The 115,343-nt window shown below is 49.9% G+C and carries 126 protein-coding genes, 1 riboswitch and 1 other annotated feature (2 of these 128 running past the window's edge); of the genes, 7 read left to right on the top strand and 119 right to left on the bottom strand.

What is annotated here, in order from left to right; translation table 11 throughout:
* The 70 genes from recN to BUB67_RS03725 all read right to left on the bottom strand — a co-directional run.
* Positions 1–1,570, bottom strand: the 5' portion of a protein-coding gene (gene recN, locus BUB67_RS04070) for a DNA repair protein RecN (RefSeq protein ID WP_073236164.1). Its footprint begins 125 nt before the window's first position; the window shows 1,570 of its 1,695 coding nt (coding positions 1–1,570); it begins with the start codon at positions 1,568–1,570; its stop codon lies beyond the left edge, outside the window.
* Between the two features lie 4 nt (positions 1,571–1,574).
* The gene (argR, locus tag BUB67_RS04065) at positions 1,575–2,033 is read right to left on the bottom strand and encodes an arginine repressor (protein ID WP_073236161.1); all 459 of its coding nucleotides are present in this window, start codon (positions 2,031–2,033) and stop codon (positions 1,575–1,577) included.
* A gap of 2 nt (positions 2,034–2,035) precedes the next feature.
* Entirely contained in the window at positions 2,036–2,608 is a 573-nt protein-coding gene (gene mnmM / locus BUB67_RS04060) for a tRNA 5-(aminomethyl)-2-thiouridylate-methyltransferase MnmM (RefSeq protein WP_073236158.1), read from the bottom strand.
* Positions 2,601–3,467: an NAD(+)/NADH kinase gene (locus tag BUB67_RS04055; RefSeq protein WP_073236155.1), complete on the bottom strand. Its 867-nt coding sequence runs from the start codon at positions 3,465–3,467 to the stop codon at positions 2,601–2,603. The genes mnmM and BUB67_RS04055 overlap by 8 nt, the downstream gene beginning before the upstream one ends.
* The gene (locus tag BUB67_RS04050) at positions 3,464–3,991 is read right to left on the bottom strand and encodes a PDDEXK family nuclease (RefSeq protein WP_073236152.1); all 528 of its coding nucleotides are present in this window, start codon (positions 3,989–3,991) and stop codon (positions 3,464–3,466) included. The genes BUB67_RS04055 and BUB67_RS04050 overlap by 4 nt, the downstream gene beginning before the upstream one ends.
* Positions 3,992–4,167: 176 nt before the next feature.
* On the bottom strand, positions 4,168–4,974 hold the full coding sequence (locus tag BUB67_RS04045; RefSeq protein WP_073236149.1) for a TlyA family RNA methyltransferase: 807 nt from the start codon (positions 4,972–4,974) through the stop codon (positions 4,168–4,170).
* Positions 4,975–5,142: 168 nt separating this feature from the next.
* A complete protein-coding gene (gene dxs, locus BUB67_RS04040; RefSeq protein ID WP_073236146.1) occupies positions 5,143–7,056 on the bottom strand; it encodes a 1-deoxy-D-xylulose-5-phosphate synthase in 1,914 nt (637 codons plus the stop codon).
* 18 nt (positions 7,057–7,074) lie between these two features.
* Entirely contained in the window at positions 7,075–7,656 is a 582-nt protein-coding gene (locus BUB67_RS04035; protein ID WP_073236144.1) for a hypothetical protein, read from the bottom strand.
* Positions 7,657–8,439: 783 nt separating this feature from the next.
* A complete protein-coding gene (locus BUB67_RS04030) occupies positions 8,440–9,324 on the bottom strand; it encodes a polyprenyl synthetase family protein (RefSeq protein ID WP_073236142.1) in 885 nt (294 codons plus the stop codon).
* A complete protein-coding gene (xseB, locus tag BUB67_RS04025) occupies positions 9,324–9,560 on the bottom strand; it encodes an exodeoxyribonuclease VII small subunit (protein ID WP_073236140.1) in 237 nt (78 codons plus the stop codon). The genes BUB67_RS04030 and xseB overlap by 1 nt, the downstream gene beginning before the upstream one ends.
* Before the next feature lie 12 nt (positions 9,561–9,572).
* Entirely contained in the window at positions 9,573–10,208 is a 636-nt protein-coding gene (locus BUB67_RS04020; protein ID WP_073236137.1) for a cyclodeaminase/cyclohydrolase family protein, read from the bottom strand.
* Entirely contained in the window at positions 10,202–11,080 is an 879-nt protein-coding gene (locus BUB67_RS04015) for a bifunctional 5,10-methylenetetrahydrofolate dehydrogenase/5,10-methenyltetrahydrofolate cyclohydrolase (RefSeq protein WP_073236134.1), read from the bottom strand. Before BUB67_RS04015 ends, BUB67_RS04020 begins: the two co-directional genes overlap by 7 nt.
* Before the next feature lie 47 nt (positions 11,081–11,127).
* Entirely contained in the window at positions 11,128–12,342 is a 1,215-nt protein-coding gene (xseA, locus tag BUB67_RS04010; RefSeq protein WP_073236132.1) for an exodeoxyribonuclease VII large subunit, read from the bottom strand.
* A 307-nt stretch (positions 12,343–12,649) separates the two neighbouring features.
* Positions 12,650–14,056: an NADPH-dependent glutamate synthase gene (gene gltA, locus BUB67_RS04005; protein ID WP_073236129.1), complete on the bottom strand. Its 1,407-nt coding sequence runs from the start codon at positions 14,054–14,056 to the stop codon at positions 12,650–12,652.
* Positions 14,049–14,900 carry a sulfide/dihydroorotate dehydrogenase-like FAD/NAD-binding protein gene (locus tag BUB67_RS04000; protein ID WP_073236126.1) on the bottom strand — a complete coding sequence of 284 codons (852 nt, stop codon included), beginning with the start codon at positions 14,898–14,900 and terminating at the stop codon, positions 14,049–14,051. The genes gltA and BUB67_RS04000 overlap by 8 nt, the downstream gene beginning before the upstream one ends.
* Positions 14,901–14,987: 87 nt before the next feature.
* A complete protein-coding gene (gene nusB / locus BUB67_RS03995; RefSeq protein ID WP_073236123.1) occupies positions 14,988–15,428 on the bottom strand; it encodes a transcription antitermination factor NusB in 441 nt (146 codons plus the stop codon).
* An 82-nt stretch (positions 15,429–15,510) separates the two neighbouring features.
* Complete coding sequence (locus tag BUB67_RS03990) at positions 15,511–15,732, bottom strand: DUF2273 domain-containing protein (protein ID WP_073236119.1); 222 nt, start codon at positions 15,730–15,732, stop codon at positions 15,511–15,513.
* Positions 15,733–15,755: 23 nt separating this feature from the next.
* Positions 15,756–16,292 carry an alkaline shock response membrane anchor protein AmaP gene (gene amaP / locus BUB67_RS03985; protein ID WP_073236116.1) on the bottom strand — a complete coding sequence of 179 codons (537 nt, stop codon included), beginning with the start codon at positions 16,290–16,292 and terminating at the stop codon, positions 15,756–15,758.
* Between the two features lie 135 nt (positions 16,293–16,427).
* Positions 16,428–16,841 (bottom strand): Asp23/Gls24 family envelope stress response protein, encoded by a 414-nt coding sequence (locus tag BUB67_RS03980; RefSeq protein ID WP_073236113.1) that lies wholly within the window; start codon positions 16,839–16,841, stop codon positions 16,428–16,430.
* A 72-nt stretch (positions 16,842–16,913) separates the two neighbouring features.
* Entirely contained in the window at positions 16,914–18,263 is a 1,350-nt protein-coding gene (accC, locus tag BUB67_RS03975; protein ID WP_073236103.1) for an acetyl-CoA carboxylase biotin carboxylase subunit, read from the bottom strand.
* 9 nt (positions 18,264–18,272) lie between these two features.
* The gene (accB, locus tag BUB67_RS03970; RefSeq protein ID WP_073236100.1) at positions 18,273–20,162 is read right to left on the bottom strand and encodes an acetyl-CoA carboxylase biotin carboxyl carrier protein; all 1,890 of its coding nucleotides are present in this window, start codon (positions 20,160–20,162) and stop codon (positions 18,273–18,275) included.
* 304 nt (positions 20,163–20,466) lie between these two features.
* Complete coding sequence (locus BUB67_RS03965; protein WP_073236095.1) at positions 20,467–21,117, bottom strand: SpoIIIAH-like family protein; 651 nt, start codon at positions 21,115–21,117, stop codon at positions 20,467–20,469.
* Between the two features lies 1 nt (position 21,118).
* Positions 21,119–21,742: a hypothetical protein gene (locus BUB67_RS03960; protein WP_073236090.1), complete on the bottom strand. Its 624-nt coding sequence runs from the start codon at positions 21,740–21,742 to the stop codon at positions 21,119–21,121.
* A 155-nt stretch (positions 21,743–21,897) separates the two neighbouring features.
* Entirely contained in the window at positions 21,898–22,530 is a 633-nt protein-coding gene (gene spoIIIAF / locus BUB67_RS03955; RefSeq protein ID WP_073236086.1) for a stage III sporulation protein AF, read from the bottom strand.
* Between the two features lie 9 nt (positions 22,531–22,539).
* Complete coding sequence (gene spoIIIAE / locus BUB67_RS03950) at positions 22,540–23,709, bottom strand: stage III sporulation protein AE (RefSeq protein ID WP_073236083.1); 1,170 nt, start codon at positions 23,707–23,709, stop codon at positions 22,540–22,542.
* 13 nt (positions 23,710–23,722) lie between these two features.
* On the bottom strand, positions 23,723–24,109 hold the full coding sequence (gene spoIIIAD, locus BUB67_RS03945) for a stage III sporulation protein AD (RefSeq protein ID WP_073236078.1): 387 nt from the start codon (positions 24,107–24,109) through the stop codon (positions 23,723–23,725).
* Positions 24,110–24,142: 33 nt separating this feature from the next.
* A complete protein-coding gene (gene spoIIIAC, locus BUB67_RS03940; protein WP_073236075.1) occupies positions 24,143–24,343 on the bottom strand; it encodes a stage III sporulation protein AC in 201 nt (66 codons plus the stop codon).
* A gap of 17 nt (positions 24,344–24,360) precedes the next feature.
* Entirely contained in the window at positions 24,361–24,879 is a 519-nt protein-coding gene (spoIIIAB, locus tag BUB67_RS03935; RefSeq protein WP_073236071.1) for a stage III sporulation protein SpoIIIAB, read from the bottom strand.
* On the bottom strand, positions 24,873–25,886 hold the full coding sequence (gene spoIIIAA / locus BUB67_RS03930) for a stage III sporulation protein AA (RefSeq protein WP_073236068.1): 1,014 nt from the start codon (positions 25,884–25,886) through the stop codon (positions 24,873–24,875). Before spoIIIAA ends, spoIIIAB begins: the two co-directional genes overlap by 7 nt.
* A gap of 141 nt (positions 25,887–26,027) precedes the next feature.
* Entirely contained in the window at positions 26,028–27,737 is a 1,710-nt protein-coding gene (locus tag BUB67_RS03925; protein WP_073236065.1) for an FAD-dependent oxidoreductase, read from the bottom strand.
* 113 nt (positions 27,738–27,850) lie between these two features.
* Positions 27,851–28,984 carry a prephenate dehydratase gene (gene pheA / locus BUB67_RS03920; protein ID WP_073236062.1) on the bottom strand — a complete coding sequence of 378 codons (1,134 nt, stop codon included), beginning with the start codon at positions 28,982–28,984 and terminating at the stop codon, positions 27,851–27,853.
* 15 nt (positions 28,985–28,999) lie between these two features.
* Complete coding sequence (aroF, locus tag BUB67_RS03915) at positions 29,000–30,013, bottom strand: 3-deoxy-7-phosphoheptulonate synthase (protein WP_073236059.1); 1,014 nt, start codon at positions 30,011–30,013, stop codon at positions 29,000–29,002.
* A 158-nt stretch (positions 30,014–30,171) separates the two neighbouring features.
* Positions 30,172–30,434 (bottom strand) — a binding site (T-box leader).
* A 149-nt stretch (positions 30,435–30,583) separates the two neighbouring features.
* Positions 30,584–31,015 (bottom strand): CD1247 N-terminal domain-containing protein, encoded by a 432-nt coding sequence (locus BUB67_RS03910; protein WP_073236056.1) that lies wholly within the window; start codon positions 31,013–31,015, stop codon positions 30,584–30,586.
* A gap of 82 nt (positions 31,016–31,097) precedes the next feature.
* Positions 31,098–31,655 carry an elongation factor P gene (efp, locus tag BUB67_RS03905; protein ID WP_073236053.1) on the bottom strand — a complete coding sequence of 186 codons (558 nt, stop codon included), beginning with the start codon at positions 31,653–31,655 and terminating at the stop codon, positions 31,098–31,100.
* Between the two features lie 23 nt (positions 31,656–31,678).
* A complete protein-coding gene (locus tag BUB67_RS03900; protein ID WP_073236050.1) occupies positions 31,679–32,752 on the bottom strand; it encodes a M24 family metallopeptidase in 1,074 nt (357 codons plus the stop codon).
* A complete protein-coding gene (aroQ, locus tag BUB67_RS03895; protein WP_073236206.1) occupies positions 32,749–33,198 on the bottom strand; it encodes a type II 3-dehydroquinate dehydratase in 450 nt (149 codons plus the stop codon). The genes BUB67_RS03900 and aroQ overlap by 4 nt, the downstream gene beginning before the upstream one ends.
* A gap of 177 nt (positions 33,199–33,375) precedes the next feature.
* Positions 33,376–34,722, bottom strand: coding sequence for a TldD/PmbA family protein (locus BUB67_RS03890; protein ID WP_073236046.1), 1,347 nt, complete (start codon positions 34,720–34,722; stop codon positions 33,376–33,378).
* 429 nt (positions 34,723–35,151) lie between these two features.
* Positions 35,152–35,364 (bottom strand): sporulation peptidase YabG, encoded by a 213-nt coding sequence (locus tag BUB67_RS03880; RefSeq protein ID WP_011877409.1) that lies wholly within the window; start codon positions 35,362–35,364, stop codon positions 35,152–35,154.
* A gap of 132 nt (positions 35,365–35,496) precedes the next feature.
* Positions 35,497–36,246, bottom strand: coding sequence for a prepilin peptidase (locus BUB67_RS03875; protein WP_073236043.1), 750 nt, complete (start codon positions 36,244–36,246; stop codon positions 35,497–35,499).
* 224 nt (positions 36,247–36,470) lie between these two features.
* Positions 36,471–37,850, bottom strand: a complete 1,380-nt coding sequence (locus tag BUB67_RS03870; RefSeq protein WP_073236040.1) for a pilus assembly PilX N-terminal domain-containing protein — start codon at positions 37,848–37,850, stop codon at positions 36,471–36,473.
* A gap of 27 nt (positions 37,851–37,877) precedes the next feature.
* A complete protein-coding gene (locus BUB67_RS03865; RefSeq protein ID WP_073236036.1) occupies positions 37,878–38,495 on the bottom strand; it encodes a PulJ/GspJ family protein in 618 nt (205 codons plus the stop codon).
* 27 nt (positions 38,496–38,522) lie between these two features.
* Entirely contained in the window at positions 38,523–38,852 is a 330-nt protein-coding gene (locus BUB67_RS03860; protein WP_143156998.1) for a hypothetical protein, read from the bottom strand.
* A 55-nt stretch (positions 38,853–38,907) separates the two neighbouring features.
* Positions 38,908–40,086, bottom strand: coding sequence for a type IV pilus modification PilV family protein (locus BUB67_RS03855; RefSeq protein ID WP_073236029.1), 1,179 nt, complete (start codon positions 40,084–40,086; stop codon positions 38,908–38,910).
* Between the two features lie 139 nt (positions 40,087–40,225).
* On the bottom strand, positions 40,226–40,570 hold the full coding sequence (locus tag BUB67_RS17145) for a type II secretion system protein (protein WP_073236027.1): 345 nt from the start codon (positions 40,568–40,570) through the stop codon (positions 40,226–40,228).
* A gap of 95 nt (positions 40,571–40,665) precedes the next feature.
* Positions 40,666–41,742 (bottom strand): hypothetical protein, encoded by a 1,077-nt coding sequence (locus BUB67_RS03845; protein ID WP_073236024.1) that lies wholly within the window; start codon positions 41,740–41,742, stop codon positions 40,666–40,668.
* Positions 41,742–42,371, bottom strand: a complete 630-nt coding sequence (locus BUB67_RS03840; protein WP_073236021.1) for a hypothetical protein — start codon at positions 42,369–42,371, stop codon at positions 41,742–41,744. The genes BUB67_RS03845 and BUB67_RS03840 overlap by 1 nt, the downstream gene beginning before the upstream one ends.
* A 51-nt stretch (positions 42,372–42,422) precedes the next feature.
* A complete protein-coding gene (locus BUB67_RS03835; RefSeq protein ID WP_084127633.1) occupies positions 42,423–42,896 on the bottom strand; it encodes a type IV pilus inner membrane component PilO in 474 nt (157 codons plus the stop codon).
* Between the two features lie 62 nt (positions 42,897–42,958).
* Positions 42,959–43,597 carry a PilN domain-containing protein gene (locus BUB67_RS03830; protein ID WP_073236016.1) on the bottom strand — a complete coding sequence of 213 codons (639 nt, stop codon included), beginning with the start codon at positions 43,595–43,597 and terminating at the stop codon, positions 42,959–42,961.
* 2 nt (positions 43,598–43,599) lie between these two features.
* Positions 43,600–44,595, bottom strand: a complete 996-nt coding sequence (pilM, locus tag BUB67_RS03825) for a type IV pilus biogenesis protein PilM (RefSeq protein ID WP_073236203.1) — start codon at positions 44,593–44,595, stop codon at positions 43,600–43,602.
* Positions 44,596–44,642: 47 nt separating this feature from the next.
* A complete protein-coding gene (locus tag BUB67_RS17315; protein ID WP_338011673.1) occupies positions 44,643–45,149 on the bottom strand; it encodes a type II secretion system F family protein in 507 nt (168 codons plus the stop codon).
* A gap of 45 nt (positions 45,150–45,194) precedes the next feature.
* Entirely contained in the window at positions 45,195–45,851 is a 657-nt protein-coding gene (locus tag BUB67_RS17310; RefSeq protein WP_338011672.1) for a type II secretion system F family protein, read from the bottom strand.
* Positions 45,852–45,890: 39 nt separating this feature from the next.
* On the bottom strand, positions 45,891–46,973 hold the full coding sequence (locus tag BUB67_RS03815; protein ID WP_073236012.1) for a type IV pilus twitching motility protein PilT: 1,083 nt from the start codon (positions 46,971–46,973) through the stop codon (positions 45,891–45,893).
* Position 46,974: 1 nt separating this feature from the next.
* Positions 46,975–48,651 (bottom strand): GspE/PulE family protein, encoded by a 1,677-nt coding sequence (locus BUB67_RS03810; protein ID WP_073236009.1) that lies wholly within the window; start codon positions 48,649–48,651, stop codon positions 46,975–46,977.
* A gap of 78 nt (positions 48,652–48,729) precedes the next feature.
* Positions 48,730–48,814: riboswitch (cyclic di-GMP riboswitch) on the bottom strand.
* 245 nt (positions 48,815–49,059) lie between these two features.
* Positions 49,060–50,511, bottom strand: a complete 1,452-nt coding sequence (locus tag BUB67_RS03805) for a TldD/PmbA family protein (protein ID WP_073236006.1) — start codon at positions 50,509–50,511, stop codon at positions 49,060–49,062.
* 170 nt (positions 50,512–50,681) lie between these two features.
* Entirely contained in the window at positions 50,682–51,440 is a 759-nt protein-coding gene (locus BUB67_RS03800) for a type IV pilus inner membrane component PilO (protein WP_073236002.1), read from the bottom strand.
* Positions 51,409–52,107: a PilN domain-containing protein gene (locus BUB67_RS03795; protein ID WP_073235999.1), complete on the bottom strand. Its 699-nt coding sequence runs from the start codon at positions 52,105–52,107 to the stop codon at positions 51,409–51,411. The genes BUB67_RS03800 and BUB67_RS03795 overlap by 32 nt, the downstream gene beginning before the upstream one ends.
* Complete coding sequence (pilM, locus tag BUB67_RS03790) at positions 52,100–53,191, bottom strand: type IV pilus assembly protein PilM (RefSeq protein ID WP_073235995.1); 1,092 nt, start codon at positions 53,189–53,191, stop codon at positions 52,100–52,102. The genes BUB67_RS03795 and pilM (BUB67_RS03790) overlap by 8 nt, the downstream gene beginning before the upstream one ends.
* 50 nt (positions 53,192–53,241) lie before the next feature.
* Entirely contained in the window at positions 53,242–54,693 is a 1,452-nt protein-coding gene (locus BUB67_RS03785) for a polymer-forming cytoskeletal protein (protein WP_073235992.1), read from the bottom strand.
* A gap of 4 nt (positions 54,694–54,697) precedes the next feature.
* Positions 54,698–55,336, bottom strand: a complete 639-nt coding sequence (locus BUB67_RS03780) for a PilW family protein (protein ID WP_073235989.1) — start codon at positions 55,334–55,336, stop codon at positions 54,698–54,700.
* Positions 55,300–55,740, bottom strand: coding sequence for a type IV pilus modification PilV family protein (locus tag BUB67_RS03775; RefSeq protein WP_073235986.1), 441 nt, complete (start codon positions 55,738–55,740; stop codon positions 55,300–55,302). Before BUB67_RS03775 ends, BUB67_RS03780 begins: the two co-directional genes overlap by 37 nt.
* 29 nt (positions 55,741–55,769) lie before the next feature.
* Positions 55,770–56,264, bottom strand: coding sequence for a prepilin-type N-terminal cleavage/methylation domain-containing protein (locus tag BUB67_RS03770; protein WP_073235983.1), 495 nt, complete (start codon positions 56,262–56,264; stop codon positions 55,770–55,772).
* Positions 56,265–56,280: 16 nt separating this feature from the next.
* On the bottom strand, positions 56,281–56,748 hold the full coding sequence (locus BUB67_RS03765) for a type II secretion system protein GspG (RefSeq protein WP_143156996.1): 468 nt from the start codon (positions 56,746–56,748) through the stop codon (positions 56,281–56,283).
* A 45-nt stretch (positions 56,749–56,793) separates the two neighbouring features.
* Positions 56,794–58,008: a type II secretion system F family protein gene (locus tag BUB67_RS03760; protein ID WP_073235980.1), complete on the bottom strand. Its 1,215-nt coding sequence runs from the start codon at positions 58,006–58,008 to the stop codon at positions 56,794–56,796.
* A 117-nt stretch (positions 58,009–58,125) separates the two neighbouring features.
* Entirely contained in the window at positions 58,126–59,220 is a 1,095-nt protein-coding gene (locus tag BUB67_RS03755; RefSeq protein ID WP_073235977.1) for a type IV pilus twitching motility protein PilT, read from the bottom strand.
* A gap of 11 nt (positions 59,221–59,231) precedes the next feature.
* On the bottom strand, positions 59,232–60,743 hold the full coding sequence (locus tag BUB67_RS03750) for a GspE/PulE family protein (RefSeq protein WP_073235972.1): 1,512 nt from the start codon (positions 60,741–60,743) through the stop codon (positions 59,232–59,234).
* Positions 60,744–60,809: 66 nt separating this feature from the next.
* Positions 60,810–61,910: a 3-dehydroquinate synthase gene (gene aroB / locus BUB67_RS03745; RefSeq protein WP_073235967.1), complete on the bottom strand. Its 1,101-nt coding sequence runs from the start codon at positions 61,908–61,910 to the stop codon at positions 60,810–60,812.
* Positions 61,897–62,424 (bottom strand): shikimate kinase, encoded by a 528-nt coding sequence (locus BUB67_RS03740; protein ID WP_073235964.1) that lies wholly within the window; start codon positions 62,422–62,424, stop codon positions 61,897–61,899. Before BUB67_RS03740 ends, aroB begins: the two co-directional genes overlap by 14 nt.
* 1 nt (position 62,425) lies before the next feature.
* On the bottom strand, positions 62,426–63,589 hold the full coding sequence (gene aroC / locus BUB67_RS03735) for a chorismate synthase (protein ID WP_073235961.1): 1,164 nt from the start codon (positions 63,587–63,589) through the stop codon (positions 62,426–62,428).
* Positions 63,590–63,591: 2 nt separating this feature from the next.
* Positions 63,592–64,476, bottom strand: coding sequence for a shikimate dehydrogenase (locus BUB67_RS03730; RefSeq protein ID WP_073235958.1), 885 nt, complete (start codon positions 64,474–64,476; stop codon positions 63,592–63,594).
* Positions 64,477–64,528: 52 nt separating this feature from the next.
* Positions 64,529–65,029 carry a YqeG family HAD IIIA-type phosphatase gene (locus BUB67_RS03725; RefSeq protein WP_073235955.1) on the bottom strand — a complete coding sequence of 167 codons (501 nt, stop codon included), beginning with the start codon at positions 65,027–65,029 and terminating at the stop codon, positions 64,529–64,531.
* A gap of 210 nt (positions 65,030–65,239) precedes the next feature.
* Here BUB67_RS03725 and BUB67_RS03720 point away from each other — a divergent pair, with 210 nt between their 5' ends.
* Positions 65,240–65,605, top strand: coding sequence for a sigma-70 family RNA polymerase sigma factor (locus BUB67_RS03720; protein ID WP_073235953.1), 366 nt, complete (start codon positions 65,240–65,242; stop codon positions 65,603–65,605).
* 14 nt (positions 65,606–65,619) lie between these two features.
* Here the strand turns inward: BUB67_RS03720 and BUB67_RS03715 are convergent, their stop codons facing one another.
* The 6 genes from BUB67_RS03715 to BUB67_RS03690 all read right to left on the bottom strand — a co-directional run bounded on the left by BUB67_RS03715 (position 65,620) and on the right by BUB67_RS03690 (position 71,969).
* The gene (locus BUB67_RS03715) at positions 65,620–67,101 is read right to left on the bottom strand and encodes a recombinase family protein (RefSeq protein WP_073235949.1); all 1,482 of its coding nucleotides are present in this window, start codon (positions 67,099–67,101) and stop codon (positions 65,620–65,622) included.
* Between the two features lie 249 nt (positions 67,102–67,350).
* A complete protein-coding gene (locus tag BUB67_RS03710; RefSeq protein WP_073235946.1) occupies positions 67,351–68,118 on the bottom strand; it encodes a Fic family protein in 768 nt (255 codons plus the stop codon).
* 417 nt (positions 68,119–68,535) lie between these two features.
* Positions 68,536–68,892, bottom strand: a complete 357-nt coding sequence (locus BUB67_RS03705) for a stalk domain-containing protein (RefSeq protein WP_073235943.1) — start codon at positions 68,890–68,892, stop codon at positions 68,536–68,538.
* Between the two features lie 20 nt (positions 68,893–68,912).
* Positions 68,913–70,733, bottom strand: coding sequence for an Athe_2463 domain-containing protein (locus BUB67_RS03700; RefSeq protein WP_073235938.1), 1,821 nt, complete (start codon positions 70,731–70,733; stop codon positions 68,913–68,915).
* A 1-nt stretch (position 70,734) separates the two neighbouring features.
* Positions 70,735–71,646: a copper amine oxidase N-terminal domain-containing protein gene (locus BUB67_RS03695; protein ID WP_073235934.1), complete on the bottom strand. Its 912-nt coding sequence runs from the start codon at positions 71,644–71,646 to the stop codon at positions 70,735–70,737.
* Complete coding sequence (locus BUB67_RS03690; RefSeq protein WP_073235931.1) at positions 71,643–71,969, bottom strand: hypothetical protein; 327 nt, start codon at positions 71,967–71,969, stop codon at positions 71,643–71,645. Before BUB67_RS03690 ends, BUB67_RS03695 begins: the two co-directional genes overlap by 4 nt.
* Before the next feature lie 226 nt (positions 71,970–72,195).
* On the opposite strand from BUB67_RS03690, the gene BUB67_RS03685 reads away from it, so the two are divergent.
* Positions 72,196–73,002, top strand: coding sequence for a hypothetical protein (locus tag BUB67_RS03685; RefSeq protein WP_073235928.1), 807 nt, complete (start codon positions 72,196–72,198; stop codon positions 73,000–73,002).
* Here the strand turns inward: BUB67_RS03685 and BUB67_RS16125 are convergent.
* From BUB67_RS16125 to BUB67_RS03635, 12 genes are all read right to left on the bottom strand, one after another.
* On the bottom strand, positions 72,965–73,174 hold the full coding sequence (locus BUB67_RS16125; RefSeq protein WP_143156995.1) for a hypothetical protein: 210 nt from the start codon (positions 73,172–73,174) through the stop codon (positions 72,965–72,967). The two genes, BUB67_RS03685 and BUB67_RS16125, sit on opposite strands and share 38 nt — an antisense overlap.
* Positions 73,175–73,244: 70 nt before the next feature.
* On the bottom strand, positions 73,245–73,670 hold the full coding sequence (locus tag BUB67_RS03680) for a hypothetical protein (RefSeq protein ID WP_073235925.1): 426 nt from the start codon (positions 73,668–73,670) through the stop codon (positions 73,245–73,247).
* Between the two features lie 44 nt (positions 73,671–73,714).
* Positions 73,715–74,023, bottom strand: coding sequence for a nucleotidyltransferase domain-containing protein (locus BUB67_RS03675; protein WP_238456945.1), 309 nt, complete (start codon positions 74,021–74,023; stop codon positions 73,715–73,717).
* 88 nt (positions 74,024–74,111) lie between these two features.
* Positions 74,112–74,894 carry a coiled-coil domain-containing protein gene (locus tag BUB67_RS03670; RefSeq protein WP_073235917.1) on the bottom strand — a complete coding sequence of 261 codons (783 nt, stop codon included), beginning with the start codon at positions 74,892–74,894 and terminating at the stop codon, positions 74,112–74,114.
* Positions 74,895–75,969: 1,075 nt separating this feature from the next.
* Positions 75,970–76,218: a hypothetical protein gene (locus tag BUB67_RS03665; RefSeq protein WP_073235914.1), complete on the bottom strand. Its 249-nt coding sequence runs from the start codon at positions 76,216–76,218 to the stop codon at positions 75,970–75,972.
* A 117-nt stretch (positions 76,219–76,335) separates the two neighbouring features.
* Positions 76,336–76,983, bottom strand: a complete 648-nt coding sequence (locus BUB67_RS03660; protein WP_238456942.1) for a hypothetical protein — start codon at positions 76,981–76,983, stop codon at positions 76,336–76,338.
* Between the two features lie 11 nt (positions 76,984–76,994).
* The gene (locus tag BUB67_RS03655; RefSeq protein ID WP_073235910.1) at positions 76,995–77,627 is read right to left on the bottom strand and encodes a replication-relaxation family protein; all 633 of its coding nucleotides are present in this window, start codon (positions 77,625–77,627) and stop codon (positions 76,995–76,997) included.
* Positions 77,627–77,941, bottom strand: a complete 315-nt coding sequence (locus tag BUB67_RS03650) for a hypothetical protein (RefSeq protein ID WP_073235907.1) — start codon at positions 77,939–77,941, stop codon at positions 77,627–77,629. Before BUB67_RS03650 ends, BUB67_RS03655 begins: the two co-directional genes overlap by 1 nt.
* Positions 77,942–78,014: 73 nt before the next feature.
* On the bottom strand, positions 78,015–78,419 hold the full coding sequence (locus BUB67_RS16120; RefSeq protein ID WP_143156994.1) for a hypothetical protein: 405 nt from the start codon (positions 78,417–78,419) through the stop codon (positions 78,015–78,017).
* 30 nt (positions 78,420–78,449) lie between these two features.
* The gene (locus BUB67_RS03645; RefSeq protein ID WP_238456941.1) at positions 78,450–80,318 is read right to left on the bottom strand and encodes a type IV secretory system conjugative DNA transfer family protein; all 1,869 of its coding nucleotides are present in this window, start codon (positions 80,316–80,318) and stop codon (positions 78,450–78,452) included.
* A gap of 17 nt (positions 80,319–80,335) precedes the next feature.
* Complete coding sequence (locus BUB67_RS03640; protein WP_073235905.1) at positions 80,336–81,199, bottom strand: helix-turn-helix domain-containing protein; 864 nt, start codon at positions 81,197–81,199, stop codon at positions 80,336–80,338.
* A gap of 3 nt (positions 81,200–81,202) precedes the next feature.
* On the bottom strand, positions 81,203–81,451 hold the full coding sequence (locus BUB67_RS03635; protein ID WP_084127632.1) for a helix-turn-helix domain-containing protein: 249 nt from the start codon (positions 81,449–81,451) through the stop codon (positions 81,203–81,205).
* A gap of 142 nt (positions 81,452–81,593) precedes the next feature.
* Here BUB67_RS03635 and BUB67_RS03630 point away from each other — a divergent pair, with 142 nt between their 5' ends.
* The 3 genes from BUB67_RS03630 (at position 81,594) to BUB67_RS03620 (ending at position 83,594) form a co-directional block, all read left to right on the top strand.
* Positions 81,594–81,926, top strand: a complete 333-nt coding sequence (locus BUB67_RS03630) for a sigma-70 family RNA polymerase sigma factor (protein WP_338011671.1) — start codon at positions 81,594–81,596, stop codon at positions 81,924–81,926.
* A 247-nt stretch (positions 81,927–82,173) separates the two neighbouring features.
* Positions 82,174–83,133: a ParM/StbA family protein gene (locus tag BUB67_RS03625; protein WP_073235897.1), complete on the top strand. Its 960-nt coding sequence runs from the start codon at positions 82,174–82,176 to the stop codon at positions 83,131–83,133.
* A gap of 44 nt (positions 83,134–83,177) precedes the next feature.
* Entirely contained in the window at positions 83,178–83,594 is a 417-nt protein-coding gene (locus tag BUB67_RS03620; RefSeq protein ID WP_073235893.1) for a hypothetical protein, read from the top strand.
* Between the two features lie 49 nt (positions 83,595–83,643).
* Here BUB67_RS03620 and BUB67_RS03615 read toward each other — a convergent pair whose 3' ends face one another.
* The 5 genes from BUB67_RS03615 to BUB67_RS03590 all read right to left on the bottom strand — a co-directional run bounded on the left by BUB67_RS03615 (position 83,644) and on the right by BUB67_RS03590 (position 87,443).
* On the bottom strand, positions 83,644–84,285 hold the full coding sequence (locus tag BUB67_RS03615) for a lactate utilization protein (protein WP_073235890.1): 642 nt from the start codon (positions 84,283–84,285) through the stop codon (positions 83,644–83,646).
* A gap of 185 nt (positions 84,286–84,470) precedes the next feature.
* Complete coding sequence (locus BUB67_RS03605) at positions 84,471–86,156, bottom strand: bifunctional diguanylate cyclase/phosphohydrolase (protein WP_073235884.1); 1,686 nt, start codon at positions 86,154–86,156, stop codon at positions 84,471–84,473.
* Positions 86,157–86,234: 78 nt separating this feature from the next.
* Positions 86,235–86,366, bottom strand: a complete 132-nt coding sequence (locus tag BUB67_RS15945) for a cyclic lactone autoinducer peptide (RefSeq protein WP_143156993.1) — start codon at positions 86,364–86,366, stop codon at positions 86,235–86,237.
* A complete protein-coding gene (locus tag BUB67_RS03595) occupies positions 86,353–86,994 on the bottom strand; it encodes an accessory gene regulator ArgB-like protein (RefSeq protein WP_073235881.1) in 642 nt (213 codons plus the stop codon). Before BUB67_RS03595 ends, BUB67_RS15945 begins: the two co-directional genes overlap by 14 nt.
* Complete coding sequence (locus BUB67_RS03590; RefSeq protein WP_073235878.1) at positions 86,994–87,443, bottom strand: hypothetical protein; 450 nt, start codon at positions 87,441–87,443, stop codon at positions 86,994–86,996. The genes BUB67_RS03595 and BUB67_RS03590 overlap by 1 nt, the downstream gene beginning before the upstream one ends.
* Before the next feature lie 390 nt (positions 87,444–87,833).
* Here BUB67_RS03590 and BUB67_RS03585 point away from each other — a divergent pair, with 390 nt between their 5' ends.
* A complete protein-coding gene (locus BUB67_RS03585) occupies positions 87,834–88,535 on the top strand; it encodes a helix-turn-helix transcriptional regulator (RefSeq protein ID WP_084127630.1) in 702 nt (233 codons plus the stop codon).
* 251 nt (positions 88,536–88,786) lie between these two features.
* On the opposite strand, the gene BUB67_RS03580 is transcribed toward BUB67_RS03585, so the two are convergent.
* Positions 88,787–90,355 (bottom strand): two-component system sensor histidine kinase NtrB, encoded by a 1,569-nt coding sequence (locus tag BUB67_RS03580; protein ID WP_073235874.1) that lies wholly within the window; start codon positions 90,353–90,355, stop codon positions 88,787–88,789.
* 219 nt (positions 90,356–90,574) lie between these two features.
* On the bottom strand, positions 90,575–90,970 hold the full coding sequence (locus BUB67_RS03575) for an accessory gene regulator B family protein (RefSeq protein WP_084127629.1): 396 nt from the start codon (positions 90,968–90,970) through the stop codon (positions 90,575–90,577).
* A 312-nt stretch (positions 90,971–91,282) separates the two neighbouring features.
* Here BUB67_RS03575 and BUB67_RS17385 point away from each other — a divergent pair, with 312 nt between their 5' ends.
* Positions 91,283–91,666 carry a type IV pili methyl-accepting chemotaxis transducer N-terminal domain-containing protein gene (locus BUB67_RS17385; protein ID WP_084127628.1) on the top strand — a complete coding sequence of 128 codons (384 nt, stop codon included), beginning with the start codon at positions 91,283–91,285 and terminating at the stop codon, positions 91,664–91,666.
* On the opposite strand, the gene BUB67_RS16555 is transcribed toward BUB67_RS17385, so the two are convergent.
* The 24 genes from BUB67_RS16555 to BUB67_RS03455 all read right to left on the bottom strand — a co-directional run.
* Entirely contained in the window at positions 91,636–91,812 is a 177-nt protein-coding gene (locus BUB67_RS16555) for a hypothetical protein (protein ID WP_200798117.1), read from the bottom strand. The genes BUB67_RS17385 and BUB67_RS16555 overlap by 31 nt on opposite strands.
* 54 nt (positions 91,813–91,866) lie before the next feature.
* Entirely contained in the window at positions 91,867–92,847 is a 981-nt protein-coding gene (locus BUB67_RS03565; protein ID WP_274377219.1) for a PfkB family carbohydrate kinase, read from the bottom strand.
* A 22-nt stretch (positions 92,848–92,869) separates the two neighbouring features.
* Positions 92,870–94,402 carry a xylulokinase gene (gene xylB, locus BUB67_RS03560; RefSeq protein WP_073235863.1) on the bottom strand — a complete coding sequence of 511 codons (1,533 nt, stop codon included), beginning with the start codon at positions 94,400–94,402 and terminating at the stop codon, positions 92,870–92,872.
* 12 nt (positions 94,403–94,414) lie between these two features.
* On the bottom strand, positions 94,415–95,428 hold the full coding sequence (locus tag BUB67_RS03555; protein WP_073235860.1) for a zinc-dependent alcohol dehydrogenase family protein: 1,014 nt from the start codon (positions 95,426–95,428) through the stop codon (positions 94,415–94,417).
* A 14-nt stretch (positions 95,429–95,442) separates the two neighbouring features.
* Positions 95,443–96,483 (bottom strand): NAD(P)-dependent alcohol dehydrogenase, encoded by a 1,041-nt coding sequence (locus tag BUB67_RS03550; RefSeq protein WP_073235857.1) that lies wholly within the window; start codon positions 96,481–96,483, stop codon positions 95,443–95,445.
* 68 nt (positions 96,484–96,551) lie between these two features.
* Positions 96,552–97,391: a carbohydrate ABC transporter permease gene (locus BUB67_RS03545; protein ID WP_073235853.1), complete on the bottom strand. Its 840-nt coding sequence runs from the start codon at positions 97,389–97,391 to the stop codon at positions 96,552–96,554.
* A 1-nt stretch (position 97,392) separates the two neighbouring features.
* On the bottom strand, positions 97,393–98,325 hold the full coding sequence (locus tag BUB67_RS03540) for a carbohydrate ABC transporter permease (protein ID WP_073235848.1): 933 nt from the start codon (positions 98,323–98,325) through the stop codon (positions 97,393–97,395).
* 63 nt (positions 98,326–98,388) lie between these two features.
* Positions 98,389–99,909 (bottom strand): extracellular solute-binding protein, encoded by a 1,521-nt coding sequence (locus BUB67_RS03535; RefSeq protein WP_073235843.1) that lies wholly within the window; start codon positions 99,907–99,909, stop codon positions 98,389–98,391.
* A gap of 137 nt (positions 99,910–100,046) precedes the next feature.
* A complete protein-coding gene (locus BUB67_RS03530; RefSeq protein WP_073235840.1) occupies positions 100,047–101,147 on the bottom strand; it encodes an ABC transporter ATP-binding protein in 1,101 nt (366 codons plus the stop codon).
* On the bottom strand, positions 101,135–102,097 hold the full coding sequence (locus BUB67_RS03525; protein WP_073235837.1) for a carbohydrate kinase family protein: 963 nt from the start codon (positions 102,095–102,097) through the stop codon (positions 101,135–101,137). The genes BUB67_RS03530 and BUB67_RS03525 overlap by 13 nt, the downstream gene beginning before the upstream one ends.
* A 15-nt stretch (positions 102,098–102,112) precedes the next feature.
* The gene (locus BUB67_RS03520) at positions 102,113–102,889 is read right to left on the bottom strand and encodes a DeoR/GlpR family DNA-binding transcription regulator (RefSeq protein ID WP_073235832.1); all 777 of its coding nucleotides are present in this window, start codon (positions 102,887–102,889) and stop codon (positions 102,113–102,115) included.
* A gap of 83 nt (positions 102,890–102,972) precedes the next feature.
* Entirely contained in the window at positions 102,973–103,818 is an 846-nt protein-coding gene (locus BUB67_RS03515) for a class II fructose-bisphosphate aldolase (protein ID WP_073235829.1), read from the bottom strand.
* A 283-nt stretch (positions 103,819–104,101) separates the two neighbouring features.
* Positions 104,102–104,362 (bottom strand): DUF3243 domain-containing protein, encoded by a 261-nt coding sequence (locus BUB67_RS03510; protein ID WP_073235827.1) that lies wholly within the window; start codon positions 104,360–104,362, stop codon positions 104,102–104,104.
* An 85-nt stretch (positions 104,363–104,447) separates the two neighbouring features.
* On the bottom strand, positions 104,448–105,254 hold the full coding sequence (lgt, locus tag BUB67_RS03505; RefSeq protein WP_073235825.1) for a prolipoprotein diacylglyceryl transferase: 807 nt from the start codon (positions 105,252–105,254) through the stop codon (positions 104,448–104,450).
* A 149-nt stretch (positions 105,255–105,403) separates the two neighbouring features.
* A complete protein-coding gene (trxA, locus tag BUB67_RS03500) occupies positions 105,404–105,721 on the bottom strand; it encodes a thioredoxin (protein WP_073235823.1) in 318 nt (105 codons plus the stop codon).
* Between the two features lie 126 nt (positions 105,722–105,847).
* On the bottom strand, positions 105,848–106,615 hold the full coding sequence (locus BUB67_RS03495) for a helix-turn-helix domain-containing protein (protein ID WP_073235818.1): 768 nt from the start codon (positions 106,613–106,615) through the stop codon (positions 105,848–105,850).
* A 60-nt stretch (positions 106,616–106,675) separates the two neighbouring features.
* The gene (locus BUB67_RS03490) at positions 106,676–108,376 is read right to left on the bottom strand and encodes a peptidoglycan D,D-transpeptidase FtsI family protein (RefSeq protein ID WP_073235815.1); all 1,701 of its coding nucleotides are present in this window, start codon (positions 108,374–108,376) and stop codon (positions 106,676–106,678) included.
* A 73-nt stretch (positions 108,377–108,449) separates the two neighbouring features.
* Positions 108,450–109,673, bottom strand: coding sequence for a peptidase U32 family protein (locus BUB67_RS03485; protein ID WP_073235812.1), 1,224 nt, complete (start codon positions 109,671–109,673; stop codon positions 108,450–108,452).
* A gap of 7 nt (positions 109,674–109,680) precedes the next feature.
* Positions 109,681–110,694 (bottom strand): endolytic transglycosylase MltG, encoded by a 1,014-nt coding sequence (gene mltG / locus BUB67_RS03480; RefSeq protein WP_073236185.1) that lies wholly within the window; start codon positions 110,692–110,694, stop codon positions 109,681–109,683.
* A gap of 125 nt (positions 110,695–110,819) precedes the next feature.
* A complete protein-coding gene (locus BUB67_RS03475) occupies positions 110,820–111,560 on the bottom strand; it encodes a P-loop NTPase family protein (RefSeq protein WP_073235809.1) in 741 nt (246 codons plus the stop codon).
* Positions 111,561–111,756: 196 nt separating this feature from the next.
* Positions 111,757–112,023, bottom strand: coding sequence for a hypothetical protein (locus BUB67_RS03470; RefSeq protein WP_073235806.1), 267 nt, complete (start codon positions 112,021–112,023; stop codon positions 111,757–111,759).
* 17 nt (positions 112,024–112,040) lie between these two features.
* A complete protein-coding gene (locus tag BUB67_RS03465) occupies positions 112,041–113,612 on the bottom strand; it encodes a methyl-accepting chemotaxis protein (RefSeq protein WP_073235803.1) in 1,572 nt (523 codons plus the stop codon).
* Between the two features lie 126 nt (positions 113,613–113,738).
* A complete protein-coding gene (locus BUB67_RS03460; protein WP_238456939.1) occupies positions 113,739–115,166 on the bottom strand; it encodes a VanW family protein in 1,428 nt (475 codons plus the stop codon).
* A gap of 145 nt (positions 115,167–115,311) precedes the next feature.
* Positions 115,312–115,343, bottom strand: partial view of a DUF1292 domain-containing protein gene (locus BUB67_RS03455; RefSeq protein WP_073235798.1) — the end only. The gene runs 235 nt beyond the window's last position; only the last 32 of its 267 coding nucleotides appear in the window; the start codon falls outside the window, past its right edge; its stop codon occupies positions 115,312–115,314.

Here is a 115,343-nt window from a genome sequence, read left to right as displayed (position 1 = left end):
CCACCGACGTTTGAGTATGTCCGTTGACAACTTTTTTACTGATTAAATAATGAGTGTCCGCAAAACATGCTACCTGGGGCCCGTGGGTTACACAAATGACCTGCCGGTGACGCCCAACCTGGGCCAATTTTTCCCCGATAGCCTGCAGGGCCTTGCCGCCAACGCCTGTATCTATTTCATCAAAGATCAGGGTTGGCACTTCATCAACGCCGGACAACAGCACCTTGAGAGCCAGCATGATCCTGGAAAGTTCCCCTCCCGAGGCAATCTTCTGCAGGGGTCGCAGCGGTTCCCCCGGGTTGGGAGCGATCAGAAATTCAATGTCCTCCATTCCCCGGGCCGAAACTTCCTCTGTAGGGGTTAGACTTACCCTGAATTCTATGCCACCCATTTCCAAATACCTTAGCTCTTTTGCGGCCTTTTCTTCCAACTGATTGGCCGCTTTCTGGCGAAGTTTGGTCAGAACTTTTGCTTCCCGGCGCCATTCTTGCTCCAGATCCTTGATGGCTGCCTTTAATTCCTCTGCTTTTTCTGTACGGTTGTTCAGGGTGTTCAGTTCGGCAACGGCAGCATCCTTGTACTCCAGTATTTCCTTGACAGTGGAACCGTATTTGTATTTCAATTGTTTGATTAAGGAAAGACGATGCTCAATTTGGTTAAGACGCTCGGGGTTGTACTCCACGTTGTCCCGGTAGGAAGAAACCTCTCTGGCAGCATCCTCCATCTGGTAAAGAGCGGTCTCCAATACCTCTACCAGCCCCGCCAGGTCGGAGTCAATCTCCGCCAGTTCTCTGAGGGACGCCAGGGCCTTCCCTACCGACTCAATTGCCGGGGTTACACCGGTTTCTCCCCCGTAAAGGTAATCATAGGCTTCTCCTGCCAGACGGGAAATTTTTTCGGAATTCATGAGAAGCCGCCGCTCGTTGATAAGCTCGTCTTCCTCGTCCTCTGCCAATTGAGCTTTGGTGATTTCCTGCACTTGAAAAGAAAGCATATCCATGCGCCGGGCCAACTCCCGGGCACTGGTCTCCAGGTCCTTTAACTCAGAAGAGGTGTTCCTCCAGCGGGTATAAATTTCTTTAACTTTTACGGCCTGGTCCAACAATTCAGGTCCGCCCAGTTTGTCCAACAGCCAGCGGTGCCTGTCCTGATCAAGGAGAGTTTGTTGCTCATGCTGGCCCAGCATATCGACTAAGCCGCTGCCTATTTCTCGATAAAGGCTCAGGTTCACCGGGCGCCCGTTAATACGGCAGGTATTTTTGCCGCTGTGGCTTAGCTCCCTGGAAAAAAACAGCAGCCCGTCTTCTTCGCAGTCCACTCCCAGTTCTTCCATTCGCTTCTTCATCCAGGTTAGCTTAGAAACATCAAAGGTGGCCTGAACGGTGGCCTTCTCCCTGCCGGACCGGATAAAATCTGCTGAAGCCCGGCTTCCCAGAGCCACCTGCAGGGCGTCAATGAGCATGGATTTGCCCGCACCGGTTTCCCCCGTGACAATCGTTAGACCTTTGTCAAAATTCACCTCAACATCATCGATGAGGGCAAAATTTCTTATATATAACGAACGGAGCACAGGCTTACCCCCTTGCCAATTCCAGGAATCGCTGCACAACCTGAGGCGTGGCCTCTTTGGGTTTGGTAATAATCAAGATGGTATCATCCCCGGCCACCGTGCCGATAATCTCCGGCCAGTGGGCATGGTCAATGGCGGAAGCCATGCCCTGGGCTTCGCCGGGGGGGGTTTTAATAATGATCAAGTTCTCGCTGGAATTAATATCGCTCAAAGACATGCGAACCAAGCGTCTTAATCTGTCTTCGTTGCCACGGCGCATCATGGGTTCATCCGGAGAAGCATAGTAAGAAGTATTGTTTTCACCAGGTATTTTGATCAGACTTAGTTCCTTAATGTCCCTGGACACCGTGGCCTGGGTTACCTCAAACCCCTCCGCCCGCAATGCAGCCGCCAATTCTTCCTGGGTCTCAATGGTTCTTTCGCGGACTAATTCCAATATTTTTGCCTGGCGTTGTGTCTTCACACTTAATCCCCCGCCTTCTCTATCAAAAGTACTCCCGGTGCTGAGGGTGGCCGGTTGAGTAAATTTAGTTTCAAAACCTTGAATTTGAGAGAATCCAACTGAGAAGCCAATGCTTCCACGGCCTCCTTCTCTTCCTGTCCCCCGGGGTGACCCGGGTAAAGGACAATCACCAGCCGCCCGCCGGCAGCCAGCAGTTCCAGGGTATGTTCAATGGCTGGCAGCGTGGTGCTGCCCTGCGTTATGATTTCATGATTGCCTCCGGGTAGATACCCTAAATTAAAGATGGCCCCCTGTATAGAATGATCGATATATTTTTTTATATTCTGGTGGCCGTCCCGGATCAACTTAACCCGTTCATCCAGTACGCCTGCCGAAGCTAACCGCTGCCTGGTGTTTTCCAAAGCCTGGTCCTGAATATCAAAGGCATACACCTTCCCCTGTGGACCAACCAGTTGAGCCAGCATCAAGGTATCATGGCCGTTTCCCATTGTTCCGTCAACGGCACTGTGCCCCTTTTGTAGGATTTCCGAGAGAAAATGATGTCCCAGTTTGGCTGCCGTAAACCAGTTAATCAAGACCGCTCTGCCACTCCTTTAATTTTTCCCTTAAGACTTCATAAAACCCGGTCTTTTGAATTTTTAAAAAGCGGGCCTTCACCGGCGCTTTTTTCACCAGCACCCTGTCGCCTGCCTTTAAGGGAAAACCGTATTGCCCGTCCAGATTTAACCTCACATCGTCTACACAGGGCAAGACCTGAATCTCTACCTCGCTGTCCGGTGAGATGACGATGGGGCGGTTGGAGAGAGAATGGGGGCTGATGGGCGTAATTAACATAACATGGACTTCCGGTGATACGATGGGCCCGCCTGCCGAGAGGGAATAGGCTGTGGAACCGGTGGGGCTGGCTATAATGACCCCGTCAGCCGAAAATTCTCCTACAAACTCCTCATTCACCTTAATGTTCAGGCGAACCATTCGGAAGGAGGCTCCCTTTGACACCACGGCATCATTTAAACATACGGAGTTGTCAATAATCTCTCCGTCCCGTATAACGGCAGCTTCCAGCATCATTCTTTCTTCTATGTAATAATGGCCGGCAATTAAGGCTTGCATCTTTTCTCTGAGATCAGGAATATCAATTTCTGTCAAGAAACCCAGACGCCCCAGGTTGACGCCGAATATGGGTGTGCCGGTTGACGCGGTTTGCCGGGCACAGTTCAGCAGGGTACCGTCTCCGCCCCAAACCATAATACAGTCGCATTTTTCCGCCAAGTTCCTGGTAGACATTCCTTCTCCCCGGCGTCCTAACAAAGCTGCACTTTCCTGGTTAAATAACACTCTGATGTTTTGTTCCGTTAGCCAGGAAACCACTTTGCCGACAGGGTCTGATACATCACCTTTATTGCTGTTGACCACCAGTCCAATGGTGTTCAACTGAACGTTCCTCCTTTAATCAGTAGTAGAGTCACAATAATCCCTGCACAAAATGAGAGGATATAGGGAAGCGGGTTTAGACCCCTGGAGGATGGGAACTTGATCTGAAACTCCATGCGATAGATTTTTTGATTGTCCATGTCAAGCACCAGCACCCCGTCAGGGCGGTACACCAGAAAATACTCCAACAACTGCCTCCGGTTTTCCGGCGCAGCCGGTTTTTGGGCCACTTCACCGGTTTTCACGTCCACCACAAATACTTTATTACCCTTTTGCACAATCAGGTCAGCCTGGATATGGCTTTTATGTGGTTTCCCGTTTATTTTGGTTACAATGGGAACTCTCTCCTGGACAGCCAGAATCGTATATCCCTCTGACTCAAGAAACCTTCTGGCCGCCGCCTCCGCTTTGCCGGCCTTCAACACCCGTCGCCTGGCGGCATAGGACTGTCCCATTTTAATCATATTATAAATTAAAATTGCACCAATGATAATGCCTACAATGAGAAGGTCACCGGGGAGCATGGAAAACACCACCACCTCTGGCTAAAAGGTATTCCTTTGGGGTCCTGTCTGGGCTAATGGGTATTTCTTTTGGGTCCTGTATTGACTACCATACACTTAAAACAGGACCCCAGAGGAATATCCCCTAGCCCAGACAAGACCCCAAAGAAATACCCCCTAGCCCAGACTAATAAATCCTACCCCAAAGTCGAGTGCGTTTTTTCAACTACTTCACTTACCTCCGGCACAACTCCTGCTGTCCCATGCCCTTTCAAAAAGTACAGCAGGTATTCAATGTTTCCTTCGGGGCCACGGATGGGGGAAAAATCCAAGCCGCCCACCTGCCAGCCAAGACTGTCCACCACGGTTAAGATTTTATTGATGACATCCACATGGACTTCCGGGTCACGGACTACGCCCTTTTTACCTACCTTTTCTTTCCCCGCTTCAAACTGGGGTTTAATCAAAGCGATTCCTGCCGCCTCCGGCCGGGTCAGAAGGTCCACCCGGGGCAACACCAGGGATAAGGAAATAAAGGAAACATCAATGGTGGCAAAGGAGGGGACTTCCGTCAGGGCCCCCGGTTCCAAATACCGGATGTTTGTCCGTTCCAGGGAAACCACCCGGGGATCAGAACGGAGTTTCCAGGCCAGCTGTCCGTAACCCACATCAACGGCATAGACCAGCCTGGCCCCGTTTTGCAGCGCGCAATCCGTAAACCCCCCGGTGGAGGCCCCAATGTCGATGACGACCCTATCCTTTAAATCAATGCCAAATACTTTGATGGCCTTTTCCAGCTTTAACCCACCCCGGCTTACATAGGGGAGCGGGTTTCCCTGCACCTGTACATGGGATTCCGCTTTTACCGGGTGGCCGGGTTTATCCACCTTGACCCCGTCAACAAAAACAAGCCCGGCCATTACCGCGGCGCGGGCCTTCTCCCGGCTGGAAAAAAAACCGTTGTTCACAAGATAAACATCCAGACGTTCTTTAGTAACAGCCAATTGAATAGCCTCCAGTGGTTGGTTGGAGTAGAACCATGGTTATGGTTTTGTTATATAGGTTATCTAAAGCACGGGCTATTAGTTATTGACTATTAGCTATTGACCATTAGCCATTGGCCAAAAACCAAAAGCCAACAGCCAAAGGCCAAATGCTAAAGGCCAAAACACCTAGCCTCTAGCCCGGATAGCTTTCAACTTACGGACTTTCTTGACGTCTTTCCCCCATGCCAAAACTGTTTCAATAATGCCTTCGGCTGTCAGCCCGTAATTGGCCCTGAGAATATCTTGTTTGCCGTGCTCCACAAATTCGTCAGGAAGACCGATTCGCTTCACTTTAATATCCGTCTGCCCGGTGGCCTCCAACAGTTCCACCACCGCGCTGCCAAAACCACCCATGAGAACATGTTCTTCGATGGTTATGACATTTTTTATCCTGCCGGCATAATCCAAAATCAGTTCTTCATCCAGCGGTTTTACATAGCGGGCGTTGATCACCGCAGCTTCAATCCCCTGGACGCTGAGTTTTTCCGCAGCTTTCATAGCCTCTGACACCATGTTGCCAATGGCAATCAGTAAAATGTCGTTTCCCTCGCGCAGGACTTCACCCTTTCCGATGGGCAGGCGTTGCATTTCTTCATCCATGGGGACCCCTACTCCCTGGCCCCGGGGGTACCTGACCGCCACCGGTCCGCTGTGGTTGACAGCGGTTTTCAGCATATGCTGCAGTTCATTTTCATCCTTGGGAGACATAATAACAATGTTTGGTATGTGGCGTAAATAAGCAATATCAAACACTCCGTGGTGCGTGGGACCGTCATCGCCCACCAAACCGCCCCTGTCCAGAGCAAAGGTCACCGGCAGGTTTTGCAGGCATACATCATGTAAGACCTGGTCGTAAGCACGCTGCAAAAAGGTTGAGTAAATGGCTGCCACAGGACGGTACCCTGCCATGGCCATACCTGCCGCCATGGTAACAGCATGCTGTTCTGCGATTCCCACATCAAAATACCGCTTGGGAAATTCCCTGGCAAAAGCGTTTAATCCTGTACCACTGGGCATGGCAGCGGTAATCCCGATGATCTTGTTATCCTCTTTAGCCAGTTTAACCAGTGTTTTGCCAAATACCTCGGTATAGCTGGGCGCCCCGCCGGATTTTTTCACAGCTCCTGTGGACACATCAAAGGGGCCCACGCCATGGAACCGGTCGGGATTTTCCTCAGCCGGCTGATACCCTTTGCCCTTGCGGGTCAGCACATGAACCATAACCGGCCCACTGACGGCCCTGGCCTGCTGGAGCATGGTGATCATGGCCTTGATGTCATGGCCGTCCACCGGCCCCAGATAGGTAAAGCCCAGTTCCTCAAACAGCATCCCTGGCACCACCAGGTACTTCAAACTGTCCTTCAGCCTGTCTACGACTTTCAGGAGTTTGTTACCGTGGGGAAATTTTTGCAGTAGTTCGGCAATCTCGTCTTTACCCTTTGAATACTTGGGGTCTGTTCTCAACCGGCTTAAATAGCCGGATAAAGCACCCACGTTGGGCGCAATGGACATTTCGTTATCATTTAAGACCACGATTATATTGGTTTTTAAATGACCGGCATGATTCATGGCCTCAAAGGCCATGCCGCCGGTCATGGAACCATCGCCGATGACAGCCACCACGGAATATTGTTCTCCATTCAAGTCTCTGGCCAAAGCCATCCCCAGGGCAGCAGAAATGGAGGTGCTGCTGTGGCCGGTGGCAAAGGCATCATGGATGCTTTCCTCCGGCTTGGGAAAACCGCTGATGCCGCCATACTGCCGCAGGGTGGCAAACCGAGCCTGGCGGCCGGTCAGCAGTTTGTGCACATAACTCTGGTGACCCACGTCCCAGATGATCCGGTCCACGGCGGAGTTAAAGACCCGGTGCAGGGCCAGGGTGAGTTCCACCACGCCCAGGTTGGGCGCCAGGTGACCGCCGGTCACCGCCACGGTGTTAATAATCCTTTCCCTTATTTCCCCCGCTAAACTTTCCAGTTGTTTCAGACTTAAATTCTGTAAGTCCTGAGGACTGTAAATGTTTTTTAATAATGAGGTCAAACCTTGTCCACCCTCTTTTTAAGATCTGGGACGATTCTTTTTTCCCAGGTTTTTACCGGTAAGTTTCTGCCAGTAAGCCAAAAGCTTCCCTACCAAGAATATTACATCATTTGCCCTGGTTAACGCCAGTGTTTTTCCCAATGCTTTACCTGAAATCGTCATGGAAGCAATCAACGCCGTCATGATGATATTGGTCCAAAAGGCATCGGTGCCCGGGTTGTTACTAACTATTTTAACCACAATTGAGATCCCTAAAGCGCCGCTCACTGTACCGACGATATCGCCAATGACATCGTTGCATATATTGGCAACCTTACCGGCGTTGCGTAACAAAAAAACACCTTCCTTTGCCCCGCGTACACGTTTGGCCGCTTTGGCATGAAAAGGTGCTTCCTGGGCAGCCGTAACAGCTGTTCCGATAATATCAGCCAGGATCCCGATAAGTATAATAATCAATAAACCTGCCAAGGATATAAGTACACTTTTTACACTCCTGGTCATGGTTTCAGACAGGAGAGAAAAAATAACCGCCAGAAGGAAAGATCCAACGGATACAAAAAGAAGATAGCCCCTTGAAACATTTGATTTATGATTACCCAAAAAGTTCACCTCATGTGAGTATGTAAATTGAATAAGTGGTAGCAGATCAGGTAAACGTTGTGGCTTAGGTCCAGCAGGTTTTCCCATAGCGGTACCGGCTGTCGCCAAACCGGCGGTTTCCCATTAAACCCTATCTGAGGCGTCACCGCTCTCAGGGCTAGATTACCACTTAGTCCACACTTTAATCCCTGACCTGCCCCGGCGTGCTACCGGACAGCCTAGGAGTTTTCCTCAACAGCATCAGTCTTTCTTAGACTCTTTTGCAGCAAAAGTTTCATCCCACAACAGCGGCCTACGGGCCCGTATGCTGCCGTTGTACCAGGGGAATTCACCAGTGCCACTTCAAGTCAGGCTACGCTGCACGCAGCTTCCTACCACATGCAGGTTAACAACCAAGCCATAGTTCGTCGTTGCCGACTCCCCACGCACTTGGGTCTCCACGGGGACGGGGTCGATGCCCACATGCCGTTGCAGGTCGCCCCATCCCCTTAACTCCCAGTACCAGCCCCCAACTGGGCGTCGGAAGCCAGCACCAGGAACTTCATCGATGTGCCCTTGACGGATTTTTAGGCCCGCCTTCAGAAAGGTGATGCTGACTAGGATACTGCATCACTTATTTTTTAAGTATGTCTTTTGCACGCTATGAATTATAACATGCTGCAGCCTTTGCCTCAAATGTGCTTTCAAACTAAACCGGACCGGCCAATACAATGACAGCCGGTTTTTACAACGAAAACTCTTTTAATCATATACGCTATAGCTCTGGCTTGCTATAGCTATCTTTTAGTGATCTCTATTGATAATAAAATGCATCATCGATCTTAAAAATTCCGCTTCTGCACCAAAAATTTTTAATGCTTCTGTGGCTTCCCGGGCAGCGGCAGCGGCCATCTCCCTGGCCTTTTCCAGGCCGTAAAGGGACGGGTAGGTAACTTTTTTGTTTTTTACATCGCTTCCCACCGGCTTGCCGATTTTTGTCTCGTCTCCCTCGATATCCAATAAATCATCTTTAATCTGAAAGGCTAAACCCATTTGCTCCGCATAGGTGGTCAGCGCCTCCAATTGAACGGCGGTGGCTCCTCCGAGAATGGCGCCCGCTCTGACGGCGGCTCTGAAAAGAGCGCCGGTTTTATGGCGGTGGATGTATTCCAGCACAGGGGCCTCAATTTGCTTATTTTCGGAAAGAAGATCCACCACCTGGCCGCCGATCAAGCCGCGGGACCCTGCGGCCTGAGCAATTTCCAGGGTGACCCGGTTCACTGCCTCCGCAGGGCACTGTTCCCCGCAGCGGGCAATCAGTTCAAAGGCTATGGTAAGCAGTGCATCCCCCGTCAGAATGGCCATGGCTTCCCCGTACACCTTGTGGCTGGTGGGACGTCCCCGCCGAAAATCATCATTATCCATGGCCGGCAGATCATCATGCACCAGGGAATAGGTATGAATCAGTTCCAGGGCACAGGCCACCGGCATGACCTTATCTGTACTGCCCCCCACAGCCTTTGCCGCTGCCAAAACCAGAATGGGTCGTAACCTTTTCCCTCCCGCAAAAACACTGTAGCGCATGGCCTCGTGTATGGTGGCCGGATAGGCATCCGCCGGCGGAAGGTAATCATTTAAAGCATCATCTACCTGCCGGGACCATTGTTTTAATTCTTCGTGAAAAGACACTAGCGATTACCTCCCTGACAAACAGAGGGAGCTTCTTTCAATTCACCGTCTGCCATAAGCATGCTGATTTTTTGTTCGGCCTGTTCCAAACAACTGTTGCAATACTTGGACAGGGTGATTCCCTCCGCAAACAATTCCAGAGCCCGGTCAAGGAGAAGTTGATTTGATTCCAATTCCCTCACAACTTCTTCCAATCTACCCAGCGCCTGTTCAAAGCTAAGTTTTTCGACCTCCATTGTACACCCCCGTTACTCTTTCATTCGTGCCCGAACCCTTTCCAGGGTACTCCTGTAGACTTCCTCAGCCTCCAGCGTCAGTTGTTCTTTTTCTTCAATTAATTTCTTAACTTTTTCCATGTCGTTTATGTAACCAAGGTTGTCGTCCACCATCATGAGGGCCCCCTTGAGGGACGCCTCCAACAGGTGAGCCCCGACGCCCACATCACTGATGGCCAACTTGGCACCAATGGCTGCCAGTTCATTGGCTGCCTTCAGGCAGGACAGGCAAGTCCTGGCGATCTCCAGCGGGACTCCTGCAGACAGCAGCGCGGCCTGCTGCTTTTTCTGTTCCCGCAGGGCCTTTTCTTCCGGGGTATGCCTGGGCATAGCCAGCGCCTCCATAAAACCGTTAAAGGCATCCATATCCCTTTGGGCCAGGGATTTGAGGGCTTCCATATTTTTATCCAGGGAACTTATTATTCCGGTTATTTCCTGCATAAACTCTTTATATTTTTCTTTACCTACCGTAATACGGGCCACCATGCTCAGCAGCCCGGCGCCAAGGCAGCCGGTCATGGCAGAGACCCCGCCGCCACCGGGCTCCGGGGCAGGCGATGCGGCCTTTTGGAATAATTCTTCCACCGACCAGTTTAAATAATCTAACATAAGTTCTCCGCTTCCTCCCATTGCCTGGCCTTCTCCTGCAGGTGAATACCTTTGATCAGGTTCTTAAGCATCAAAACGGTGGTCAAACTTCCCACCCCTCCGGGTACAGGGGTAATGGCCCCTGCCACCTCTTTAACCCGCTCAAAGTCCACGTCCCCGGTAATCTGGCCATCCACTTCGCTGATGCCAGCATCCACCACCACCGCTCCGGGTTTCACCATATCCGCCGTAATCAAACCGGGCTTGCCCACCGCCGAGACAAGAATATCTGCCTGCCGGGTTAGGTGAGCTAAATCCTTTGTCCGAGTGTGGCATACCGTTACGGTGGCATGTTCGGCCAGGGCCATAAATACCAGTGGTTTCCCCACCGTCTCACCCCGACCTACGATCACCATGTGTTTACCCGCCAGGGAGATGCCGGACCGTTTCATAATCTCCAGGCAGCTCATGGGCGTGGCGGGCTGCAGGCAGACACCTCCGCTGATCAAATGGCCACGGTTGAAGGGGTGTAAACCATCCACATCCTTGAGCGGTGAAACGGCTTCCATGACCCGCTGCTTGTTGATATGAGACGGCAGGGGCATCATAATTAAGATTCCGTGAACGGAAGGTTCATTGTTAAGGTCCTCTATTTTTAGCTTTACATAAAGTTCACTGGCATTGGCCGGCAATTGATGCAGTTCAAAACAAACACCGGCGTTCTCACTGACTTTTTCCAGGAATCTGGCATAGGCCACCGAGGCCGGGTCCTCTCCTACCAGAAGCACTGCCAGTTTGGGTTTCGTCCCTTTTTCCTTTAGCGCCGCAATTTGCTGATTTAATTCTTCCCTGAGAATCGCCGTCACTTTCTTGCCATCCAGTATCTGTGCCATGATGTCTCCTTCCTTGGGGTTGGGTATTTAATGTCTTCTTTATTCTATTATTTTTCTCCCCATGCAACCTCGAACTTGGATTCAACTTTGCATCCAATTTCCCCTTTACTTAATAACACATGAACGGTCTGTCCGATTGCCAGGCTGCCGGCATCGGTTACCACTTTTCCCTCGCTGGTAGTACAAATGCTATAGCCTCGGGCCATGGTGGCGAGGGGGCTCAGGACATGCAGTTTCCCCGCCAGGCCGGCCAGCAAAGCTGTTTTATCCGCCAGCAAGAGTTTACCTGCCCGCTGCAGGTTGCTGGTAAGCATGTCCACAGTCTGCTGCCGGTTGCCGGTGATCAGATAAGGTCTCCGCAGCGGCTGGCTGTCGGTACAATTTTTTACCCTTTGCCGGGCCCGTTCCAGGCCGTTGGCCATACCCTTGACCAGTCTCTGTTCCAGCCCCTGCAGGTAGCGTGCCATTTCCCGGCAATCGGGCACCACCAGCTCCGCCGCTGCCGAAGGGGTGGGGGCACGTAAATCGGCCACCATATCCGCAATGGTATAGTCTGTTTCATGGCCCACCGCTGAAATAACGGGAATTTGTGAATTGGCGATGGCCAGGGCCACTTCCTCGGTATTAAAGGCCCATAATTCCTCCAGAGAGCCGCCGCCCCGACCCACAATCAGTACATCTATGTTATGCAAGCCGTTCATTTGGGCAATGGCCCGGGCGATGGATGCCGGCGCCCCTTCTCCCTGTACCAGAACCGGCGCCAGGATGATCTGCACCTTTGGCCAGCGCCGGCGGATAATGTTCAGCATATCCTGTACCGCCGCCCCGGTGGGGGAGGTGATAATCCCCACCACCTTGGGAATTCTGGGGATGGGACGCTTCCTGTCCGGGTCAAACAGCCCCCGGGCCGCCAGCTTTTGTTTCAGCTGCTCGAAGGCGATATAGAGGGCCCCGATTCCCTCCGGTTCCATACCCTCGGCATAGAGCTGGTAGCTGCCGTCCCGCTCGTAGACAGAAATATAACCACGAATAACCACAGACATGCCGTTTTCCGGCCGAAACAAAAGCCCCTTGGCCCGGGAACGGAACATCACCACCTTGAGGCAGGCGTCCCGGTCCTTCAAAGTAAGGTAAACATGCCCGGAGCTATGGTTTTTAAGGTTAGAGATTTCCCCTTTTACCCAAATATTAGCCAGCAGAAAGTCGTTTTCGATTTTGTCTTTTATGTACTTGGTGACTTCTGAAACGGAAAGGATTTTCATACAATATTCCTTTCAGCGATAATTTTAGCCATCAGCCATCAGCCATCAGCCATCAGCCATCAGCCATCAGCCATCAGCCATCAGCCATCAGCCATCAGCCATCAGCCATCAGCCATCAGCCATCAGCCATCAGCCAAATTGTGGGGCATAAAAATAGCATTGTCAAGAGCAATCTATTAAAAGACCCAAGAGAATTACCCAAAATATAAAGCTGAAGGCTGAATGCTGACGGCCAGACCCCAAAGACATACCCATAAGCCAAAAGTGTACCGCCCCTGAAGGAGCGATACACCTGGACAGACACTGGTTAGTTTTTCTTCGGCCCCTTGGCCATTAAATACTCGTGAATGCTCCTGGCGGCTACCCGTCCGGCGCCCATGGCCTTAATTACGGTGGCGGCACCGGTTACTACGTCACCCCCGGCGTAAACACCCTCTTTGGATGTTTTACCGGTTTCATCGGCCACAATGTTGCCCCGCTTGTTGGTTTCCAAATCCGGTGTGGTTTTGGTGAGCAGCGGGTTCGGTCCCTGTCCAATGGCCACGATGGCAATGTCCACGGGAAGTACAAATTCGGAGCCGGCAATGGGTATCGGTTTCCGGCGGCCGGAGGCATCCGGTTCACCCAGCTCCATCTTAATGCATTCCAGACCGGTCAACCAACCTTCTTCGTTACCGATGTATCTGGTGGGGTTGGTCAGGAACAGAAACTTAACGCCTTCTTCCTCGGCGTGTTCAATTTCTTCCAGACGGGCGGGCAGTTCAGCCCGGGAACGACGGTATACGATATAAACTTCCTCGGCGCCCAGACGAAGGGCAGTACGGGCTGCGTCCATGGCTACGTTGCCGCCGCCCAGAACAGCGACCTTCTTGCCCACCTTAATGGGGGTGTCAGACACGGGGAAGCGGTAGGCTTTCATCAAATTGGAACGGGTCAAAAATTCGTTGGCGGAATAAACACCGTTTAAGTTCTCCCCGGGCAAATTCATAAAGTAAGGGGTTCCTGCACCGGTGCCCAGGAAAACGGCATCATAGCCTTCCTCATTCAGCAGTTCATCCAAAGAGGCAATTTGACCGATGATGGCATTGGTTTCAATTTCCACGCCCATCTTTTTCAGGTTCTCAATTTCCTTTTGCACGATCCGCTTGGGCAGGCGGAACTCGGGGATACCATACATCAAAACACCGCCGGGGGTATGCAGCGCTTCAAATATGGTTACACTGTGGCCCCAGCGCGCCAGGTCAGCGGCACAGGCCAGACCGGCAGGACCTGAACCGACGATGGCCACTTTATAACCGGTGGGTTCGGACTTTTCAATCTCTTCTTCTTTATTCATAATGTAGTCGCCCACAAAACGCTCCAGGCGGCCAATGCCCACGGGCTCGTGTTTCTTGCCCACCACACAGAACTTTTCACACTGGTTTTCCTGGGGACATACCCGTCCACAAACCGCGGGCAGGGCATTGGTGCGTTTAATCACTCTGGCTGCTTCATCAAATTTTCTTTCTTTAACCAGAGCAATAAACTCCGGAATATCTACGCCAACGGGGCAGCCCTGCTTGCACAAAGGCTTTTTACAGTTAAGACAGCGCTCGGCTTCGGCCACTGCTAATTCTTCGGTATATCCCAAAGCCACTTCGTCAAAGTTTTTTGCCCGTACCTGGGGGTCTTGATGGGGCATGGGATGCTTTTTCGGAATGATTTGTTTAGCCATGGCATTTACCTCCTCCACCACAGCCACAACCGCCCCGGTTCAGAGCGTGCTGTTCTTCGGCTTTATACTTACGGGAACGCATTAACTGCTCTTCAAAATCAACTAAATGACCGTCAAATTCGGGGCCGTCCACACAGACAAACCGGGTTTCTCCTCCCACCGTTACCCGGCAGGCGCCGCACATGCCTGTGCCGTCCACCATAATGGAGTTCAGACTGACCATAGTCTTGATTCCATATTCTTTGGTCAGGTTGGCCACCGCCCTCATCATGGGCAGGGGACCAATGGCCATTACCAGATCGGGTTTTCCTTCTTTTTCAATATATTCACGCAGCACGTCGGTCACAAAGCCCTTGCGTACATAGGAACCGTCATCGGTGGTTACCAGCAGTTCGTGGCATACTTCCTTCATGCGCTCCTCCCAGAAAATCAGGTTTTTGCTGCGAGCGCCCATGATGCCCACAACATGATTGCCTGCGGCCTTCATTTCCCTGGCGATGGGAAAGACCGGAGCCACCCCGACACCACCGGCAACCATGACAACTTTACCGAACTTGTCCACATGAGAAGGAACACCCAGGGGTCCCACGAAGTCCTGCACGGCATCACCGGCGTTCAATTTACCTAATTTTTTGGTGGAATAACCGGCCTCAGCAAATACTATGGTTATGGTCCCTGCTTCCCGGTTATAGTCTGCAATGGTAAGGGGAATTCTCTCCCCGTTTTCGTCTACTCTCAGGATAATAAACTGCCCCGCTTTGGCTTTCTTGGCCACCTTGGGAGCAAGAATTTCATATTCATGGATAGCCGGCGCCAAAGTTTTTTTGGACATGATCTGATACATCCTGGTTTCCTCCTCTTCGAGCGTTTAGCACAACAAGATATAATATAGCATTCCAAGTTTTCGGACCGGTATCTAATGTAAATATTTCTAGACTTTCTTAATCGATGCTGCAGTTTCTGCGGCTTCAATTTCGCCGTCACGCACAAACTTACCTAAAATGCCGTTAACGAATCTGCCGGAATCCGCCCCTCCAAAAACCTTGGCCAATTCCACCGCTTCGTTCACCGACACGCTGGGGGGAATATCATCCCGGAACTTCATTTCATAAAGGGCCAGCCGTATAATGTTGCGGTCAACGTTGGCCATGCGGCTTAATTGCCAGTCTTTGCTAACCCCGCTGATCATTGTGTCTATTTCATCTATGTGCTCCAGGGTGCCCTTAACTAATTGTTGTGCAAATTCTAATTCCTGGGGACCGGCTCCAAACTCCTTGGCAGTATTGTTGATGGCAAAGTCCGGTTCGATTTTCCCTACATCAATTTGAAATAAAACCTGCAGCGCAGTTTCCCTGGCCTGCCTTCTACCCAAGTTAGGACCTCCTCTAATGTCATAGTCATTGTGTCCCTAGTTTTTCCCATATAGCTCATTTACATAAACACTCCCTGAATTGTTACCAACGGTCCCGAAAAAGTCGGTCAAAGGCTCCCCGAAAATCGAACCTTTCGTCCACCCCCTTGCCGATAAAATAACCAACAATTACGCATAAGGCTACAAAAACAGCTTTAAAAAGCCCATAGTTTATGGCAAACCAACCAAATACCAGGCCCAAGGTGATGCCCAGGGCTTTTCCCCGGTGGTTTTCTAAAATGTCCTGGATGAATTTGTAGATCATCTCAAACCCTCCCTCCTATGGGCCTACTCTACCCGGGGACGGGTGGTGGAAATATTGTCCACAACAATTTTAATATCGTTTACGGTAATACCGGTGGTTTGCGATATATACTCCTGAACCCTGTGCTGGATTTCCCGGCTGATTTCCGGAATGCTGATATCCGGCGCCACAATGGCCCTGATATGCAGTCCCATGCCCGCAGGGGTCTGGACCACACGGGGTTTCACTTCCTTTACACCGGAAATCTGGTAAACCACCTTTTTCACCAGGTTTTCAATGGCCTGCAACGAGATGCGTACCTGTCCCAGCATATAGTCGTGGACAACCGCTTTGCCGGACTCACGCCGGGTCAGGGAGACCCACAGCAACCGCAGTCCCACCAGCAGCAGCAATCCGATAAAGACAGACAGGTACAGCTGCAGGTCATATACATAGGGGCTTTGCCACAGGAAGTACAAAGGCTGCTGCCACCAGCCGGCAACAATAGAAAGCAACAGCGAACAAAAGACTGTCATTAACAGGGTATAAATAAAAAGAAGACCTCGATCAAAGGGGCTCACAAATCCCCCTCCCTTTTTGCTATAATACTATAAACCAAAATCACTATCATACTATAAAATATTTACGTTATACATATAAAATGCGGAACCAACATTACATTGGTTCCGATTCTTTTAAGTGTTGTTAAATTAAGATTACCTTACCCGGTGAGGTTCTTCGTCTTTGTTTTCGGTATTGGCAAAGGCCACTCCCTGTACATGGACATTGACTTCCACCACCGAAAGACCGGTCATTCCCTCAATGGCACGTTTTACATTCATTTGAATTTGGGACGCCACGTCAGGAATACGAACGCCATATTCCACAATCACAAAGAGATCTACGGCGGCTTCCTTTTCGCCCACCTCTACCTTGACACCCTTGGACAGGTTCTTGCGGCCCAGCATTTCGGCAATGCCGCCGCCGATGCCGCCGCTCATGCCTGCCACGCCGGGAACCTCGGTTGCCGCCATACCGGCGATAACGCCTACCACGTCATCGGCTATGCGGATACCGCCCAGTCCCTCCTGGGGAGTCATCACCACTATATCCCGTTTATTGTCTGCCATGGTACACCTCCAAATGATCCATTAACTTCCATGTGCATTATAACATATTCTGGCAATACACAGCAACCCGGGTTACGGCTCCGGTAAAATTCGTCTCTGGATAAAGTTGGTGTAGACTTCGCCCCGGCGGAAAAAGGCATTGTTAAGGACCTTCTTGTGGAAGGGAATGGTGGTGGGGATTCCTTCCACCACAAATTCGTCCAAAGCCCTTTGCATTCTCCGAATGGCCTCGTCCCGGTCCCTACCCCATACAATTAACTTGCCAATCATCGAATCATAATAGGGTGGTATGACATAGCCCGTAAAGGCGGCGCTGTCCACCCTTACACCGGGTCCGCCGGGAGGATGATACAGCGTGATGGTGCCGGGGTGGGGCATAAAGTTTTTATCCGGGTCTTCCGCATTGATGCGGCATTCAATGGCCCAGCCGTCAATGCGAATATCATGCTGGCCATAGCCCAGGGGCTCCCCGGCGGCGATGCGGATCTGCTCTTTTATGAGATCAATCCCGGTGATCAGTTCGGTGACCGGGTGCTCCACCTGAATGCGGGTATTCATTTCAATAAAATAGAACTTGTTATGTTTGTCCAGCAGAAACTCAACGGTTCCCGCATTGTAATAGCCCACCGCTTTGGCTGCTTTAATGGCCGTTTCACCCATTTTGCGACGGAGAGACGGGGTTAAGGCCACCGAAGGGGCCTCTTCAATGACCTTCTGGTTGCGCCGCTGCACAGAGCAGTCCCGCTCTCCCAGGTAGACCAGGTTCCCCTCTTTGTCCCCCAGGACCTGGATTTCAATATGGCGTGGTTCTTCCACATATTTCTCCAAATAAACGTCTCCGTTGCCAAAGGCTGCCTGGGCTTCGTTCCTGGCGGTGTTGATGGCCTTCAGCAAGTCCTCTTCACTGTGGGCCACCCGCATACCACGACCGCCGCCGCCGGCGGAAGCCTTGATTAAAACCGGGTAGCCAATTTCCCTGGCAATGGCAACGGCCTCCTCATCGTCCTTAACGGCGCCTTCGGAACCGGGTACCACCGGTACGCCGGCCTCTATCATGGTCCTGCGGGCCAGGGCTTTATTCCCCATGTATTCAATGGCATGGGGGGAAGGGCCGATAAAGGTAATGCCGCAATCCTCGCAAATCATGGCAAAGTTGTGATTTTCCGCCAAAAAGCCGTAACCTGGATGGATTGCATCCGCCCCGGAAACTTCCGCTGCACTGATGATATTGGTAATATTTAAGTAACTCTTGCCCGAGGGAGCCGGCCCGATGCAGTAGGCTTCATCAGCCAGGCGAACAGGCAAACTGTCCCTGTCCGCCTCGGAATATACCATCACCGTCTTAATGCCTAACTCCTGACAGGCACGGATAATTCTCAGGGCGATTTCACCCCGGTTGGCGATCAGTATTTTTTTAAACATGCGCTCTCCCTACTTCTTTTTGATCAAGAACAATTTCTGTCCGTATTCCACGGGCTGACCGTTTTCCACCAGGATTTCTACGATTTCGCCGGCTATTTCCGCTTCGATTTCATTCATTAATTTCATGGCTTCAATGATACACAGGGTCTGACCCGGCTGCACAACATCCCCCACCTGCACAAAGGGATCGGCGTCCGGAGCCGGGGCCCGGTAAAAGGTTCCCACCATGGGCGCGGTAACCGGAACCAGCCCTGCCGCCGGCTGAGCGGGAGCCGCTGCCGGAACCTCCGGAGTTTTAACGGTTTCTACAACCTGAGCCTCTGCTGCAGGCGCAGCCGCCGGAGTTGTCACAGAAGCGGATACCTTGCCACCCTTGCGGATGGACACTTTAACCCCGTCACTTTCCAAATCTATTTCAGTAATATCCGTTTGGTCAAGTACCTTAATCAGTTCTTTTAATTCGTTAAGGTTCACGTTTTTGGCCTCCTTGGTACGCTTGGTGCCACTAGCGTCAGCAGGTGATCCCGACTTGATGGATGCAGCCTTCCGGTGGGGACCGGTTTCTCCCCTTCGCCGGGCCTCAAAAAACTTGCGGGCCACCTGGGGGAACATGGCATAGGTCAGCACATCCTCCTGGCTAATGGCCAAATCCTTAATTTCTTCTCTTAGTTTATCCAATTTTGGTTCCAGCAAGTCGGCAGGGCGGCAGGTGATGGGCTCCTTGTCTCCCAGCACTTTACGACTGATGGCCGGATCAATGGTAGCCGGCGGCCGGCCGTAATACCCCTGGACATACAGTTTTACTTCACCGGGAATCAGCTTGTAACGCTGGCCGGTGAGCACGTTTAATACCGCCTGGGTGCCAACAATCTGGCTGGTGGGCGTCACCAGCGGCGGGAAGCCCAGTTCCTCCCTCACCCGGGGGATCTCCTCCAGGACTTCGTCCAACCGGTGCAGGGCCTTTTGTTCTTCCAGCTGGGATACCAGGTTGGAAATCATGCCGCCGGGCACCTGGTGTTCAAACACCCGCATGTCGCTAATGCGGGTCACACCGCGTTGCTGTCCCAATTCTTTCCGCAGGTCTTCAAAATATTGGGCAACTTCAAACAGGGCCTTGATGCTTAAACCTGTATCATAGGGGGTTCCCTTAAGGGCCCGTACAACGGTCTCAACGGGAGGTTGAGAGGCGCCAAAGGCCAGGGGTACCGAGGCAGTATCCACCACATCCACGCCGGCTTCCGCCGCTTTGAGGTAGGCCCCTAAGGCCATGCCGCCGATGTAGTGACAGTGCAGCTGCACAGGAACACTCAAGTGAGCTTTAAACAGTTTGACCAGTTCGTAAGCTTTAAAGGGCGCTAAAAGACCGGCCATGTCCTTGATACAAATGGAGTCGGCACCCATTTCCTCCAAACGCAGGGCGGTTTCCAGGTAATGCTGGGTGGTGTGAACCGGGCTGACGGTGTAGACCACAGTGGCCTGGGCATGGGCCCCGGCCCGCTTGGTAACCTGCAGGGCCTTTTCCATATTGCGGATATCGTTCAAGGCATCAAATATCCGGATGATATCCATGCCGTTTTCTACGGTTTTATGAATAAAGGCTTCCAGTACGTCATCGGGATAATGCATATAGCCCAGCAGGGACTGCCCCCGTAGCAGCATCTGCAGAGGGGTGTTTTTGACATGCTTTTTAATCAACCGGAGACGCTCCCATGGGTCCTCATTAAGAAAGCGCAGGCAGACATCAAAGGTTGCCCCGCCCCAAACCTCCAGGGAGTGGTAACCCATTTGATCCAGTTTTTCCAGGATGGGCAACATATCTTCGGTTGCCATCCGGGTCGCCCACAGGCTTTGGTGTCCGTCCCTCAGGGTTGTGTCGGTGATTTTTACCCGATGTGTCATAGTTCCTCCTCCCCCAAAATAAACAACAGAAAACTCAGGTTATTGTAAAACCAAACAACCTGAGCGGGTCCGTCAGTTGCTGTAAAAAAGATTGAATTTAGTTACAATATAAATTATATAGAAGGAGTGGAGGTTTGGCTACCAAGCAACAACAAGTATACAATATTTCTACGATCTTGGCGAAAAGCCTGCTTTAATTTTGCTTTTTGTACAAACTTTTTCCATTCGGCCATGACGTTGAGATGAGGGCTAAGATACCACTAAGATACCACTTAGTAGGAAAAGCTCGTCCCATCGCTTACACTTAATATTTTGGTATAATCACAATGTTTTGCGGACTGACCTGGGTGCTGCGAGACACCAGATCGGTAATCTTAATGGCGTCCTCCTGGTTCATGTCCTTTGACTGAATGACCACGGTTACGGTCTTGCCCTCAAGAAACACCACCGCATCCTTGTATCCCTTGGCCCGGATGAGGCTTTCTACTTCTAGTTCTTTTTGCAAATTATTGCTGATCAAATACAACTGCTCCTGGGCTTTTTTCCGAATGTCCGGGTCGGAGTTGGTATTATTAATAATTTCTCTGGCAATTTCAATTTGATGCCCCCGGCTTCTTTCCCTTTCTAACCGGTATTCCACAAAGAAGCCGCTTCCCTCTTGCATAACATCGTCAACCCGGCTTCCTGTTTCCCCCTGCTCAACCTGCACGGCATTGCCGGAAGGAGTGCTGTCCGGCTTAATGATGTTGTCTCCGGCAGTATTTTGGACTTTTTCCGGCGCTGATTCCTGCTTTCCATGGGAAGCCGTTGCATTGTTCCGGGGGCTTTCCCGGATCGCCTGTGGGTTGTTCATTTTGACAGCATTTTTAATTTCACCGATCCCCCTGTAACCTACGGCCAGCAGGGTGATGCCCAGGATTGTTAACAACCCGAGGAACCAAAATCGTTTGGACATATTATTCACCTGCCTTTCTGGCCATCACAATGACCTTCTGGGGTTCTACCCCCAGAGCCACCTGGGTTGCTCTGAACAACCGGGCCTTCACCGCGGGGTCACCGGCGCCGTCTGCCACCACCAGCACCCCCGCTACTGTGGGCGCCACTTCCCTGCTCATCACCGGGGTTTCTTCACCGTTACGGGTGACCAGCACCAGTTGCCCGCTGTCAGTGTCCTCCGTGAGAACTCTGGTGCCGCCGGACTGGTCTTTCTCCTGGGTGGTCTTCTTGCCGGTGGTCGTATTGATGGCATATTCGGTGCGGGTGGAATTTTGCAGCCTTACCGTAACCTTTACTTTACCCGCTCCCTCCACCTGTTCCAGCATCTGGCATAACCTCTGGGACAGGTACTCCTCTTCCGAGGCCATAGCCGTCCTGGCCGGGTTGCTCCGGTTTTCATTTGCCGCTGCCTTTTCTTTAACCGGGGGAGGCGTCCGGTCAGGTTTGTCATCGCCCAGTCCGCCCAGGAAAAGCAAACCAATTCCCACCACAGCAGCGGCAGCCATCAGCTTTATTTTTTTCATTTGTTCCTTCTTCGGCCCGCCCGCTTCTCCGTCTCCTACCAGGTTTTTTAACCAGCTCATAGAAAACCCTCCTTTTAGCCATCGGCCTTCAGCCCTCAACTGTCGGCTTCCGGGGATTGATTTTGTTCTAACTTGCCCGCCTTTAACCACCAGCAGTTTATGTTTTAGGCTGCCAAGCTTTAGAAATTAATAGCTGATGGCTGAAGGCTGACAGCTTATTTTTCCACTACTCGCACCTGATCCACCGGTATGTTATAAAAATTTGCCACCGTTTGGGCCAGCCGGCGGGCTTGCTCACTGTTGGTCAGGGCAGCCTCCGGGGTTTTATCCGGGGTACTGTTGGCTTCTAGGGTTACTTCCACAGGTTTTACCCTTTGCACCGTTGTTGAACTGTCCCGGGCAGGTTCGGGGGAAATCTCCAGAATAATGCCGGTTAACCGGCCATAATCCTGGTTTCCCGCATGATCGGAAATTTTTACTTGCACCCCGGTCACGTTCAGGTTGTTTTGCAGCCTGGCCAGGGCCAGCACCTGCTTCTCCAGTCCCTGCCGGTATTCCGCCGCAGCCCGTTCCTTTTGTTTATCGCCCAGCTTCTGTCCCTCGGCCATAATGTTTTCCAGGGAAGGACCCTGTGCGTTTTGGTTGAGGGCCGGCAATGCAAACTTAAAATCCTGCCGGACCAGGTTGGCCCCGGCTTCCAACACCACCACAATCACCAGCAGCCCCATAACCATCTTCACATAAGCATGCATTTGGCTGCTGGGCAGTAGCATTTCCAAAAACACCGCCAGCACGATGATGATGACTAAAACCTGTACCAGTGTCTTGATAATTTCCAAACCCGTCATCACCTTTCCTTAACGCAGCATGGTCATCAAATCGCCCATTCCCACCACGATGGTGATGGCAAAGAAAAACAGCAATCCCACCGTAGCCACCGCAGCAAAGATACTGATCAAACTCTTGCCCAAACCGGTGAGGCAGTCTGCCATCTGCTTGTCACCCACCGGTTGAATGAGGGCGCCCGCCAGTTTGTACACAAAGGCCACTGCAAAAATCTTCAGCATGGGTAAGATGGTTAAGACAAAGATGATAATGACACCGGCCATCCCTACGGCATTTTTAATTAACAGGGAAGACCCGATCACGGCATCCAGCGCATCCGAGAACATCCCGCCCACCACCGGGATAAAGGCGTCTGTGGCAAATTTGGCCGTCCGGATGGCCACCCCGTCGGTCACCGAACCGGCAACCCCTTTAATGGCCAGAATACCAAGGAAAACGGTGGAGCATAATCCCAGCACACCCATGGCCACCGTTTTCATTAAATCCGCCAGGCGGGATACCTGAAATCTCTCCGACAGGTTGCTTAAGATGGTCAAAACCGCCGAAAAGAAGATTAAAGGAAAAACAATGATTTTTATAATTGTGCCGATGGCGGTAATAGAACCGAAAATGATGGGATGAAAGATGGCCGTCGAAGCAACCCCGCCCATGGCCGCCAGCAGGGTCAACAACAGGGGAAGCAGGGCCTGCATGAAGTGAACCATGTTGTCCACCGCTTCCCGACCGGTATTGACTGCCAGGGTAAAGGTACCCACTGCCAGGCTGATCAACACCATGTAACTGACGGCATAGGCTAATTTCCCTGTGGTGCCCTTTTCAAAGGAAGACATTAAATTTTGCAGCACCGCACAGATCACTGCCAGCACCACCAGCTTCCCCAGCAGCGATGCGTTGGCCACCACTTCTTTAAAGAAGAATTTAAACAGTCCCGTAAAAATGTCGGTAACCTGCCAGTCAAAATTCCCCTTCACCAGTTGAACAACCAGTTCCTTAAACTTCAGTTCCGGAACCGCTCCCTCGATTTCGGAGTTCAAGTGTTCCACGAACTCCTCCAGTTTACCCATCTCCAGTTCGTTCAGTTGTCCTTCGGGACTTACGCCCTGCGGTTCAGGCGCCGCCTGCACGGGAACCGGGGATAAGAACAAACAAATTAACAACAGCGTACAAATTATTTTGGGCAACCTTCTCCCCACCTTAAGGCACCAGTTTTATCAGTGACTGTAATACCGCAACAATGATGGGTACCGCCATCACCAGCACAATAATTTTGGCCGCAAATTCAATCTTGGATGCCAGGGCATTCTCACCGGCATCCCGGCAGATTTGGGAACCAAAGTCGGCAATATAGGCAATCCCCGCGATTTTCAAAATGGTCCCCATGTATACCATACTGATATTGGCCTGGCCGGCCAGATCCCTCAGAATATTAAACACACCCGTAATTTGAGGCATCATGATAAAGAAAATGATGACTCCTGCTGTCATGGTCAGTAATGTGGCCATGGGCGGCTTTTGCTGGCGCAGAATGATGGCCAAGACACATACCACCAAACCAAGTCCTACGATTTGTAAAATATCCATACCCCTGACACCTCACCTGCTTAACATCAGGACTTAGAAAAGTTTGAACACCGATTTAACCTGGTCAAACAGGTTTCCCAGGAGCTGCACCACCCAGAACAAAACCACGGTCAGGCCGCCTAGGGTGGCCAGGACGGCATAGTCGTCCTTTTTATACTCCTTCAGCAAGGTGCTTAATACGGCGGTTAACAGCCCCACGCCGGCAATCTTAAAGATCAAGTCGATATTCCCCATGATTTTCTTCCCCTTTCCTAGATCAGGATCAGTACGATTGTAAGACCGCCCAGAAAACCCAGGTAGTTATATACTTTGGTATTTTTCAGGGAGGCCTCCTCGGCCTTGGCCTGCTCCAGCTTCAGCTGTTCCTTGGCCAGAACCAGGTGTTTCACCTGGTCCTCCCGGTCAGAAATCCCCAGGCTGTTCCCCAATTCCAATAGGATGGCCCGGTCGGTTTTGGTCAGCGCCGACCTGGGATAATATTCATTCAGCGCCATCTCCCAGGCCTCCCTGGCAGTGATGCCCCGCATGGTCATCAGTTCCTGGGCGGTACGGCTGAACAAAAGGGCCACCCTGGGGTCACACCGTTCCGCCACATAGGCCAGGGCCTCCGGCAGAGGAGTGGCCCCGTAGGAGACCTCTGTTTCCAACATCTGCAGGGCGGTCAGCAGGGACCTGATCTCACCGGGACGCCGGCTGTAACTGCTTGCAACGGTCATGCCGATTAACGTGCAGGAAAGTACCACTGCCGCCGCTCCTATAAATTTCAGCATTTTTTCACCCCCAGCGACCGCATGGTGCGGCCGTCAATAATGTCCTCCACCGTTCCTACACCCTTTGATCTGCCCAACAAAACAAACCGCTGGATGGCCTTTATTTTAAATAAATACTGTAAGGCCGGGCGGTCAGCCAGTTCTTCCAGAGAGGCGCCGTGCACGGTGGTCAAGACCTTCACCCCGGCATTTAAGACCTCCTCCAGGGCCGCCACATCCTCCCGGCGGCCAATTTCGTCGGTGGCGATTACCGCCGGCCCCATGGAACGAAGCAGCATCATCATGCCCGCCGCTTTGGGGCAGGCATCCAGCACATCGGTACGGGGGCCGATATCCCGCTGGGGTATGCCGCGGTAACAGCCGGCAATTTCTGAACGCTCGTCCACCACCCCGACATTGACCCCCGGAAATCCCAGTTCGGGGATTCCTTCGCTCAGCCTGCGCACCAGGTCCCTCAACAGGGTGGTTTTGCCGCAGCGGGGTGGTGACACCAGCACCGTGTGATAAAATCTGCCGTCGGGTGAAATAAGATAGGGCAACACCCTGTCCGCCACCCCCTTGACGGCACGAGAAATACGAACATTAAAACCAGAAATGTATTTAATATTTCTAACCACCCCCTGGTCCGTGAGCACTTTCCCGGTAATACCCACCCGGTGTCCCCCCGGCAGGGTAATAAAACCGTTCCGCAGTTCTTCTTCCAGTGCATAGAGGGAACTGCGGCTCACCAGCTGGGTGACTCTTTCCACATCGCCGGCGCTTACCACATAGGCGTCGGTCACACAGGAAGCAGGCTCCCCCTTTTCCGTGACATAGCAATCGCCCTGGGCCAGGCCCAGCATCAAGGGTCGCCCCTGCCGGATGCGAATTTCCTCCACTGTTTCTCTAAGGGCTAACGGTAACTCACTAAGCATTTGCCGCAGGTTCGGGGGCAGTAAGTTTAACACCTCATCCAGGGGTGTCGCTCTTTTAATGTCAGGGGGTTGTAATGGCCTTAAGACAGACATAGTTTGTCCCCTCCCTATTTTATACATATTGGTCCAGGCCCCAATTTATACCAAATAACTATCGCATCAGGACAAAAAAAGAGCGCCTTTCGGCGCTGAATAAAGAAAACCCGTACGAATTCGTACGGGCCTTTTAATTTCTTAAAAATCATCCATATCGAAGGGCCAGCCTTCCATGCCGGCTTCCATAAACTTGACATTCTTAAATCCGGCGCCCTGCAGGATACGGGAGGCTTCATAGGCCCGGGTCCCCATGACGCAGACGGTGACAATTTCCTTGTCTCCCGGTACCTGGTCCAGTTTCTCCCTAAGTTCGCCCAGGGTCAACTGCTGTACCCGGTCGTCTTCAATGTGGCGCATGTTAAACTGCTGGGGTGTCCGAACATCCAGCAGGACAAAGTCCTCCCCGCGTGCCAGTTTTTCTTTGACTTCTTGCGGAGTATAGGTGTTGGCCACGCCTTCCAGTTTGTTCTTCAGGGCCATACCGGTATGCACCATGGGGTCGATGGGTGTGTTGTAAGGAGGCGCATAACCGAGGTCCAGGTTCAGCAGGTCGTCCAGGGTGCCGCCGTAATACATCATGGTAGCTGCCACATCGATGCGCTTGGCCACTTCCCCCTTGCCGATACCCTGGATCCCTAACAGCTTCCGGGTGTTCTTTTCCACGATCATCTTCAGTAAAATCTTGTTGCTGTTGGGATGATAGTGGGTCATATCAAAGGTGGCAACCAGGATGGATTCAATGTCATACCCCAGGGCACGGGCCTGTACTTCCCCCAGACCGGTACGGGCCACATTCATGCCCATACAGTGCAGCACACCGGTGCCCAGAATCCCCTTAAAGGTAGATTTGCCGCCGGTAACGTTGTCCCCCACCACACGGCCCTGGCGGTTGGCATAGGTGGCCATGGGGGCGTAAACCTTTTTACCGGTCAAGAGATGGGTATTTTCCACGCAGTCGCCCAGGGCATAAATGTCAGGGTCACTGGTCTGCATATATTCATTGACAACGATGGCGCCGGTTTCACCGATGGTCAGACCGGCCTCCTGGGCCAGTTTCACATTGGGCCGAACCCCAACGGCTAAAATAACGGCGTCCGCATCAATGGAGCCCTTGTCGGTAATGACTTTGGTAACTCTGCCGTCTTCGCCTTCCAGGCGGAGAACCTTTTCTCCAAAGCGGCCTTCCAGGCCCTGCTCATAGAAGTTCTTGTACAGCAGTGTACCCATATCCGGGTCCAGAATGCCAGGTAGCAGGGTGTCTCTGAATTCCACCACGGTTACGGTACGCATGGGGCTGAACACGGCATCCACAGCTTCCATGCCGATAAAACCGGTACCGATAATCACCACATCGTTAACTTCCCCGGCGTCCAAAGCCTGCTTGATAGTCTGGGCATCCTCCAGGTGATTTAAACGGTAAACCCCTTTAAGGTCCAGGTTTTCTATGGGAGGAGTAATGGGATAAGAACCGGTACCCAGAACCAATTTGTCATATTCAAAAACCCTTTCTTCGCCGGTATCAACATTACGGGCAATCACCCTTTTGTTGGCCCTGTCGATGGAGATGGCTTCCATGCCGGTAAACACGTCCACACCCCGTTCGGATTTGAAAAACTCGGGGTCGCGCTTAACGCCGTAGGAGGTAGAGTAAAGGTGGTCAAAATCGTGAATCTTTCCGGAAAGGTAGAAAGGCATACCGCATCCGGCAAAAGATATGTACTTACCCTTTTCAAGAATAGTAATTTGCGCATCGGGATCTAAACGGCGCGCCCTGGCTGCTGTTTTGGGACCTGCGGCAACGCCGCCGATAATAAGGATTTTTTTGCTGGACAAGAATAGTCCCCCCATTTCTTCAAAATTTCAACAATTATATTATAACGCCAACGATAGAATAGATTCAATACTTGCCCACTCTTATTACCAAAACTAATTTGTATGGGAACTAAAAAATAACATCCCAGTCATGGGACCCGGGATGTTAATTGGTTTACCTGAAGTTCCACAAAATAGTCCAGCAGGGTCCGGTAAACAGTCTCCAGTACATCGGGGGACAGCCCATGATGTTGGGCCAACCGGCGCACCTGTGCCAACACCTGTGCTTCTCTGGCCGGGTCTCGAACCTGCCCGGCATTTTGTTTCAGCTCTCCCACTCTGGTGACCAGCTTGGCCCTTTTGCCCAGCAATTCAATGACCTGCCGGTCGATGATGTCGATATCCGCCCGGAGTTCCTCCAATGTTTCTTCCTTCTTCCCGCTCTGGCAACCGGCGCTTTGACAGGCCGGGTAACATCCAAGGATACGAACTTGCCGGGACAAAGCAGTAATGTCTTCCAGTGCCTCTTTTACCGCCGGTTCGCCAAGGTGGCCCTCCAGGTCGATAAAGAAAATATATTCACCCAGGCAGGTTCTGGCAGGGCGGGATTCAATGCGGGTTAAATTGATTCCCCGCCAGGCAAATTCCTTTAAAATGCTGTAAAGGGCCCCGGGACGGTCAAGCAGGGAAACCACCAGGGAGGTTTTGCAGGGAACCTCCCTGCAGGGAATGTCTTCCCGGCCCACCACCACAAAGCGGGTACAGTTATTGGACCGGTCTTGAATGTTTTGTTCCAAGGTGGTCAGGTTGTAGTGTTTTGCTGCAGCGGTAGTCCCGATGGCAGCCATGGTTTTCTCCCCGCCGGCTACCATGCTGGCCGCCAAGGCGGTACTTTCCACCGGCAAAAGTTTGGCAGCGGGTAACTTGCGGGCCAAGTACCGGCGGCACTGGGCCAGGGCCTGGGGGTGGGACAGGACAGTCCGGATATCCCGGACAGCACTGCCCGGCTGCACCAGCAGGTGATGAGCCACCGGCAGCATCATTTCTGCCTGGATTTTTAAAACGGGCAGTTCCAGCAACAAATCCAGAACCGGGTTCACGGTGCCTTCAATAAGATTTTCCAAAGGCAAGACTCCCTGTGTATAGCGGCCGTCGGCAACCCCCAAACAAACTTCCTGTAAGGATTCACAGGGAACCAGTTCAACCGATTGATCCCCCGCATAGTCCAGGGCGGCCTGCTCGGAAAAAGTTCCCCTGGGTCCAAGATACGCAATCCTTCTCATATGGCGTTCCCCACCCTAAAGTGTTTTGCCCACGGCCGCAGCCACCGGTCTTATTTTTTCCATCAGTTGGGCAAACTCCCGGGGGGAGAGAGATTGCGGACCGTCACAGAGGGCCCGGGACGGATCCGGGTGCATTTCCACCAGCAGCCCGCTGGCGCCGGCTGCCACCGCCGCCATGGCCATGGGCAGCACCAGATCCCGCTTGCCGGTGGCATGACTGGGATCCACCACCACCGGCAGGTGGCTCAGACCCTGCACCAGGGGCACCGCGCTTAAGTCCAGGGTGTTTCGGGTGTAGGATTCAAAGGTTCGAATGCCCCGTTCACAGAGAATTACATTCTGGTTGCCTTCAGACATCACATATTCAGCAGCCATCAGCCACTCTTCCACCGTAGCCGAGAGACCTCTCTTCAATAAAATAGGTTTGTCGGATTTTCCGGCTGCCTTTAACAGCCGGAAATTTTGCATATTGCGAGTTCCTATTTGTAAAATATCAATATAATCTAAAGCCATGGCCAGGCTTTCTTCATCAATCACTTCACTGACTGTAACCATACCGGTTAACTCAGAGGCTTCCGCCAGCAGTTTTAGACCCTGCTCCTCCATTCCCTGGAAGCTGTAGGGAGATGTCCGGGGTTTGAAGGCCCCTCCCCTTAAAAACCTGGCGCCTGCTTCCCGGGCCGCCCAGGCTGCCTCTATCAATTGCTCGCGGCTTTCCACCGCACAGGGACCGGCAATGACCGCCAGTTCCTTACCGCCGATGGTTGCGCCCTTCACCTGAATGACGGTGTTTTCTTCCTTTACTTCCCGGCTGGCCAGCTTGAAGGGCTTCATAATGGGAACCACTTTTTCCACCCCGGGCAAAGCTTCCAAGCCTAGGGACTCAATGACCCGCCGGTCGCCCACGGCGGCCACAACGGTTCGTTTAACCCCGTAAATCACCTGCGTACGGAATCCCACCGCCGTTAACCTGGCATCCACATCCAATATGTGTTCTTCAGTTGCCTGGGGCTGCATAACCACTACCATAAATCATCCCTCCGTAAATTTAATTTTGCAAAATCTACTAAGGGACGAAAGCCATAGACTTCCGCGGTACCACCCTTATTGGCCCGAAGGCCCCCTCGGCAGGGTACGGGACTAAGGTTCCCCGTACAGGGGGGAACATTAAAAAAGCTTCCCATCCCTTTAGGGACGAGAAGCTGATCGCTACCGCGTTACCACCCTAGTTGATCCCAAAAAACTTGGAGATCCCCTCTGTGCAGAGTACGGGAACAAAGTCCGATACCCCCTTCCCTGTAACGTGGGAACAACGGCCCAACCTACTATTAGTTCAGTCGGCATCTCCGGAGAGAACTTCAATTAGCCATATCTGGAAACGCTCTCAGTCGGTGACGTTTCCTCCCTGGGAGACTGGGTCTAACCTACTTTTCTCCTTCATGGACTTTTGTCTATGAAATTTGTTTTTTATTTTATACAATTTCTACGGCAATGGCAAGGGAATCCTTGTACTTTTTTTACAAAATAAATGAAAGGACAGAGTTTACGGGTTCTGTCCTTTCATAAAGCCTTATAACTTATTAATGATACCGCCGTTTCTTACCGTTGCTTGTCCGTCTCCCGGCCTTCCAGCGATTCAGCCTCGTCCGCGCTGGCATAGGTATCGTCATTGACAAATACCACTTCATTGCAGTTAGGGCAGGTAACTTCAATGATGTCGTCATCTTCCAGAATATCGGAATGGAACATGACTGTTTCACCACAGCCGGGGCAGTCAACTTCGACATAGTCGTCATCGTCACCCCGGCATTCGTTGAGGTCTTCCTCCAGCGTGTAGAGATCCTCGTCAATGGTCTCTACATAGTCTTCCAGTTGTTCCTGGGCTTCCTCCAGGCCTTCCAAATGGTCGGCAAAATCCTGTAATACATCAATAATCCCGTTCAGCAAACGGCCCTCTTTGCTTTCCACCGGCAAGTCCATGCCGTCCGCCAGTCCCTGCAGGTAAGCCACCTTCGACTTCAAACTTTCCATGCAAAAACCCCCTTTGACTTGGTACCGTAATAACACTACAGTATTATTCCGCAATCCAGGGGGTTTTAAACATATTATAGAATTATACCCTTTTTACATAGCTACCGGTCCGGGTATCAACCTGCAGCACGTCACCCACGTTAACAAAGAAAGGTACGGTAATAACAGCGCCGGTTTCCAGGGTTGCGGGCTTACCACCACCGGAAGCAGTATCGCCTTTAATGCCGGGGGCAGTCTCTACCACTGCAAGCTCAACAACGTTTGGTAAGTCGACACCAATAATCTGTCCATTGTAGGTGGCAACGGTGAGGGTCATATTTTCCTTCAGCCACTTAACGGCATCTCCCATGTCTGCTTTGGAGATGGTAAACTGGTCGAAGGTTTCCATGTTCATCACGTTGTAGTTTTCGCCGTCGTTGTAAAGATATTGAACCTCCTGCCGTTCAATTCTGGCAGGGGCCAGTTTTTCGTTGGGGTTAAAGGTTCTTTCAATGACGGCTCCGGTGCGCATATTTTTCATCTTGGTGCGCACAAAAGCGGCGCCTTTACCGGGTTTAACATGCTGGAATTCAATGATTTGATATACGTCGTTATCAACCTCGACCGTTAAACCGGTTCTGAAATCACTGGTGGAAATCAACAAAATCGCCTCCTAAAACAATTTTAAAGTTTTAATAGCTCATGTTTTGGCGAAGAGGTCAGGATCTCACAGCCCTCTTCGGTTACCAGTATACTATCCTCTATCCGCACCCCGCCCCAGCCGGGCAGGTAAATGCCGGGTTCCACAGTAACCACCATACCTGCTTTTAACACAGTGTCATCTTTGGCGGCCAGCCTTGGTCTTTCATGTATGGCCAGCCCCACCCCGTGACCGGTGCCATGCCCGAAGTATTCCCCGTATCCCCGGTCGGTAATGATTTGGCGGGCGGCCTCGTCCACTGCCCTGGCCGTCACCCCTTCTCGTACCGCAGCCAGTCCGGCCAACTGGGCTTCCAGGACAATGTTATAAATCTCCTGCTGCTTCTCATCCGGTTCACCCAGTACAACGGTACGGGTCATGTCCGAGTTGTACCCCCGGTAAAGGGCGCCGAAGTCCATGGTTAACAGGTCACCGGGCTGTAGCTGCCGGTCGCCGGCCACACCATGGGGCAGGGCAGACCGGGGCCCGGAGGCTATAATGGTATCAAAGGCGGTTCCCGCTGCTCCCTGCCGGCGCATAAAAAACTCCAGTTCCAGGGCCAGGTCCTTTTCGGAAACGCCGGGTTTTATGTAATTTAAAATATGGGCAAAGGCCTTGTCCCCAATCTCCATGGCACGGCGGATGATGCTGATTTCCTCGTCATCTTTAATCAACCTCAGCTCTTCTACCAATCCGCTGCCCGGTTCAAGGCCAATGTCCCGGAGATGTTCCTTTAGTTCACGGTACTGTTTTACCGTGAGATGCTCTTCTTCAAAAAATAGCTTTTCACTTTTATACTGCCTTAATACTTCAGCTACCGCTCCAAAGGCGGATCCCTGTTCAATTTTAACCACGTTAAAATGGGGGCTTTGCTGCTTCACCTGTTCAACATACCGGAAATCCGTTAAAAAATCCGCTGTTTCCAGTCCAATCAGCAAAACTCCGGTGGTACCGGTAAATCCACTGAGGTATAAACGATTCTCAGGTTTCGTTATAAGTATATGGGAAATTCCCCTCTGGGACATCTGCTGGCGAAGCTTTTCCAATCGTTTATTCAATTTGTTTTCCTCCTGGATTGTGCGAGGGATACCGCTGCCCTGAGGCCCAGAAGATAACTTTCCGGGCCAAAACCGCTGATTTGCCCGGCGGCCACCGGTGCAATAACGGATTTGTGGCGAAACTCCTCCCGGGCATGGATATTGGACAAATGGACCTCCACCACCGGAATATCCAGGGAAGCCACAGCATCCCGCAGGGCGATGCTGTAATGGGTAAAGGCCCCCGGGTTAAACACCACGGCATCCATGACCTCGGTGGCTGCCTGGAGTTTATCGATCAATTCTCCCTCGTGGTTGGATTGAAAACACTCTACTTCCGCCCCTAACTCCCGGGCCAATTCTTTAACCAGGGAATTAATTTGTTCCAGCGTGACGGTGCCATAAACCGCAGGTTCCCTTTTGCCCAACCGGTTGAGGTTGGGACCGTGCAAAACCAGAATATTCATGATAATTTCTCCCAAAGGTCGGCAATCCTGCCAAACCCGCATTACCGACACACATTTTACCATATTTAATACCTCTTTGGAAAGGGGCTTGCTCAGATGAATGCATAAGAAAACCCGGGCACCGGCAAAAGTTTTACAGACTGTTTACCCTGGTTAACCCGGGTTCTTGGTTTTTTATTAACTGCCGCTCAAGGTCATGGCAGCAATGCGCAGGGTGGGGGATCCTTTGCCGCCAAAAAACTCCAGGTCGCTGCCTACAGCGTCAACTGAACCAAGCAAATCCATAATATTGCCGGCAATGGCCACGCCGCGCACCGGCCTGGTAAATTGGCCGTTTTCAATCCAGAGGCCGGCCGCCCCCAGTGAAAAATCGCCGGAAATGGGATTGGCGGTGTGCATGCCGAGCACTTCGGTAACATACAGGCCCCGGGCGACATCTTTAATAATTTGCTCACCGCTGACCTGACCCGGCCGGATGAAGAAGTTGGTGGTTCCCACTTCCGGTGTGCTTTTAAAGGAACCCCGCACGCCGTTGCCGGTAGAGCGGACACCTTCCCTGGCGGCGGTATAGGTGTTGTGCAGGAATCCCTGCAGCATGCCGTCTTTAATCAGGACGGTTTCAGATGTAGGCACCCCTTCCCCGTCAAAGGGAGCGGAAACAATACCGCCGGGCAGCCGCCCGTCGTCTACGATGGTGACCAGCGGGCTGGCCACCTTTTGTCCCACTTTGCCCGCAAACAGGGAACGTCCCTTTTGCACCGCTTCCCCCGACAGGGCAGGGGCCAGCAACCCCAGGAAACCGGCCGCCACATAGGGATCCAGCACCACCGTGGCTCGCTGGGAATTAACCGGTTTGGCGCCCAGCATGCGAACCGCCCGCTCCGCTGCCTGCCGCCCAATTAAAGCGGGATCCAGATCGGCCAACTGAAGACTGTATTTCATGGCAAAGCCGGTCTGGCTGTCCTCCCCTTCTCCTGCCACCAGGGATAGGTAAATGCCGCAATAGGCGCTTTTATACCAGGCCTGTAAACCCAGGGAATTAACCACGCTGACAGCAACCTCGGCATCCTGATAGGCGGAACTCTCGATGACTTTTACCCTTGCATCAAAGGCTTTGGCTGCCCTTTCCATGGCCAGGGCCATGTCTATTTTGTGCTCAACGGTGGCCTCGCGAATGGCCGGGTCGTAAATTGCCAGCTCCGGATAGGGGCCTGTTATTTCCGGCAGCGTGTAGAATTGGTCCGGCTCGGCAATGGGGCTGTTGGCCAGGGCCTGGCTCACCACCCGGGCCAAACCGCTCTCATTAAGCTCGGTGGTATAGGCAAAACCTACCCGCCCATGGTTGATGACGCGCAGTCCTAAACCACGATCTTCCGCCAGTTTCATGGTTTCCACTTCTTGCTGGCGCACTTCTATCAGCAGCTCTTTGCTGCTCAGCAGGTAAGCTTCGGCCATGGCCGCCCCGGCGGCTTTGGCTTTTTGCACAGCATTTTCGGCAATGGTTAGATAGTTGTGATTATGCAAGGAAACAGCATCTCCTTTCTTACACCATAAGTATTGTTCTCTCACAGACAAAATATTCCTTCCGGGGGCAGGGTGATTCAGCTAACAAAACTTTGCCCCCATAAAAAACGAAGCCGCCCCGCCGGGCGGCCCAGAGTGTCGACAAACATTATCGGTGGTTTATGATCCCCTTTGGCTCCGGTCTACGCACCGACAGCACTATGATTCGCTACGGTCGCCATTGGGGTCGCCTCAAACGGGCCCTCCTGGCCCGGTTCGGCTGGCGCCCACGTCCTGTGGGCGCCACCCCAATGGCTCCTTCGCTCATCAAGTGCTGTTACCGGTGCTTCGACAAGTCGCCGGCAGGGGATCATAAAACCACCTTGACATTGTTTTGCAGCCTTTGTCTACAGTCTGAGCCGCCCTGCCGGGCGACCTGGAACGGTTGGCTTAATGCACAAAGTTTTGGGTTAAAGCAAAGAGTTTTCTGGCTGAGACGGGATTTAATTCCTGCACAGACGCTTCCACAATCAGGTTTGGATCCAACAAAGCTAATATAGCAACCTTTTCACCGGTTCTCTGGTTAGTATAAAAGCCCAAAACACAAAACTGCATGTCTTCCCCATAAATTTTTCTGGTTACGATATCACCTATTTTCACCAGCCACGACCCCCTAGACGCCTATTCTCAACAAAAAACTCATGAGTCCTCTGCCGTTTTCTACATTAACATATGACGTCCGGCTATCAGGTGTGTCTGGCCACGGATTCTTTTTAGGAAGGTTCTTTGCATATATTACGAGAGCAAATTAATATACCAGGCTGCCAACTGCTCTCCTGCCACAGCTGCTATAAGAGAGCCCAGGGCTAAAAAAGGCCCAAAGGGAATGGGGTCTTTCCTGCCTTTGCGGCCTGTGGCCAGCAAGACCAGGCCGGTGGTGCCCCCCAGCAAAAAAGCTATCAGCAGGGCCACTGCCACTTGCTTTAAGCCCAGGAACAGCCCCATGACGGCAGCCAATTTGATATCGCCGCCTCCCATCCCCCCCTTGGCCAGCAGGGCAATGGCCAGCATAAGTATCCCGGCGGCCAGCAAACCTGCAATACCGTCTTTCAGCAGCGCCGGCCCTTGCAGATATAAAAAGGGTATACCCAGCAAGGCGCCGGCCAGCAGGATGCCGTCCGGGATGATTTGGTGCTGCAGGTCGATTACGGCAACAACCAGCAGCAGGGAAAAGAACACCAGCATGGCGGCGGCCTGCCAGGACAGCCCCCAGTAATACAGGACGGCCGTAAACAGCAAACCGCCGGCCAGCTCAACCAGGGGGTAGTGCCAGGCAATGCCTGCACCACAGTAGCGGCATTTGCCTTGCAGTATAATAAAACTGACCAGGGGAATTAAGTCCCAGGGCCTTAACCTGGTGCCGCAAGAAAAACAGTGGGACGGCGCGGTAACTACCGACCTGCCTAAGGGCACCCGGACAATACAAACATTTAAAAAACTGCCTGTAATTAATCCCAGGATAAACCAAAGAACATATATTTCCATGTATTTGCTTCAATCCTTTAATCTTTCCATCATTTATTTTTGCTTGCCTGCGATCCCTGTCAATAATTTATTGCTTTTTGCCGTCCTTGCTGCAAGTAAGTTGAAAATAATCAGTCAGTGACCGGTGAGCCGGTTAATAATCCCGGCTGGACAATAAATAACATACTGTGCAGGTGTACCTGTCTAAAGTAAATGTGCCGCAATAAATCTGCCGCCGGGATGGCTTAGGGATTAGCCACCTCTTGCCAGTAATCCACTTCCCAGCCTGCTTCGCTTGGTTCCAAAAAATGCGGCGGCGTCTGGTAATTCATGCGCGGGTCAAAGGAATAATTTTTGCTGTAGCCGGTCTGCCCGACTAAGCCAACCGGCAAACGTTGGTGCTGGATCAGGGAACCGATCAGGTTGATGGTTCCTTTATCGTACAAATCATAGGTTTCATAGCCGAAGCCTTTGTTAATGGCAAAAACCACCCCTTGAATGGCAATGTCATAGGGTGCTACGTCCGTAACACTGCCGGTAAACCAATATTGCCCTAAAATCCAAACATTATTGTTGGCCACCAGCCCCAGCATATCATTCCCGCTGACCGTCCAGCCCACCTGTTCGCTGTTCTGGTAAACCGGGGTAAAGGTGGTGGCGGCATAGCGTACCCCGCCGGTGGCGGCAGCTTTTTTGTAATCATAGTTGGTGGGGTCTTTGCCGGTAATGTAAATGTCGTTGGCTGCCCCGACGGTTAACTGCCCCTTTAAGGTGCCGGAAATAAAGGCATTGCCCCGGGAGAGGTCAAACTTGTTAATGCTGTACTGGTCATTGCCGGTGGTGCCGTCCACATAAATGACCCCGTTAGCCGGCAGCGGCCGGGTTTCCGGGCTGTCCAATTTCCCGTCATCCCCGGCACGCTTGGCATTGCGGGTGACAATCTGGCCGCTGCCCAGCAGCATAATGCAGGTGCGCCCCTCGTAGTAATAGCCGCCCTGCCTGGCCAAAAGCTTAAGCTGGTTATTGCTGGCAGGAAATACCAGGCCGGCCACCTTTTGGGGCGGGCCTGCCCGGAAATCAGGGTTGTATTTAGTGCCTTTAATCAACTGGTTGCTGTAGGTAACCTTGCCGTAAAAGACAGGCCTGCCCTGAATACGCAGGTCGGTGTTGGTGTGCAGAGGCCCGTAGCACTTTTCACCGTCCGCCCACCAGATATCGGAACCGTCATCGTGGGATAAATAAACATGCTGGTTAAACTGCCGCTTTCGGAAGCGGGTTTCAATGGTCCGCTTGTTGGTGGGGTCGGCGGCCGGCCACCCGGTGGCACGCAGGGTAACCGTCTGCTGGCCGGTATTTATTAACTGCAGCCGGTAGTAGCCGTCGGTAAACTTGATATCCTTATTAAACTCAACATTATTGGGGGTGCCTTCGTTGAGGTGCCAGAGGTAGTTTTGACAGCCTGCCTCGGCGTAGTGCAGAGCGTCCTGGCTGCCGGCATAACGGCTGCCCAGGGTAGTCTGGCTGGTTACCAGATAAGCGGCGGTAAAGCCGAGCAGGGTAAAGACAGTTATAAACACCAGCACCATAGGTAAGGCAATACCCCTTTGATCCCGCCATACACCCATTTATCTCACCCCTTTGCTGCAGCAGTATCATTCCGCCGCCGACCGGCTGCGGATAACCAGGCTGCTCTTGACAGTAACGGGTTTGCTTAAACCGTCGGCGTTGATGATTAAATTTATCTGTACCACATTAGGATAATTTTCTTTGAGGGAAAAAACAGGCTGGTCGGCGGTATTGGCCACCCCGGCCACCACCGTCTGCCAGGTCGCCGGGCTGCCGTAGGTATAGGGAAAGGCATCCGGCTGCCGGCTCTGGCGCAGCGCCACCCCCCGCTGCAGGGTACCGTTTTGCAGGCGGTAGCAAACCCGTTCGGGTTTGCCGTCATTATTAACATCCGTATAAATATCCAGCTGGCTGCCGGCGGGCGTAACACCGTCGGCAATATTGACGGCAGCTAAGTTGGCGGTGGCTTTGCGGGCGCTGCGTATTTCCCTGGCCAGCTGCATAACCGCCAGGCGGGCTTCCTGGATGGTGCCTGCTTCCGCCTCAGCCCGCTGCCAGCTGCGCTGGCTGAAAAAATAAAACTGGTAAGCGGCAGCCAGCACAAGGCTGAGCAGGGCCAGTGCAATGATTAATTCCACCAGTGAAAAACCCCGGTTGTTCCTAAGTTTTTTACGGCAGCAGCCCATCAACCTTTTATATGGCATATACTTTCACCCTCTTGCGGCGGCCGGTCAGCGCCTGATTAAGCCGCCCTGCTCCGGTGTTTTACTGTAGTCCGCGGGCAGGCTGAAGCCGTGCGGCCAGTAATAAGCGCCGGGTTCAACGATTTGTTGATCACCCAGCCAGACGCCCTTGGCAAAATACACCTCACCGTAGGTTGGACCAGGCAGGCCGCCTGTCTCCCCGCCGGCTGTATCTCCCTGGGGCACGAACAACAGTAATTCACCGGCCGGTTTGTTATTATGTTCCTCCAGCACCACCTTGCCCTTGAAGACAATTTGCCGGCTGCGCAGGGTGAGCCGGAACCGGCTGGCAATCTCCAGGTCTTTTTGCCAATACATGGCTGAAGCGGTAAAATCCGACTGCATATTTTCGGTGGTTTTGATAGGGGATTGGTTATTCGCCGGTTGAAAAATTACTGGCAGCGGCCTGCCCGGCATCTCCGGGGGGCGACGGTATGGCTGCCAGGTAAATGACCAGCTGTTTTACCGTTCCCGGCCCGGCAAAACGCCCATCCCAGTCTTTTTCGCCGTTGTCGTCCCGCTCAACCACCCGGGAGAACAAGTATCCGGTTGCCTCGTCGGGGGTTACTGTCAGTTGGTATTGCCCGGGGTAACCGCTGCCCACCGGCCAGAGAGGGGGCAGCAAATCATCCGGCAGCCGTCCGTCTGCCTGCAGGTGGTCGGCGGTCACCACTTTCTCAACAGCCGCCCCGTAAGGGGCAGTAAGATGCAAAACCATCTGCCCGGCCAAGCCGGTTATCGGTTTGTGGGCGAGGTCTTCCAACTTCAGTCGCAGGCGGGCCGGGTACTCCACCTCAAACTTATTGGCCGCAGTGCTGCCTTCTGCTACCTGGGCCTGCCAGACAGCCTGGTCGGGCCGTGGCATCATGCCCAGGCTGTAGGGACGCACTTCTACGGTGTAAGTGCCGGGCTTGAGGCCGGCAAAAATGGCGCCGCCGTAGCGGGTGGTCCAGAGGGTCTGGGGCGCACTGGGCCCTGCCGTAAGCTCCACCGTCACGCTTTCTACCGGTACATCCGGAGCAGCGGCATCCGTCCGCCAGCCCCGGAAGACACAGGCCCTGATATTGCCGCCGGGCAGTAAAACCTGCTCTCCTTCCCGGGCCACCAGGGTCTGGGCATCCGCCCGGACAGCGGCCCCGTTGTTAAAAAAGCCCTGGGCGGTCACAACAACCCTGACCAGTTTGTAGTCGTAAGGCAGGCCGCTGCCTGTGCAGCTGCCGGTGCCGGCCGGGTCATCCACCCAGTTGATCCAGGTTTGAATGGTATAAGTAATGCCGTCCAGGGTGACGGTTTGCACAGGCGGTATGTCGCCGGCCGGGTTGCCGCCCTGCACCCCCACATCGTTATAGGGACGGCTGCGGATTTCCTCAATCATGTTGTCAGCCAGGTTGCCGGCGGTCAGGCGGGCCCGGTTGGCCTGGGAACCCTGGGCAATAAAGGTGGACAGGGGGATATAAGCCAGGACAAACACCAGCAAAACGGTGATGGCCACCAGCAGTTCCACCAGGGTAAACCCCTGCCGGTTAGACAATTGATTGGTCAGCAACCTCACCCGCTCGCCTCCTTTGCTGATTGTTTACGCCGCATTGTTGCAAGGGGAGTGCGCAATCAGCACTCCCCTGGAGAATGTGGTGTTGTGGACGATGAATAAAAATTTATTTCTATTAAGGTGTGCCTTAATTTGTGCCTGGTTATTGGTTGCCTTCTACTGTTATTACTCCATTAGTAACAGTAACTTTGTAAGTTTTACCTTGATTTTTAGGGTCTTTAGGCCACTCTGCCAGATATTTTTTCCAAGTATCTTCTTCTGGCCACTTAAAATCAGTATCACTCGTTTCAGCCATATACTGAGCCGCAGCACCTTGTAATGTCCTAATATTTGCCTTATCTGCATTATCTTTTGCGGTTTGCTGAGTTGAGTTATAAACCGGCACTGCAATGGCCACCAGGATGCCGATAATGACAACCACTACCATTAATTCCACCAGGGTAAAGCCCCGGCGGTTTTTTAACAGGGCGCACAGTTTTTGGAACATAATTTCACCCCCTTTCCGGTTAGTTTACATAAAATTTCATTACTGCTCTATATAAACAAATACTTAAAACGATTCTGATTCATATCTTCGTTATGTTAACTGTCCTGGCTGCCCATATTTCCTAAATCCATTTCCTGGATCAAATCGCGCAGCAGCCTGATTTTATCCGGCGTTTCCTCCACCCATAAAACATGCACAGGCGATTTGCTGGTGCCTAAATTCCTGGAGATGCTCATGTTGCTCACCGGTATGCCGCTTAACTGGCTGAGCAGGTCCCGGGCCGCCGCCAGCGTTTGGTGGGCATAGTCCCCCTTGGCGGTAATCAGGGGGGCTTTGGTTTTTTGGCGGGGCATATCCAGACTGTTCAGGGCACTTTTAACCTGGGTTTCTATCTTTTTGGGGCAGATCACCATAATTTCGTGGCCAAAGCGGTCACCGTCGGTGGTGATGGTTTGAAGGTCTTGAAAACCGAATTTCTCCAACCGCTTGGCGGCATCCTCAGCCACAATATAGGTCAGCTTGTAAACAAAGCGGGTTTTATCTTCTTCTACGGCCTGTTCCGGGACATCCACCGAGGCAATTACTTCCTTCACTTTTTTCAGGCCGGCGGCAGTGCCCTGCACCCAGATCACATGGGGATTGGTATCCAGTACCACACTTTTTACCCCCTGGATGCCCAGCTCGCTCAGCATGCTTTTTAGTTTATCGGTTTTAATATAAACGGTGTCAAAGCGGGTAAGCACCATCTGGTCAAAGAAATCCTGCAGCAGGGTATCCGGCGGGCCCACCACAATAATATCACCCTTTTGCAGGTAGGCCAGGCCTTTGCTCTGGATAATCAGTTCCATGGCCAGCCGGGGAGTTACACGGTAGGCCCGGAAGGTTACCGGTTCGGGTTCTGTATCCAGCAGCAGGATGTTGACGCCCATTTTTACGGCCAGGGCGGACAGCACATCGCGCAGGTCGGCATCCCGCACATCCATATTCATGCTGCCGATGTCGTAGGCCGCCTCTGTGAAAGCCGGGTAGTCGGAACCGGCCGCCAGGGCATCGTCGGCCGCTGCCGCCCCGGCCGGGTACAGGCTGCCGGCCAGCCACACTATTATTAACAGTTTATTCAGGTAGGCCTTTAACCTATGTCGGCAGGTTAGCCGTCCTGTTTTACCCCGCATCAGTTGTCACCCCCTTTGTTTTGACTGCCGGCCGGTTGGGCGGCAGCCGCGCCCGCCGCTTGCTTATCCTGCTTGGCTGCTGCAGGCGATGCTTCCCTTTTCACTCGTCCGTTGAATTCCAGATATATTTTGCCGCTTGCCGCTTGCAGAACCACCGAGTTGTTGTTAACTTCCTTCACCACCAGGCCGCCTGCCAGTTCTTGGCCCGGCCCCACAATATAAGAAACGTTGCCTGCTTCAATAATGGCCAGGTTGTCGCCACCGCCGCCGGTAATTACACCCTTCAGCTGCAGCGAGCCGCTGAAGGGATCCCTGGGCTGGGGGCGTTCCTCCATGGTTCGCTTGGTTTCCGGCAACAGAGTGGTGGTGGGTTGGGAAGCGGCGGAGCCGGCCTGGTTTAACCCTGCCCCGGCGGGGGCCGGCCGGTCAGCCTGGCTGTTGAAAAAAGCCACATTCCATTTAATGAGCAGGACAAGGCCAATAAGAACAAGCAAAGCACCGCCGGCCAGCAGAGATTGGCGCTTGTTTTGCTTAATGTAAGGTACTATATCTTCCACCTTAATTTCATTAAGCCGGGCCCAGAATTGTTTAATTGTCTCTTTATCTATTTTTATACGGTTATCTGCCATGGTGATACCGGTTCCTCCTGACGGTTATTGCTGGCCTAATGGCTTGGTAAATTACTTTAGTTGCCCGGTATAAAAAACAGCGGCGGTCAGCTCCACCCTCATTAGCGGCGCTTCCTGTCTGCCTTTGCCGATTTTTATTTCCTTAACTTTGACAGCCCGGGTGCCCTGCTGCAGATCCATCAAAAAAGCCAGCAGGCCTTCATACTGTCCTTCCAGAACAATGGTTACCGGCATCTCCACATATTCTTTTTGCTGGAGGTAGTCGGCAAATTGCACCTGCAGCAGTTGCAGGCCACAGTCATTGGCCATGCCCTGCCATTCGGCAAGCAGCCCGCCTTCGTCCGGCCGGTCGGGCAGCAGCCCCTGCAGGGTTGACAATTGCTGCTGCAAGCGGTCCGCCTGACCTTTGACCTGTGCCAATGCCTGCAGCCGCAGCCGGGCCTGCTGCAGGGCGTCCTGCTGGGCCGTCACCTGCTGCCGCACCGCCCGCAGGGTGCTGAACTGGCTGTAAACCAGCAACAGCATCACAACCAGGGCCGCGGCGCCAATAATGAGTGTAATTTTTTCTTTGGACAGGGTTCTTTCTGCTATGGCAAACCACCTGCCTTGCCCTGACTTAAGGACGGCCCTTGGCCGGCCGACAGGACCGCCTTAATCTCAAAGCGGCTGTAGGGACTCGCCGGGTCTGCTTGATCAATAAACCGGCAGCGGATGTCGGCCAAGCCGGGAATTTGTTGCAAATCTGTTAACCAGCGGGCCACCGCCGCGTGGTTAAGGGCGTTGCCCCGGATTACCATTTCACCCTTTGGCGCTGCCGGCTGCCCGCCGGCATCCGGGGCCCCCGCCGCCCCGCCGGTTTGGTATGCGGCCTGAAAATCCGTCAGCCAGACATCCGGCGGAATGGCTAGGCCGATGCCCTCTAAAATTTTATAATAGTCCGGCGGCGTGCCCATGGCGGTACGGTACAGGCCGGTTAGCCGGTTGGTCTGCGCCTGTAATTGTTCATAGGGCCGGTAAGCGGCCATGTCTTTTTGCAGGGCCTGTTGATCGGCCTGCAGCCGGGCCATCTCCTGCCGGGCTTGCAGGACAGCCAGGTGCAGCGCAGCATACACGCCCACCAGAAAGCACAAAATCACCAGGCCGGCCGCCAGGATTTTTTTCTGCCGCCGTAAGCGCTGCCGCTGCTGCAGTATTTCCGGAGGCAGCAGGTTGATTTTGATATCCATTGTTAAGCCCCCAATCCCCGCAGGGCCAGGCCGATGCACACCGCAAAGTCTGCTCCTGCCGCTCCTAAATCGACGCCGCTGGCCGGTAAAGATTGGCTGAGGTTTTGTAAAGGATCCAGCACTTCCACCGGCACTTCCAGTTCTTCCTGCAGCCGTTCCGGCAGTCCCTTAAGGCGGGCTCCGCGGCCGCTAAGCAGCACCGAATTAACCATACCGGCATTGCCCTGGGCAAGGTAGTAGCTTACCGAGGAACGAATTTCATTGGCCAGGGTAACAAGCCAATCCCCGTCCGGCGGCCGGGACAAGAGAGCTGCTTCTTGCAGGGCAAGGTCAGCTTCGCCGGCATAAGTGATTAAGGAGTGGGCAATTACTCTGGAAAACCTGGGTACTCCCCGGCTAACCAGTTGAATGGTTGTTAACCCGTTGGCAATATCAACCAGCACCAGGGTATCCGAACGCTGGGTGGCCGACAGGGTGCGCAGCAGGGCCAGATAGGAAATATCCAGTATCTCGGTCTGCAGGCCGGCAGCCTCCAGGGCCTGCAGGTTGGTTTGCACGATATCCCGCCGGGAGGCCACCAGCAAAACTTCCAGTTCTGCTGCCTTGGCTTTGCTTACCTCGCCCAGCAGGGCATAATCAAAAACCAGTTGGGAGATGTTGACAGGGAAATACTGGCCGGCCTGGAAACGCAGGGCCTGGGCTAACTTTTTTTCCGGTATTTTAGGTAGGGTGGCAATGCGCATAAACACATTTTGATTGCAAATTCCCAGCACCACACGCTGTTTGCTGATACCGCAGCGGGACCAGAGCTCCCGCAGGGCCCCGGCAACCACAGCCGCCTGTGCCACCACCCCTTCGGATACCGCCGGCAGCGGAATATCTATTTGACCGGCCGCCGCCAGGGAGACCGCCCGGCCGCTGCCCTTCAGTTCCACCGCCCGAATAACACCGGTATCTATTTCTACTCCCACAGCTCCCGGGTTTGTAAAAAATCCCATGCTTTTCCATTCAGCTCCGTATCGCGGTTTAATTTGACATAAAACACTCATCTGCCCACCGAGGTAACCACCGTAAAGATGGGCAGGTAGATGGCAATTACAATGGCACCGATGATGAAACCCACAAAGATAAGCAGCAACGGCTCAATCAGGGCGGTTAGTTCCTTGGTGACGGTGGCCACTTCTTCTTCGTAAAAATCTGCCACCCGCCCCAGCAGGGCAGCCAGCTGGCCGGTTTCTTCACCCACCGACACCATGTTAATAACCATGGGCGGGAAAAAACCGCTTTTCTTAAGCGGGGCAGCAATGCTCTGGCCCTCCTGGATACCCACCGCCGCCTGTTTGACGGTTTCCGCCACCTGGCTGCTGCCGGAGGCCGGCCCGGCCGCTGCCAGGGCCTGCAGTACCGGAATGCCGCCGCCTAAAAGGGTTGACAGGGTGCGGCAGAAGCGGGCAACGGTGGCTTTTTTAAAGAGGTCACCAAAGACAGGCAGACGAAATTTAATCTTATCCCAGGCGCGACTGCCGGCGGGGCTGTTGACATACCACCGCATCCCCCCAATGATGGCCGCCAGCCCCAACAGGTAGAAATACCAGAATTAGCGCAGTGAGCTGCTGAAACCCACCACCAGCCGGGTGGGCAGGGGCAGCGCCGCCTGCTGGGGGAAAAATCCTACAAATATCGGCACCACCCAAAACATCATGGCCAGTACAATAACGGTAGCAAATACAATGACCACCGAGGGGTAAAAGGTGGCGGACCGGATGCTGTCCCGCAGGTATTTTTCTTTTTCCAGCTGCTGGGACAGCCGCTGAAGAATTTCATTTAAAGCACCCCCCAGTTCGCCCGCTTTAATCATTTCTATGTACATGCCGGAAAAAATGTCCGGGTAGCCCCCCAGTGCTTCCGAAAAGCTCATGCCGCCTTCCACCCGGCGGGCTATTTCCCCGGTGCAGCTGGCCAGCCAGGCATTGCCGGTTTGCTCGCTGAGGGTATACAGGCAGCGGGTGAGGGGGATACCGGAAGCCAGCATGGCCGCCAGCTGGCGGCTGAAAAAAGCCAGTTCGCCCAGCTTTACTTTTTTGCGTTTTAAAAGAGAACCACGCAGGGGGGAGTCTTTAATTTCCTTTATCTCAACCGGGGCATACCCCATTTGGCTTAAACGGTCGGCGGCCGCTTGCCGGCTTTCCGCTGCCAGCCGGCCCTCCAGCAGATTGCCTGTTTTATCGATGACCTGGTAGGAATATAACGGCATACTATCTACCTGCTTTTAATTAAATACTTAAAATACTAATTAAAAACCCCTGCTGATGGCACGTTCCAGCTCCACCTTGTCTACACAGCGCTCCAGGGCCATGCTGCGGCTGATCCGTCCGGTCAGGCACAAGTTGGCCAGGGCTTGATCCATGGTCTGCATGCCGGCTGCCCGGGCTGTTTGCATAACGGTATAAAGCTGGTGTTCCTTGCCTTCACGAATCAGGTTTCTGACAGCGGGCGTGCTGAGCAGCAACTCCACCGCCGCCACCCTGCCCTGGCCGTCCGCCCGGGGAATTAACTGCTGGGCAATAATACCCTGCAGTGAATCGGCCAGCTGCTGCCTAATCTGGTTACGCATGCTGTCAGCAAACACATCCACAATGCGGTGGACGGCCAGGGCCGCGGTCTGGGTGTGCAGGGTGGAAAACACCAGGTGCCCGGTTTCCGCAGCGGTGAGGGCTATGGCAATGCTTTCCCGGTCACGCATTTCCCCCACCAGAATAACGTCCGGGTCGTGACGCAACACATGCCTTAGGGCGCTGGCAAAAGAATGGGTATCCACCCCCACCTCCCGCTGTTTAATAATGGATTTTTGATGGCTGTGCAAAAATTCAATGGGATTCTCGATGGTTACAATATTGCAGCTTCTCTCCCGGTTAATCACGTCAATGATGGCTGCCAGGGTGGTTGATTTGCCGCTGCCGGTGGGCCCGGTAACCAGCACCAAGCCCCGGGGCAGGCGGGCCAGCTCTTTCACCGAAGGCGGTAACCCAAGGTCCTCCAGGCGGGGAATCTGCATGGCTACTACCCGGAAGTTGGCCGCCAGCGTGCCCCTTTGCCACATAATGTTACCGCGAAAACGCCCAACGCCGGCAATTGAATAAGCAAAATCCAGTTCCAGGTCTTTTTCCAACTGTTCCCGGTAGTGGGGTTGTAAAATGGGGTAAATTAAATTTTGCACATCCTGGGGCAATAAACAGGGCAGGTCGGCCATCCTGACCAGTTCGCCGAATACCCGTACCACCGGCGGCGTTCCTACGTTCAGGTGCAGATCCGAACCGTTCATCCGGACGGTACGGGCCAGTATTTCATTGATGTGCGGCAATGCTTGTTCGCTCAATTTAAACGACCACCCTTAACACTTCCTCCAGGGAAGTGATACCTTGTTTCACCTTAAGCAAGCCGTCCTGGCGCAGGGTAACCATGCCCTCGGCCAGGGCTGCTTGTTTAATTTCCCTGGCCGAGGCCCGTGCCAGGGTTAAACGCTGGATTGTTTCACTGACAATAAGTAATTCATAAATGCCTGTGCGGCCCCGGTAGCCGGTATTGCTGCAACGCATGCAGCCCCTGGGCTTATAGAGGGTTATCCGGTTGCTTCCGGGGTCTATGGGAAAATCAGGCACATGGGCCAGGTCCTGCGGGGTCAGTTCAATCTTTTCCTTGCAATGGCTGCATAAGATCCTGGCCAAACGCTGGGCCAGCACACACACCAGCGAAGAAGCCGTTAAGAAAGGTTCGATACCCATCTCGGTTAACCGGCTGATGGCCCCCGGGGCATCGTTGGTATGCAGGGTAGAAAAGACCATGTGGCCGGTCATGGCAGATTCAATGGCAATTTTGGCTGTTTCATGGTCGCGAATTTCACCCACCATGATAACGTCAGGGTCGCTGCGCAGTATGGAACGCAGCCCGGAAGCAAAGGTAAGGCCGGCCTGCGGGTTAATTTGAATTTGGTTAATGCCTTCCATCCGGTATTCCACCGGGTCTTCCACGGTAATGACATTCTTGCTCACCCGATCCACCGCATTAAGGCCGGCGTACAGGGTGGTGCTTTTGCCGCTGCCGGTGGGGCCGGTGACCAGGATAAAACCATAGGGCAGTTTAATGGCTTCCCGGAAGCGTTCCAATACCGCCGGGGACAGCCCTAATTCTTCCAGGCTGATGCGGCGGGCCGAACTGTCCAGCAGCCGGAGGGTTAATCTTTCTCCGAAGCTGGTGGGCAGGGAAGCTACCCTTATATCGATGGGCTTTCCTTCTATTTTTACGGACATGCGCCCGTCCTGGGGTACGCGCCGGTCGGCAATGTCCATATTAGCCATCACTTTAATGCGGGAAACCAGGGAAGCGTGCATTTTTACAGGGGGCTCCATTATATCGTGCAGCACGCCGTCAATTCTGAAACGAACCCGCATGTGTTTTTCATAGCGTTCGATATGCACGTCGCTGGCATTGGCACTGACCGCCTGGGTTAGTATCAGGTTGGCCAGCTGCACCGCCGGCTGGCCGGTATCTTCCGGTTCGGCAAATAATTCAGTGACCGGCGCCGCTTCTTCTTCTGTTTGGCTAAACTCCATGCTGCTGCGGCTGTATTTTTCGATGGCCACTTCCAGCTCACTGTCCGGTGCAAATACCGGTTTGATGTCGTAGCCGGCCAACACCCGCAAGTCATCAATGGCCATGATGTCGGTGGGCTTTTGCATAGCCACCACCAGCTTGCCTTCGGCAAACCCGATGGGCAGCGCCCGGTAACGCTTAACGGCTTCCAGCGGCAAGGCAGCCAGCGCCGCCGGGTCAATATTATATTTTTCCAGGGACACAAAGGGTACCCCGGCATGCTTGGCAATTACCCTGGCAATATCGTCTTCCGAACAATAACCCAGCTGTACCAGGGCTTTGCCCAGGACCAGTGACTTGTCTTTATTTGATTTTTGGTAGGCCAGGGCTTCCTCCAGTTGTTTCTGGGTGATGATTCCTTCGTTAACCAGCCAGGTTCCTAAAAAACTGCGGGTGAATTTCATCGCCATTACCCCTGTTTTAAGGTGAAAATGAAAAAACCAAAACTCTAATTTAACTTAGGTTTTGGATAGCAGCATACCTAAGGCAACCCGGCCGCCATAGACAAATGTCCTTAGGCCCGTGGCTTTGCGTCCTCTTTTTTCAAAGAGTTTGCCTTTTGTATAGCGTCTGTTATTTATTGCCTTGCTTGTAATTATTTTCGTCACACAATTTAAAATTCCTACTTTGCATAATTAAAAACTTTGTTAAAAATCCACGTCCTGTGGGCGCCACCCCAATGGCTCCTTCGCTCATCAAGTGCTGTTACCGGTGCTTCGACAAGTCGTCGGCAGGGGATCATAAAACCACCTTGACATTGTTTTGCAGTCTTTGTTTACAGTCAGAAACGGCCTTGCGGCCGTTTCAGTGTGCTATATGCGCCTTATTTTACCATAACCGGCAGTAAGCCGGCGGCTCAGCTGCTTATCGCCAGACCCGTGAGCCGTCCCCCCCACAATCAATTCTTTGATGGCCATGGTTGGCTGGGCATCCGAAACCGGGGCACCCTGACCGTCCTTGCCGCAGGTGCCGATGGTAAAGCCCAGGTCGGAGCCCACCCGTTCCACCAGCCGCAAAACCTCCGGGCCGTTGCCGGTGAGGGTGGCGCCGCGCACCAGCGGGCCGATTTCCCCGTCTTGAATTAAGTAGCCTTCGGCCACGTCAAATACAAAATCTCCGGTGGTGGTATTTACCTGCCCGCCGCCCATTTTTTTCACCAGCAGGCCGCTTTTATAATCTTTAATGATTTTGTCCGGGTCTTCCTTGCCCGGGGCAATATATGTGTTGGCCATCCGGGGCAGGGGTTTGTGCTGGTAGGACTCCCGGCGTCCGTGGCCGTTGGATTCCCGTTTTTCTTTGCCGGCGGTGAGGCGGTCGTAAAGATAATCTGTTAAAATTCCCTTTTCAATCAGGGTTACTTTGCGGGAAGGAACCCCTTCATCGTCAAAACGGTAAGAACCGTAACGGTTGGGCAGGGTAGCATCGTCGATGACCGTGATTAATGGGCTGGCCACCGGCTGGCCCTTTTTGCCGGCGTATACCGACAGTTGTCTTTGCTCCAGGTCTGCCTCCAGGCCGTGGCCGCAGGCCTCATGGACCATGGTGCCGCCGGCTTCCCCGGCCATCACCACCGGCATTTTGCCGGAGGGCGCCGGGCGCGCGCTCAGCATATTCACCGCCCGCCGGGCCGCAACCCTGGCCAATTCCTCAGGGTTATATTGCTCAAATAGTTCAAAACCGGCCAGGCTCCCCACTGCATCGTAGCCTGTTTGGATATTCCCGTTTTCCGAGGCCACCACATTCACCACCAGGCGGGTACGTACTCTTTCATCCTCTACATAGGTGCCTTCGCTGTTGGCAATGGTGACTTTCTGCACCGTATCTCCGTAACCTACAATCACCTGCTTAATCTTTTCATTATCAACGGCCCGGGCAGCCCTATCCACCCTTTTTACCAGTTCTACCTTGCCGGAAGTGGGAACACTTTCCGGGCGGGTTTTAATTTCGAAGTTAACCAGGGGTTTTACAGTTGTAAGATCCAAATTTAGATCCTTTTTACCCCCCTGGGCGGCATGGCTGACAATCCTGGCTGCTTCCAGCAGTCCTTCCTTGCTGGTATCGTTTGTATAGGCATAGGCTGTGGCCTCACCGGACAGCACCCGGATGCCGGCCCCGGCATCCAAACCGGAACTTACCCGCTCAATTCTCCCGGCTTCCATGCCGATGCCGGTTGTCTGTTTCTCTTCAAGAAAAATATCAGCAAAGTCGCCCCCATTGGATAAAGCGACACTGAGTACTTCCTTTAAATCATTTTGATTGATCAATTTGGTATCCCTCCTAAAACAATCGGTCACAAGGTGATATTGGAGTTTGTTTACTAGTTTCCACCCCGGGCAAGCAAGATATGCAAAACCCGACATCATAAAGGAACCGGTACCTCAATATTTTATAGTATATTCTAGTTATTGCCAATCAGTTCTAACTTCATGACAGGTTAATTGTCAGGAAAATCTTTTTCTATAGAATTGGTCTCGATTGTCGGAATGGTTATTTCTTCCAGGTGAGAGACAGGTTCAACCGATTGAAAGGCATTGGCTCTTCCCACTGCCCAGCTTTCCATTAGCTTCCGGGCCTGATCTGCCGTTTTGACCGGCGCTCTGTGGGAAAAAAGAACCATATCCAGTTCCACATCAATCTCCCCGTTCTGGTGCCAGTCCGAAACTTCTGTGGTTGTACCCACTACGTTGGCCGGGGTTCCCTGATTCCCGGGAGAAAAATCAGCCCGTCTGATTTCTGAGGCATTGGGTAAATTTTCTAACTCCTTCAAAAACTCAACGATATCCAGGTATTGCCCGCTGATTTTAAGGGTAAGAGGTATCTCCAGGTGGTACTGTTTATCCACTACCGGCATAGGTTTAACCCCTTCTATGGAAACTCTACATTGATAAGCTTTCCAGGACAAATCTACCAGTGCACCGCCGGACTGCACCTGGGTATCGAAAAACGGCAGCACAGAGGCCAGTTTCTTTTCTACATCCTTCGCCTTTTGCCGCTGGGCCTTTTCCCCGGCCAGCATGCTTCTGGCCATGGCTAATTGCTGCCGGGTTTCAACCAGTTTACTCTTGTTCTCCAGATATGCCGTAATCTGTTTTTCCAAAACAAACCTGTATAGCCCGGTAAACAACAGCAGCAGACCCAAGGCACTTAATAAGACCTTTTCTCTAGGGCTGAGATTTTGGTATTTCTTTAACATCCCATTCTCCTCCCCTCACGCTGGCGGCCAGTTCAAACAGAATGATTCCCTTTTCCTTGTCATGTTTTGCTTCTACCAGTTTGACGGAATCAAAATAGGGGAGACGGCTAAGGTTGTTCACCAGCACACCTACGGAACCCATGGTCCAACAGGTTCCGTAAAGATACATTACATTGGGAACCGGAGGAGATTGGAGGTTGCTTACCGGCTTCCCCTTTGACTCAGCGCTTTCTACCTTGACTTCTGCCACAGGCTTATAGCCAGATGAAGCAAAGCCCCCGCTTCCCGGCGGCCTTTCCACCTTTTTGATTTCCAGTCGGTTAATCCAGGTATCCCTGGGCAGGGCCAGGGATAAATCCTGCAGCATCCGGTGCCAGGAAAGACGTTTTTCAAGAATGCGAGAGAAGGTATAGTACTGCTCCTGTTTCGCTTTGATTTCCCCTTTGAGCCTCTGTATCTCCGCCACCCTGGGTCGCAGTTTGGCCAGTTCTTCAGTGTCCCGGTCCAACCGGTGTTGGTCGGAGATGAATTGAAGGTAAAAAATCCCGTAACCGATAAGAAGAGACAGAAGAACAATGCCACTGCCGCCCAAAACAAGAAGTTTACGTTTGCAAATAGCAACATCCCGATGTTGGAGATACTCGGGGAGTAAATTTACCTTATACATGCTCTTCCACCTCCCCCATGAGCAGCCCCAGGGCCACTGCATAGGCAGGGTCATATTCAAATAAAGCTTCTTGTTGATCATTTAATATGTAGTTGTTCCAGCAGTCAGGTATCTTGATTTCCGTGACAATGCCCCATCTTTCAGTCAGGTAGTCTGCTAAACCAGTGAGTTTGGCAGTGCCGCCGGCCAGAAGGATATTATTCACAGGCACACTGCCTGGCTGGGAACAATAAAAATCCAGTGATCGCTCCACCTCCCGGGCCAGGGTATCAATCCCCTGCCTGAGATAAAAGTCCAACTGTAGCCTGGCCGGGAAGGAGGTTGTTGTTTCTTCCGTTAGCTGCCGGGCTTCCTCACCGCTGATTCTGTAATGACCGGCTATGGCCTCGATCACTGCGTTACCACCGGCAGCCATAACCCTGACAAATTTTATCTCCCCGCCTTTTATAATCACCAGTTGGGAATTACCGGCACCGATCTCCAATACGGCCACTGCTTCGGCATTGCCTTTGTCTAAGGTTGCAGCCCTTTGATCTTTGCCGAATAACCGCCAGAGAGCAAAGGCTTGTAAATCCACCGCCCTAATTTTTAGCCCTGCCATCATGAAGATATGATAAACCTGTTCCACCAGGGCCGTTGGAACAGCAATTAGCATCAGGTTGATGTGGGTCATCCCGTCCACGGATTCTTCCCCCAACTTTACATAACGTACCGTAAGATCCTCTATCGGCAGGGGAATATGTTTTTTAGCCTCCGCCCAGGCAGTTTTTTGCAGTTCAGCATCAGGCATAACGGGTACTCTAATCTGGCGGGTGATAACCTTGGAGCCAGAGATGGCAGTGATTACCTCTGTACCGGTCACCCCGGCGGTTTCCACAAGCCGTGAGATAACCCGGGCCAGTTCTTCTTCATCTAGTTTTACCCCGTCCCTTAACGGAGGGGTCGGCATACTACCAAGAGCTGTTATATAAGGTAGACCCTTGCGTCGTTTTATCTCCATCACTTTAGTTGTATGTGAGCCTATGTCAATCGCAGTTAAACAAGGCTGCTGCCTGGATAAGAGTTTTTGTAACAGCTTTTTCACCTTGCACCTCTCAACATCTGGTACCTCGGAAAGACTTTCCGCCACTGGGGCTAGTCCATGGGTATAACAGGGTATTTTTCCTGCCAGGTCAGGATACTTATGTCTGTGGTTGTCCAGGGCGGGTGTGTATTGCTGATCAGCGGTTCATGAATAACCACCGCCCCGCGACAGTCTAAATTTGCTGTGATCAGGGAGCCGACTAACTGAGCATTGTTGGACAGGATAACCCTTTGCTTTGAATAAACAATGGCTTCCACCTGTGCCTGTTCATGGATGTGAACATCTCCCAGGCCCATTAAGAGCAGGGAATCGGCCCGGGTGTCCTGGGCCTTCAGAGTGGCACTGTTAGGAACTGCAATGGTTCCGGAGGCCACCAGGGTGATATTTCCCTGGTAGTTCCCGGAAATTGTTACGTCACCGTCTATATAGTAGATCCCTGTTGACATGTCTTCGGCCCTCAATATTTGATCTCCGGCGTAATAATAGTCGCAGTTTCTGGCATACCAGGGGCCGTCAAGCAGAGGAAACTTGGGAAAGGAGTAACTGATTGTTTGAGGGGTGTTGGGATAGGCCGTTCCGAAGTTGTCGGAGGAGGCAGGTGAAATGGTGCCTGTTGCGTAAATATCTCCGTTCCATTCTGTTTTCTGTTCTGAAAATACCTGGTGGCCCACGTGACCCTGCCCCACCCATACACTGCCGGTACTTCTCACCGGCCCCCCCAGAACATCTCCGTTGATGAAAACATCGCCGGTTGATTTAATTTCCCCGTCAAATTGAGCGTCGGAATCAACGATGGTGTTGCCCAGCACCACCAGTTCCCCCGTTGCAATGAACTTGGCATGTTGCCGGAGTGCACAATCTCCTTGAATATAGATGCTGTTATAAAATCTGCTGTCCCCATTAAAGTCTACGCCTGTAAGTACAGTTAACGGCGAACGCATGTCGGTGTTAGAAAAGACAGGCGTATTTTGTACCAGTACACCCGGGAAGGCATTCAGGGGTAAAGAAATCCTAACATTGGCCACCAGAGATCGCCTGGCCGGGCCGTATGTACCGGTAACCTCAATTCTCACCTGGTAGCCGCTCTGGTCTTGGACTGTCTTGGTTAAGCTAATGGACTGAATGGTTCCGGGTTTGGTGGCTTGAACCGGGTTATGGGGGGGTGTATAGGTTGAATTAAATAGTCCTATTAACCCTTGAACACTGGCAAGGTCTTGGCCTGCCAGTCGTGTCAGTAAAGATTCTAACTGGGGTTTCCCGTAAGTCTTGTTAAGCGTAAGCTGATCCAACACCCGGACGTTAACTTTTACTATGGCGAGAACCTTCTCCAGTGCTGCATCGGCCACATAATTGGCCTGAGCCTCTTCAAAGGATCCCTTCACGGTAAGTTTTTCTGTGTTGGCAAGGATAAGAGCGGCTATACAAAGGAGACTCAGTATCATTAAGAGGGTGGTAACCAACAGCAGGACCTGGCCTTTGTTGTTATCAAATAATTTCGGCATGCCCTCACCACCCCTTTTGCGCCCTCAGCCGGACAGTTGATGTTAATACAATGGGTTTGGCTGAACGGCCTTTTCCCGTAAGGGTAATCAAGACAGTGGTTTTATAGGAGTTGTCTGCAGCATCCTCCGGGAGGTAGGTAAGCTCCAGGGACTCTATATTTCTGGCTATTGAATTTACCCCCTCATTGGGGCGGCTGGCCGGGTCACCCCTGTTGGGACTCTGGCCGTCAAATCCTGAGCTTGGGATATCATAAATGCGACGTAGTAGTTCGCCGTCTTTCACGTAATAGGAGACGATTTTATCCCTGGAAAAGGTTAAAGGTATCCCTTTGTTGGTATCCGTCATATGTTTGGGTAGCCTGAACTTTAACACAGAGGGGCCGGTGTTGGTGGTTAACCACCTGGCTTCCTTAAGTTCCCTTTCCATCCGGTTCATGCCTATCCTGAGCTGGCTTCGAACATCGTTTTCATCACTGTACTTAACGTAAGAGATAACTCCGCTAAAGAGGAAGGCATAGGCAGTGTTAACCAGAAAGATGAACAAAACCATGGATACCAGTACTTCGATCAGGGTTAAACCTTGCTGAGCAAAGGCTTTTCCAGGTGTTACCTTCTCATTTTTTCCGTATACAGGGTTTCCCATTTTTCCTGTCCCGCTTCCTTATAAAACACGGTTACTTGCACCGTATAGATCAAATGGCGATGGGAGGGCCATACCCTAATTTCATATGTAAAGTCGTTCTCCGGCCGGCTGTCATCCTCAGTCAGGTATTTTCCGTCCCGGTACTCATTACCAAACCGGAGGGGCTCAGGTGCCGCTGCCTGTTCCATCTCGTCCACCAAGCTTGTTTTGAAATCATACCAGTTCATAGCTTTTACTTCCTCAAGTTTTGACTGGGCCAGGTGTTTGACCTTAAGTTTTCGCTCAAGGACAATATTTTGCCGGCTGTTGGCAAAAAGAGTTGACACCACAGGCAGCAAGACCATGATCAATATGAACATAGCAGCCAAAACCTCTGTTAGGGTAAATCCCCTTTGATTGTTCATAAAGAATTCTCTTTCTCACCTCTTGCCGGCTATGAAGATTCAACCCTTACCCTGCCGGTCAGTACCGCTACCCTGACATAATAGACCTTGCCCGACCGCCGGTTGATAATGGTAATGGTACCGGCCTGCACCGGGTTGCCTTGAATGTTAAAGGTTAAAATTTCCGGCAGACCGGGTTGGCCAAAGTTTGTTCCGGCCAAATGCACCCAGACGGGAAATTTTTCAGTACGCAGGGTTTTTGAACCGTGTTTGATGGTGTATTGTTCCTGCGGGGGGCTGAATATGATTTCAAAGGAAGCCTTCGGATCTTCGCTCCTGGTGGCCAGTTGCTGGGTGTATTGAATATCTGAAACAAGTTTTCGAACGGTGGTAACAGTTTGATAATGGGCCAGGGCATCGGCTGCCAGGGGCATGGCAACAGATAACATGAAGGTTATAAGAATGAGAGTAATCATCACCTCCACCAGGGTGAAGGCACCGTTCTGTTGGAGAACCCGGGTTGCTTTTCTAACAAATCCATTCATAATGGCCGGCAACTTGTTAAGAATTATCGTTGGAATTGGTGGTGGCTGTGTTGATTTGCAGGTTGTCCTTGTGAACCGTGACATCCGTCTTATTTTGGTCCGTGTAAATATCATCTTTCTCCTCATCGTCTGTCCTGGGCCCCTCGGACCAGATGATGTAGGTGTTAGCGGTAGTCTTAATATAATAGGGGTTTCCCCAGGGATCATCAGCAGTGGCTTCTCCGTACTTACCTCCCAGTACCCCGTTCTCCTTCATCAGGGCATTGATAATAGCCTTATCGGTGGGATAAACGTTATTTTCAGCAAAATACATGTCCAGGACATGCTTCATGGCGGTTATCTCAATAACAGCCCTGCTTTTCTTGGGTTTGTCCAGTTGTTTCGTAATCTGGGGAACGAGAATTGTTGAAAGGATGCCCACCATCGTAATCACAACCAAAATCTCAATCAAGGTAAAACCCCTGTTATTGTTTAGCTTTGCCACTGGTACCGTCTCCTTTTTAAAAAAATTCCCCTCCTCCAGGCAGCTTTACTGTAACGAGTCCATAATGCTCAATAGGGGTATTAAAATTGCGATCATGATGAGGCTCACAATGCCGCCCACCAGGCAGATTAAAACCGGTTCCAGCAAGGTTGACAGGCGTGTGATAGTTTGGTACGCTGCTTTTTCATAAAAATTGGCTGTTTTCTCCAGTAATACTTCTAACTCTCCTGTCTCTTCCCCAACCCTGATCATGTTTATAACCATGGCAGGAAACACTTCACTCTTCTGCAAAGGGGCAGCCAACCCGCTCCCCTCTTTAAGGCTGGTTATGGCCTGCCCGATGGCCTGGCCGAATACTGAATTTTGGGCATGGTTTTTCATCACATCCAAGGATGCCAGAAGAGAAATGCCACTGCTTAAAAGAATGGCAAGGGTTCTGCTAAAACGAACAATATGGATTTGCTGAATCAGTTTGCCATACACCGGAAGGAAAAGCACAGTTTGGTCAACTATTTTCTTGCCGCCGGAAGTGGAGGAAAACTTTTTATATCCAACCACCAGACATATTGCCGTGATCATTAGGACATACCAATAACCCCTTAATACGTCACTAATTTTTATCATAATAACTGTAGGAAGAGCAATAGGGGCCTGCATATCGATAATGATTTGAGTAAAGGTGGGTAACACGAAGATGAATATGGCTGCCACGGCAACCATAGCCATTACCAGGATAAACAGGGGATAGGTAATGGCGGATTTGAACTTTTCCATTAATTCATGGGAATTTTCATAGTAAGTGGCTAACCGGTCGAGAATTTGATCCAGAGATCCGCTTAATTCCCCGGCCTCAACCATATTCATAAACATTACCGGAAATATCTTGGAATGATAGGACATAGACTGGCTTAAAGAGTAGCCGGCTTCAAGGTTTTTCTTCATGTCCTTTATGGCATGCAATAAAGCTTTATTTTCAGTTTGTTCATATAGAATGTTTAAACTCTGAATGATTGGTATACCTGCATTGGTTAAAGTGGCAAATTGGCGGCAAAATAATGATAAATCTTTAATACTAACCCTTGCTTCAGGCATGAATTTGAATAGTCCTTTATCAGTAGACATTTCTTTAATTTCAGCAACAAACAGGTTTTTTTGCCGGAGCCGATTGATTGCTTCAATTTTATGCGGTGCTGTTATCTTTCCGGTTATCACCTTACCGGCGAGATTCCTGGCCCTGTATTTAAAAGTTAACAGGCACATTCACCACCTGTCGCTTTCTCCGATTAGTTGATATTTTTTTCCATTTAGCTTGCTTTTCCACAAATATAATAAAAAATCCTGCCGTCATTAGACAGGATTCGTTCGACATTTTCAGATTTATCCTAACATCCTTTGTAAGCCTTCCGGGTCAATTGCCCTGTTAATAACCTCATCTCTACTAACGGCCTTCATCTGGTACAATGCCTTTAAGGACATATCCAGGGATTGCATACCAAATTTTGCCCCGGTCTGGATTTGAGAAATAATTTGATAGGTTTTTCCTTCACGAATAAGATTTCGAATGGCCGGAGTGGCTACCATCACTTCTATGGCCGCAATTCGACCGGGCCTATCGATTCTAGGTAGTAATTGTTGGGCCACCACACCCTGAATGGTATTGGCCAATTGAACCCGGATTTGTTGCTGCTGGTGAGGAGGAAATACGTCTATTATACGGTCGATAGTCTGGGCAGCACTGGATGTGTGCAGGGTGCCAAAAACCAAGTGACCAGTCTCCGCTGCTGTGATTGCAATGGCAATAGTTTCCGGGTCACGCATTTCACCCACCAGAATCACATCTGGATCCTCCCGCATGGCGGACCGTAGGGCACTGGCAAAGGATTTGCTATCCCGGCCTATTTCCCGCTGGTTAATTAAGGATTTTTTGTGCTGGTGGACAAACTCAATGGGATCCTCTAAGGTTATGATATGGTAGGCAAACTCTGAGTTAATTAAATCAATCATCGAGGCAAGTGTGGTGGATTTCCCGCTGCCCGTCGGCCCCGTGACTAAAACCAAACCTCTGGGTCTTCTTGCCAGGTAGGATAGAACATCCGGCAAACCTAGTTCTTTAAAAGAGTAAATGCGGGAATTAATAAGGCGAATGGCCATGGCAGCACAGCCCTGCTGCCGATAGGCATTGACACGATAACGATACCCGTCGGAAGTTGCATAGGAGAAATCTAAATCTCCTGTGGCACAAAAGGTTTCATATTGTTCCGCAGTGGTAATGTCTTTCACCATTTGCTCAGTGGCAGCGGCAGTAAGAATGTCAACCTTTGAGGACATTAGACCAAATTGTTTCTGTATTTCCGGGGCGTTCAGGGGTCTTAAATGCCCATTTATTCGGAAACACGGCGCGCTATTCACTGTAATATGCACATCAGATGCTCCGTACTGAAAGGCTAACTGCAAAAGTTCGTTAATTTGCATTTGAACTCCCCCTAATTTTCATCGGAATAGGTAACCCGCATCACCTCTTGAATGCTGGTTAAACCACGTTGGGCTTTTTCCAGTCCATCCATTTTTAATGTTAGCATTCCTTCATTCATGGCAATTGTCTTAATTTCATCTGCGGTGGTTCTTTCAACTAAGAGAGAGCGGATTTTCCCGGAAACCACAAGTACTTCTTGAATGGCTATGCGTCCCCGGTAACCAATATGATTACACTTAACGCAACCCCTGGGCCTGTAGGAGAAGATCTCTTGTCCGGGAGTAACCCCGGTAAATATTCCTTCGGGAGTGTCACTTTCAATCCGGTACATTTCTTTACAATGGGGACACAGCCTGCGAACCAGCCGCTGGGCAACCACTCCCAGTAGCGAGGAAGCCACTTGAAAAGGTTCTATTCCCATGTGGATAAGCCTGTCCACCGCCCCCAGGGCATCGTTGGTGTGTAATGTGGACAGCACTAAATGACCCGTGTTTCCGGCTTTCACGGCTATTTCTGCGGTTTCCTTATCCCGGATTTCCCCAACCATGATAATATCCGGGTCCTGGCGCAACAGGGCACGTAAACCAATGGCGAAGGTCATACCGGCCTTCACATTCACCTGTGTCTGGTTTACACCTTCTAACCGGTACTCCACCGGATCTTCTATGGTGCTGATGTTTCTTTCTTCATGGTTCAGTTCGTTCAAGGCGGCATATAAGGTGGTTGTTTTTCCACTGCCTGTGGGCCCGGTGATTAACAGCATGCCATAGGCTGCCCGGAGACAGTCTTTAAAACGGGGAAGATTTCTTTCGGAAAAGCCTAATTGGTCAATCGTATACTTCTTTACTCGACTGGTATCAAGGATACGGGCTACCACCTTTTCCCCGGATACGGTAGGCATGGTAGAAATGCGAATGTCGATTTGACGACCATTCACCTTAAATTGAATTCGACCGTCCTGAGGGAGTCTTTTTTCCGCAATATCAAGTTCAGCAATTATTTTTATCCTGGAAACAATGGCTGGACTGATTTTACGAGGCAGGTCCATAGCCCACCTCAACATGCCGTCTATGCGGTATCGTACCCTTACCTTGGTCTCCTGAGGTTCGATATGAATGTCACTGGCCCCCTGTTCGACGGCCCGCTGAAAGATTTGATGTACCAATCGAATAACGGGGGCATCATCTTCTGAATTATCCCCGTCCGGTTTAACCGTATCCAGATCGGAGACTCCACCGCCAGAGGACAGTTCCTCAAAATATTGTTGAATAGCCAGATCGATAACCCTTTCTTCAACGGCAACCGGTTCAATCTCCAATCCGGAAATCAGTCTCAGGTCATCGATAGCCACAACGTTAGCCGGTTCCACCATGGCAACCGTTAATATATTCCCCTTCTTTTGCAGAGGGAAAACTTTATGCCTGCGGATTAATTGCTCTGGGATATACCTGAGCAGGCTTTGATCAATCTCGGTAAGGACTAATAAATCTCCGATTAATTTCCTGGGGGTTATGGTTAACAAATGGTTCACCCCCTACAAGGAAATATGACGAGATATTGATACAGGTCATTGACTAGATTATGTTGATTATGATGGATTTGCTTTTCTTTTTTGCTGCAGAACATGTAACACATCTTTTTCATGTACATCTTTGAAAATACCCACATGTCCAATCTCTTTGGGTAAGACAAAAACCAATTTATTCATTATGACCTTTTTATCATGGTAAATACTGGCTAACACCTCATGGGGATTGATTCCTTCGGGCATGTCTGTTGGTAACCCTATGGCCCTGATTAAATTTTCGATCCTTTGGCAATCCGCAAGATTGAACAGTCCCTGGCTTACTGCCATCCGGGCGGCCATGACCATGCCGATAGCCACTGCCTCGCCATGTAAATAAGTCCCATACCCGCTTAATGCCTCGATGGCATGCCCCACGGTGTGGCCGTAGTTTAATATCGCCCGGCGGCCTTGTTCGGTTTCGTCCTGTTCCACCACAGCCGCTTTAATTTTACAGCAGGTTTCTATAACATAACCCAAGGCGTCAGCTTCCCGGTTGAGGACCCTGGTAATATTTTCTTCCAGCCAGGCAAAAAACTCTTTGTCCCAGATGACTCCGTACTTAATTACTTCCGCCAAACCGGCCTTTAGTTCCCTGAGGCTTAAGGTCGTTAGCGTATCCACATCAATAAATACCGCCCTGGGTTGGTAAAAGGCGCCGATGATGTTTTTTCCCCGGGGGTGGTTCACCGCCACTTTGCCGCCCACGCTGCTGTCTACCTGGGCCAGCAGGGTGGTGGGCACTTGAACGAAAGGAACTCCCCTCATGTAGGTGGCAGCAACGAATCCCGCCAAATCCCCCACCACACCGCCGCCCAGGGCCACCACCGGGCAAGTGCGGTCCAAACCATGGTCGAAGGCCATATCATATAACCTGGCTGCCTGGTCCAGGGTCTTGGTACTTTCCCCCGCCGGCACCTGGGCAACTGCCACTTGAAAACCGGCCCGGAGCAAAACGTCTGCAACTTTCTGCCCGTAGAGTGGGCCTACGTTGGTGTCTGTTACAAGCAGCACCTCTTTCCCAAGGGGCATTTCAGACAGGTAGGTACCCAGGTCGTTTATCAGTCCGTTGGCTATATAGATAGGGTAACTACGGCTACCTAAGGCCACGTTAATGTTTCTCATGGATATCCTCCCTCTTCGCCAGGTAATGGCATATTATGTTAACTATTTCTTCCGGACTTAATTGATCAGTTTGCACGGTAAAATCAGCAACTTGATAGGCTTCTTTACGCTCTGCCAGCAACTTTTCCACTTTCTCCTGGAGATTCCCCCGGGCCAACAGGGGGCGGGTTCTTTTGTTGCGGACTCTCTTGCAAATGACTTCTGCAGAAGCCTCAAGACCGATCAGGATACCGTTTGCTTTTAATTTTTTTACATTTTCCGGGTTCAGCACCAGTCCCCCGCCGGTGGCGATGACCAAGTTCTTTTTATTGGCTAGCTTGCTTACCAGCAAAGCTTCTTCTCCCCGGAATCGCTTTACGCCATGCTTGTGAAAAATCTGCTCCACCGTAAGTCCGGTGATTTGTTCGATGGCATCATCCGTATCGATAAACCTGTACCCCAAACGTTTGGCCAATCCCCGCCCTACGGTGGATTTACCCGATCCCATAAAACCGATCAATACAATGTTTTTCATCTCACACCTGCCTAACCAATTGTCGCCACTGGCTAACCCTTTCTTTTATTTCTTCCAGGCTGTCCCCACCGAATTTCTCCATCATGGCACAAGCCAATTCCCAGGCCACCACTGCTTCTCCCACCACACAGGCGGCAGGTACAGCACAAACATCCGATCTTTCCACCGAGGCCTCAAAGGGTTCCCTGGTTTTCAGATCGACACTGAGCAAGGGCTTATACAGGGTGGGGATGGGCTTCATGGCTGCCCTGACCACAACAGGTTCGCCGTTACTCATACCTCCCTCGATCCCCCCGGCCCTGTTGGTATTCCGGTAAAAGCCCCGGTCAGGGGAATAATATATTTCGTCGTGCACCTGGGAACCGGGAACAGCCGCGGTACCAAAACCCATGCCGATTTCTACCCCTTTAATCGCTTGAATTCCCATGACCGCACCGGCTAAACGACTGTCTAACTTACGATCCCAGTGGACATGGCTGCCCAACCCCACTGGCACCCCGTAGGCCCGTATTTCAAATATCCCTCCCAGGGAGTCACCATTTTCCCTGGCCCGGTCAATTTCTTTGACCATGGCCTCCTCTGCCTGTGGATCCGGGCAAAGCAGTTGGGACCGTGCGGTGCGTTTTTGCAACTCTGACGTGCCCAGGTCTTCTTCGATCACGGCCTCTACAGACCCAATGCGGCGGACGAAACCTACAATTTCTACTCCCAGTTCCTCCAGCAAACAGCGGGCCAGGGTTCCCACAGCCACCCGGGCAGCTGTTTCTCTGGCGCTGGACCTTTCTAAAACGTTCCGTATATCTTCATGGCGGTACTTTATGGCACCGGATAAATCCGCATGACCCGGCCTGGGTCTGGTAACTACCCTTTCGTGTAGATGGGCCTCCGGCCCCGGAGCCATAATATCCGACCAGTTATCCCAGTCTTTGTTGACGATTTGAAGGGTGATGGGGCTGCCGGTGGTTCGCCCTCCCCGGACCCCGGAAAGAAACCGGACCTGGTCCTTTTCGATTTTCATACGGCCACCCCGGCCATAACCTCCCTGGCGCCTGGCCAGTTGCTCATTGATATATTCCCGGGTAATGGGCAAACCGGCGATCATTCCCTCCACAATGGCCGTCAGAGCCGGGCCATGGGATTCCCCCGCTGTTAGAAAACGAAGCAAAGTTATCTCTCCTCTCGTCCGGAAACCTGTCTGAGCAGCGTTTCCCTCATAATCTCCACCGGCGCAGGCAGGCCAGTCCACAGCTCAAATGCTAAAACTCCCTGGTAGAGCAGCATGCCCAGGCCGTTAAAGGTTTTCGCCCCCTGTGCCGCCGCCCGCTGCAAAAACAGAGTCTTTGCAGGGTTATAAATTAGGTCACACACCAACTGACCCGGCCTGAGGGCAGTAAAGGGAAACTCGGGAGCCTGGTCTACCCCGGGACTCATGCCGATGGAGGTGGTCTGGACCACCAGATTCACTTCCGAAACCGTTGTCCTGGGCAGTTGTTTTCCCCAGGGAAGGACACGGGCCTTTACTTGACAGGCCCGGGAGACATCCCTGGCCAAACCCTCTGCTCTTTCGGGCGTCCGGTTGGTAATATAAAGGGAGTCAGCCCCGGCGAAAGCCAGAGCGATAGCCACCGCCCTGGCGGCCCCGCCGGCCCCTACCAGTAAAATGCTTTTGCCCCGGGGCGAGAAACCGGCTTCGGTTTCCAGGGACCGAATAAAACCCGGCCCGTCGGTGTTGTATCCGACCAGCTTTCCACCCTCATTTACAATGGTGTTGACCGCACCGATGATACGGGCTGCCGGGTCAATTTCATCCAGCAGGGGAAGGATGTTTTGTTTGTGCGGTACCGTCACATTGACCCCAGTCAGTTCGAGGGAACGTATACCTTCCATTGCCTGTGCAAGGCGGTCAGGATGAACGCCATAAGGCACATACACCCAGTTCAGCCCCAGTTTTGCATAAGCGGCATTGTGCATGGCGGGAGAAAAGGAATGCTCCACCGGAAAACCAAACAAACCACAAACCCTTGTTTTACCGTTAATATTAGGAAAACCCATGGGAACTCCCTCCCGTATGTAAGAAAAGCTTGGCCCGCGCCAAGCGAAATATTTATGATTGTAGTTTTTTTATCCGACCCAACACCAGCTTTTCCAACTTCCTGTTGATTCTGGTGCCGATAAATTCCTTGCCGGCCAGGGGGGCTACCAGAATGGTATACAGCCCCAAGCGGTTGCCCGCCAGTACATCGGTAAATACCTGGTCCCCTACCAGCGCTGTTTCACGGGTGTCTGTCCCCAGGATGCTGAGGGCCCGCCGTAATCCTCTGCGCCGGGGCTTGGCCGCCTTGTGTACCCCCGGCACCTGTAAAGAGCGGCATAATGCCGAGACCCTGCTTTCATTATTGTTGGATACAAAACACACCTTAAATCCCTGCTGGCAGAGATTTCGAAACCAGGTTTCAATTTTGGGGTCCATGTGCTGACAGTCCCAGGGAATCAGTGTGTTGTCGATATCAAAAAGAATGGCCTTGATTCCCCTTTTCTTTAATTCACCCAAGTTTATGTGAAATAAGGAAGGCACATAGGCCTTGGGATAAAGTACTGAAAGCATCTTTTCACACCACTTTGCGCCGGGCACCCGCGGCGCCCGTATGTTTTAACAACTTTTTGCTGTGCTTATTTTACCTGCATTTGGCACCTTTCGTCAACTTAACAACGCCTATTAAATAGTATGATCATCTTCTTCCTGGGACAGACACCAAATCATTTTCTCCCCATAACATATATTGTTGACTCAATTCTTATTAGGGGGGATTACTTGATGCTACCCGGCCTGTGGACGGTCGCTGTCCTGTCGGTTATGAACGGGGTCATGGCGCTGGTTTCCTACATTGCCAACAACACCTTTCCCCATCCTCTAAACGAGGAAGAAGAAGCCTATTATCTTGAGCTGCTGGCAGAAGGAGATGAATCGGCACGCAATGTTTTAACCGAAAGAAACCTGAGACTGGTGGCCCACATTGTAAAAAAATTTGATTCAACCGGCGAAGATGTTGATGACCTGATTTCCATCGGCACCATCGGTTTGATCAAAGCCATTAACACCTTCAAACCCGACAAGGGCACCCGACTGGCTACCTATGCGGCCCGCTGTATCGAAAACGAAATGTCGCTGACAAGAGTATAGCAAGCCCTGCGTGGCTAGGACGATATTTTTTGCTCCGGTATTTTGGCTAGTACGGTAACATTGATAAACCGCAACCCATTGCCTCCTGGTACCCCCCGGCCGGATACAATAACCTGCTTGACTAGTGCCCTGACCAAGGAACGCTTTTCAGTAAAAGCCAAATCATTTAACCTTCGTAAGATGGACTCGGATATTTCCCTTATCTCATCAATTTTAGCAGATAACTCCTCACGTTGCCTGTATGCCAGAAGTAATTCCTCTTTTCTTTTTTCCAACTTCTCTTTGCGTCGTTTCAATTCAGCCAGTTTTTTCTCTATGCTGTCCATATGGTCAAGATACCCTTTGGCAATCACGTCAATTAACGCCTCCTGTCCCTTTTCTATACTGGCCAGGTGCTTGTTAATAACCATGATCTGCTCCCTAGGGTCATTCTGCCCAACTATTTGGCCCATGGCCTCCCGTGCCAGACGGTCAGGATCCATCAACCATGTTTGTATTTGGTTCCAAACAGCTTCTTCCAGGGCGTCTGCTAATATATATTTGACCGGTCTGCACCCTTCGTTTTTGTATCCCTGGCAAGTTTTATTACAAGTATATCTTCTTTCCCTCTTACCCCACCACCTGGCGTAAGCGCCCGTCATTGTATTGCCGCAATCGGCGCAGGTAATTAGTCCGGACAAAAGATACCCATGCTTTTGTTTTCCTGCGTAAAGCCTGCGGACTTCTTTTAACTTTTCTTGAGCCCTATAAAATGTATTTTCATCTATTATCGGGGGTACTTTAATATACATACCTTTAAACCGCCACAAGCCAACATAGACAGTGTTTGCTAATATTTGTTTCACCACCTGACGGTGCCACCGTCCAGCCCGACGGCGGGTTGGTATACCGTTTTCATTCAGTCTTTTCGCTATACCATTTGCCCCTATATCTTCACTAGTAAACCAGTTAAATATATCAACTACAACCTTTTTTTCGTGTTCCAAATGGCTCACTTTTCCGGTTTCCAGGTCATATTGATACCCAAAAACGTCAAAATTTATTGGAATACCGCCTTGCCTTGCCTTTTGCTCTTTCCCTCTGCCCATGCGATCCCGAATTTTTTCCCTTTCATACTCGGCTATCGCACCTCGTATTGAGTAAAACAACCGTCCCTCTGGCGTATCCTTCCAGTCAAAATCAAGGAATTCCAGCTTAATACCGCATTTTTCTAATTCATCGGTAATAAGCAACTGGTGGGCCAGCTTTCGTGAAAGACGGTCGGGATCTCGCACAACCAGCAGCTGAAACCTTCCCTCCCGAGCAGCTTCCCTCATTTCGTTTAAGCCAGGGCGTTCCAGGGTACTTCCCGAAATTCCCTCATCGGAAAACACCGTCACTTCCTGGGCTCCTAATATACGGGCACGGCTACAGCAGGCCTCCCGTTGTTCGGCCAAACTGTAGCCGTGTTTCACCTGGTCATCTGTACTTACCCGGATATAGACCGCCGCCCGCAAACTGCTAACCTCCGTTCCATAACCTTTTTGGCCAGTAGTTTGTATGCATCATTTAAACCTGCGCCATCTTGTGAATAACAAACCGTTAGTGAAATAACCGGCCGCCTGGAAACAGTATTGCTGCTGCTTTTTTTCATAACTATATCACCCCTGTCATAGAATATGTTTATACGGTTTGTACACTTGCTTAAAAAACCGCTATAAAATTAAAAACCGCACAATGGCGGTCTTATTAATACATGAACTAATTTAATTTTTTGGGGCTCTTTCGATTTCATCTACCATCAACTGTAAATTCCTTGTTACCTCATCAGCCACTAAATTTATAAATAACTGCGGGTTGCCATGGTCAGCTTCTTCTAAAGCAATGTAATATTCTTTACGGTTTTCTTTGCGAATAATAGCTGGCGGATAAGCATTTTTCATCAAAATAAAATTCATACACAATCTGCCTACCCTACCGTTTCCGTCCGGAAAAGGGTGGATGGCAACAAACCTGTGGTGAAAAAGCGCTGCTAATTCAATGGTATGCAACTTTCCTTTGTTATCGTTGTACCACTTTAGTAGCTTTTCCATCTCAACCGGAACCTGACTAGCCGGCGTATAGTGGTGTATTTTACCGCTGGCAGTTAGTACATGATTATTCTTAGTTTTATATGACCCAGGTACCACAGGAACTCCTCCGGCCATAGTCTTAATGCCCGAGAAAAGTATGGCATGAAATTCTTTAATTAGTCCTTCGGTTAAATCACGGTGTTTAATGGCATCTTGCAAGTAATCTACCGCTTCTGCATGATTAATCATCTCTAAATGTTCTCGAAGGGTACGCCCCTGTACAGTCAATCCCTCACGCAAAAAGAAAAGCGTTTCCTGCAAGGTCATGGTGTTACCTTCAATGGCATTGGAATTATACGTCCATTCTTCGCGAAATTTTTGAGCAATGGTTGCCATTAATTCTGGATGTAAAGGTCGTTTAGCTTCTACGATTTTCTTAAGAGAATCAATTTTTTTAAACATTCATATACACTCCTCCTGGGAGTCTTTTAATTTTATTTTATCACTTTTTAATATGTACCTGGAATCAGAAAGGGTGGAAAATTATTGATATAAGGTTTTTAATTATGTATAATAAAAATATAAGTGGGAATACTGATAACTAACTAAACGGCTCGCTTGCCTCAACTACCGAGGTTTTCGTCTTGAACCCTTAAACTGCTGCGAACAGTTTAAGGGTTCAACTACTACTAACGCCGGTAAATCATTTGGTTCACGAGGGTTAACAGGAGTATTACCGCTATCACGATTTGTACTGCATCACTTATGGTAATCATCCCGCCTCACCCCCTTTCAAAGATGTTTCCATCCCCGGTAGGTGAGGCCCGTTAGTTAGTTATGTATTCCCGATTGCCATTTTACCACATTTTTCTTCTTCAATCATTTTTTCTTAACTCGAACAGAAAATTTTTCTTCAAAAACGGTGCTGCTAACATATATTTTATTGTCAAGCAGAATGGCTTCACAACCGGGCTGGACAACTAGAACTTCAGCTCCGTTTTTGTATACTTTTGCGCGGTTTGAATTTACTTCCCAGTCGACTTTGTAGCCGAGCGCTTCGCATGACTTGCGAAGCGGCAGAAACATTACTTCTTTTTCTATATTTCCATTTTCTTCTAATAATATTTTCACCACTACGTCTTTGCCTATGTTGACTTCTTTTGCCGCCGCGGTGTTGTTAGCAGTGCTCGAAAAAACGAAAAGAAGCGTGAATAGAAGCAAAAATATTTTTTTCATTTGCTATACCTCCGTTTTTTTTACTTAATTAACTGTCTCTCAGTTTGCGGTATCGGGTAAGGGTCAATTTTCACAATGGCTGTATCGCTTGCAGATTGCCCTTCTGAACTTGTAGCATTTGCCTTGATGATTACGGTGACTGGTTTACCGTATATGCCTGTGGCAGGGTACTCGTAGGTAAAAGTATGTGTATTCTTTCCCCAACCGGCACTGAAAACTTTTTTGTCGGTTTTCTTTACCGGAATAATTTTTTGGTAGCCGTCATCAATGCGATACCCTATATTGAAGTCTATGTTTTGGCCGGTGGCGCTCATATTCATTGTGATTATGGGTGGCTTCGGCTCAGGACCATCCGGTGGCGGCGGCGGTGGTGGATAGTTTGTCGTGACTGTCACTGTGTATTTCCATTTCGTAAAGGCTTTAACCCGGGAAGGTGCGCTGATTTTTATTTTTAGTTCTCTTGATGAATCATGATCCGGCGGAATTACTATTACTATAGGGTTAACCGTACAGGTTGCTTTGTTGTCCTCGTAGCTTGTCTCATTTGCCGGTTTATTTCGGTCAGGGTTAATTTCTACGGTTACAACAGCAGCATCCTTGGGCATGGTGAAGGTAAGGCTGTTCTCCAAGGTACCAATTATGTCGTAGTTGGGGATGTCTTTCATGATTACTCCATTAACCTTCCAGACCAGGCGGGATGTAAGTAATTCTCCCCGTTCATTGTGGATACGGGCTCTAACTGTAGCTGTACCGCCCACCTGGGCTTCTTTGGTGTAGTCAATGATTTCTACCCATAGGTTGTCCTGTACCAATGGTACTTTTACTTCTAAAACGTTATCGTTTTCGTTGCTTTCTGAAACAGTGTTTTCGGTCTCCGGTTCATGGTCTATCGCGCCTTTTAAGGTGCTGTTTTCTTCCACAGTGTAGTCAAAATAAAACTCTTTGACTTCACCTGCTTTCAGATCGGTGTATCCATCGACCTGTCTGCCAATGGGGTCAAAGAGTTTTACCGGGGTGTTTTGGTGCCAAACACCAACGGGTATACGGCTGAAGTTTTGGCCGCTTTCATTTTCAACAGTAAATTTGCCGGTGAGTTTTTGCCCCGGCTTTGCTTTCTGTCCCTGCTGTAAGCCAGTGTTAATGTTTACTGCTACCAGGTTGGGTTCTTCTGTCATAATCAGCGGCGCCATAGGTATGGTTAAATACCAAATGGAGCCATCGCTTTTCTGGTGCCACATGCGGCCCATGCCCCAGGTATATTTGGTCGGCGGCTGCAGTACGTGGACGTACTGGTGCCAGGGTGTGTTGTCGTCCCGGAAGTATAGTTGTACGTTGCCGCCGGGTTTGAAGTATTCTTTCAATCCCCGCTTGATACTGGCATTGTAGGCCGGGTTGTTGTTGAAAAGGTTGTTTTTATCCAACGTTTGTTCTCCCATGCGCTGGAGGTGGGCTTTGACTGCATTGTTAGACCAGGGATATGGTATCCAGTTACGATCGTTAATCAAACCGCCCTCCCAGGCATCGTGGCGGAACAGGGTATTGGTATACGCTTCGCCCTGCATGGTCTCACCCAGGTACCGATTGTTTCCAGTGGCCGGGTCGTAGCCGGAAGGCGCGCCATAAACAAACAACCTGCGGAATTCCCACAGGCTGGTGTTAATGGGTTTATTGTTTTTGTTGGTGGCTTTGAAATAATTGCGTCCATCGTTTTTAGCTTTTATTTCGTCGTTGGCCACTGCTAGGGCTTCGTCTATAGTCCGGGGCGGTGTGTCCGCCCAAGCCACAGAGGTAAAGCAGAACAGTATGAGCATGAGCAGGAGTAAGACAAGTCTTTTTCTCATCTTATCGACCTCCTTTGGGACTCCATACAACAATGCTGGTTCTGGTGGCTCCCCAGGGAGAAGAAACCTCAATGCTTTCGCCGTTTGGGCCGGTAAAGTCTTTGTAGATTTCTTGTTCCGGGTCAGTTTTCTGCCGGGCTAAGTCCACCAACTGCTTGGCAAAGGCCTGGCCAAACTTGCTTGCCAGAATTTGTTCTGCTTCATCACACTGTTTTTGCACATCACGATAGGGAACGATGATGGCAATATTAAGTTCAACCTTGTTCACTTTTTCTGCATCCCCGTACACAATCTTCAAATCCGTCTTCGGCTTCTTCGGCACGGTGTACCCGTTCAGGTTGTATGTCTCACCCTGCTGCACCGGAGGCTGTTGCTGATTAATGTACTGCTTCACTGCCGAAATGTCCGGCTTCTGACTGCCTTCCGGGTAGCACACCACCAGGCCATCGATGAAGTCCACCCGGTAGCCCAGGGCCTCAGCCACGAACCGGGCGGGCAGGTAGGTACGGCCGCTTTTCAGTTCCGGGGCTACGTCTGCTTCAACCACTTTGCCGTTGGAGATAATCTGCTTCTTGCCGATGGTCAGCTCGGCTGACCGGCTACCCAGGGTCAGCTTAGCTTTGCTGGTTTTCGTATCCCAGGAGATGTTTTCGTCCGTCACGCCCAGGGCATTGCCCAGGTAGCGTACCGGCACAAACGTCCGGTTTTGGCTTATATACGGGGCGACGTCCATCTTCACGCCTGGTGTCTTGCCATCAACGAAGTATTCTTTTTGACCAACTGCAAAGACTACGCTTTTGACCAGTTTGTTTTGCTCATAAACGTTCACCTGTTCTTTTTGTTCCGCCATAGCGCCGGCGGCCAGGGACAGGGTCAGGGCACAGGTTAAAATTGCTGACATAAGTTTTTTCATAAAGTTTCACCTCTTTTTTTAAAATACTTCAAAACATTCTTTGCATTTTGTTCACTAACTCTTTCCCTCTCCACCACCCCTGCTTTCCAATTTTTGGAATCGGAAAAGTGGTCAGTGAAGATTATGTCGTCAGTTTTCATCGCGCGACGCGGCGCTCGCAGACGAACTAGCGCTTGAACTAAATTTGGACTGACCCATTCCCCCTTTCCCTTTTTTACAAATTTTTCCGCTTTTTCCTTTGGCATGGAAAATTTTACCACGCCGTCCAGGTCGGCGACGTAAACGATGTCAGATTTTGCAACAGCTACGGGAAAAATATGCATACTATTCCCCCTTTTTTTGGCTTAATCGGCGGTTTGCCCGGGCCGTTCCGGGTTTTGTGGGTTTTGTGATTTTTGTGATATAATACAAATAACAGCATCTTTTTTTTCTAAAAGTTTAACTGCTTGCGTCCTATGATGTGCAGATTCACTGATTATGATTTTAGCATCACACGGAAATAAAGTAAACTGTATATATCGCTAAAAAAGGCAAGGAGAGTCAAATTCTGTGCAGAATCGTGATTTTGCTAATTTTTTCTGTGATTTTCAAGTCTATAGACTTCGCCCTGGAAATATATTGAAATTAATTAGGACTTCTTTAGATTTAACTACTAGAGAATTTGCTAAAAAAACCAAGTTAAGCCAGACTGATGTAGTTTTATGCGAAACTGGTCAAAGACCTTTTCCTGAAAAAAAGCTGTTTATGTTCCTTGATGAACTTGAAAAATTATATCAGTATGACTTTTTTTCAACCCTAGTTATTAATAGAAAAGACAATCTAAGTCCTGTAATTAAGAAAAAAATAAGCTTAAGAGAAAGCTTTACTGAATCCATGTTGAGGGAAAATTTTATTAAATCTATTATCAATATTTGTGATCAAGGATTTATGTTCGGCTTTGGAAGAGATCTTCTAAGAAAGTTAATATTTAATTTATTTATTGAAAAAAGTTATAGTTATGGATATAATAACGAAATTATATTCTCTCCCAAAGTATTATCTTTAATTACTTATTTCCAAGGATATGTTGACATTGTTAAGGCTATTAACTTGGATTATATTGAAAGTAATATATTAAATAAAGATAAAGATATCATTGAAGCAATTATTTTACAATCTAAACATACTTTCAAAGAAGATTGCTGGCTTATTGATATATGCATGCTATTATTTAAATCATTGTCAATAAACCTTGAAGATAGATTTATTGAGGCACATTTATACCAAGATATAACACCTCCAAAAAAGATAACTGTTTGCTTAGAGACAGGGTTATTATTTACTGATAAAATTTTAAACAATATTTACCATCTTTAAAAACAATATTATGACCCTTTTTTCTCAAATGGTAAATAAGAGCATATAATCTTTGCTTTTTCATTCTTCCACACCCCCTTCCTTTGGGATACAATACTTTAGCAATGCTTTCAACGGTTTGCGGGCCACTTTGCAGCATACTTAATATTTGAATTTCTCTCATGTTCTTCATTGTTTCAACTCCTTTATAAAAATTTATTCCAAACTACATACACTAACAAAACCGCCATATGGCGGTTTTGTTAGTGTGTTCTATTTATAATTTCTTCACATTTGATTACAAATGGGTCTTCAATTATTTCGTCTTCGATCAAATCTATTATATTGTTTAGGGCTTCTTCTATGCTATTATACATCTTTGTTGTTGATAACCCTTTACCTTTGAGTTTGCCAGAGATAATTTTAGCTTGGTTTGCAAAGCTGCATCCAAAATCTAAAATTTCTATTTCAGCCATGTCAATATGAGCAGTTTTATATACAAATTTTCTTTCTCCATCACAAAAAACTTTTCCGCTTTTTAATCTAGTTCTATACTTTCTATTATTTAAATCTTCATTATTAATTAAATTTTTGACATAATTTATTGTTATTTCTAATTCATCGTAAGACAATTTTTCAATTAGTTTGTATAATTCTTCTTTTTTGACTTTCATCATTTCCTTTATCACACCATTTCTCTTAGGTATCACTTTACCGGAATTCGAGGTGCTTCTTACTGCTCATAAAGCACCTTCCCTTCTTGCAGGGCGGGGTGGTAGACAGTCCACCAAGCATCCTTATATTCCTCAATATCCTCTGGCGTTGCTACCACTATGTCCTTGGGAACCTTGAATTTCCGCAGCTCTTTTCTTATGGCAACCTGCATATCTCTTTTTTTATCCCTTGTACAGTTAAGAATAACCAGTAAATCCACATCACTGTCCGACCCTGCTTCCCCTCTGGCCCAGGAACCAAAAACAATAACCTTTAATGGATTAAATTTACTGGCTATATCCCTGGCCATTAACTCAATGATTTCCACCAAGACCACCCCCCTTATTACCTCCGTAACCTGGAGTATCCCTTAATGCCATTATAAAACCTTGAATAACCTCAAGTCCACGATACTATTAGGCATTGTGAGTAGAATTCTTGAACCTGGCCAACTCTACCTCCAACACCACCTTCTCTTCCCGGCACCGGGCCAAGGCCTCTTGCAGTTCCCTAATCTCCTTCATCATTTCCCGCTGGGCCGCCAGCACCGCCTTTTCTTTATCCAATTCCGCCCGCTCTGCGGCCCGTTCCAGGGCCTCCTGGGCTTGCTTTAACTGCTGGGCCAAGCTGTCCCTTTCCTGCCGGTAGGCTGTCGCCTGGGCTGCCTGTTCCTCTAAGTTTTTCGCCCTGGTCTCGGCGGCCGCTGCGGCCTGCTCCGCCAGGCTGGCCAACCGGTTGGATTGTTCCCGCGCGTTCTCTGCCCTCTCCAGGGCTTCTTTCATTTCTGCCAACTCCTTAGCTGTCTGCTCCCGCAAGAGGGCAACCTGGGCTTCGGCCTGCTGTACCCGTTCGTTGGCCGACTCAATGGCCGCTGCCGCCTGCTTTTCCCTCTCGTGAGCTTCGGCCTTGGCCGCCTGAGCCTCCGCCTCCGCCCGGGCGATGCGCTCGGCATCAGCCTCCTGGCGGTCCTGGGCACCCTTGACCAGGCTGATATAGATTTCCTCCACCCTGCCCAAGTGGTGCCTGAGCTGTTCCAACTCCTTCACCTGGGCCATGGTCTCCCTGGCCTGGGCCGCCTGGTAGGAACCTATCAACCTGGCTACAAACTCACCGGCCGTCATATTAGAATTCTGGATGGCCTCCTGCAATTGATCCCTGACTTCCTCATCGACTTTCACCGTAAAAGCCACTGTGGCCATGGTATACTCAACCTCCTTGAATTTGCTCAGGTTTACTTAGGTAAACCGGTATACTTTTAGTATACCATAGATAATTCAATGGTCAACGTAATTTTGCAAGGTTTACCAATTTATTTTAGGTATACCTTTGTACACCCCATGGCCAGGACGAAAAACCCCATCGCCCTGGGCGATAACCGCCATTACCCTGCCACCAGCCCCGGTAGAAGTAGTTAAGCTGGCATCGCCAGCATCACGTCATTCCCTCGCCTCTGGTTTACAGTAGAATAAACATGTAGAATAAACTACCGTTTATTCCACTCAAGTAATGTTAAGATAATCAATTGCTTGCTTAAAGGGCATACTAAGAAAAGAAAATGAGTGGAATAAACTTATTAACCGACTTTTTACAGTATACCAGTTACTAAAGCGGCCCTCGCAGGGCTGGAAAAAACGGCTGGCGATGGTACCGGTCCACCGTGTCGGCACCGGCAGGCAGTGGGGACGGCACCAGGCGCATGGTCATGGCAGGAAGTTAACCTATTTTAAACAGGTTAACCGCATGGTCATGGTCTTAGGCCAATGGCGCTGGGATGTTAACCTATTATTAACATGTTAACCGAAGTTAACCCCAATAAACTCAATGCATGGATGTTAACAACGTCCGACTGGCAGTGGGGCACCGCCTCGGTCAGGGTACCAGCACACCATTCACACCTGTTCATATGCTGTGAATCATACCAGTCCACCGTGACGGCACCGGGCCGGTACGCCAGCGATGACCTTTACCATCCTGGTTGTGGCGTATTAATATGCTTTGTTGCTGTTTCAATACATATTGGCACCCGGTTAGTATATATTAAAACGTTTTTAATGCATATTATTTTTCGGTTAATATATATCAAACCACTTTCAATATATATTAACCTTCTCAAACTGACTCCAAAGCCCTAGATCAGCACCGGAACCACTGCCCAGGACGGCAGCCGCCCCGCGTACCACCGCCGCACTTCGGACCATGGCCGCCCCGCAGCTGGATAAAAATCAGCGGAACGGCCCCGAGGCCAGGGGGTTTGGGGGACAGCGTCCCCCAAGTTTAAATCAAAATAAAATATTTTTCCCGCCTTGGCGGCCCGGTGGCGGCATGTACAATGAGAGAAGCGACGGACACCGCCCACTTAGATGTAAGGTGCTTCTCTATGTCAACAACCTTGCGGTTGGTAGCGTCTACGTCCGTCGGCGCAGCGAACGGACATGCCGCCACCGGGCCGCCAAGGCCGCAGCGCAGCGGAGCCAAGGAAAAATATTTTATTTCCTCTTGTGGACCCCAAAGACCGGCATGCACCAGGGCAGTCTGCCGCCAAAGCCAGACCCCAAAGCCATTCTTACATGGGCTTTGGCGGCAGTCTGCCCCCCTTTTTTTCGTACCGGCGATGGCCCGTTAGGGCCATGGCCGGTACGTTCAATATTTCCATTTTGCTTTGAGTATTTTAACCTTTAATCCGCTATGCTGCACTGCCCTGGCCACTGCGTGTCTTTTAGTGTCGTTAAAAACCAAAAAGACCACTGTCAAGCGGTCCTTTATGGCTGCTGGTAGTTTGCTGTAGGCGGCAGCCCTCTCGGATAAATACTTCGTAGAAAGCCCAAAATCCGCCACTAGGGCGTGTAAAATGTCGTCCTGGTAGTAGAACCTATCCTGCCCTTTTATGACCCGTTTTAGGGCATCGTAGGAGGCCTGAGATAATTCCTGAAAGGCCTGCTTGGACGATAGGTAACTAATCTTACAAGCCTGGGCGTAGTCGCACCAAACCAAATACTGTACCACCGTACTATCCGAGGCGCTTTTAAACAAGCGAGAATACCATGGTATAGTCAACCCCAATATTTCTGCCCCGTCGGGTAGTAGGTGATAATACATTTGTCCCCTGGCCAGTCGATTAGCGGCTATATACCTGCCTTTGCATAGCTGTAATAGCCGGTTGTAACACCTTTTATGGCTGGTCTGAAAAATACCGGCCTTTATAAGCTGTTCTACGGTGGAAAACCGCCACTTAGCTAAAAACAACAATACCTGCTTGTCTCTTTCGGTAATAACCACGCCATCCGCCATCATCGCCACTCCTAGTAGGTTAAGAATTCTCCTCTTGCGCCGTGTTTTTGAAGAAAATTGACCCTGTTTTGGGGACAGACCCATATCACTTTTTTACCGGCAAAACTTCTGACCTTTGATTTTACCTGCTTGCCGGTGTACTGACCGGTGTCGGTCTCAATATATATTTCCTCCCCTTCGTCCGAAGTGTAAGCGGCATCCGGGGCTTCCGCACCGCCGGCCCGGCGGCCGCCCCGCTCTTTTTCTAGCAAATCGCCGATTTTGTAGGTTTCCCTTTCGGTTTGAGATAGTCGAAAATAGACCTGGTTTGTTCTGACCTGATGTAATATCTCATTCTGCTTGCCGTGGGTGATGAAAACATCGTCTTTGTCCAACCCCTCCGGGCCGCAAACCTCCCGGCGGCCTTTTTTATCAAGACAATATACCTTCATATGGCGGCCGGGAGTTTCGGCGGAAATATCCATGGACTTGAGATAGCCGGACTTTTCCAACCTGGCCAAACGTTCCAAGCAAGTCCTTTCCTTGGCCTTTGGCCAATACTGGTCTTTTATTTGCTCTAAAGACAGGACCCGGCACCGGGCCAGGTCTAATAAAATATCCCTGTCCCGGTCGGTAAGCTGTTTAGCTTTGGTAATCTTAGCCATTATTCCTCCCGCAATAAGCCGAGTATTAACTTAACTCCGTCGCAAAAACCTAGGCGATATGCATTTTTCTGGTGCTGGCAAAAGGCTAAGGTGATAGCGTCTTCAATTGCACGAAATTCCGTAACTTCATCAAGAGTCATGTTAGACAAGATGGTAAGGTCTATACCCTCAAGCAATTGATCCAGCCTTTGAATGGCTTTCGTAGCTTCCTCCGGCAATGCGGCCGGGTGAAGGCTTTCTAGCCTGGCGTTAACAAAATCGTTTACCTCCTGTGCTAATTCAAAATCGTGGTTAGCGGTCATGTTTAAATTCATCATACATACTCCTTTCCAAGATAAATTAAAGGGGTCCAGGGGAATAAAATTCCCCTGGTGGGGGTGGGGGGAGTTAAAGAGGGGGAGGGGGCAAAGCCCCCGGCCCCCTCTTTGTGCCCCAGAGTGGAGCCGGTTTATGGTTCGGGCGATAGCCCGAACCATGAAGCGGCGGAACGGCGGGGCACTGAGCAGCCAGTCGAGCGATAGCGAGACCGCAGGCCGCAGGCGGCAGGGGCGAAGCCCCCTTGCCCGGCGCAGCCGGGTGCCGCCGAAGGCCTGCGCCACGCCTTAGCGTTCCCCGAGCGATAGCGAGGATTGGAACGCTTGGCGTGGTGGCTGCTCCTACTCCGTTGGGCCGCACCGTAATGGGGTTGCGGCTCAACGGGCCAAACCTTGCGCCGCAAGGTTTGGCTTGCTTCGCCGGGGCGTGCCCGGCGGCGGTATACATCCACCGTGACACGGCGGGAAGCCGGGGCACTGGGGGGATGCACTGCCGTAACCCGGCTGGTTAGAGTTCGATTTCCTCCTGCTGCAGCCCCTCTGCCGCTTGTTCACCGGCGGCCTTTCGGGCCGCTTCCTCTTCCCTCTTTTTGGCCAACTGCCTCTCGATGATCTTCCGCTTCTCCGCCTCGATGACTTCCCCCACGGTAATGCCGGTTGGGATTTTATTTACCCTGGCTGGTTCCGGCCAGGGCTCTGCTTCCAACTGTTCTTTTTCTTCCCAGGTGAGAATATGAGCATGATTTGTTAAAGTGGCCTGCTGGCGTCGGCGGAAGATGACGGATTTCTTTTCCGGCAGACTTAAAAATACATTGGGATGAATACGTGGTATTTCTTCTTCATGGACACTTTCACCGCTGCTGTGTGTGCCGAAGGAAAACAACCGACCGCCGGGTTTGCTTGTGCTTGCGCTTTCTGTTTTAGCCTTAACCAGTACGGTACCCGCCCGGGCGGAAAAGTCTTGCACGTCTTTTGGGTCGTCCACGTGGAAAATGATCTTAACTGCCGTGTTAGTGGCCACTTCGTTGATAAAAGCCGGCGACACCTTTTCCAAATTGCCTCGGGCCTGGTTGGCCAACACCAAGGCGTAGTTGGCCGAACGCACTTTGGAAATGACATTCTCAAAGGCCTGACAGGCCATGTTCTGGAATTCGTCTATTGCTATCATGGCCAGCCGGGAACCAGGTGTACGATAGACGGCCAGCTCTTGCAGCTCCATGGCTATCATTTTGCCTAGGGCCGAAGCTATGCTGGGGGCTACGGCCGAACGCAGGTCAAAATAGCATATGTCACCGTCTTCCATGATTTGCCGCAGGTTTATGTCTGCCGCTGGCTGATTAATAATCCGTAAATCCGTGAACGGCTCCAGGGCGGCCGTCAGCCCCTTGAGCTGGTTTTTATTTATCTCCTTTTCTTCGATACCCAATAGACTGGCCACCAGAGCTTCACTACTGAGGATTCTAGCTATACCCTCCAGGGTGTATATGGCCCCCTGGCTGTCTAGGGCCTTCACGATCGGAATAAAGAATGACTGCTGGACGTAAGTATAGAACTTAGCCTGGCCCTCGAACACCAGCTCCAGGGCGGTCATGATGCGTTCCACTTTACTTAGGGCTGTACCGTGTTGCAGAGGGTTGTATGTGTTGCTGGCAATTTCTGGGTGCAAGGAGAAGAAGTAAAACCGCTTTCCTGCCGCCCTGGCTTCCCTGGCCAGTAGCTTAATTGCCTGTTCATCTCCCTTGAAATCAACACAAACAACAGACATACCACGCCGGAAAGCCTGGATGCACAGGGGCAGCACGGCTAGGCTGGTTTTGCCTGAACCGCTGCCGCCGATGATGTGAACATGCTCCGTCAGGCTTTTTACCGGCAGCGTCACCGGCCGCCGTCGGTCGTCCAGGCCCAGGAAAATTTGGTCTTTTGGTGTTCGGTTAATATGGTCTATGGCTTTGAAATTTACCCTCTCAAAGCTGATTTTCTCAATATCCCTCCCGTCATGGGCTGCCTGATGTTTTTTCCCGCACCCGATTTTCCACATCCACCAGGCAATGCCTCCGGCGCACATTACCAGGTTCAGGATAAGCCACATGACCCTGACTCCGGGCTGGGATAGCTCTGCATTGGGGCGGGTCAACCAGGCCCAGGCGGTGGATACAGGATGGTGAAAGTACCATCCCACCATGTCGAAGGCATGTTTGGCCGCCTCCTTCTGTTCGGGCGTGGCCAGCAGGGACATCCCTGCCGCCCACTTCCCGACCGCCACCAGCCAGGCGGCCAAGGTGCCCAAAAACCATATATCTAAAATTAATACCCCTGCAATCAGGGGTAAGATAGCTAAATATAAGCACTCCTTAGTTATTTTAGTTATGGTGTTCACGGGTTACCACCCTCCTTTCAGGAATACATTGCTGCCATGAGTGCTTTTTTCTTTTCATCAGCTCGAGTTTGTAGCAAATGTGACTCTGTTTTTCCTGGTTTCCAGTCTTCTGCAAGTGCTCTTGCTAGAAATCCTTCTATCGTTGTTTTTATTGCAGTTTGCTTTAATACTTCAACTTTTTCAAGGAAATACTCAAGCCCTCCGCGATCTGCGTATTTAACCAGATTTTGAACAATAAACTTTCTGTCAATATCTACCCCTTTGGCTTTTAGCACAGCCTGCCAGCAGATTTCTACAGCCCCTTCGTTTACTGGCAATTTTGCATCTCCCACAACAACAACAAATTCATGTTGAGTCTTGTCTTCTACATTTTCTTTCAGACATGTTATTGTTGTTGTTTTGTTAATATTAAAATTATTAATGTTAATATTATTGTCCTGTTTTTTGGGACACGGTAAAGTAGGACACGGTTCCGTGTCCTGTTTTTTAGGACGCGGTTTTTCTACCGTGTCCTGTTTTTTAATACATGGCTTTTCACTATCATCGTTATTATCTTTTTGCAACAATGGTGATGGATTTTGCACAATCCAAAATACGTTACCGATAAATTTTCCTTTTTCGTCTTTGCGTTGCTCAATTCTTATGTAGTCACGTTCTTTTAACTCTATCATGTATTTTGTTAAAGTGTTTTTGTTAATGCCGAGGTCTTCGCAGATACGTTCCCTGCCAGGCCAAGCGGTGTTACCGGCTCCGGCATAACTGCAAATATATGCGTATAGCCCTTTGGCCCCTATCGACAATGAGCGGTCTTTCATGATAGACTTGGCCACCATTCCATAACCTTGGCTGTATATACCGTTTATCTTCAGTTGGTCTGTCATCGTCTATACCCCCTTTCCTTCCAACAGTCCCTTTTCCACCAGCTTGGCCACGGCCCGCATTGCTGTATCCCGGCTGATGCCACAGTCCTGGGCGATACGATCATAACTGGGCCAGGCCCGGCTTTCACTGTCTGCCCGGCGGCAAAGGTAGATGTAAACGATTTTTTCGTACACCGAAAGGTCGTGGCGGTCAAAGATGGCGTTATCACCCATAAAGAATCCAATGTCTCTACGGCGTATGGTATTGGTCATTTTGCAAAGCCTCCTCGATAAAAAAATAAAACCTTTGATAACAAGGTTTCTGGGGTAAAACAATATAGTTTGTCCTAGGGAGGCTTGCTATTTACTAGTCAGTTAAATTGAAATTCTGATGCATTTAAGGTTCATCAAGAAAGTGAAGACGGAGGTTTCCCTGTACGACCCCATCGGTGTAGACAAAGAAGGTAATGAAATAAGTCTCATTGATATTCTGGGTACCGACCCGGAAGTGGTGGCTGATATGGTTGAAACCACCTTTGAAAGGAATCACCTGATGGAAAAGGTGCGCAGGTTGACCAACCGGGAAAAAATGGTGTTGGAAATGCGTTTCGGTCTTGGCACCACCGCCCGGAAAACCCAGAGGGAAATTGCCCGCACTTTAGGAATCTCCCGCTCCTATGTCTCCCGCATCGAAAAGAGAGCGTTAAATAAACTGACCAAGGAATTCAGCATGGAAGGCTGCCAGTGACGGCAGCCTTTGATTTTATTAGATTTTGGATCAAGTTCCAGTAATACTGGAAGGTTGTTTAAACACCTCTCTTTCGTGAAACATTAAAGCCAAATTGAGAAGGATTAAATCACTTTCTATAGAATTTAACTATTGATTTTTGACGAAATACGTCTGGTCTTTAGCTCTAATAGAAAGTCTTAAAATATTTATGATCCAAAACGATTAAAGTTTAGGCATTTTAAATATTTTTAAAGGGGGCCTTTGTTTGAGTAATGTAATCGCCATTGATGTAGGGTATTCCCATGTCAAAGCTGTTTCCCATGAGGGTCGGATGGTTATTCCTTCGGTGGTTGCTCCGGCCAGGGAATTATCCCTGTCCGAGTTTGCCCAGAAGACCGGTTATGCGGTTTCTATACAAAAACCCGGCGGACCGGTACAAAAATATTTTGTTGGTGAATTAGCCATTAAAGAGGGACAAGGGGCCACCTTTACCACAGACCGGGAAAAACACAGGCATCCCAATCATGACATTTTAGTTTTAACCGTTGCCAAACTGTTAGGAGCGGAGCCGGGAGCCACTCTGGTGGCAGGCTTGCCCATCGCCTATTACAAAGCCCAAAAGGAAGAATTAAAACAACACCTGGAGCAGCTTGAGGCGGATGTGGCTACCGGCAGCGGCGAGCCCAAGCGAATTAGCTTTGGCAAGGTCATTGTTTATCCCCAGGGGGCGGGGGCATTGCTGAAGGCACCCCTTTTATCAAACTCAGGTATAGTCTTGTTGATTGATGTGGGGCAGAAAACCACCGACTATGTAACGGCGGAAATTGTGAACGATGTGGTGCGCCCCATTGCCAGCCTGTGCGGTTCCATCGAGACCGCGGTGGGCAATGTTTATGAAGCCTTTGCCGTGGAATTTCAGGTGCTGACCGGTTCGCCCATCTCCCCAGTCAGAGTTATTGAAATTGTACGCGGGAACGGTATGGTAACATTTAACGGTAAAGAATATGACTTCCGACTGGTTATTAAAACCATTAAAGAGAGCGTGGCCAGATCCATCTTTGATCAAGTGCAAGCGGCCCTAGGTGAAAGGTTCAGCTTCTTGAGCAGAATCTACCTGGCCGGTGGCGGCGCTATGGCCTTGCCCTTATCGGATTTCTTCCGGGGTGCTATTAACATCCCGGAACCCCAGTGGGCAAATGCCCAGGGCTTCCTTTCCATTGTGTAAATTATCAAAGGGCTGTTCACTGATCAGTTCAGGGGGCTTACTTTATGGGAGATGCAATAAAGACCCGGCAAGTGGTGATAAACCTGGCAGAAAACCATCCCATACTGCAACTGAATGAGGAGGAAAGAGAAGAAAAAGTTCAAGAGATCTTGAACAGTTATTATAGCAATGGACATCAGGTGGAGGAGCAGCTAAGCCGGCTTAACAAAAGGGTAGAAACGCTTGCATCAAAAATAAACTTAATTGATGAAATCTATTACGTCGTTCAGGACATTAAGCAAACTATGGGATTCATTGCACAGGGGCTTCTCCGGAGCGAACAGAAGCTTGTAACAAATACAGCAGAGATGATAAAAAATATTTCTCCGGAAGGTCAGATCACTCAAGCAACCGGAATAACAGGAGAAACCAAGGAAAGAACTGTGAAATTTGATGTAGATGCTTTCCTGGATTTAGGTTAAGAATTTTTACAGGCTGCGATTACCCGCAGCCTGTAGCTTTTCTAAAGGACTAATATCCTAACTCCTCACCGACTACCACTACTGTTATATCTGTAAGCATGGGTTTCTTTTTGATTACGGAATAGATCCTGCAGATTCTGGTGGAACTTTGGCATTCCGAGCACACTCCGGTGATTGTGCACGGGTTGGTATAATTCAGCCGTTTATTGTTCTTAGGCGAAACGATGGTCTGTAGCCGTTCAAAGGCGGCATTTACATCTTTACAAATTTTATTGATTCCCACCACAACCACAACCTTTTTGGGCCCAAAGGTCATCGCTGCAACCCGATTTCCCACCCCGTCAATATTCACCAGATAACCATCCAGGGTTAACGCGTTGGTGCTGGTTAAGAAAACATCACAAACCTGCTGCTTGCGCATGATTTCCATCTTTTCTTCCGGTGAAAGTTTAGGATCCCCGTGGATGAGAAGATCCGCTCCTTTGGCCTTCACTTGTTCCGCCAAATTCAATTCCTTTGTTAGTGTCATGGAACCGCCAAAACCCACCTGCGCCCCGGGTGAAATAAAGCTTAGAACATGTTCCACGGCTTCTTCCCGGGTTGGGAAATAAACGGCATCAAACTGGTTTTTCTTTAGAGCTTGTACGACTCTTTGTCCCAGAGTGTCCCTGTGCCACTGATCAATACTCATTTTCTCCCCTCCACAACAACAATTGACCAGATTATGTAAACTGTCTGGTCAATTTTAAATAATATAGTTTTATTGCTAAATATTATTATAGCAAAAATATTGATCTGTTTACCACCGGTTCTAATGTATCCGAGTTTTTCCACACCGGCCGCTCTTATTATTCTACTATCTCTCATATTATTCTACTATCTCTCATTTACTGTTACAATTTTAAAGGTATCCGGATAAGACTTTACCATGCTAACAAAAAGATGACACAATTCCGGGTCATAATGTGAACCAGCCATGGACAACAATTCCTGGCAGGCAGCCTCAGGTGACATTCCTTTTTTATACGGCCTGTCTGTGGTCATGGCATCGAAGCTGTCTGCAATCCTAATAATTCTGGCACCAATGGGGATATGAGAACAGCTCAGACCCAGAGGATAACCCGTACCGTCATAATTTTCATGGTGATGCAGAATATATGGTCTGACCTTTTCAAGGGACTTGATGGGACGGATGATCTCACTGCCCCAGTAAGGGTGTTGCTTTAAAATCTCCCACTCGGCCTCTGTCACTTTACCCGGCGCATTCAGAATGCTAATATCGACCTCAATTTTACCAATATCGTGCAGGTAGGCTCCGTATTGTACGTAGCGCACCTCTTCTTCACTCAGACCATATTTTTTTGCCAGAAGAGTCGCGTATTCCAGCACTCTCTCGGAATGCCCATATGTATAGCGGTCCTTGGCATTGATGATGCTCAGAAGTGTTTTGATGGAACTGAGAAGTTCCATTTCAGACTGGTCACAGGATCCTTTTAATGTATCTAAAACGTTAAAGTACAGTTCTATTTTATCTTTACTAGTCTTTTTAGCCTTATACAACGCCTGGTCGGCCAATTCCAAAAGATCTTCGCCGGATTTTGTATGTTCCGGATAGCAAGCAACCCCTACGGTAACACTTAACTTGCCGGTAGGAAGTTTGCTCGCGTTCTCATTATTTAATATTGATTCTGTTATTTTATCTTTTAATTTTTTGGCTATGATATAGGCTGATTTGGAGTCATGCTCAGGAAGTAACACACAAAACTCATCACCGCCATACCGAGCGGCAATGCCGGGAGGTATCACTTCCCGCGCCAATATTTGCCCCACATCCTTTAATATTTGATCCCCGGCCAGGTGACCAAAGGTGTCGTTATAGTACTTGAAAAAGTCGATATCAAAGATAAAAAGGCTAAGGGGTTTGCTAGTGTTTTTAGCCTCTTCTACAGCTTGTTTAAAATAGACCTGAAAATATCTATGATTATAAACTCCAGACAGGCCGTCCTTATTGGCTAGTTCAAGTAAATAATTTCGGGTGTCACGTTCAATACCGGCTATTCCTCCGATAAGCCAGGCACAGATAAACATGACACCTGTTAAGATAATATCAGATTCCAGGTTTCTATTGGGAAAACCAAATCCATATCTCTTAATGTCCCCAATGCATAATAATAAGCCACTGCCTAAGGCGATAAAACATCCTACTTTTTTACTCTTTGTAAAGGATGCAAAAGCAACTGGGATGATTAAAAGGTTGTTTAGGTATTTGTCATGAAAGTGAGCAATTAAGATAAAAACTAAAATAGAAAGCAGCAATGTACCAAACGAAAGAGCATTGAGACATGGCATTATGCTAGAACCTAATAAAACAACGAATAAACACATCATTAACACGAGGCCGTGTTGTATATAATTGGGTATCTCTTTGTATTGTAGATTTGCAGAAATATTCCAGTTGAATTTTAATAAGATAGCAATTGCAAAAACTATCATACAGAAAAGATATATAGTGATCCTTAATTCCCTAAAGTTGTCTTCTCTTTTATGCTGCCATCCATTCATAAAATCACTCTCTGGTAATATGTGCCAATTCATTAAAAACAAAAGAGTGAGAAAATCACTCTTTTGTTTTTAATCATGTTACTTTCTAAGTGCCTTAGGCAACTTAGGTTGATAGTGTGCAACACCACAAGCAGAAGCAGCATTAATAAGTGCTGATAATGTTAACACAATCGTTGCCAAGGTAATAAATAATGACTTAATTTTTTTCACACGTCTCACCTCCTTTATATATTGAATTGAAAAAATTGTCCAAGCACAAAATCATCTTGTGTCCAAGAACAGTTAACATCAAATACTGCCAGAGCAACACAAGGCTTACCGCATAGTTAACCAAAGAATAAAAAGAGAAATAATAGGCGATAAACTGAGTGACAGATATCAATAACACCGATAATATGGCCAATTTCCTTAATATTTTTCTTTGCCTTGGATGTAGGGGTTTCTGTAAAGATTCCACTGGTGCATTGATATAAACAGCCGTAAACCCAATAAGAAACACAATCACAAGAAAATAACCCAAAAAATCTTGCACATAGGCAAACGTTTCCCTGGCAAAAAGTGCTAATATATTAAAGGCTGCAACGGTGATTATTAAACAATTAGTAGGATGCGCACTATGGGCTCCACCTGCTGTCTTTCGTATCATTAATGATGCAAATAGCATATAAAAAATTAATATATGCAAACCCAAGACATACCCAACACCCAGAGTAATAAATACCCCGGATAATATTCCAAACAACACCTCTGCTCCAAATGCCAGAATTTCTTGTTGATCTTGATCCTCAATCCCTTTAGTTTTAATCAAATAATGTGCCAGTTTTTCGCTTAAAGACATTACTCCTGTCTCCTTACGTTCTTTATGACTAAACCAAAGATAAAAATAAATATAACATGGGGTAAACCAGATAGGAACCACCACAGGGGGTTATGAAAAATAATATCAAATTGAATTAAAAAGACATGGGAAAATAAGAATGCCGTTAATATTTCTGTCATAATAATAACAGTGTAAACTAAAATCATGCTAAATAGAGATGATGAAAGTTTTACCTTATAGTAATAACTAACAAATACGCCGACCAGACAAATCAAAAGTAGTGAATGAATCCCAAAACTAATTGGTAACTTTCTTAGAACAAAAGTTAGTATTGCATATATTATTGAAAACAACAGCAATTCTTTTTTTGCCCAATTCACTCTGGCAAAAGCAAAAATAAAGAAAAAAACGCTTAGGCCTTCTAAAATCGCCAGAGTAAAGTAGAGATACAGCGGTATGGTGCCCATTGTTCCTCCCCGAGATTATTGCTAATAATGTTTAGTCTAAAACTGTTTTCGACACTATTTTTCTAATCCCTTCCATCATCAAAAAACTCAATAAGAAGATAAATAGAAGTTAAAGGTTAACATAACTTTATTGGTAACAAGCCTTTGTCTAATCACGGAGAACATTTTACTCCCGTTTATTAGGAAATTCAGCACCAAATACCTCCTCTGACCGCCCCAGAAGTACACTTGTATTTTTTTGGTAATTATTTAACTTAGATAATTTATTAAAAAATTATTGTAATTCTTACAACAAGATTGTAATATGTCATTGTTAAGGCAGAGTTCTCCCATGCAAATAGAAAATAATACTTTTTTCATAAAGTTTGAAGTAAAGCGGCGGTCATTAACATGTCTAATTCAAGAGTACCAAAAGTGAATAAAGAGATGGACACCCCGGAAGTTATTTTTTCGAATCTTATCCGTATCGCTGATACCATTGCTCAAAACTTCGGCAAAAACTGCGAGGTAGCCGTCCATGATTTATCCAACCTGGACAAATCATTAATTCATATTGCCGGGGATGTCACACACCGGAAACCCGGCGCGCCCATTACGGATCTGGTGGTCAAGGTGTTGCATCAGGAAGGTGATCAGGCCCGGGATATGGTCGGGTACAAGAGTATCACCAAAGACGGCCGCATTCTTAAATCCTCTACCACCTTTATTCGGGACGGTCGGGACAAAATTATCGGGGCCCTTTGCATTAATTTTGACATAACAGATTTTCAACACATCCAGGCTGCCGTGGGTGATTTGATTAACCTGCCCTACCAGGGTGGGGAAGACAAAAAAGAAACCTTTGCTTCCACCGTTCATGAGACCATCGATGTGCTGGTGGCCCAGGCGGCGGAGGTTGTGGGTAAGCCCCCTGCGACCATGTCCATGGAGGAAAAAATTAAATTTGTGGCAACTTTAGAACAAAAGGGCGCGTTCTTAATAAAAGGCGCTGTGGACTACATCGCAACTGTTTTAGGAGTGTCAAAATACACCGTCTATAACTATCTGCAAAAGGTTCGCTCCACAGAGGGGCTAAATTTAATAACCAAATAATTAATTAAGTAAAGAGGGAGTTCTCAGGCAAATTTTTTTACAAACCCATGACTCATTATAAATAACAGAAAGAGAGCGTTATTAGCGTAAAAAAAGTTGGATTATTAACCAGATTAGTTATCGGTCTAGCTTTAGGTATTATCGTAGGTTATGTTTCCAAAGAATTTTTACATCTTGATTTCTTTGTTCGTCTGCTGGCAACCTTCAACGGCATCTTCGGTGGCTTCTTGTCCTAAAGCGTCTAAGAATCTTTATTTGGAATGGTTCTTAGATGCTTTATTTTCATTATCGTTGACTACCTGAAAGGCTAGAGTAAATGTGGTCCCTACACCAAGTTCGCTGGTTACTTTTATGGTACCGTTATGGTCTGAAATTATTCGATCACAGATGGCAAGCCCCAGACCCGTACCGGCAGGGTCGGTGGTAAAAAAGGGGTGCAATATTTTTTCTATATGCTCCGGGCTAATCCCTCTCCCGGTATCACTGATATCAATGCAAGTATGCTTGTCATCACCGTAGGTCCTGACCGATATGGTATCACCTCTGTTGCAGGCCCTCTCGGCATTTTGCATAATATTCAGCAGCACTTGTTTAATTTGTTTGTCACTGCCCGCAAAGGGTCTCACTGTCTCATCCAGATGCTTTTCGTATTGAATTCCTTTGCGCATGCCTGAATAAGTATAAAGATCCCAGGTTTCATTCACGATGTCGTTAATGTTAAGCAGTTTGCTTTCAGCCTGCTCCGGTCTGGCCAACTGAAGCATGCTGGTGACGATGCCGTTAACCCTGTCCAATTCCTCCAATGAAAGCCGGCTTAAATCCGCCAATTTAGGATCGGGCCATTTGGCTTGTATTAATTGAATAAATCCTCTGACCGTGGTGAGGGGATTCCTTATTTCATGGGCCGCTCCGGCAGCCAATTCCCCAACTGCAGAGAGCGTTGCCAAACGCTGCATTTTGTTCTTTTGTTGTTGTAATTCTGTTATATCGTTAATGACAGTAACAAAACAGTTTTCTTTTACTTCCGGTCCCTTTAAGGTAAATCTGTTGATTAGAAATGTCCTGTCGTCTATTTGCGTTTCCATGTTCATAAAGTTTGGCATCCATTTGTGGTAGGGTATAGAACATTGCTCCCAGAGCAATGTTTCACTTTTTCCTAAGATTTCACTCTTGTTAATTTTAAATATTTGCTCTATTTGTTTATTGCAAAGTAAAACTTGACCTGTTGAATTACAAATGGTGATGCCTTCGGAGAATGTTTCAATTAAATCCTTCAGGAAATTTTTTTCATTCTCCAATTGCAATGCATAACGAAAATTAATTTGAGAAATTTGTCCTACAATCCATGCTAACAATGCCAAACACAAAATAAAGGATATTTCATCTGTTTGTATAGGATGCAAGAATATATCATAACCCAAAAAAACTGAAGAAGCTAATCCTAATACAGAACCGCTGGTTAAGGAAATCAAAGCAACGGGAATAACATATATCAGTTTATGTATTTCCCCATTGCTGAAAACAGTGAATAGCAAAGCAAAAAAAGTTAATACAACTGCATAAACAATTCTATAATAGTATTTGCCAGAATAAAATCTCTCCTCTATGGCCCTCAGAAACAGGTAGTTTACTGCCAAGAAGCCAAAAAATGACCCTAACATACCTAACATAGCCAAGTTGAAATAAAATGATTTATATATATCCTTTAGATATATTCCTCTGGTTAAACTACCCAATAAAAGGATTAAAGAAAAAAATAAAAAATGAGATATCCAATAAATTTCTTTAAGCATTACTATAGGAGACATATTATTTATCATCAAACACTATCCTTTTTAAAATGAAATGATATCATTGGTCTAATTATTTTTTGAATAGTAACCGCAACACCAATCATTATAAGTATCTGAGGCCAACCAACTATAATCCACAAAAAAGTATCGTCTATTGATACATTACCAAATATTTTATATATATATAATAATGAATAAACGTTTCGGCACACTTTGATGGGTTTATTAGGTGTTTCAACGGGAGCATTATTTAAAAATGAAATATAAAGATAAAGTCATCACAATAAACAAGAAAAACAGGATATGGGATAAAGCCATTCTATCGGCAAGTTGAACTGCAGCTAGTCCGTAAAAATTCATGAGTCCAACTGACAGAATCAAGCAAGCTGTTGGACCGGAACAATGATAACCTCCTGTAAATATTCGTAACGAACCGCTGGCAATCAGTGCCATAGCAACTGTAGGAAATATACCTAAAACAACACTGATTAAAACAGTCATAGCAACAACCAACGAATTAAAAATTACCACATGCAGAGCATAGGCCATTACGGCTTTATTCTCTTCCGGATTTCCTGGTCTTGACCCGGCTAAAGCCTCGGCCCACAAATTAATTGTTTTTTCATACTGTTTCTTCATCATATACTTAATATTTGATATTTAGCAACAAATTCCTTTGTTATAAAATGTTATATTATGACAAGTTTAGTCGTAATTTTATTTTTTATTAGGGACTTTGGTCTCTTGCGCGAGAGACTTTTGTTCTACTAAATTTTTCTTTTAATAACTTATTTACGACAAATATAGAAGGAACTTTTCTAAGCCTGGTCGTATTTATTACTAGTCATTTTTTACCCTGCCTGTTCACAGGCCAAGCCTGCCAGATAACATTTGAAAACGTCATTCGAAAGGTATTTTTATGAATGTCGCTTCAATTAGAAACCTCAAAAGAAGATGTTTCTATGCCCTAGGAATTATTGCCTGCTCTCAATCACAGGGTACCTTAATTTACACCAACTGATTAAAACCCAGGAAGTAAGCGCCGCTGTGATTAATATTAGCGGCCGTCAGCGTATGCTTTCTCAAAAAACGGCATTCCTCAGCCTCCGGCTTGTTGAGAGTAAAGACCGTGAAGAACGGCAAAAAATTCGTAAGGAACTCTCCGAAGTAATCGCTCTGATGGAAAAAACTCATAACGGGCTTATTAACGGAGACGGTGCTCTGCACCTTCCCGGCCGCCTCTCACCGCAATTGAGAGCCATTTATTATGAACCGCCGGACCGGTTAGATTTTGAAAATGCGTACCTTTATTTTAAAAACCCGTTCCCTGCTTTATGAACCGGATCAGAACTTATCCCCTGATAACCCACACTTTCAATATATCCTGGCGGCTTCCCAGGGAGACCTATTACATTCAATCGATAAAGTGGTTTCACAATACCAAGCACAAAGCGAATCAGGAATTCTGTGGTGCTGCCAGGCATCTGACTTTCCCCCTTCGATCAAACAGGCTGCCTGTTCACAGGCAGCCTGTCTTCTTACTTCGCATTCATTCTGACTTGGCCCATTCGTTCTTCTACGTCTGCCTTGGTGGGTAAGGCCGGGATGGCCCCGTTCTTGGTGCAAGTTAAAGCTCCTGCTATGTTGGCAAAGGTGCAAATCTCCTGCATGGTGCTTAAAGAAATGTCATGGATTTGGCGGGGGTCATGGAGGCCGATTTCCACCAGTCTTGTCAGCACCGCTGCGGTAAAGGCATCTCCTGCCCCGGTGGTGTCCACGGCCTGGACGGCGATGCCTTCAACAGCCGTAGCAAAATGCTTTGTTTTTACATAGCATCCCCCTGCCCCCAGGGTTACAAAAACCAGGCCGGGACCCAAGGCCAGTATTTGATTGGTTTCCTCTTCAATGCTTTCATTGTTTCCGGTAATAAAAGCCAGTTCCTCCTCGCTGACCTTAACAATGTGGGCCAGGCTCAGGGCAGTGTAAATCTCTTGCCGGGCCGCTGCCAGGGAAGGCCAGAGGGCTTCTCTCAGGTTGACATCCAAAGAAATTATTTTCCCGGCGCTCCTGGCCCATTGCACAGCGTGGTAGGTGGCGCTGCGGCCGGGTTCAACGATTAATGAAACAGTTCCAAAATGAAGAACTTTGGCTTGTTCAATATATTGGATGGCAATCTCTTCCGGGGTCAGCAGGATATCGGCGCAGGGCTGCCGGTAAAAGATAAATTCCCGTTCCCCGTTGTCTTTCAGGGTTACAAAGGCCAAACCCGTCTTTGCTTCCCGGGTCAATACAACAGCCCGTGTATCCACATGATTTTCTTCCAGGGTCCTCAGTAAAAACCGGCCGAATTCATCCTCACCAAACTTCCCTATAAAGCCGGAACTGCCGCCCAACCTGGCAATTCCCACCGCTACGTTGGCCGGCGCACCTCCCGGTCGTTTCTCAAAGGCCGGTGTATCCGCCAGTCCTTTACCCGGGGTGGTCGGGATAAAATCAATGATGGCTTCCCCAATGGCGATAATGTCCGTACGGATGCACCTCCTAGTATATTTCGCCCAACCGCTTAAAGAGAGGTTTCAGAGGCGGGTAAGTGTCTGCATAAATTTGATAGATTTTTTGGTACCGGGCTGCGTTTTGCGGGATGGGTGTCACCCCTTGCAGTTGCTGACGGCTGCAGGTGGCTGCCACCGCCTCTGGCACACTGTTCCAGCACCCGGCGCCCACGGCGCCCAGAATGGCTGCCCCGTAAGCGGGCCCGTCGGAGTTTTCCATCACATGCAAGGGCATGTTCAATACATCGGCCAGGATTTGACGCCATACGGGGCTGCGGCCGCCGCCGCCGGTGATTCGCAGGTCGTCCAAAGCGATTCCCAGACCGGACATAATTTCTACCGTATCTTTCAGGCTAAAGGCCACTCCTTCCATAATGGACCGCACAAAGTGACCTTTGGTATGTTTCAAGCTCATGCCCACAAAGACTCCTCTGGCTAGGGGATCCGCATGGGGCGTGCGTTCCCCGGAGAGGTAGGGCAGGAAGAGCAATCCTTCGGAGCCCGGTTCGATCAAAGCCGCTTCGTCGTTCAACAGTTCATAGGGGTCTTTGCCGGTCAATTGGGCCACCGCCCTTTCTTCCCCAGCAAAGGTATCTCTGTACCAGCGCAGAGAACCGCCGGCGGCCATGGTGACTCCCATCAGGTGCCACTGGCCAGGTACAGCATGACAGAAGGTATGCAACCGGCCGGCCTGATCTACGGCGGGGGTCAGGCTGGGTGTGAAAACGACACCGGAAGTCCCCAGGCTGGCTGTGGCCATACCGGGGCGAATAATGCCGTTGCCTACGGCGCCGGCGGCATTATCACCGGCCCCGGCCACCACCGGGGTCCCCACCGGCAGCCCAGTTTCGGCAGCTCCCCGGACATTTACCCGGCCCACCACTTCGGGGCTTTCAAAGACTTCTGCCAGCCAGGAGCCGGGAATCTCCAGTGCCGCCAGCATTTCAGCGCTCCACTTGCGGTTGACCACATCCAGCAGCAGCATGCCACTGGCATCGGATACATCGGTGGCAAAGACGCCGGTCAAGCGCCAGCCAATGTAGTCCTTGGGTAAGAGTACCTTGGCCACCCGCCTGTAATTCTCCGGCTCATGATTGCGCAGCCACAAAATTTTGGGCGCCGTAAACCCGGCTAGGGCGGGGTTGGAGACCAGCGCAATGAGCCCGCTTTCTCCCACCAGGTCGGTAATTTGCCGACATTCGTCCGCTGTGCGCTGGTCACACCAGAGGATGGCCTCCCGAATAACTCTCCCCTGTGCATCCAGAAAAACCGATCCATGCATCTGGCCGGTTAAGCCAATCCCTTGAATCCGGCCGGGTGAAATACCCCTGCTTAAAATCGTGGCAACTGCATCACAGGTGGCCTTATACCAATCCTCCGGGTCCTGTTCCGCCCAGCCGGGACGGGGGACATGCAGGGGGTATTCCCTGGTTACCTGGAATACCACCTGGCCCTGCTCATCCATCACCAGGGCCTTGACCCCGGTGGTGCCGATATCAATGCCTAAAAACAAACCCTGCATATGACCGCCCTCCTATTTCTTCCAGGGGCATACCAGTACCTTCAAGTCCTTACTGCTCTTGGGCTGAGACAAGTAAGCAGGAAATTCATCCAGACTGATTTCCCTGGTCGTTAACGGGTCGGATACTACCACACCGTTCTTCAAAAGATTCACCGCCGGATGGAAGGTAAACAGCAGCGCCATGGTGCCAAGGATTTCCCAGTCTTTATTATAAATATCAAAGGGGCTGACGGAGACTTTGGCATCCCTGGGGGCGCAACCGAACTGCATGATCTTGGCACGGTTGCCGGCAAACTGGAACATGTTTTCTATCACCGCCGGCACCCCGGTGGCGTCAATGACAATGTCAAAACCCAACGGGTAGGCTTCCTTGAGCCCCGCTGTACCCGTAAAGGTTCTATGGGCACCGAGCTGCCGGGCTATGGCCAGTTTGTCCTCGGCCAGATCCACCACCACCACTTCCGAAGCGCCGCCCTTAACGAGAGACTGCAGCAACAGTAAACCCATGGGACCGGAACCAAACAGCAGCACCTTGTCGCCAAAGCGAATATTTAGACGCCGCATGGCGTAGACCACACAGGAAAGGGGCTCCACAAAGGCGCCCTGCCGGAAGCTCATGGTTTCCGGCAGGCGGTAAAGGTTTTTGGCCGGTACCACCACATATTCCGCAAAGGCTCCGTTTAACGTAACGCCGATGGCGTTCCAGTTTTGGCACATATTGCCCTGGTTGCTTAAGCAGTAGTAACACTCACCACAATAAACCGAGGGGTCCACCGCAACTCTTTCGCCTACCTGCCAGTTCTGCACCCCTTCGCCCAGCTCGTGCACGGTACCGGAAAACTCGTGGCCGGGAATCAGCGGGTAGGGAGAAAGAAAATCTCCCTCCAGAATGTGGTAGTCGGTGCCGCATATACCGCAGGCTTCAACCTTTACCACCACCTGGCCGGGACCGGGGGTGGGATAGGGTACTTCTTGTATGGATATTTTATGGGGTCCTTCAATGACCGCCGCTCGCATGGTTTTCATGTTCATTTGCCTCCTTACAGGTTGACCATAACCTTGATGCTGCCCTGCTTATCGGTTCTCGCTTTGTCCAGGGCTTCTTTGGCCTGATCCAGTGTAAAGCGGTGCGTCACCAGCTTTTCCACCGGGGCGATGCCGCTGGCCAGCAGTTCCACCGCTGTGGGGTAGGTGTTGGCATAGCGGAAGATGCCGAAAATATCCAACTCGCCATCGGCGATGGTAAACACGTTAAAGGGGACTTCGGGGTTGGGCGGCAGACCCACCAGAGCCACTTTGCCCCCGCGGCGGGCCACTTGCACGGCCATCAGGTTGGTGGCGGTGCTGCCGGCGGTTTCAATAGCTACGTCCACACCAACGCCGCCGGTCGCCTGCATGATAACGTCATAAACATTCTGTTCCCTGGCATTGACCATGGTGGTGGCGCCCATCTCCCTGGCCATCTCCAGACGGATGTCCGCCAAATCCGCAGCGATAATGTTGGTGGCCCCAAAGGCCCTGGCAGCCACAACGGTCAGCAATCCCACGGGCCCTAGGCCCAAAACAGCCACGGTATCACCGGGCTTGACGCCGGCCCGCTTGCAGGCATGCAGCCCGACGGAAAAGGGCTCCACCAGAGAAGCGGCTTCAAAGCTCATGTGGTCGGGAATGGGGTGCAAGAAATCCGCACGCATAGCCAGGTATTCGCAAAAGGCCCCATCGTAGGGAGGCGTGGCCAGAAACTCAACGTCCGGACACAGGTTGTAACGGCCTTCTTTACAGAACTTGCACCTGCCGCAGGTGACACCGGGTTCAATGGCCACCCGCTGGCCCACCTTCAGGTTGGTCACGGCCTCACCCACAGCCACCACTTCACCGCCGGCCTCGTGGCCGAGAATCATTGGTTTTTCCACCACATAACGGCCGATTTTGCCGTGCTCATAATAGTGTACATCGGAGCCGCATACACCCACGGCCTTCACCTTTACCAAGGCCTGGTCCGGTTTCAGTTGGGGAACCGGCAACTCTTCCACCCGCACGTCAAGGGGCGCATATAAGACGCAGGCTTTCATTTTTTCCATGGTCAACACTCCTCCCAATTAATAAAAAGTTACAAATATAGAAGAAGGGGCCGGGGCCCCTGTTTTTTCTATTTGACCGCCCCCATGGACAGACCCCGTACCAGGTACTTGCGCACCGCCAGGCCGGTAATCAACATCGGGGTAATAATGACGGTGCCGGTGGCCATGGCCTGGCCCCAGGCGATACCGGTCTGGCTGACCAGCAGCGAGGCAGCAACCGGGATGGTCTGGTTTTCATGGCTGGTGAAGACCGAAGCAAAGGCAAAATCATTCCAGGCAAACATCAGGCACAGGATCCCTGTGGCCACCAGCCCCGGCGTCACCTGGGGCAGGGCAATACGGTAAAAGGCCTGGAACTTGGTGGCTCCGTCCACCATGGCAGCATGCTCCATATCCGGTGGCAGTTCTGCAAAAAAGGTCATCATCATCCAAAGGGCAAAGGGTAAGTTAAAGGTGGTGTAAGCAAAGACCAGACCAAAGGTGGTCCCGATCAAATGAAATTTGGCAAAAATGATATACAGTGGCACAATGGCCGCTGCCACCGGCGTCATGCGGGTACTGATAATCCAAAAGGCAATATCCTTACCCCTTCTGTAGTTTCCTCTGGCCAGGGCATAGCCCCCCAGGGTCCCCAGAATAAGGGCGATGGCTGTTGAGGAAAAGGCGGCGATCATGCTGTTTTTCAAGAAGCCGCCAAAGTTTCCTTCGGTAAACATGAAAGCGTAGGTACTGAAGGTTGGTTTAAAGGTGAACTTGGGCGGCATGGAAAACATGTTGGCCTCGGTTTTCAGGGAGGAAAGAACCATCCAGATAATCGGCAACAGGGCCCACACCATAGCGATGCCTAGGGCGGTATAAATAAGAACAGTGGTGATTAATTTGCGAGATGATACTTTTGTTCCGGCCATTTTATTCCCTCCCGTACATGACTCTGATAAAGGCCTTACCCAGGAAAATGGTCACCACCAGCATGGAAAGACCGATGGCGGCGGCAAAACCAATATCCATAAATCTGAAAGCCACGTCGAAAAGTCGTAAACCGATAATTTTGGTGCTATCCGCCGGTCCACCGGCGGTGGTGATGAAGATGGTATCAATAAAACGCATGATATCCATGGAACGGATCAGTAGGGCCACCACAATGATGCGGAAAGATAAGGGCAGAATGATATAACGCAGCTTTTGCCAGTAGGTGGCGCCGTCCACTTCCGCAGCTTCCAGTGGTTCCGTCGGCAGCGACTGCAGTCCTGATAAAACAATGAGCGTAATCAGGGGGGTCCATTCCCAAACATCTATAAGGATAACAGCCGGCAGGGCTGTGGCAACCGTACCGAAGATGTCGGTGTGGACGCCAAACTGTTGCAGCACCCAGGCGTATAAACCATAACTGCTGTTCAGCAAAAACCAGCCCAAAAGTCCCGCCACAACCGGCGCCACAAAGATGGGCAGCATCCAGAGGGTAACAAACAGATTGCGACCCCAGGGGGCGGCATACAACAGCAGGGCAATGCCCACGCCCAGGATCAATTCCAGTCCCAGGCCGGTCACAGCGTACACAATGGTAACTTTCCAGGACTGAAAGATGAGAGGATCTTTCACCAGCCGGAGCCAGTTGCGGAAACCGGCAAAGGTGGGATTATCAATGGCCAATGAAAAATCCATCAAACTGGCGTAAATCAGGTAGAGAAACGGGAAAATACTAACCGATGCCAGCACTAGCATGGCCGGTGCCAGCATCATATTCTCGGTGGTAAAAAAACGGGCTAAACGTCCCCCGGCGCTGGGGGCACCCTTTGGCTGCGGTTGCGGCATCGAAGCTCCTAGTGCTTTTTCTGTACTCAAAGGTAAACAACTCCCTTCTGCCGGGGTTTAGCAGGGGCCCTTGCGGGCCCCTAGCTAATCCTGTTAGTTACCGGTTAACGCGTCAACTTGCTTGCTGATGGACTCGGCAGTGGTCTTGGGATCCTGCTGTCCGGCCAGCATCTTGGAAAGTTCAGTAAACACGATGGTGTCAATTTGCGGCCACTGGGGAACCTTGGGACGACCATAAGCATTTTCAGCCTTCCAGGCTTCCAGGGTGGCCTTCATGGAGGTCAGGTTCGGCATCTTCTTGGCTTCTTCGGAAGTGGGATCTTCCATGGCTTTCTTCACGGACGCCACATTGTAAACGGAATTACGGGAAGGAGTGGCGCCCCCTACGGGAGACTCCAGGATCATCAGCTGGGTCTGGGGAGAGGTTGCCCATACCAGGAACAACCAAGCGGCTTTCTTCTCTTTCTCGGAAGCGTTGGCGTTGATACCGATACCGGTACCGCCAAAGATGTTGGCAGAACGCTTGGGACCCTTGGGCAGGGTGGTCCAGGCTACTTTGCCGGCCACTTTGGACTTTTCAGGGTTCTCGAACATAGAGGCAAACTCGTGCCATTCGGGAGCCATAGCCACTTCACCGGCGGCAAAGGCTTCCGCCAAACCGTTCCAATCCCAGGACTTGGAGCCGGGGTGAGCAATCTTTAACAGCTTGTTGTAGAATTCAAAGGCTTGAATGGCTTCCGGAGTGGTCAGAGCGGTCTTGCCGGGGTTGGCAGCGCCAATGCCACCCAGATCACGGTTTTCAAAGTAATCGGCGCCGTAAGCATTTAGAATGTTGGAGAAATCGCACATCAAGGAGTCATACTGCTTGGCCTGGTGACCGGTCCCGTATTTCACACCCAGCTCAGCAGCGTGCTTGTTGATATACTCGGCAACTTGATAATACTGCTCCCATGTCATGTTGGGGTTGGGAGTGGGGTCAAAGCCCTTTTCTTTAAGGAAGTTTTCTTTAATCTTGGCCATTACGTCGGTACGGTAAGCCAGTACCATGGTCGGGCAGTCGTAGGGCAGGGCGTACAGTTTGTCCTTGGAGCCCATGTAACCGTCAATTTCCAGCTGGCTCTGAATGAAGTCCTCCAGGCCGCCGGGAATCTTCGGCAAAGTGGGGTCTTTTTCCAATTCGTTTAGATCAACAAACTTGGAAGAGTACTTGGCCAATACTTGATAGGGGTCGGCATAAATCACATGGTACTTGGAGCTGCCGGCACCAAAGTCCAGGCCAACCTTTTGTACCAGTGTACCGAGATCCATCTGCTGGATGTTTACCTTGATACCGGTGGCTTCCTCAAACTCTTTGATATTGGCGGCAATGGCAGAACTGGGCGGTGTGTTCTCGGAAATCACGTTCAGTTCAACACCGGCAAACTGCTTCCAGTCAAAGCCTTCGGGAGCTTGAATTGCGGGTAGGCCTTCAACTTTCTTGAAAGGGCCGTCAACCAGTTTGCCCTGGGCAGCGGGTTCCTTGGCCGTGTCTTTCGCTTTTTCGCCGCCGCAACCGGCCAGAACCAGGGTTAGAATGACCAGGCAGCTCAAAATGGCAAAAAGTTTCTTTTTCAAAATACTCCCCTCCGTTTAATCCCTTTTAATTTTACATAAAGGCCATACAAAAACTTCCTATCCCCTGTTTTTCCAGACACCACCATCCTTTGCAATGAAATGGTTCGTAAAAACCCGGTTAACCCGGGAATTTAAACTTAAAGCAAGGATAGCTCGGTTTCTTGATCAAATAAGTAATACCGGTTGGGGTTAAGGGCAATCTTAACGGTTTCCCCCACTCTGTATCTCGGTCCTCCCACAAACCGGCCAACCAAAGTCTCTTTGCCGAGGGAGAAATAAATTAATGTCTCAGCCCCCAGGTTTTCCACCACGTCCACCCTGGCAGCAAGGTAATTCTCTTCCGCCACCCAGGACAAGCTGTCGGAAATATCCTCCGGCCGAATACCGAATACCAGGGCTTTTTGTTTATAGGGAGCCAGCCTGGCGGCAACCTCGGGGGACAGTAATAAGAAGGAAAAACCCTCCTCATTGACTAGGTAGGTTTCATTCCCCTTTTCCTGCATCCTGCAAGCCACAAAGTTCATGGAAGGTGATCCGATAAATCCGGCCACAAACATATTGGCAGGCCTGTTGTACAGTTCCTCGGGGCTGGCCACCTGCTGAACAATACCGTCTTTCATTACCACAATCCGGTCTCCCATGGTCATGGCCTCGGTTTGATCGTGGGTTACATAAATGGTGGTGGTCTTCAGCCTCTGGTGCAGTTTAGCCAGCTCTGCTCGCATTTGAACCCTGAGCTTGGCATCCAGATTCGATAACGGCTCATCCATTAAAAAAACCTTTGGTTCCCGGACAATGGCCCGGCCGATGGCCACCCTCTGGCGCTGGCCGCCGGACAATTGCCTGGGCTTACGGTCCAGCAAATGTTCTATACTTAAAATGGCTGCTGCTTCCTTAACCCGTTTATCAATTTCACTGGCTGAATATTTCCGCAACTTCAAGCCAAAAGCCATATTCTCGTAGACGTTCATATGGGGATACAGGGCATAGTTTTGAAACACCATGGCAATATCCCGATCCTTGGGCGGCATATCATTGACCCGAATGTCTCCTATGTAAAGATCCCCGCCGGTTATTTCTTCCAGGCCGGCAACCATCCTGAGGGTGGTTGATTTGCCGCACCCCGAAGGACCTACCAAAACAATAAACTCCTGATCCTTAATTTCCAAATTAAATTCTTTAACAACCAGTTGATTGCCATAGCTTTTTACAACCTTATCAAATCTTACTGTTGCCACTTGTGCCCCTCCTGTCTCTCGATGCTGCTGTTCATGAATGCAAAGGTGTTGGCAAGAGATACCACCCCGGTTGCCGCTCCCACGGAAGTGACAGACATGGCGCCCACCGCGTTGGCTAAACGGCCACACCAGTCAATGGGTAACCCCTGTAACACGCCTGCCAAAAGACCTGCCACGAAGCAATCTCCTGCCCCGGTGGCATCAACTGCACGTACTTTAAAGCCGGGAATATGATAAGACGAATCTTGGGTCTGAATATAGCACCCGTCCGATCCAAGTTTGATGACAACTACTTTCACCCCGTAACCTAAGAAGACCTGGGCAATCTCCGCCGAGTTTTCCAGCCCCGTCAGCATTTTGGCTTCCGCCAAACTGGGTATAAATATGTCCAAATGGGGCAGGCAGGGGGCAATGGCCTTCATCCACCTGCCGGTATCATCCCAGGCAGTATCCATGGTGGTCATAAGCCCCTGGGATTTGGCAATTTTCAGCACTTCCGCACAGGGTTCGCCGTCAAACCCCGGCATGAGAAGGGAGCCTGCAATATGTAAAATCCTGGTATTGACAAGGGATTCTTGATTAAAATCCTCTGCCCGCAGCAAAGCATTGGCTCCGGTGTAATGAATAAAACTTCGTTCTCCGGATGAGTCAACCAAAACCATACTGACAGAAGTACCTGCCTGGTTGGTTTTCATAATATATCTGGTGTCAATTCCTGCCTTGATCAGATTATCAATTAAGACCTGACCCAGCCCATCGTTCCCTACCATGCCGCTGACCGCTGCGGTAAAACCCAACTTAGCCAGGGCAGTGGCGGTGTTGGCGGCACATCCCCCGTTATGAAGCTGGATACTTTCCACCAGCTTCAACCCCCCCTTGGGAGGTAAAGCGGTTACAGGCTTCGCTACCAAATCCGCAACGAGAATCCCTAAACATAAAACATCCGGCATAGCAAATACCACCCTTTAACTGGCACCGGTTTCCGCCAGTATAACTTCGATGCCCATTTCCCTTAACTTTTTTACCGTATCTAAGGGCGCTTTATCATCTGTGATAATTTTGTGTACCGCTGTAATGGGGCTGAAACAACTAAAGGAGACCCGGTGAAATTTGCTGTGGTCAGCCATTACAATGGCCTCCCTAGCTATATCAATCATGGCTTTCTTGACTTCCGATTCATACATGTTTTGGTTGGTCAATCCTTGAACCGGGCAAAGCCCGCTGGTGCCGATAAAAGCTTTGTCCACATTAAACCTGAGTAAATTTTCCTTGGCTAGGGAACCCACCAGGGACAGGGTTACATCCCTGACGTTGCCGCCGGTCAAAATCAAGGTAATTCCCTGGACATGGGTTAATTCGTTGACAACAGTTAAAGAATTTGTTAAAACCACCAGATCTTTTTTCTCACGCAGGTATTTGGTCATGGCGGTGGTGGTGGTCCCCGCATCCAGCACAATGGATTCCCCGTCGTTTACCAAAGCCGCCGCTGCCTTGGCAATGGCTTCCTTCTCCAGAACAAACCGTTTGTTCCTTTTTTGAAATGTTATGTCCACATTATTTTTGGGATTCAGGGTGGCTCCGCCGTGGCTGCGTATCAATACACCATGTTTTTCCAGCCTTTCCAAATCCCTGCGGATAGTCATTTCCGATACGCCAAACATTTCTTTCAGTTCGGAGACCTTTACACTGCTGTTCTGCTTGAGCAGTTGAATAATTTTTGTTTGCCGATCAATGGATAGCATACCCTCACTCCCTGTCAAAACAGAACAAACAATGTTATATTTTGTTTGTTTCTGTGAATTTAAACAATATAATGTTCATATCTTTAACCGGCTGCAAAAACTTTGATTTTTTCCATAACAACCTTCTCCATGGCTTGCCGGGCCACCGCTTTTATATCCGGGTAAGCCAGCCCGGGGTTTTCATTTAAGGCTTCTTTGATAGCCTTGTTGGCTTGCAGGGAAAGATCAGTATAGACGTTGATTTTATGGATTCCGCAGGCTATGGATTGGCGGAAATCCTCATCGGAAATCCCCGAACCCCCGTGCAATACCAGGGGGACGTCAGTAAGTTCTTTAATCCTTGTTAGCCGTTGAAAATCCAACTGCGGTTTTCGTTTATACACACCGTGGGCGGAGCCGACGGCAACGGCCAGGGCATCAACTCCCGTGCTCCTGACAAAGGCTGCGGCTTGCAAAGGATCCGTAAGCAAGCCAGTATCATAATCCCCGACCTCCGATTGACCTTCGGCTCCCCCCACGTGCCCCAATTCAGCTTCCACGGAGACCCCGACAGCATGTGCAAAACGAACAATCTCAGTCGTCCTGGCGATATTTTCTTCCAATGGCAATTGGGAACCGTCAAACATGACGGATGTGAAACCATGCCGCATAGCTTTCATAATAGCATCTAAGGTCTGTCCATGATCCAAGTGTAAAACCACCGGAACACTTGCTTGATTAGCTAAATGACAAATAACAGAAGAATATTTCTCAATATCAACATAAGGAAAATGGATTTCTGCCACCGATACAATCACCGGCGAATTCAGCTTGACAGCACCGTTAATAATGGCCTCCAGTGAGTTTATGTCCACCATGTTAAAACAACCAACGGCACAGCCCTGCTGCATGGCTTGTTTTAAGACGGTGCTTAAGTTTACCAGTGTCACTAAAATTCACTACCCTTACATATACTTATCTGAGCCAATTATAACAAAAACCTCTCACAAAAGGAACACTATTTTGTTTGATTATGACACTTTTCGTTTGTTTATGTTATGTGATTTTTTATAGATAAGTATTGCAGAAACTTCTTATAATTATTAAAAAGGCAATTTTACTATACCACCGCAATACTTTTGAGTTGATTTTTAAAATGAAGAAATTAAAAAGAGCGGAGGTGCAAAATAACTTTTGCACCATTAATCAAGAGGAGCCGTCGGCTCCTCTTGATTAATGTCGGGTACTTGCTTTGTGAGACACACGGGCCATAAGGGAGGCAAGGGTTTTCCTTTCTTCTTCGTTTCCTTCATCCCACAATTCTTTCATCAGGCGCTGTTCATCGTTGGCGGGGTCAAATTTGTCGGCAAAGAAGTTGCCCAGCCTGTAGGCAACATTATTGATGGTCTCTTCATCCATGCCAACCCTTTCTCCCAACCCCACTGCATCACCCAAAATCTCTTTCCATTTATGCCAGTTATGACCAATCTCCATCTAATCACCTCCTGGTCATATTTTGTCCTATTCGAAAAGATCAATTCCTTTATGCATTTAAGCAACAAAAAAAGAGGAATACTCCTCATATGTCAGTTTTTATATTTACTTTGTCAGTACTTTTTTTGGCAGAGCGGCGTTCTCGATTGTTGAGGTAAACCATGAAGGCCAAAGCCACACAAACGGTAACAACAGAGGAAACCTGCGCCGCTTTTAAGTCCATAAAGGTACGCAAACTGTCCCCGCGCCAAAATTCCAGCGTAAACCTGCCAATGGAGTAAAGAATAAAATAACTCAGGGCGATAAAACCGTCAAAGGGCTTTCTTTTGTAAATGACAAGCAGCAGGATTAAAACCAATACATCCCAGGCGGCTTCAAACAACACGGCCGGGAAAAGCGGCTGTGAGCCGAAGGCATGATAGGCATCCGTACCTGCAGGATAAACAACCCCCAGGTGTTGATGGGGAATCCCGTAACAACAGCCGTTTAAAAAACAGCCTATGCGCCCGATGGCTTGTCCCACCAGCACTCCGGGAGCCAGGGTATCCAGCATGGGCCAGACAGCAATTTTGTATTTTCGGCAGTACCAGATAACTGCCAGCAGGCCGCCCACCACCGAACCCTGAACGGAAATACCCCCGTTCCAAATGGCCGGGATCTCCAACAGGTGGCTGCCGTAATAATCCCAGCTAAACATGACCTCCCAGATGCGGGCGCCCAGAAGGCCGCCCAGGATGGCATAGAAGGCCAGGTCCGTGACTTCTTCCTGGTAACGCCCCTGGGCTTTCGCCACACAGTAAGATACCAGTAAACCCGCCAGAATCCCAAGGGAGAGCATTAAGCCGAAGGAACGAATCGGATAATCTCCGATATAGAAAAGTATTTGATGCAAAGGAGCCACTCCTTTTCGAGGTTCGAAATTCGTAATTCGAAGTTCCAAAGATTAATTGTCTTACACCATTAATCAGGCTCTTAACGTTATGTCATCTTGGATTGGCAAAGTATAAATCCTCCGTTTGGCAACGGAGGATTTACAAAACTTTATAAAAGAGCGTTGAGCTTCTTTTCCAGATCTGCCTTGCTGGTAAAACCAATAACCTGGTCTACCTTTTGCCCTCCCTTGAAGAAGATGAGGGTAGGAATACTCATAACACCGAATTGTTGGGCCAGGTCTCTGTTTTCATCCACGTTTACCTTGCCGATTTTTACCTTGCCGGCAAACTCCGAGGACAACTGATCAATGATCGGTGCAATGGCACGGCAGGGTCCGCACCAGGCTGCCCAAAAGTCAACCAGTACGGGAATATCGGACTTAAGCACTTCAGTCTCAAAATTTGCGGCATTAAATTCCATTGCCATGTAAAAACCGCCTCCTTGTAATATATGAGTTGAATACTTAAAATAAATAATCTATAGGCATATACCTATATTACTATAATTCTTGTTCGCCAGCAATATATTTTGTAAAAGATATTCCCGTTCCCGTTAATTCAACTCGGAACGCTTGAATAACTGAATGAAATTTAAAATGAACTGCAGTTCTTTTTCATTTAAGTTACAGACCAGACCTAGCACAGCCTGGACATTGGGGTGAATTAAAAGTTCCCTCAGTTCCGGATTCATCAAGCTCACCATCTGGTCCACAGCGCCCGGTTCCATAATGAAGTAGCATGGTGAAACGCCCATCACTTCAGATAATTTTTCTAATGTTTTTAAGGATGGCTGCACCTTACCCTGCTCGATTTGCCCGATTAAGCCGGCTGTCACCCCCGCCAAATTCGCCAGTTGAGCCTGGGTCAGGCCATATTCTTCTCTTAAGTGCTTTAATTTATACCCGAGAGAACCCTCGTGGCCCATCAAGGCCGTGGCGGGTACGCCCAACCCCTCGGCAATCCGCTTCAGGGTGTTCAGTGCGGGATAAACAGTACCTCTTTCAATTTCGCTCAGGTAGGAGAGGGATATCCCTATCTTGTCCGCCAGTTCTTGTAAGGACATACCTCTCTCATTGCGAATAATTCTAATCTTTTCGCCGAGGCCAAGGCCGGAATCGGTGATTTCCCCTTCCACCAACTGTGTCTTTGATACGTTTAATGCTGCGGCTAATTTTTCAATGGTCTTTAAGGAGGGCCTTTTAGAACCCCTCTCAATCTCGCTTAAGTAAGATAAGGAAAGTTTTGCCCGGCGTGCCAGGTCTTGCAATGTGTAGCCTCTTTCCTCTCTTAAAGCTCGAATTTGATCCCCCCGCACTATCATGACAATATCCCCCATACCAAACAAAATATACTAACATTCTACGATAATTTTAAACCACCGTCAATGTGGCGGCAATAGAATACCTTCTACGATCTCCCGAAACACAGGAGCCGCCGTGGCGCCTCCACTGATTCCCTCCTCCACCAGCACTGTAACGATATATCTGGGCTTGTCAAAGGGAGCAAACCCGCAAAACCAGGCATTTACTTTTTTTGACCCGCCGGTCAGTTCTGCCGAACCGGTCTTGCCGGCAGTGCCGTAGTCCGGAACCATTGCTTCCTTCCCCACACCCCGGGTTGTCACCAGGCTTAGCAATCTTTTTAACTCCCTGGCAGTTTCGCAGGAAATCACCTTATGACTGCTTCCCATGGGAAAATGGTTTGTGAACCGGCCCTTTTCGTCCCTCAACCCCTTAACCAGCCTTGGTTCAATGTACACGCCGTTATTTACGATGGCGTTCATCATGGCGGTAAGCTGTACCGGGCTGGTCAGGACAGGTCCCTGTCCGATACTGCTGTTGACCAGGTTATAGGGTTCACCGATTAAACTCAGGTTCTGTCTTTTGTCTCTGGGTACAGGATAGCCGATAATGGTTTGTGATTCCAGTCCAAAAGCTCTGGCGTAGGAAATGAGTTTTACCGAACCAAGCTTCAGGCCCAGTTCCGCAAATACAGGATTGCAGGACTGGGCAAAAGCTTCCTCGAAGGTAATGGGACCGTGGCCGGGTTTATGCCAGCAGCTGATTAAATGGTCCTTTTCCCCTAAACAGACAAAGGTATCGGTGGGTTTCACCAGACCTTCTTCCAGGGCTGCCGCCGCCACCACAACCTTGAAAATGGATCCCGGTTGGTACAAGGCGGTACAATGGTCCAGAAAGGTGTCTTTATGTCCGGACAGGGATAAGGCGATGTTGGCGGGATTGAAGTTGGGCCTGCTGGCCATGGCCAGCAAATCGCCGTTCCTGGCATCCATGACCACCACGGCGCCCCGCTGAACCTTCTGATCCATCACCTTCTCTACCGTTTTCTGGATGTCCAGATCAATGGTTGTTATCACATCCTGCCGGCCGGTTTCACTGTGGCTTTCCCTCTTGATTCCCAGACCGGCAAGCAAGTTGCGGTAGACGTCTACATATGCCTTGGCGAAACGATTGGACTCTCCGGCTTTCAACTGACTTTCGTAAAAATACTCCAAGCCGCTTTTGCCTACCAAATCCGTTAGCTGGTACTTTTTATCACCCAGGTTGTTAAGCCGTTCCAACTGATGGCTGTTTGAAATGGGTCCTAAATGGCCCACCACGTGGGCTGCCAGCGGGGCCGGCCCGTAGCGGAAATAAATCTCCTCCGCCATGATGCCGGGAATGCCCAGTTCCTTTATCTGCCTGACCTGCCGGTAATCCAGGGCAAAGGGCAAAAAACAAGCCCGTCCCTCAAAATACCGGGTCAATTCTTCAGGTTTCCGGCCAAGGATTAAACCCAACTTCCCTGCTGCTTCTTCCTTGTCCAAAATGATCTCGGGGAAAATCACCACCCGGGGTTCCCTGTTACCCAGGGTTAAGGTTTTTTCTCCCGACCGGTCAAAAATGCCGCCCCTCGGGATCTCCTCCAGGGCAACCTTCAGGGTGCGCTGTTCCAGCGCCTTTTGTTTATACTCATCGCCGTGCACCAGTTGGATAAATCCCAGGTGTATAATCAAAGGTACAAAAAGAAAAAAGATAATATAAAAGGTTTTAACCAATCTTTTTTGCTGAAAAATAGTCACTGGCCAAACATCCCTTTAGCAGGCGAATAGGATTCATCCCATATTTTCGCCAAAAACTGGAATGTTTATGCCTTTAGCCAATTCTCCTGAGCATAGACATGGGCGGTACGGGCTCGTCAACCGGCAGTTCAACAATTTGCTGGGGATGAGGTGCAACCTCCATTTGTTCTCCGGTTTCCCCGTCATAGATGGCGGCTACCGTAAGGGTACGGTTATCCCCCCGGGGCACCAGCACCTCCAGGCTTTCCCCTGCTTTGAAGTTGTTGCGCTGCTCCACAATGATTCTGCCGGTTTCTTCGTTATATCCCAGTACCAAACCCACAAAGGCAGCCAGGCGGGTATAGGTGCTTTGTGCCGGTTCAACCGTCGCTGTTTTCCCTTGATCCCCCAGCAAAAAGCCGGTTGTATACTCACGGTGACTGACTTTTCTTATTTCTTCCATCCATTGAGGAAGCGCCTGGTAACCGGCCGGGTTTTTCAGATAACTGTCGATGGCCTGCCGGTACGTCTTCACCACGGTGGCCAGGTAATGGATACTCTTCATGCGTCCTTCAATCTTAAAACTGGTTACCCCTGCCTGTGCCAGTTGGGGAAGGTATTCCAACAGGCAGAGGTCTTTGCTGCTCATAAAGTAGGTTCCCCTGGCATCTTCCTCCACCGGAAAATACTGCCCCGGCCTTTTTTCTTCCACCAAATGATAGCGCCAGCGGCAGGACTGGGCGCAATCGCCCCGGTTGGCATCCCGACCGGTCATAAAGTTGCTGAGTAAGCAGCGGCCGGAATAGGCCATGCACATGGCCCCGTGAACAAAGGCCTCCAGTTCGATGTCCACCCGGGAACCTATTTCTTTTATTTCTTCCAGGGAGAGTTCCCTAGCCAACACAATCCTTTGAACCCCCAGCCTTTTCCAGAAAGCGGCGCTGGCCCAGTTGGTGGTATTGGCCTGGGTACTCAAGTGAATGGGTAAGTCCGGCTGTAATTTTAAAATCATATCAATAACTCCCGGGTCGCTGGCAATGACGCCGTCCGCCCCGGCCCGGGCAATAAACTGCAGGTATGCGGGCAGCGTTTCCAGGTCCGGGTTGTGGGCATAGATGTTGACAGCCACATAGACCTTGACGTTGTGCCGGTGGGCAAAAGTAATACCTTCCAACATGTTTTTGTCATCAAAGTTAGCGGCCCCGGCCCGCAGACTAAACTGCCGCCCCCCCAGGTAGACGGCATCTGCCCCGTAGAGGACGGCAATCTTCAGCTTTTCTAAATCTCCTGCCGGAGCCAGGAGTTCCAAACTGCTCAATCTATGGTCACCTCAAGTATTTATTTTTATTGGCATTATGCTCTGCCAGGGTCTCGGCAAAGGCATGGGAACCGTCGGGCTTGGCCACATAATAGAAATATTTTGTGTGAGCGGGGTTTACCGCAGCCAGCAATGACTCCCTGCCGGGGGAAGCGATGGGCCCCGGTGGCAGCCCGTTATATTTATAGGTATTATAGGGGGATGCAACCTCCAGGTCCTTGTAATATATTTTCTCCCGGTGCTCCCCCAGGGCATACTCTACGGTGGCATCAATTTGCAGCCTCATGCCTGATTTCAGACGGTTGTGAATGACGCTGGAGATCAGGGGACGATCCTGGTCCACCCGGGCTTCCCGCTCAATCATAGAAGCGATGGTAACGACCTGGTGCAGTGTTAAATTTAAAGCCTTTGCCTTTTCCTCCAGTTTAAGTTCTTTAATCTGACGGTCCATACCTGCCAGCATTACGTTAATAATATGTTTTTCGGTGCTGTCAAAAGGAATGTTATAGGTTTCCGGAAACAGGTAGCCCTCCAATCGTTTTTCCCCCGGGGGCAAGTCTTTTATAAAAGCATAGTCGAACTGACCGTTGACAAGTAAATCTTTAAACAACGGTTCACGAATGAATCCTTTAGCGGACAAGCTTTCCGTTATCTGCTTCAGGGTATACCCCTCGGGAATGGTAAAACTTTTGGTGGCCGTTTGGCCCTGAACCAGAATGCTCAGGATCTCTTCCGTTGACATGGATGCATTGAGCAGGTAATAGCCCGCTTTAATCTTGTTATCCAGACCGTGGAAGCGGGCATACAGGCGAAAGGCCGTGGCATCCCGGATCATGCCCTGTTGTTCCAGCATAGCGGCAATTTGCGCAGTGCTGCTCTTGGGCGCAATCCGAACCAATACATCCGGAGCTTTGCCCGATGGATCCACAGGGTCCAATAAGGTGAATGGGTACCGGGACAACAGTCCAAACAAGACCAGGACGGTTACAACAATAAACCTTTTATTCATTTTCCATTTCATTACCAAAAAAGACACAACCTTTTATAATTTAACCAATTATAACATCTATAGTCTGAAACGTACAAGCAAGCGCTCCCTTTTCCCAAGGAAAAAGCACCTCCCCGGGTGAGAGATGCTTAACAAATCTAATTCACTCTTTTTGTTGTTTCATCCGGCAGGATGGGGTCAAATAAAATCATTGGCTCGGCCAGCCCTTTGATAACTTCGTCCAAAACTAAATTCATGTGAACCCCTTTGGTTGCCACTACGGGGATAATGGGCTTGGTACGGTAAATGCGCTGTAACAGTTTTATAGTGGTGGAAGTGACATCCCGGGGGGTTTCGTCTACTTTGGTGACCACCAGTATATCTGCCTCGTCCAGCAGGAAGTTCCCGGCCTCCATAATGATCTCACCCTTTAGCCCCGCCGGAATAACGGTGACCAGAACATCAGCCAGCTTGCGACATTCCTCCGCCTTATAACCATCGTTAATGCCAACGGCTTCAATTAATACGACATCCGGCAGAGCAGCCGTTTTGGGAATGTCCTTTTGGGAAAGATGCCCCAGTTCCAACACTGACCGTACTTTGTTTAACTCTTCCAACGCCCTCTTAGCATTTTCGATCAACTTATTTTTCTCTTTGATTTGATTAACAGCATTGCGGATCACCCGATCAATGTCAGACGCAATATCCCTCCCCGGTTCGGGTACCGCAATGGTTAAATAGTTAGGATCTATACCTTTATGAAGGTAAGGTTTCTCATCCTGTACACCCGAGCCAACGGCCAGGGGCTGGAAGTTCCGGTTCTTTAAACCTTTGTAAAGTTCGCCTAAAATGGTGGATTTTCCGCCATCATTCCGCCCGCAGACTACTATTTTTTTCAATGGGGCCCCCTCCTTGACCACTAGTATCCTTAGGTAAATAAATATGCCCGGGCGCAGGGAAATTTGCCAATTAGATTACAAAAATTCCTCTCATAAAAAAACACAGGCCAGGGAAATGGTATACCCCGGCCCGTTTTATTGCATTAAGACTCCGGTAAGTCTATTTCTCCCGGAAATATTAATACAGTTTCATAAACTACCGGCGGCGACCCTGCGTCATGGCTTTGTGCCTTACCAAAGCGTCATGCAGTTCCAGCAGCACTGCAGACACGTGGAGAACCTCTTTTTCAACGGCATCCGGGTCTTCCTTACGCAGGGCAGCCATCAGGTGGCCGAAGTGTTCCCCGGCAATCAGTCCCCAGTCCAAAGGAAGTCTGGCCGCGTCGGCTTCAGGATTGCCGTGACGGACGCGGTTTAACTCCGCCTGCAGCAACGTCTTCTTTAAAAATTCTTTACCGTCCATACTGTCACTCCCTACTTCTAAAGCTTGAATTCCTCCACTGTTTGCTGCATATCCTGGGCCAGTTGAGCCACGCTCTGGCTGGAAGTGGCAAGGTGCTGGATAGAAGCATTAATTTGGTCACTGCTGGAAGCCAGCTGCTGTGTATTTTGGGTCGTGATATAAATGCCATTGGCTATTTCCTTGATCATGCGGGACATTTCCGTAACTTGTTCAATGATAACAGTCAGGGATTCCCCTGCCTGGTTGACGATGTCCACCCCTTCGTTTACCTCCCGGGCGCTGGAACCCATGTCTTTTACAGCCTCGGTGGCCCGTCTCTGCACCCGCTGAATGAGATCGGTAATATCCTCGGCCGCCCTGGCGGATTGTTCTGCCAGCTTGCGCACCTCTTCGGCCACCACAGCAAATCCCCTGCCGCTCTCGCCGGCCCGGGCAGCTTCAATGGCGGCGTTCAGTGCCAGCAGGTTGGTCTGCTCGGCAATGTTCTTGATAACCTCAATGATCTGACCAATGCTCTGGCAGCGCTGGTTTAAAATACCGATGGAATCAGCCGTCCCCTGTACCGACTGCTGGATGGTTGCCATTTTCTCCACCGCCTGCCGAACAGCGTCATTCCCCCTCTGGGCATTTTCTTCAACCTTTTCTACCTGTTCCACCGCAAAACCGGCGGCGGCAGAACCCTGCTGGGCAGTGGCGGCCACCTGGGTGGTATTGCTGGTGATTTCCTCCACCATGGCCCCGATTTGTTGGGCGGAGGCAGCCATTTCCTGGCTTTGGGAAGCCAGGGTGGAACTGTACTGGGCCAGCTGGTAAATCAGCTTGTGCAGGGTTTGGGCCATCTGGTTAAACCCCTCGGCCAACTTTGCCAGCTCATTGCCGCCCTTCACCGCAACACGGTAATTCAGGTTGCCGGATTGCATGGATTGAACTCCTTTTAGTAACTCCTCCACAGGCTTGAGAATGATGCGACCGGTCAGAAATCTCACCGCCAGGGCAACACTCAGTAGAACCATAAAGCAAATAAAGGCCAGGAAGGCAAACTTCTTTTTTACAGCTTGGTCAAATTCTTCTTTGGGAACTCCCATATAAAAGATGCCGATGGTCTTGCCGGAATCATCCTTTATGGGTTTGTAGGCTGTCTGGTAGGGCTTGTCAACCACCATGGCCGGTCCGACATACATTTCGCCCTGATCCAGCACCACCTTTTTTACATTGTCTGCGACCTTGGTCCCCACGGCCCTTTTACCGTCCTTAATGACGGTGGTGGCAACACGGGTATCTCCCATGAAGATCGTACAGGTATCTTTGGTCAGGCCGGCGATATAATCCACCAACCGGTAATTCTCATTTATTAATTGATCTCCCTTATAAAGCTTATCTCCTCTGATCTCCCAAGGACCGGGGTACATGGCATTAATAACGGCTTCACCGGTTAATAAATCACTTTTTACCTTACTGTCGGCAGCCCTGGTTAGCTCCTCTTTCATGTATAAGTAAGAAATAATCAACAGGGTTGCCGACAGCAAAACAAGTGCGCCAACCACCATGGCAGCCAACTGGCGCTTGATTGATCTGTTTACAAAATCCATCTCCCCACCTCCGTAATTATCGAAATAATCGGTTAATTAATTCAGCATAAATGGTTGATATTCCTTTATTTTAATAGTTAAGTAATATTTTCCCCACAGAAAAACGAGATAGGGCAGCTACCCTATCTATTCTTGTAGTATCTCTTCGTTTTTTTCACTTTCCCTTGCATGGTCTTTTAATAAATCAGAGGTTTTTAAAACCGATCCCGGGGGCGCCATGCCCTGGGAAATAATTTGGTCTCTGGCCCTATAGACACTGTAAGGAAGTTTTTCCACCTTGATAACCTTGCCGTCCTGCATCACAATTCTTTCGGCAGCAGCCCTGTAACCCCGGGCGCCCTTTTGCTTCACCACCCGGTCCCCCATGCGAATGCCGTAATCTTTTTCGACGACGGTTTTGGGCTGGTAGGTTTCCTCCACCCAACTGCGAATCACCACATCCCTTTTGAATTTGTGATTGCCGAAGATCTTGATGGTAAGCCTGCCGCCCGTAACAAAGGACTGTATGTACAGCCAGTCATCCGTATTGTTTTTGAACTTGAAATCCACTGTATCAAATACCACTGTGGCATCCCTGCCGATGGGTACATAGGGAATAGGAATGGAATGATTGGTCCTTTCCACCACTTCCAGGTTAGCAAGTAAAACGGCATTGTACAGGGTGGTGGACACCTGGCACACGCCGCCCCCCAGACCGTCCACCAGCTCGTTATTGACAATAATGGGAGCGTTTTTATAGCCGGCCTCTGTGCTGCGGGGGCCCACCACCTCATTAAATGAAATGATCTCCCAGGGGCTGACAATCAGCCCGTCCAGGGCTGCGGCCGCCACACTTACATTATAGGCGCGGTTCACTTTATTAGGGTCAAATTGCGTAGAAAACATCCCCAGGAGAGCATCCACCCCCATGGCTTTAACCTCTTCGGTGGTGCGGGCGGGGGGGACTTCCACCAGCTTCAATTCTATGGGGGATTGATTCCCCTGCAGGAGGTTTTGACAAATATCCTGCCTCAACCGGTCGATGTCAACCAAACGGCCGCTCTGTCCGGGAGAAATTTCCACTGTATCGTCAGCATTTATAATCAGACCGGCATCCCTGGGGGGGAGCAAAATATCCTCGGTGACTTCCGACACCTGCTTCTCCAACAGGCCGGAGTCAATGATAATCTCAGGCTGTAGGCGGATCCCCCTGTGAGCTTGTCTCCGTTCAAGAAACCGCTGCCATAAAGAACCGCTCCTGCCGATACCCATTGCCCTCTGAACTTCCTGTTGACAGTTTAACTTTAAACCCACCCGTTCCATGGGCAATGTCCAGGTCATATCTTTGAACTTGACGGTGAGTGGCCTTTGCAACTCTTGTTCCAGTTTCTTCAGGGATAACATGGCCTGGTCGTGATTCATGAGGGATAAATTTATATTCAGCATATAAATACCCGGTAAAATTCTGTCCGGGGGGCCAAAACTCATTTGAGAGGCCAGGTAGACCGCCACGCCTATCATGAATACCAGTGGCAGGACGATGATCCGAATCCTTTTAAGGTTTCCTTTAGCCAAGACTAAGCCCCCTTCCCGGAACTCTTATCTAGGTATATCTTACTAGGGACATGCATTGGCTATTCCAAAAATCACTTTGTTTTAAACCTGAGTAAACAAAAAACCGAACGGTTTTTTCCGTTCGGTCCAAGTACCCGGTAAAAAATTATTCTTCGCCTTCTTCGGCCAAAACCATTT

The organism is Desulforamulus putei DSM 12395, from assembly GCF_900129195.1.
Lineage (GTDB): Bacteria > Bacillota > Desulfotomaculia > Desulfotomaculales > Desulfotomaculaceae > Desulfotomaculum > Desulfotomaculum putei.
The sequence above is the reverse complement of the archived record's forward strand: the minus strand, read 5'-3'. Positions and strand labels throughout refer to the sequence as shown.

Coding starts and splice junctions, on each gene's coding strand:
- BUB67_RS04050 (WP_073236152.1), bottom strand. CDS start 3,991: ATGCTCCCCGGTGACCTTCTCATTGTAGGCATTATCATTGGTGCAATT.
- xseB (WP_073236140.1), bottom strand. CDS start 9,560: ATGGAGGTCGAAAAACTTAGCTTTGAACAGGCGCTGGGTAGATTGGAA.
- BUB67_RS04020 (WP_073236137.1), bottom strand. CDS start 10,208: ATGTTAGATTATTTAAACTGGTCGGTGGAAGAATTATTCCAAAAGGCC.
- BUB67_RS04015 (WP_073236134.1), bottom strand. CDS start 11,080: ATGGCACAGATACTGGATGGCAAGAAAGTGACGGCGATTCTCAGGGAA.
- xseA (WP_073236132.1), bottom strand. CDS start 12,342: ATGAAAATCCTTTCCGTTTCAGAAGTCACCAAGTACATAAAAGACAAA.
- gltA (WP_073236129.1), bottom strand. CDS start 14,056: ATGGCTAAACAAATCATTCCGAAAAAGCATCCCATGCCCCATCAAGAC.
- BUB67_RS04000 (WP_073236126.1), bottom strand. CDS start 14,900: ATGTATCAGATCATGTCCAAAAAAACTTTGGCGCCGGCTATCCATGAA.
- BUB67_RS03990 (WP_073236119.1), bottom strand. CDS start 15,732: ATGATCTACAAATTCATCCAGGACATTTTAGAAAACCACCGGGGAAAA.
- BUB67_RS03980 (WP_073236113.1), bottom strand. CDS start 16,841: ATGGCAGACAATAAACGGGATATAGTGGTGATGACTCCCCAGGAGGGA.
- accC (WP_073236103.1), bottom strand. CDS start 18,263: ATGTTTAAAAAAATACTGATCGCCAACCGGGGTGAAATCGCCCTGAGA.
- accB (WP_073236100.1), bottom strand. CDS start 20,162: ATGACACATCGGGTAAAAATCACCGACACAACCCTGAGGGACGGACAC.
- BUB67_RS03965 (WP_073236095.1), bottom strand. CDS start 21,117: ATGTCCAAACGATTTTGGTTCCTCGGGTTGTTAACAATCCTGGGCATC.
- BUB67_RS03960 (WP_073236090.1), bottom strand. CDS start 21,742: ATGAGCTGGTTAAAAAACCTGGTAGGAGACGGAGAAGCGGGCGGGCCG.
- spoIIIAF (WP_073236086.1), bottom strand. CDS start 22,530: ATGACGGGTTTGGAAATTATCAAGACACTGGTACAGGTTTTAGTCATC.
- spoIIIAD (WP_073236078.1), bottom strand. CDS start 24,109: ATGGATATTTTACAAATCGTAGGACTTGGTTTGGTGGTATGTGTCTTG.
- spoIIIAC (WP_073236075.1), bottom strand. CDS start 24,343: ATGGGGAATATCGACTTGATCTTTAAGATTGCCGGCGTGGGGCTGTTA.
- spoIIIAB (WP_073236071.1), bottom strand. CDS start 24,879: ATGCTGAAATTTATAGGAGCGGCGGCAGTGGTACTTTCCTGCACGTTA.
- spoIIIAA (WP_073236068.1), bottom strand. CDS start 25,886: ATGTCTGTCTTAAGGCCATTACAACCCCCTGACATTAAAAGAGCGACA.
- BUB67_RS03925 (WP_073236065.1), bottom strand. CDS start 27,737: ATGGGGGGACTATTCTTGTCCAGCAAAAAAATCCTTATTATCGGCGGC.
- pheA (WP_073236062.1), bottom strand. CDS start 28,984: ATGAGAAGGATTGCGTATCTTGGACCCAGGGGAACTTTTTCCGAGCAG.
- aroF (WP_073236059.1), bottom strand. CDS start 30,013: ATGGTAGTGGTTATGCAGCCCCAGGCAACTGAAGAACACATATTGGAT.
- BUB67_RS03910 (WP_073236056.1), bottom strand. CDS start 31,015: ATGGAAAGTTTGAAGTCGAAGGTGGCTTACCTGCAGGGACTGGCGGAC.
- aroQ (WP_073236206.1), bottom strand. CDS start 33,198: ATGAATATTCTGGTTTTGCACGGTCCCAACCTCAACCGGTTGGGCAAA.
- BUB67_RS03875 (WP_073236043.1), bottom strand. CDS start 36,246: ATGGAAATATATGTTCTTTGGTTTATCCTGGGATTAATTACAGGCAGT.
- BUB67_RS03870 (WP_073236040.1), bottom strand. CDS start 37,850: ATGGGTGTATGGCGGGATCAAAGGGGTATTGCCTTACCTATGGTGCTG.
- BUB67_RS03865 (WP_073236036.1), bottom strand. CDS start 38,495: ATGCCATATAAAAGGTTGATGGGCTGCTGCCGTAAAAAACTTAGGAAC.
- BUB67_RS03860 (WP_143156998.1), bottom strand. CDS start 38,852: ATGTATTGGCAAAAAGACCTGGAGATTGCCAGCCGGTTCCGGCTCACC.
- BUB67_RS17145 (WP_073236027.1), bottom strand. CDS start 40,570: ATGTTCCAAAAACTGTGCGCCCTGTTAAAAAACCGCCGGGGCTTTACC.
- BUB67_RS03845 (WP_073236024.1), bottom strand. CDS start 41,742: ATGCGGGGTAAAACAGGACGGCTAACCTGCCGACATAGGTTAAAGGCC.
- BUB67_RS03840 (WP_073236021.1), bottom strand. CDS start 42,371: ATGGCAGATAACCGTATAAAAATAGATAAAGAGACAATTAAACAATTC.
- BUB67_RS03835 (WP_084127633.1), bottom strand. CDS start 42,896: ATGCTGTTGCTGGTTTACAGCCAGTTCAGCACCCTGCGGGCGGTGCGG.
- BUB67_RS03830 (WP_073236016.1), bottom strand. CDS start 43,597: ATGGATATCAAAATCAACCTGCTGCCTCCGGAAATACTGCAGCAGCGG.
- pilM (WP_073236203.1), bottom strand. CDS start 44,595: ATGGGATTTTTTACAAACCCGGGAGCTGTGGGAGTAGAAATAGATACC.
- BUB67_RS17315 (WP_338011673.1), bottom strand. CDS start 45,149: ATGCGGTGGTATGTCAACAGCCCCGCCGGCAGTCGCGCCTGGGATAAG.
- BUB67_RS17310 (WP_338011672.1), bottom strand. CDS start 45,851: ATGCCGTTATATTCCTACCAGGTCATCGATAAAACAGGCAATCTGCTG.
- BUB67_RS03810 (WP_073236009.1), bottom strand. CDS start 48,651: ATGAAATTCACCCGCAGTTTTTTAGGAACCTGGCTGGTTAACGAAGGA.
- BUB67_RS03800 (WP_073236002.1), bottom strand. CDS start 51,440: ATGTTAAAGAAATACCAAAATCTCAGCCCTAGAGAAAAGGTCTTATTA.
- BUB67_RS03795 (WP_073235999.1), bottom strand. CDS start 52,107: ATGTATAAGGTAAATTTACTCCCCGAGTATCTCCAACATCGGGATGTT.
- BUB67_RS03785 (WP_073235992.1), bottom strand. CDS start 54,693: ATGCCGAAATTATTTGATAACAACAAAGGCCAGGTCCTGCTGTTGGTT.
- BUB67_RS03780 (WP_073235989.1), bottom strand. CDS start 55,336: ATGGGAAACCCTGTATACGGAAAAAATGAGAAGGTAACACCTGGAAAA.
- BUB67_RS03775 (WP_073235986.1), bottom strand. CDS start 55,740: ATGAACAATCAAAGGGGATTTACCCTAACAGAGGTTTTGGCTGCTATG.
- BUB67_RS03770 (WP_073235983.1), bottom strand. CDS start 56,264: ATGAATGGATTTGTTAGAAAAGCAACCCGGGTTCTCCAACAGAACGGT.
- BUB67_RS03760 (WP_073235980.1), bottom strand. CDS start 58,008: ATGTGCCTGTTAACTTTTAAATACAGGGCCAGGAATCTCGCCGGTAAG.
- BUB67_RS03755 (WP_073235977.1), bottom strand. CDS start 59,220: ATGCAAATTAACGAACTTTTGCAGTTAGCCTTTCAGTACGGAGCATCT.
- aroB (WP_073235967.1), bottom strand. CDS start 61,910: ATGAGAAACATTAACGTGGCCTTAGGTAGCCGTAGTTACCCTATCTAT.
- BUB67_RS03740 (WP_073235964.1), bottom strand. CDS start 62,424: ATGAAAAACATTGTATTGATCGGTTTTATGGGATCGGGTAAATCCACC.
- BUB67_RS03730 (WP_073235958.1), bottom strand. CDS start 64,476: ATGGGTTTTCCTAATATTAACGGTAAAACAAGGGTTTGTGGTTTGTTT.
- BUB67_RS03725 (WP_073235955.1), bottom strand. CDS start 65,029: ATGCTTTCAGTACTTTATCCCAAGGCCTATGTGCCTTCCTTATTTCAC.
- BUB67_RS03720 (WP_073235953.1), top strand. CDS start 65,240: ATGCTACCCGGCCTGTGGACGGTCGCTGTCCTGTCGGTTATGAACGGG.
- BUB67_RS03710 (WP_073235946.1), bottom strand. CDS start 68,118: ATGTTTAAAAAAATTGATTCTCTTAAGAAAATCGTAGAAGCTAAACGA.
- BUB67_RS03705 (WP_073235943.1), bottom strand. CDS start 68,892: ATGAAAAAAATATTTTTGCTTCTATTCACGCTTCTTTTCGTTTTTTCG.
- BUB67_RS03700 (WP_073235938.1), bottom strand. CDS start 70,733: ATGAGAAAAAGACTTGTCTTACTCCTGCTCATGCTCATACTGTTCTGC.
- BUB67_RS03695 (WP_073235934.1), bottom strand. CDS start 71,646: ATGAAAAAACTTATGTCAGCAATTTTAACCTGTGCCCTGACCCTGTCC.
- BUB67_RS03690 (WP_073235931.1), bottom strand. CDS start 71,969: ATGCATATTTTTCCCGTAGCTGTTGCAAAATCTGACATCGTTTACGTC.
- BUB67_RS16125 (WP_143156995.1), bottom strand. CDS start 73,174: ATGAAGAACATGAGAGAAATTCAAATATTAAGTATGCTGCAAAGTGGC.
- BUB67_RS03670 (WP_073235917.1), bottom strand. CDS start 74,894: ATGGCCACAGTGGCTTTTACGGTGAAAGTCGATGAGGAAGTCAGGGAT.
- BUB67_RS03660 (WP_238456942.1), bottom strand. CDS start 76,983: ATGGCGGATGGCGTGGTTATTACCGAAAGAGACAAGCAGGTATTGTTG.
- BUB67_RS03655 (WP_073235910.1), bottom strand. CDS start 77,627: ATGGCTAAGATTACCAAAGCTAAACAGCTTACCGACCGGGACAGGGAT.
- BUB67_RS03650 (WP_073235907.1), bottom strand. CDS start 77,941: ATGAATTTAAACATGACCGCTAACCACGATTTTGAATTAGCACAGGAG.
- BUB67_RS03640 (WP_073235905.1), bottom strand. CDS start 81,199: ATGACAGACCAACTGAAGATAAACGGTATATACAGCCAAGGTTATGGA.
- BUB67_RS03635 (WP_084127632.1), bottom strand. CDS start 81,451: ATGACCAATACCATACGCCGTAGAGACATTGGATTCTTTATGGGTGAT.
- BUB67_RS03620 (WP_073235893.1), top strand. CDS start 83,178: ATGGGAGATGCAATAAAGACCCGGCAAGTGGTGATAAACCTGGCAGAA.
- BUB67_RS03615 (WP_073235890.1), bottom strand. CDS start 84,285: ATGAGTATTGATCAGTGGCACAGGGACACTCTGGGACAAAGAGTCGTA.
- BUB67_RS03605 (WP_073235884.1), bottom strand. CDS start 86,156: ATGAATGGATGGCAGCATAAAAGAGAAGACAACTTTAGGGAATTAAGG.
- BUB67_RS03595 (WP_073235881.1), bottom strand. CDS start 86,994: ATGTCTTTAAGCGAAAAACTGGCACATTATTTGATTAAAACTAAAGGG.
- BUB67_RS03590 (WP_073235878.1), bottom strand. CDS start 87,443: ATGGGCACCATACCGCTGTATCTCTACTTTACTCTGGCGATTTTAGAA.
- BUB67_RS03585 (WP_084127630.1), top strand. CDS start 87,834: ATGTCTAATTCAAGAGTACCAAAAGTGAATAAAGAGATGGACACCCCG.
- BUB67_RS03580 (WP_073235874.1), bottom strand. CDS start 90,355: ATGATAAATAATATGTCTCCTATAGTAATGCTTAAAGAAATTTATTGG.
- BUB67_RS03575 (WP_084127629.1), bottom strand. CDS start 90,970: ATGATGAAGAAACAGTATGAAAAAACAATTAATTTGTGGGCCGAGGCT.
- BUB67_RS17385 (WP_084127628.1), top strand. CDS start 91,283: ATGTTTCTATGCCCTAGGAATTATTGCCTGCTCTCAATCACAGGGTAC.
- BUB67_RS16555 (WP_200798117.1), bottom strand. CDS start 91,812: ATGCCTGGCAGCACCACAGAATTCCTGATTCGCTTTGTGCTTGGTATT.
- xylB (WP_073235863.1), bottom strand. CDS start 94,402: ATGCAGGGTTTGTTTTTAGGCATTGATATCGGCACCACCGGGGTCAAG.
- BUB67_RS03555 (WP_073235860.1), bottom strand. CDS start 95,428: ATGAAAACCATGCGAGCGGCGGTCATTGAAGGACCCCATAAAATATCC.
- BUB67_RS03550 (WP_073235857.1), bottom strand. CDS start 96,483: ATGGAAAAAATGAAAGCCTGCGTCTTATATGCGCCCCTTGACGTGCGG.
- BUB67_RS03545 (WP_073235853.1), bottom strand. CDS start 97,391: ATGGCCGGAACAAAAGTATCATCTCGCAAATTAATCACCACTGTTCTT.
- BUB67_RS03525 (WP_073235837.1), bottom strand. CDS start 102,097: ATGCCGGATGTTTTATGTTTAGGGATTCTCGTTGCGGATTTGGTAGCG.
- BUB67_RS03520 (WP_073235832.1), bottom strand. CDS start 102,889: ATGCTATCCATTGATCGGCAAACAAAAATTATTCAACTGCTCAAGCAG.
- BUB67_RS03510 (WP_073235827.1), bottom strand. CDS start 104,362: ATGGAGATTGGTCATAACTGGCATAAATGGAAAGAGATTTTGGGTGAT.
- trxA (WP_073235823.1), bottom strand. CDS start 105,721: ATGGCAATGGAATTTAATGCCGCAAATTTTGAGACTGAAGTGCTTAAG.
- BUB67_RS03495 (WP_073235818.1), bottom strand. CDS start 106,615: ATGATAGTGCGGGGGGATCAAATTCGAGCTTTAAGAGAGGAAAGAGGC.
- mltG (WP_073236185.1), bottom strand. CDS start 110,694: ATGAAATGGAAAATGAATAAAAGGTTTATTGTTGTAACCGTCCTGGTC.
- BUB67_RS03470 (WP_073235806.1), bottom strand. CDS start 112,023: ATGGACGGTAAAGAATTTTTAAAGAAGACGTTGCTGCAGGCGGAGTTA.
- BUB67_RS03465 (WP_073235803.1), bottom strand. CDS start 113,612: ATGGATTTTGTAAACAGATCAATCAAGCGCCAGTTGGCTGCCATGGTG.